The sequence below is a fragment of the Stieleria marina genome, from assembly GCA_007741555.1.
Taxonomy (GTDB): Bacteria; Planctomycetota; Planctomycetia; order Pirellulales; family Pirellulaceae; genus K23-9.
In genome coordinates, this window is record CP036526.1 from 3,056,589 (window position 1) to 3,171,931 (window position 115,343).

75 protein-coding genes and 1 riboswitch (2 of these 76 cut by a window edge) are annotated in these 115,343 nt (G+C 54.1%); of the genes, 36 read left to right on the forward strand and 39 right to left on the reverse strand.

Going from position 1 to position 115,343, the window contains the following annotated elements; all coding sequences use genetic code 11:
* From K239x_RS10665 to K239x_RS10675, 3 genes are all read right to left on the reverse strand, one after another.
* Positions 1–338: the 5' portion of a phosphatase PAP2 family protein gene (locus K239x_RS10665; RefSeq protein WP_419189914.1), read on the reverse strand. 553 nt of this gene lie to the left of the window's left edge; the window shows 338 of its 891 coding nt (coding positions 1–338); it begins with the start codon at positions 336–338; its stop codon lies beyond the left edge, outside the window.
* 149 nt (positions 339–487) lie between these two features.
* Positions 488–1,438, reverse strand: coding sequence for a ribose-phosphate diphosphokinase (locus K239x_RS10670; RefSeq protein ID WP_145417785.1), 951 nt, complete (start codon positions 1,436–1,438; stop codon positions 488–490).
* Positions 1,431–2,192 carry a sugar phosphate nucleotidyltransferase gene (locus tag K239x_RS10675; RefSeq protein ID WP_145417786.1) on the reverse strand — a complete coding sequence of 254 codons (762 nt, stop codon included), beginning with the start codon at positions 2,190–2,192 and terminating at the stop codon, positions 1,431–1,433. Before K239x_RS10675 ends, K239x_RS10670 begins: the two co-directional genes overlap by 8 nt.
* Before the next feature lie 261 nt (positions 2,193–2,453).
* Here K239x_RS10675 and K239x_RS10680 point away from each other — a divergent pair, with 261 nt between their 5' ends.
* Positions 2,454–3,458, forward strand: coding sequence for a lysophospholipid acyltransferase family protein (locus K239x_RS10680; RefSeq protein WP_419189915.1), 1,005 nt, complete (start codon positions 2,454–2,456; stop codon positions 3,456–3,458).
* Positions 3,459–3,638: 180 nt separating this feature from the next.
* Entirely contained in the window at positions 3,639–4,100 is a 462-nt protein-coding gene (locus tag K239x_RS10685; RefSeq protein ID WP_145417787.1) for a hypothetical protein, read from the forward strand.
* A gap of 20 nt (positions 4,101–4,120) precedes the next feature.
* Here the strand turns inward: K239x_RS10685 and K239x_RS10690 are convergent, their stop codons facing one another.
* Positions 4,121–5,122, reverse strand: coding sequence for an exonuclease/endonuclease/phosphatase family protein (locus K239x_RS10690; RefSeq protein WP_145417788.1), 1,002 nt, complete (start codon positions 5,120–5,122; stop codon positions 4,121–4,123).
* Positions 5,123–5,552: 430 nt separating this feature from the next.
* On the opposite strand from K239x_RS10690, the gene metF reads away from it, so the two are divergent.
* The gene (metF, locus tag K239x_RS10695; RefSeq protein WP_145417789.1) at positions 5,553–6,431 is read left to right on the forward strand and encodes a methylenetetrahydrofolate reductase [NAD(P)H]; all 879 of its coding nucleotides are present in this window, start codon (positions 5,553–5,555) and stop codon (positions 6,429–6,431) included.
* A gap of 340 nt (positions 6,432–6,771) precedes the next feature.
* Here metF and K239x_RS10700 read toward each other — a convergent pair whose 3' ends face one another.
* Together K239x_RS10700 and K239x_RS10705 are read right to left on the reverse strand one after the other, a co-directional pair.
* Positions 6,772–9,639, reverse strand: a complete 2,868-nt coding sequence (locus tag K239x_RS10700; RefSeq protein WP_145417790.1) for a hybrid sensor histidine kinase/response regulator — start codon at positions 9,637–9,639, stop codon at positions 6,772–6,774.
* 175 nt (positions 9,640–9,814) lie between these two features.
* The gene (locus tag K239x_RS10705; RefSeq protein WP_145417791.1) at positions 9,815–11,374 is read right to left on the reverse strand and encodes a hypothetical protein; all 1,560 of its coding nucleotides are present in this window, start codon (positions 11,372–11,374) and stop codon (positions 9,815–9,817) included.
* A gap of 659 nt (positions 11,375–12,033) precedes the next feature.
* Here K239x_RS10705 and K239x_RS10710 point away from each other — a divergent pair.
* Entirely contained in the window at positions 12,034–12,540 is a 507-nt protein-coding gene (locus tag K239x_RS10710; RefSeq protein WP_419189916.1) for a hypothetical protein, read from the forward strand.
* 110 nt (positions 12,541–12,650) lie between these two features.
* On the opposite strand, the gene K239x_RS28460 is transcribed toward K239x_RS10710, so the two are convergent.
* The 4 genes from K239x_RS28460 to K239x_RS10725 all read right to left on the reverse strand — a co-directional run bounded on the left by K239x_RS28460 (position 12,651) and on the right by K239x_RS10725 (position 16,865).
* Positions 12,651–12,794, reverse strand: a complete 144-nt coding sequence (locus K239x_RS28460) for a hypothetical protein (RefSeq protein ID WP_419189917.1) — start codon at positions 12,792–12,794, stop codon at positions 12,651–12,653.
* 37 nt (positions 12,795–12,831) lie between these two features.
* Positions 12,832–13,416 carry an ASPIC/UnbV domain-containing protein gene (locus K239x_RS10715; RefSeq protein ID WP_419189918.1) on the reverse strand — a complete coding sequence of 195 codons (585 nt, stop codon included), beginning with the start codon at positions 13,414–13,416 and terminating at the stop codon, positions 12,832–12,834.
* 33 nt (positions 13,417–13,449) lie between these two features.
* Positions 13,450–15,396: an FG-GAP repeat domain-containing protein gene (locus K239x_RS10720; RefSeq protein WP_145417794.1), complete on the reverse strand. Its 1,947-nt coding sequence runs from the start codon at positions 15,394–15,396 to the stop codon at positions 13,450–13,452.
* Positions 15,397–15,797: 401 nt separating this feature from the next.
* Positions 15,798–16,865 carry a M42 family metallopeptidase gene (locus K239x_RS10725; protein WP_145417795.1) on the reverse strand — a complete coding sequence of 356 codons (1,068 nt, stop codon included), beginning with the start codon at positions 16,863–16,865 and terminating at the stop codon, positions 15,798–15,800.
* A gap of 1,005 nt (positions 16,866–17,870) precedes the next feature.
* On the opposite strand from K239x_RS10725, the gene K239x_RS10730 reads away from it, so the two are divergent.
* Positions 17,871–18,443, forward strand: a complete 573-nt coding sequence (locus K239x_RS10730; protein ID WP_007329551.1) for a helix-turn-helix domain-containing protein — start codon at positions 17,871–17,873, stop codon at positions 18,441–18,443.
* 540 nt (positions 18,444–18,983) lie between these two features.
* Positions 18,984–20,096, forward strand: coding sequence for a hypothetical protein (locus K239x_RS10735; RefSeq protein ID WP_145417796.1), 1,113 nt, complete (start codon positions 18,984–18,986; stop codon positions 20,094–20,096).
* A gap of 27 nt (positions 20,097–20,123) precedes the next feature.
* Here K239x_RS10735 and K239x_RS10740 read toward each other — a convergent pair whose 3' ends face one another.
* Entirely contained in the window at positions 20,124–23,252 is a 3,129-nt protein-coding gene (locus K239x_RS10740; RefSeq protein WP_145417797.1) for a CRTAC1 family protein, read from the reverse strand.
* Positions 23,253–23,708: 456 nt separating this feature from the next.
* Between K239x_RS10740 and K239x_RS10745 the strand changes: the two genes are divergently transcribed.
* The 5 genes from K239x_RS10745 (at position 23,709) to K239x_RS10765 (ending at position 33,435) form a co-directional block, all read left to right on the forward strand.
* Entirely contained in the window at positions 23,709–26,846 is a 3,138-nt protein-coding gene (locus K239x_RS10745) for a CRTAC1 family protein (protein WP_419189919.1), read from the forward strand.
* A 144-nt stretch (positions 26,847–26,990) separates the two neighbouring features.
* Positions 26,991–28,184, forward strand: coding sequence for a multiheme c-type cytochrome (locus K239x_RS10750; protein WP_145417799.1), 1,194 nt, complete (start codon positions 26,991–26,993; stop codon positions 28,182–28,184).
* A 5-nt stretch (positions 28,185–28,189) separates the two neighbouring features.
* Positions 28,190–31,291 carry a CRTAC1 family protein gene (locus K239x_RS10755; RefSeq protein ID WP_419189920.1) on the forward strand — a complete coding sequence of 1,034 codons (3,102 nt, stop codon included), beginning with the start codon at positions 28,190–28,192 and terminating at the stop codon, positions 31,289–31,291.
* A 350-nt stretch (positions 31,292–31,641) separates the two neighbouring features.
* On the forward strand, positions 31,642–31,830 hold the full coding sequence (locus K239x_RS10760) for an outer membrane protein assembly factor BamD (RefSeq protein WP_145417801.1): 189 nt from the start codon (positions 31,642–31,644) through the stop codon (positions 31,828–31,830).
* 342 nt (positions 31,831–32,172) lie between these two features.
* On the forward strand, positions 32,173–33,435 hold the full coding sequence (locus K239x_RS10765; RefSeq protein ID WP_145417802.1) for a DUF1559 domain-containing protein: 1,263 nt from the start codon (positions 32,173–32,175) through the stop codon (positions 33,433–33,435).
* A 171-nt stretch (positions 33,436–33,606) separates the two neighbouring features.
* On the opposite strand, the gene K239x_RS10770 is transcribed toward K239x_RS10765, so the two are convergent.
* Entirely contained in the window at positions 33,607–35,127 is a 1,521-nt protein-coding gene (locus tag K239x_RS10770) for a tetratricopeptide repeat protein (RefSeq protein WP_145417804.1), read from the reverse strand.
* 558 nt (positions 35,128–35,685) lie between these two features.
* On the opposite strand from K239x_RS10770, the gene K239x_RS10775 reads away from it, so the two are divergent.
* From K239x_RS10775 to K239x_RS10795, 5 genes are all read left to right on the forward strand, one after another.
* Positions 35,686–38,763: a CRTAC1 family protein gene (locus K239x_RS10775; protein ID WP_145417806.1), complete on the forward strand. Its 3,078-nt coding sequence runs from the start codon at positions 35,686–35,688 to the stop codon at positions 38,761–38,763.
* Between the two features lie 257 nt (positions 38,764–39,020).
* Positions 39,021–39,212, forward strand: a complete 192-nt coding sequence (locus K239x_RS10780) for a hypothetical protein (RefSeq protein ID WP_145417808.1) — start codon at positions 39,021–39,023, stop codon at positions 39,210–39,212.
* A gap of 399 nt (positions 39,213–39,611) precedes the next feature.
* Positions 39,612–40,877, forward strand: coding sequence for a DUF1559 domain-containing protein (locus K239x_RS10785; protein WP_145417810.1), 1,266 nt, complete (start codon positions 39,612–39,614; stop codon positions 40,875–40,877).
* A 227-nt stretch (positions 40,878–41,104) separates the two neighbouring features.
* The gene (gene moaC, locus K239x_RS10790; protein ID WP_419190078.1) at positions 41,105–41,545 is read left to right on the forward strand and encodes a cyclic pyranopterin monophosphate synthase MoaC; all 441 of its coding nucleotides are present in this window, start codon (positions 41,105–41,107) and stop codon (positions 41,543–41,545) included.
* 194 nt (positions 41,546–41,739) lie between these two features.
* Positions 41,740–42,876: a polyprenyl synthetase family protein gene (locus tag K239x_RS10795; RefSeq protein WP_419189921.1), complete on the forward strand. Its 1,137-nt coding sequence runs from the start codon at positions 41,740–41,742 to the stop codon at positions 42,874–42,876.
* A 128-nt stretch (positions 42,877–43,004) separates the two neighbouring features.
* On the opposite strand, the gene K239x_RS10800 is transcribed toward K239x_RS10795, so the two are convergent.
* The gene (locus K239x_RS10800; RefSeq protein WP_145417812.1) at positions 43,005–44,432 is read right to left on the reverse strand and encodes an oxidoreductase; all 1,428 of its coding nucleotides are present in this window, start codon (positions 44,430–44,432) and stop codon (positions 43,005–43,007) included.
* Positions 44,433–44,506: 74 nt separating this feature from the next.
* Entirely contained in the window at positions 44,507–45,460 is a 954-nt protein-coding gene (locus K239x_RS10805; protein ID WP_145417814.1) for a dihydrodipicolinate synthase family protein, read from the reverse strand.
* A gap of 214 nt (positions 45,461–45,674) precedes the next feature.
* Between K239x_RS10805 and K239x_RS10810 the strand changes: the two genes are divergently transcribed.
* Positions 45,675–46,520: an AraC family transcriptional regulator gene (locus tag K239x_RS10810; protein ID WP_145417816.1), complete on the forward strand. Its 846-nt coding sequence runs from the start codon at positions 45,675–45,677 to the stop codon at positions 46,518–46,520.
* 123 nt (positions 46,521–46,643) lie between these two features.
* On the opposite strand, the gene K239x_RS10815 is transcribed toward K239x_RS10810, so the two are convergent.
* A complete protein-coding gene (locus tag K239x_RS10815) occupies positions 46,644–48,509 on the reverse strand; it encodes an arylsulfatase (RefSeq protein WP_145417819.1) in 1,866 nt (621 codons plus the stop codon).
* A gap of 259 nt (positions 48,510–48,768) precedes the next feature.
* On the opposite strand from K239x_RS10815, the gene K239x_RS10820 reads away from it, so the two are divergent.
* From K239x_RS10820 to K239x_RS10830, 3 genes are all read left to right on the forward strand, one after another.
* Positions 48,769–52,833: a DUF1553 domain-containing protein gene (locus K239x_RS10820; RefSeq protein WP_419189922.1), complete on the forward strand. Its 4,065-nt coding sequence runs from the start codon at positions 48,769–48,771 to the stop codon at positions 52,831–52,833.
* Positions 52,823–54,232: a DUF1501 domain-containing protein gene (locus K239x_RS10825; RefSeq protein WP_419189923.1), complete on the forward strand. Its 1,410-nt coding sequence runs from the start codon at positions 52,823–52,825 to the stop codon at positions 54,230–54,232. Before K239x_RS10820 ends, K239x_RS10825 begins: the two co-directional genes overlap by 11 nt.
* Positions 54,233–54,500: 268 nt before the next feature.
* Positions 54,501–54,983 carry a superoxide dismutase [Ni] gene (locus K239x_RS10830; RefSeq protein WP_419189924.1) on the forward strand — a complete coding sequence of 161 codons (483 nt, stop codon included), beginning with the start codon at positions 54,501–54,503 and terminating at the stop codon, positions 54,981–54,983.
* 131 nt (positions 54,984–55,114) lie between these two features.
* Here the strand turns inward: K239x_RS10830 and K239x_RS10835 are convergent, their stop codons facing one another.
* Positions 55,115–56,620 (reverse strand): sulfatase family protein, encoded by a 1,506-nt coding sequence (locus K239x_RS10835; RefSeq protein WP_145417823.1) that lies wholly within the window; start codon positions 56,618–56,620, stop codon positions 55,115–55,117.
* Between the two features lie 117 nt (positions 56,621–56,737).
* Positions 56,738–58,183, reverse strand: a complete 1,446-nt coding sequence (locus tag K239x_RS10840; RefSeq protein WP_145417824.1) for a DUF6666 family protein — start codon at positions 58,181–58,183, stop codon at positions 56,738–56,740.
* 118 nt (positions 58,184–58,301) lie between these two features.
* Between K239x_RS10840 and K239x_RS10845 the strand changes: the two genes are divergently transcribed.
* The 4 genes from K239x_RS10845 to K239x_RS10860 all read left to right on the forward strand — a co-directional run bounded on the left by K239x_RS10845 (position 58,302) and on the right by K239x_RS10860 (position 63,440).
* A complete protein-coding gene (locus tag K239x_RS10845) occupies positions 58,302–59,264 on the forward strand; it encodes an NHL repeat-containing protein (protein WP_145417827.1) in 963 nt (320 codons plus the stop codon).
* A 130-nt stretch (positions 59,265–59,394) separates the two neighbouring features.
* Complete coding sequence (locus K239x_RS10850) at positions 59,395–60,939, forward strand: sialate O-acetylesterase (protein WP_145417829.1); 1,545 nt, start codon at positions 59,395–59,397, stop codon at positions 60,937–60,939.
* A gap of 219 nt (positions 60,940–61,158) precedes the next feature.
* Positions 61,159–62,364, forward strand: a complete 1,206-nt coding sequence (locus K239x_RS10855; RefSeq protein WP_145417831.1) for an FG-GAP repeat domain-containing protein — start codon at positions 61,159–61,161, stop codon at positions 62,362–62,364.
* A gap of 56 nt (positions 62,365–62,420) precedes the next feature.
* Positions 62,421–63,440 carry a 6-bladed beta-propeller gene (locus K239x_RS10860; RefSeq protein WP_145417833.1) on the forward strand — a complete coding sequence of 340 codons (1,020 nt, stop codon included), beginning with the start codon at positions 62,421–62,423 and terminating at the stop codon, positions 63,438–63,440.
* 10 nt (positions 63,441–63,450) lie between these two features.
* Here K239x_RS10860 and K239x_RS10865 read toward each other — a convergent pair whose 3' ends face one another.
* Positions 63,451–66,504 carry an ATP-binding protein gene (locus tag K239x_RS10865; protein WP_145417835.1) on the reverse strand — a complete coding sequence of 1,018 codons (3,054 nt, stop codon included), beginning with the start codon at positions 66,502–66,504 and terminating at the stop codon, positions 63,451–63,453.
* A 191-nt stretch (positions 66,505–66,695) separates the two neighbouring features.
* The gene (locus tag K239x_RS10870; protein ID WP_145417838.1) at positions 66,696–67,349 is read right to left on the reverse strand and encodes an NfeD family protein; all 654 of its coding nucleotides are present in this window, start codon (positions 67,347–67,349) and stop codon (positions 66,696–66,698) included.
* Positions 67,350–67,537: 188 nt separating this feature from the next.
* On the opposite strand from K239x_RS10870, the gene hemW reads away from it, so the two are divergent.
* The 3 genes from hemW (at position 67,538) to senB (ending at position 70,640) form a co-directional block, all read left to right on the forward strand.
* Complete coding sequence (gene hemW, locus K239x_RS10875) at positions 67,538–68,719, forward strand: radical SAM family heme chaperone HemW (protein WP_419189925.1); 1,182 nt, start codon at positions 67,538–67,540, stop codon at positions 68,717–68,719.
* Positions 68,720–68,959: 240 nt separating this feature from the next.
* Entirely contained in the window at positions 68,960–69,613 is a 654-nt protein-coding gene (locus K239x_RS10880; protein WP_145417840.1) for a hypothetical protein, read from the forward strand.
* Positions 69,614–69,674: 61 nt separating this feature from the next.
* On the forward strand, positions 69,675–70,640 hold the full coding sequence (gene senB / locus K239x_RS10885) for a selenoneine biosynthesis selenosugar synthase SenB (protein ID WP_145417841.1): 966 nt from the start codon (positions 69,675–69,677) through the stop codon (positions 70,638–70,640).
* A gap of 72 nt (positions 70,641–70,712) precedes the next feature.
* Here senB and K239x_RS10890 read toward each other — a convergent pair whose 3' ends face one another.
* From K239x_RS10890 to K239x_RS10915, 6 genes are all read right to left on the reverse strand, one after another.
* Positions 70,713–71,939, reverse strand: a complete 1,227-nt coding sequence (locus tag K239x_RS10890) for an acyltransferase family protein (RefSeq protein ID WP_145417843.1) — start codon at positions 71,937–71,939, stop codon at positions 70,713–70,715.
* A gap of 99 nt (positions 71,940–72,038) precedes the next feature.
* Entirely contained in the window at positions 72,039–72,467 is a 429-nt protein-coding gene (locus tag K239x_RS10895) for a hypothetical protein (RefSeq protein ID WP_145417845.1), read from the reverse strand.
* Between the two features lie 118 nt (positions 72,468–72,585).
* Positions 72,586–73,440 (reverse strand): FHA domain-containing protein, encoded by an 855-nt coding sequence (locus K239x_RS10900; protein WP_419189926.1) that lies wholly within the window; start codon positions 73,438–73,440, stop codon positions 72,586–72,588.
* Positions 73,441–73,775: 335 nt separating this feature from the next.
* Positions 73,776–74,990 carry a type II secretion system F family protein gene (locus K239x_RS10905; protein WP_145417849.1) on the reverse strand — a complete coding sequence of 405 codons (1,215 nt, stop codon included), beginning with the start codon at positions 74,988–74,990 and terminating at the stop codon, positions 73,776–73,778.
* A 3-nt stretch (positions 74,991–74,993) separates the two neighbouring features.
* The gene (locus K239x_RS10910; protein ID WP_145417851.1) at positions 74,994–76,691 is read right to left on the reverse strand and encodes a GspE/PulE family protein; all 1,698 of its coding nucleotides are present in this window, start codon (positions 76,689–76,691) and stop codon (positions 74,994–74,996) included.
* Positions 76,692–76,910: 219 nt separating this feature from the next.
* The gene (locus K239x_RS10915) at positions 76,911–79,871 is read right to left on the reverse strand and encodes a secretin N-terminal domain-containing protein (RefSeq protein WP_419189927.1); all 2,961 of its coding nucleotides are present in this window, start codon (positions 79,869–79,871) and stop codon (positions 76,911–76,913) included.
* 563 nt (positions 79,872–80,434) lie between these two features.
* Here K239x_RS10915 and map point away from each other — a divergent pair.
* Positions 80,435–81,232 carry a type I methionyl aminopeptidase gene (gene map, locus K239x_RS10920; RefSeq protein WP_145422305.1) on the forward strand — a complete coding sequence of 266 codons (798 nt, stop codon included), beginning with the start codon at positions 80,435–80,437 and terminating at the stop codon, positions 81,230–81,232.
* Positions 81,233–81,372: 140 nt separating this feature from the next.
* Here map and K239x_RS10925 read toward each other — a convergent pair whose 3' ends face one another.
* Together K239x_RS10925 and K239x_RS10930 are read right to left on the reverse strand one after the other, a co-directional pair.
* Complete coding sequence (locus tag K239x_RS10925) at positions 81,373–82,290, reverse strand: sugar phosphate isomerase/epimerase family protein (RefSeq protein ID WP_145417855.1); 918 nt, start codon at positions 82,288–82,290, stop codon at positions 81,373–81,375.
* 208 nt (positions 82,291–82,498) lie between these two features.
* On the reverse strand, positions 82,499–83,740 hold the full coding sequence (locus tag K239x_RS10930; RefSeq protein WP_145417857.1) for a tRNA-uridine aminocarboxypropyltransferase: 1,242 nt from the start codon (positions 83,738–83,740) through the stop codon (positions 82,499–82,501).
* Between the two features lie 137 nt (positions 83,741–83,877).
* Here K239x_RS10930 and K239x_RS10935 point away from each other — a divergent pair, with 137 nt between their 5' ends.
* The gene (locus K239x_RS10935) at positions 83,878–84,639 is read left to right on the forward strand and encodes an HpcH/HpaI aldolase family protein (protein ID WP_145417859.1); all 762 of its coding nucleotides are present in this window, start codon (positions 83,878–83,880) and stop codon (positions 84,637–84,639) included.
* Here the strand turns inward: K239x_RS10935 and K239x_RS10940 are convergent.
* From K239x_RS10940 to K239x_RS10950, 3 genes are all read right to left on the reverse strand, one after another.
* A complete protein-coding gene (locus K239x_RS10940; RefSeq protein ID WP_419189928.1) occupies positions 84,621–85,259 on the reverse strand; it encodes a thioredoxin family protein in 639 nt (212 codons plus the stop codon). The two genes, K239x_RS10935 and K239x_RS10940, sit on opposite strands and share 19 nt — an antisense overlap.
* A 37-nt stretch (positions 85,260–85,296) precedes the next feature.
* On the reverse strand, positions 85,297–87,825 hold the full coding sequence (locus K239x_RS10945; RefSeq protein ID WP_419189929.1) for a DUF1588 domain-containing protein: 2,529 nt from the start codon (positions 87,823–87,825) through the stop codon (positions 85,297–85,299).
* Between the two features lie 62 nt (positions 87,826–87,887).
* On the reverse strand, positions 87,888–89,198 hold the full coding sequence (locus K239x_RS10950) for a DUF1552 domain-containing protein (protein WP_419189930.1): 1,311 nt from the start codon (positions 89,196–89,198) through the stop codon (positions 87,888–87,890).
* Positions 89,199–89,418: 220 nt separating this feature from the next.
* Here K239x_RS10950 and K239x_RS10955 point away from each other — a divergent pair, with 220 nt between their 5' ends.
* Together K239x_RS10955 and K239x_RS10960 are read left to right on the forward strand one after the other, a co-directional pair.
* On the forward strand, positions 89,419–92,583 hold the full coding sequence (locus K239x_RS10955; protein ID WP_145417867.1) for a DUF1553 domain-containing protein: 3,165 nt from the start codon (positions 89,419–89,421) through the stop codon (positions 92,581–92,583).
* Positions 92,573–94,009: a DUF1501 domain-containing protein gene (locus K239x_RS10960; RefSeq protein ID WP_419189931.1), complete on the forward strand. Its 1,437-nt coding sequence runs from the start codon at positions 92,573–92,575 to the stop codon at positions 94,007–94,009. Before K239x_RS10955 ends, K239x_RS10960 begins: the two co-directional genes overlap by 11 nt.
* A 42-nt stretch (positions 94,010–94,051) precedes the next feature.
* On the opposite strand, the gene K239x_RS10965 is transcribed toward K239x_RS10960, so the two are convergent.
* From K239x_RS10965 to K239x_RS10975, 3 genes are all read right to left on the reverse strand, one after another.
* Positions 94,052–95,311, reverse strand: a complete 1,260-nt coding sequence (locus K239x_RS10965; RefSeq protein WP_145417869.1) for a tetratricopeptide repeat protein — start codon at positions 95,309–95,311, stop codon at positions 94,052–94,054.
* A gap of 8 nt (positions 95,312–95,319) precedes the next feature.
* Positions 95,320–96,708 (reverse strand): AAA family ATPase, encoded by a 1,389-nt coding sequence (locus K239x_RS10970; RefSeq protein WP_145417871.1) that lies wholly within the window; start codon positions 96,706–96,708, stop codon positions 95,320–95,322.
* A gap of 117 nt (positions 96,709–96,825) precedes the next feature.
* Positions 96,826–98,268, reverse strand: coding sequence for a sulfatase family protein (locus K239x_RS10975; RefSeq protein ID WP_145422307.1), 1,443 nt, complete (start codon positions 98,266–98,268; stop codon positions 96,826–96,828).
* 286 nt (positions 98,269–98,554) lie between these two features.
* On the opposite strand from K239x_RS10975, the gene K239x_RS10980 reads away from it, so the two are divergent.
* The 3 genes from K239x_RS10980 (at position 98,555) to K239x_RS10990 (ending at position 104,247) form a co-directional block, all read left to right on the forward strand.
* Entirely contained in the window at positions 98,555–99,523 is a 969-nt protein-coding gene (locus tag K239x_RS10980; protein WP_145417873.1) for a hypothetical protein, read from the forward strand.
* 177 nt (positions 99,524–99,700) lie between these two features.
* A riboswitch (cobalamin riboswitch) is annotated at positions 99,701–99,957 on the forward strand.
* 222 nt (positions 99,958–100,179) lie between these two features.
* Positions 100,180–103,035: a ribonucleoside-diphosphate reductase subunit alpha gene (locus K239x_RS10985; RefSeq protein ID WP_145417875.1), complete on the forward strand. Its 2,856-nt coding sequence runs from the start codon at positions 100,180–100,182 to the stop codon at positions 103,033–103,035.
* A gap of 159 nt (positions 103,036–103,194) precedes the next feature.
* Positions 103,195–104,247 carry a ribonucleotide-diphosphate reductase subunit beta gene (locus K239x_RS10990; protein WP_145417876.1) on the forward strand — a complete coding sequence of 351 codons (1,053 nt, stop codon included), beginning with the start codon at positions 103,195–103,197 and terminating at the stop codon, positions 104,245–104,247.
* 93 nt (positions 104,248–104,340) lie between these two features.
* Here K239x_RS10990 and K239x_RS10995 read toward each other — a convergent pair whose 3' ends face one another.
* A complete protein-coding gene (locus K239x_RS10995) occupies positions 104,341–105,192 on the reverse strand; it encodes a dienelactone hydrolase family protein (RefSeq protein WP_145417878.1) in 852 nt (283 codons plus the stop codon).
* 885 nt (positions 105,193–106,077) lie between these two features.
* On the opposite strand from K239x_RS10995, the gene K239x_RS11000 reads away from it, so the two are divergent.
* Complete coding sequence (locus tag K239x_RS11000) at positions 106,078–106,545, forward strand: DUF1569 domain-containing protein (protein WP_145422308.1); 468 nt, start codon at positions 106,078–106,080, stop codon at positions 106,543–106,545.
* Positions 106,546–107,443: 898 nt separating this feature from the next.
* Here K239x_RS11000 and K239x_RS11005 read toward each other — a convergent pair.
* The gene (locus K239x_RS11005) at positions 107,444–110,971 is read right to left on the reverse strand and encodes a PPi-type phosphoenolpyruvate carboxykinase family protein (protein ID WP_145417880.1); all 3,528 of its coding nucleotides are present in this window, start codon (positions 110,969–110,971) and stop codon (positions 107,444–107,446) included.
* A 372-nt stretch (positions 110,972–111,343) separates the two neighbouring features.
* Positions 111,344–112,066, reverse strand: a complete 723-nt coding sequence (locus tag K239x_RS11010) for an RsmE family RNA methyltransferase (protein ID WP_145417882.1) — start codon at positions 112,064–112,066, stop codon at positions 111,344–111,346.
* A gap of 256 nt (positions 112,067–112,322) precedes the next feature.
* Here K239x_RS11010 and K239x_RS11015 point away from each other — a divergent pair, with 256 nt between their 5' ends.
* Entirely contained in the window at positions 112,323–113,390 is a 1,068-nt protein-coding gene (locus K239x_RS11015) for a hypothetical protein (protein WP_145417884.1), read from the forward strand.
* 33 nt (positions 113,391–113,423) lie between these two features.
* Here K239x_RS11015 and K239x_RS11020 read toward each other — a convergent pair whose 3' ends face one another.
* The 3 genes from K239x_RS11020 to K239x_RS11030 all read right to left on the reverse strand — a co-directional run.
* Positions 113,424–114,212: an SMC-Scp complex subunit ScpB gene (locus tag K239x_RS11020; protein WP_145417886.1), complete on the reverse strand. Its 789-nt coding sequence runs from the start codon at positions 114,210–114,212 to the stop codon at positions 113,424–113,426.
* Positions 114,213–114,230: 18 nt separating this feature from the next.
* The gene (locus tag K239x_RS11025; RefSeq protein ID WP_145422309.1) at positions 114,231–114,962 is read right to left on the reverse strand and encodes an SDR family oxidoreductase; all 732 of its coding nucleotides are present in this window, start codon (positions 114,960–114,962) and stop codon (positions 114,231–114,233) included.
* Positions 114,963–115,052: 90 nt separating this feature from the next.
* Positions 115,053–115,343: the 3' end of a DUF6655 family protein gene (locus tag K239x_RS11030; protein WP_145417888.1), read on the reverse strand. The gene runs 519 nt beyond the window's last position; 291 of the gene's 810 nt are visible here — the last part of the coding sequence; its start codon lies off the right edge, out of view; its stop codon occupies positions 115,053–115,055.

Below are 115,343 nucleotides of genomic sequence, written 5' to 3' on the forward strand. Positions count from 1 at the left end.
GCCATCGCGCCAAGGCGTGGCACGTACCAGCGGTGTTGGGGGGCCATCAAAGCAATGGCCAGTAGCACTAAGAAGATTCCCCAGCCATGCGAGAACAGCTGCATCAGATCTAGGGCGTCACCAAATTTGCTGGACATCGGTTCGCTTTCGAACCAACGGGCAATCGGGACATCGACCAAGGTCACCATGGGCACGCTAAGCATAGCGATGCCGGCGAGCCAAAGCAGCGTGCCGGTGCGATACAACGTTCCCGCGTTAGTCGGTTTAACACCAAACATGGAGAACGTCGGACGCGATCGTTTGTTGTATTCGATGCTCATAAAGCAGCAAAAAGTCACGTTCGGATTATCAATGCGATGCCGCAATCGCCCGTCGTCTCCATCGAGACCTGCTGGACAGCACTGCGGGGCCTAAGGGCAAACACTACTGCATCACGCCAGATGATTGATAGGCCAGCACGGCAGAAAATCGGTCGTGAAACTAACGTCTAACGTTCGCGAAAGAGCTCGCTGATCGATTGATCGTGGTGAATCCGCTTGATCGCTTCGGCTAGCAAAGGAGCCACAGAAAGCTGCACCAAATTGGGCAGCTGTTTTTCCGCTGTCACCGGAATCGTGTCCGTCACGATGATCGAATCGATCGGGGCGTCTCGCAGTCGTTCGATCGCGGGGCCGCATAACACACCGTGCGTACAAGCGATGTGGATTTCGGACGCACCTGCTTCGTGGACCAATCTGGCCGCACCACAAATGGAACCAGCCGTGCTAATCATGTCGTCAAACATCAGCGCGATCTTGCCTTTGAGAGGTCCGCCGATAATAGTGCTCTGTTTAACTTCGGTGGCACTAGTGCGTCGTTTGTCGACGATTGCCAGGTTTCCGCCCAAACGTTTGCCGTGTCCGACAGCCCGCTTGATGCTTCCTTCGTCTGGGCTGACCACACAAACGTGATCACCGGTCAGTCCGCGTTCGATGAAGTGCTCATTAAGCACGGGCGCGGCGTATAAGTGGTCGACCGGTACGTCAAAGAACCCTTGAATCTGTGCGGCATGCAAATCCATTGTCAGCACGCGATCCGCACCGGCACGAGCAATCATGTTGGCGATAAGCTTGGCCGTAATCGGCACGCGACCTTCGTCTTTGCGGTCTTGGCGTGCATAGCCAAAGTACGGCACGACCGCGGTAATGCGTTCGGCGCTGGCTCGCATGCAGCAGTCGATCATGATCAACAATTCCAGCAAATTGTCGTTGACCGACGGGCTGGTGGGCTGCACGAGAAAAACGTCGCGTCCGCGTACGTCTTCTTCTAGCTTGCAGAAGTTTTCACCGTCGGGAAATTTTCCCAGCGAGATCGACGCACGCTCCAAGTGAAGATGCTGACAGATTCTGTCGGTTAAGTCTTCGTTGGCTTGGCCACTGAAGATCTTTAATTCACGCATAACCCATCGCTCGCATGGTTTCGTCGACCATCTTCAGTTCGTCTTTGTTGTTAATTGACAACGATTCGCAGGGTTTCAAAACCGGCAAGGCTTCGACCTTCTCGCCCGCTTCGTTCAACAGGCGGGCACAATCGGTCAGGTAATACTCTGCCTGTGCATTGTCGTTGCTCAATCGATTAAGTGAATCCAGCAAATCGCTAGTTTTGAACAAATACGTGCTCATATTCACTTCGTCGATCGCCAACTGCTCTTCGGTGGCGTCTTTGTGTTCGACGATTCCCGTGAAGTTGCCGTCGGCGTCGCGAACGATGCGTCCCAAACCAGTTGGATCGTCTTTTTTGAGCGTGCCCAGCAACAGCGCGGGCTGTTTTTCGTTGAAGTAAGTCAGCAGCTGTGACAAGCTTTCGTGCTGAATCAATGGTGAATCACCTGCTACGACGATCGTCGGGCCTTGCTGATCTGCCAACGCTTCGCGGCACATCTGGACGGCATGGCCGGTGCCAAGCTGTTCGCTCTGCAGGACAAATTCGATCTCGCCATCTCGCGATGAAAGTTCTTGTTTGACCATGTCCGCTTCGTGGCCGACGACCACAATTTGCCGATGAATGCCTGCTTTTTCCAAAGCATCCAGCACGAAATGAATCATGGCTCGGTCGACGACCGGACAGAGGACTTTGGGCAAATGGCTTTCCATTCGCGTGCCTTTGCCAGCGGCAAGCACGACGGCACAGGGAGAAGTCCGAGGGGCGCTCATTTTGGGGCGTACCGATAATCGTTTAGGGGCGTCAGGGCGGGTAAACCGCGTCAGTCAACGTCCCGATATGTTGCCCTTTGGCACTTGATCTCACAACCGGGCCGATTGTGGGTCATTTCCACCCACCATTTCACCAGTAAATCGCCCGTTTCCAGCCGAAACAGCGTTCTGTCGCCCAAATTCGTCTATTCGGCGGACAGCCGATTTGCCGACAATGCCGCTATCGTAATTCGATCAAACCACCACGAATGGATTCTGCTGGTGAGCGACCTTATCAAGCCTTCGTTCCAGACTCGACTCGCCGCGTTTCGGGCCATCGCCACCGAATTTGCAGGGTACGTGGTGGTGCGTTCGCTGGTTTGCTTCGTTCAAACATTGCCTTACGACATGGGCAATTCGATGAGCCGCTCCATCGCGTGGCTAGCGTCGGGGCCGCTGCGGATTCGACGCAACGTGACGGAAAAGAATCTGCAAGCGATCTTTCCCGATGCTACCGCACAACAGCGTCAACAGTTGAGCCTGGAGATGTGGCATCACTTGATTCTGATGGTTTGCGAAATCGCTTGGGCTCAGCGTCGTTTGCATCTAACGAATTGGAGCGAGCATGTCAGTTTCAAAAACAACCGTTCGATCCTGCAAGCCTGTTTGTCAAAAAGGCCCGCGGTGCTGGTTGCAGGTCATTTCGGTAACTTTGAAATCGGCGGCTACACGATGGGTCTGATGGGCTGTGGTGCCACCACGATCGCCCGCAAATTGGACAATCGATTTTTGCATGCCTGGGTCGAACGCTTCCGCGGTGCCAAAGGTCAAAAAATGGTGGACAAAGAAGGCTGCGCAGCGGACGTCGATCAACACTTGCTGTCCGGCGGGATGTTGACGTTGCTTGCCGATCAACATGCAGGCCCCAAGGGCTGCTGGGTCGAATTCATGGGCGTGCCGGCATCATGCCATAAAGCGTTGGCGTTGTTTTCGCTCGCATCGGGAGCACCCATGTTTGCCGGTTACACACGACGTGTCGGTGGACAACCCATGCAATTTCAATCCAATTGCACCGGAATCGCTGACCCGCAAAACGATCCCGATGGCCACTGCGCATCGGTGACGACGCTAACCAATTGGTACAACCGCCAACTCGAAGGCGCCGTATCCGAAGCGGTCGAACAATACTGGTGGCTCCACCGTCGCTGGCGGGATCCACCGGAGAGAGTCGCCAAGCGATTGGCCAAGCAAGCACAACAAAAACAGTCCTCCAAAATTGCTGCTTAGTCCGGAGGTGTTTGGCCGCATGAATTGAAACGCGGTACAGCTTGTCGACCGTCGCACGCTTTCTGTCGCTGCAATTTTCTTGTAGTGCCTTCCAACGGCTATACTTCGATCCACTGTTCTGGCTTCAGCCCTCTTTCGAGGGCGGGACGTGATGGGTTGAGAGAATCGAGACTGGTCAAAATGGAAGACTCGCAGCAAAGCACATCGGCAAAGAAACGTCCGCGTTTTCGGTTTAGCTTGCGTACGCTGCTGGCGATCTTGCTCATCGTCGCTTTACTATTCGGTGCGTTTCAATTGGGACACGACACCGGTTTTGAAAAGGGCAATCGAATTGGTTTCGCGGAAGGGCTGAATGCGAAGACCTATCCCGTCAGTTACCGCGCGTCCGATTTGCTGATTCGCGTACCTGCAGACGGAACGGGGGCAACTTTCGCTGGTTTTGAAAAGCTATTGGACGAAATGATGACGACGGTTCAGCCATCGTCATGGGAAGGCGCTGGTGGACCTGCCACGTGCGCGCCCTATCCACAAAATCTTTCGCTCGTTGTTTCGCAAACCGATCGCGGACACGAGGAGGTCGCCGCTTTTCTGGAAGCGAAACGCCGTGAGCTTGCAGCGGGATCACCGCTGCCAGCGCCCTAGTGTGAAACGCTGCTTGTTGTTCAGCGGATCATTTGCGTGGCGCCGTTGGCGACGGATTGCACACTTGGTGCTTCGTAAGCACTGAATTCGGCCCAGACTGGCATGTGGTCGCTGATCAGCAGCGCCTGCTTTTCGCTCAAGCCAAATTGCGTTTGGAAATCCACGACGCCGCGTTTGCCGGTGTATTCACGTGTCGTGTAGTTATCCAGCATGATGTGGTCGTAGGTTTTGGTGCGCCGAGTATTGGTCAGTTGATCTCCGGCGACGCTGATCATGTTCGGAATCAATGCTAGCTCTTGTAATCCGTTCGAATCGACATTGAGGTCGCCGACCAGCAAGCAGTCTTCTTCACCCGCGGTATCGTATTCGTACTGTCGAACTCTCATGAACACATCGTCCAAGACATTGATTTCGTTGGCGATGTCGCGAGGTGATACTAAGTCAGGGTCCGTATGGGCGTTGATGATGGTAAACCGAAACGGTCGCCGGCCTTCGGTCGCAGGGACACGTGTTTCGAATGAAGCAACCATTGGCTCGCGGTACATGCGTTTGGAATCGTCATGAACCACGTACGCGCTATTTTGAATCAGACGCATTCGTGTCTGGTCCCAAACATAGGCATAGCATTCGGTGTAGTGCTCGTCGCCGATGGGTTCGCTTAGCGTGGCGGTGTACTGACCACCCGATTCGTTTAGGAGATCAATCAGGCGGCGTATGGGGGTGCCGTCGGATCCACGAACTTCTTGGATGGCGACCAGATCGAATTGGCTGACAATTTTTGCGATCGTTCCCATCACGTCAACGTTGGCGTCGGGAACCATTCGAGTGCTCGATTTTTTCTCGCCAAACTGTTTGATATTGAAAGTAGCAATCCGGATCGAATCGCTGATCTGGTTCGATTTGGGCGTCAAAACCACCGGTTCGACGTGCGTATGCTCGGCCGAACCCGCGAAGTCGTCGAACGCTTTAAACTGAAATTTACCGCTCAGCGCGTACGATACGACCATGAATAGGCCAGCCATCGTGCAGATGGGGCCTGCCCAACGGAGCCCGGGCACGCGTGAAGCGAACGAGTTATTTTTACGTAGCAGTCGCCTGCTGGAGAAAATCCCCACCGCTGGCCTCCTTGCCGCATCGGGGTAAACATCTGCACAAACTGCGTTTTGACTAAGAAAAAGAGCTCGCTTTAGGCAACCCCATTCGCTTCATTGCCACTTTGCAGGCTTGTTTGAAATCCGTAGCATTCGCGGTTTAGAAAGCATTGCGATTGGTTTTTTCGCGATCCTGCCAAGAATATTCCTTTGCGATGCGGCCTACGGATTGAGTTTGTGGGGCACCAAGTACAATTGTTGCTTGATGCGGTACCATTTGCGCATTCGTGAAACTGATTTTTTATTTCCACTTCCTACTGGGCGTTTGCGAAACGGACGCCCTCGATTTTCAGGGAACTCGATGAGTCTTGCTGAACACTACGCCGGAACGAACTGTGCGATCTCGTTTGAGCTATTCCCGCCCAAGACGAGCGAGGGGATCGATAAGCTCTGCAATAACGTCAAACGGCTGATGGATTTCAACCCCAGCTATTTCACTTGCACATATGGCGCTGGCGGTTCGACCCAAGGAACGACGTTAGAAGTTTTAAAATGCGTTCGTGAAATCACCGGCCTGCCGGTTGCCAGCCACCTGACATGTGTTGGGCTGACGGCGGAGCAACTGGCTGATTATTTAACGGAAGCCAAGACGCTGGGGGTCGAACACATCGTGGCGCTGCGTGGTGATCCGCCGAAAGGAACCGACAAATTTGAAGCGGTCAACGGGGGGCTGCATTATGCAAACCAACTGGTCGATTTGATTCGTGAAAAGTTCGCCGATGATTTTGGGATCGCCGTGGCCGGATACCCCGAAGTCCACCAGGAAGCATCGGACGCGCAGACGGATTTGGACAATCTGAAACGTAAAGTCGATTCGGGCGCCGACATCATCATCACCCAGTTATTCTACGACAACGCTGATTTTTATCGGTTCCGTGATGCCTGCGTTAAAGCGGGGATTCAAGTACCGATCGTGCCGGGGCTCTTGCCCGTGACCAATTTCAAGCAAGCACAACGGATCGCATCGATGTGCAAAGCGGGGATTCCGTCAGTCTTGGAATCGGCAATGGGCGAAAGTGACGAAGCCGATTATCAATTCAAAGTCGGAGTGGATCACGCACGGCAACAGACGATCGACTTGGTCGAAAATGATGCGCCGGGCATCCACTACTACGTGCTGAATAAAAGCGATGCAGCCGAAAAACTTCTCGACGGCCTCTCTCTGGGCGTCGACTGCTAATCACTGCGGTCCGTCTTAGTTCACAGCGAGGGATTTATGCAAATCTTATCGCGGTAGAACAGATCTCAATTTGCACGATGCAACTGAGTCAAGCTTTGCAGGGATCTTGAGGGTGGACTTGCCCAGGCTGCATGTGCGGCGGCACTCTCTCGTCATACGCTTTACCGTTGCGGAATTACCAACCAACGATTCCAGCTTGTTGCCCCAGACGCATTTCTTGGCGTTGCATATAGTGACGCTGCCTGATTGGCAAACCGTTGCACTTCGGTATCCGATTCGCAGGGATGTGATGACTAAGTGGCAAGCGGAACAGAGCTGCAACGCCGAGTGGCGAGATTCGTTACAGAGAACGAAGCAGTGCGTTCAGCTTTTCCGTTTCCGACTTGAGTGATTGGATAAGCGATGCGTGGGATTCTTGATCGTCGCAAGTAGCAAGCTCTTCCAATTGCGCAGCGAGCTGGACGACACGCGCCGCATTGAACAGGTCAGCGGACCCTTTCAAAGTATGCGCGGCTCGTTGCAACGATTTAGCGTCCCCGGTGCCAGCACAGCGATCCATCGTGTCAAAAATGTGAACACATTCATCTTGGAAAATTCGAGCAAGTCGAATCATCCCATCGCGTCCGCCCGAAATGTTGAAGCTGGCCGATTCCAAATCTGCGATATCGCTGGCACTAGGAAAAAGCCTCTCTTCGGTTTCGCCTGAGTCGTCTTCATCGCAGTTGACGGCGTCCGCAGAGTCATCGTCGAAATCACTGTTGGACTGAATGTCGGGAGCATGTTTCGCGAGTGTTTCCTGGAGTATTTGCGGGCGGATCGGCTTGGTCAAAAAGTCGTCCATGCCTGCGGCGCGGCATTCTCTGGCGTCTTGCGGAGTCGCGGCAGCAGTGACGGCGATGATGGGAATGTGGCTGTCGGAATCTTGCTCCAATGCGCGAATCGCTCGTGTAGCTTCCAGCCCATCCATCTCCGGCATGTGCATGTCCATCAAAATCAAATCGTAAGTTCCCGTTTGCCATCGTTCGACGGCTTCTTTGCCGTCGCATGCGAGTGAAGGTTTGTGCCCTGCTGCTTTGAGCAATCCCATGGCAACGTGCTGGTTGGCTAATCCGTCTTCGGCTACCAGGACGCGCAGGGGTGGGCAATCGATGCTGTCGTCTTCGCAGGGAGAACCGGTTCGCTCGGATTTGGATTCCATGATTTGCAACAGCGCGTCCATCAGATCTGACTGAACGACGGGTTTATTCATGTAACGGTCGATGCTTAGCTCTTCGCAAAAATGACTGTCGTTTGGGCTCTTTGCTGAAGACAAAATCATCAAGCGTATTTTGTCGTCGCAGCATTGCCGGCGAATGCGTCTGGCCAAATCGAAGCCATCCATCTCCGGCATCATGCAATCGAGAATGGCAAAGCGAAAAGGATTGCCTTGAGCTTTGGCAGTCGCAAGGCACTCCAATGCCGCGGCACCACTGTCAGCCAGGACGGGAGACAGATTCCACGACTGAAGTATTTCGTCGAGTATCCGGCGGTTCGTTGCGTTGTCGTCCACGACCAAGACACGCATTGAACGTAGTTTTTCGAGACGCTTTCGGTTCTCGTTTTCTGCGATCGGTTTGGCCAAGACTGGGATCGTAAACGAAAAAGTTGTGCCTAGATTTTCGACGCTACAAATTTCTAAGCAACCGCCCATCAGTTCGACCAGTTGTCGGGAAATCGCCAACCCCAGTCCCGTGCCGCCGAATTTGCGTGTCGTTGACGCATCGGCTTGGGTGAACGCCTCCATCACAGCGGCTTGCTTGTCCAGCGGGATGCCCATCCCCGTGTCTTGCACCGCGAACCGCAAGTGGACCGGCGAATCAGATGCCTGTTCACATAATGCGTCCGAATGTGTGGAAGTGACATCGATCGTCACTTCGCCCTGTTCGGTAAACTTGATGGCGTTGGCGACCAAATTGATCAGCACTTGTCGAAGTCGTCCGCCGTCACCGAGCCAGCCGTCAGGTAGTTCTGGCGAAACCCGGCAGGCGAGTTCCAGGTTCTTTTCGGCAGCGCGAATCGAAAGTGTGCGTCCGGTTTTTTCGACCAAGTCCCGCAATGAAAAGGGAGCGGACTCAAGTTCTAGCTTTCGGGCCTCGATCTTGGAGAAATCAAGAATGTCATTTAACAGTCCCAGCAGCGATCCGGCGGATTCGCGAATCAGATCGGCATAGTCCAGCTGCTCCTGAGTCAGTTCGGTTTGAGTCAATAGTTCTGACATCCCGATGATTGCGTTCATCGGGGTGCGAATCTCGTGACTCATGTTGGCCAAGAATTCGCTTTTGGCATCGTTCGCCTTGTCTGCGACGTCACGCGCTTTGCGAAGTTCGTCCTGCGACTGGATCAGATCAGTGATGTCACGCGAGATACCGAACGTTCCGATGACGCGTCCCGTGTCATCCAGGAAAGGCATCTTGGTCGAAATGCACCAGGAATCTTGCTGGTCCGGCCAAGTTTCGCGTTCGACGCGGTCGACTAGCGGTTCGCCGGTTTGGATGATGTGCATCTCGTCGCGGCGAGCGCCCTCGGCGTGTTCCTTGGAGAAAATGTCCGCATCGGTTTTGCCGACCACGTCGTCGTCACTGGAAAAACCAAACTTCTCCGCCATGGCTTGGCTGATGCGAATGAAGCGGCTATCAGTGTCTTTGAAGTAAATCGAATCGGGTAAGTTGCGCATCAACGTGCGCAACAAATGTCGCTCAAAATCCAGCTGTTGCCTGGCTTCGATGCGTTCGGTCACATCCCAAAACAGCAACTGCAAACCAGTGACATTGTCGTCTTGATCGCGGATCGGGCTCTTGATCCGTTCGATCCAGCGAACATTTCCTTCCAGATCGACGGTGGGCTCGACGCTGTGAAGCGACTTGCCTGAAACCATCACTGCCCTGTCATCGGTCGTGTATTGCTCAGCAATCTCGCTGGGAAAAAGATCCGCGTCGACTTTGCCCATCAATTCCGACATCGTCGTATTGCGAACACGCAAATACGTTTTGTTTGCAAACACACGCCGACCGTCTGCGTCTTTGATCAGCAAACTAAGCGGCATCGAATTGACAAGCGATTCGAACGTGCGTCGCGATTCGACTCGCGAGAAAAGTTCTTCCGCTGCTTGGTAGGCCGAATCAAACTCGATATCAGTGGATTCGTCCGTCGAGTCGTTTGATTCAGACATCGTGCAAGAGACCTATGACAACTAGCGAAACGCACCAAAGAGAGTGGTTCTTATCATAGACGATTCAGCCAGCAATGATCGCTTTGCGAAAGAGCAAAAAAACAATCGGTATGAAACAGCCCATTGCATCTTTTTTGCCATGCGGTCGATTCAATCGCGTCCGGTCATCTTCGGACTACTTCAACGAGTATTCGCTGTCCGCGTCACTACGCAAGTAGGATTCATGAATCCCGATTGGCCATAGTCGCCCGGACAAACGGTCGTAGCCGACTTCGACGAGATCCGCATTCTTGTCTTCCATGCGAAGGTAGTCGTGCCAATACACAAGCGTGGGTTCTCTTTCGATTCGCTCAACAGGAGACTTTTTGTCCTTCGGGGTAGTCTTGTCTGAACTTCTTAGAGCGTGTGATCGAAGTGTGGCTTGCAGTTCGACGGTCGCACCGTAAACGGTTTCTGTTTCTGACTTACCTGCTGAGACTAATTCTCTGGTGGGGCGACTGGGCCGGTATTCTGTCCTGGTGCCAATGCGTCGATACCTACCGGATTGGTGTTTTTTTCGCCACAGATAAAGCTGGCGCTGGTACTTGTAAAGTTCGTCGCCGCTGAGTTTCAGTTTGACTTTCACGTCGCTGTCGCCATTTTTACCATCGCCATTGTCACCGTCGCTTGGTTCCCGCCACTTAAACGCTCTGCCGGGTTGCAGGCGAATGAGCGTTTGCAGCGATCGCGTTAGGCTCCGCTGTATGTTCTTGGCAGTTGCGTCATAGGGAATTGCATATCCCTCTTCCACTTGCAAATTGGCCGTTGCGGGATCGCCGGCAAGTGCCGAGTCGGTTGACAGAGAACGGCTGAGACTATCAGCCAGACGGTAGCCTTCTGCCATCAAGGCATTTAGTTCGGGAACACGTGCGATCCAGACCTCGCGAACGCGCTTGCGTTGGGCATCGTCAACTAGCTGGCGAAAGTTCGCGACGCAAAACACCAAAGCTTCCAATTCCAAATCGGAAAGCGAATCAACGTTGTCAATGTATTTGTCAATTAGGCTGGTTGCATGGTTAGTGTGATCGACTGATTGTTGCGGCAGCCACAGCATGGATTCGCGAGGTGAACGGTAGACTTCGCCGGCCAAGGCATACAACGCGAATTCAGAACCTTGGGGATCGTTGGTCAAGTCTTCCGCCAACACGCCTAATTGGACAAGTGAACCCAATGCCAAAGCGGCTCGGCAAGGTTGACGTGCGAACAGATCCGCACGTTTCAGCGCGAGATGCTCTAACATTTCCTTGTCAACATGGAGGTAGTGACCGACTGCCGGATCCGTTAATCGCGCGACGATTCCGGATTCTGTGTCGCTCAGGCGCAGAGCTGAAATGCCATAGTGGTGTTTTAGGCATTCGTGCCGAAGTACTTGGTACTGTCCCCAGCCGGTTCTCCCAACCAGTAAGAATCCCAGGCACAGACAAACGGCGGCGAGCAGTACGACGCCGATGGTCCCAAGTGTTTTTCCCGCTTGCGTGTAACGCATCTGCAGGCCTAGCAGCAGTATCGCTACCAACGCCCACACGTAGGGCAACCAGTTTTCATTGGCTAGCACTGAGTAAGGGAGACGGCCGAAAATTTCTTGGCGTTGCAGGACGAAAAAACAGAGGAAGCTGGCCGCTACTGCGACGGGAGCCAGCGAAAAAAGCCAGTTCTTACGAATCGGTTGCTTCGAAGCGGTCTGAGAATTCGACATGCGGCGCGTCCTGCTCTTGTAAGGACGCTGGGTGTAGCGACCACGTCTTGAATAAGGGGCTTATTGCAAATTGAATATAGCTGACCAATTGCTGTGTCCAAACCATCCGTAGACCCGTCGGCTCTACACTGGCAACGCTGCCGCAAAGCAAGCGTCGCCATTGTCATCCATTGCGTCTTACGAACTACACGACTAGCAATGGAACGGCGCCTTGTATTGGTCTCGAATTTTGTTATTCAGGGCGACAATCGGTTCCATCTAGCGACAATCTCAGCTTCGCAGTTGCAAAAACGGACTTGCCTTATCCTGATGGCCTTGCGAGTGTCCAAACGAGATGAATTTCGGTTCGTACAGTTTTGTGTGCGGCCCCAACGTGTGTTTGAAAACGACGTATCCTCCCGTGGCCAAATCTAACGGCTGATTTGAATATGAATACCGAGCCTGTTGCACTTTGGAGCCTATGCTGGCGTTTGCGCGGTGGCCTCTTCTGGCTCCTTTTGATCTGTTTTTTATTTATCGCGGCGACGTTTGTCTTTACGGGAGGCAAAGCCGAACAACTGGCTTCCGATCGAGTAGAAGCGGTTGCCACGATCACTCAAGCCAAGAACTACTGGGGAAGCGGAACGATCCGAAGCAGTAGCACAGGGACATACAGCACGGTGCGCAAGGTCGATATGACCTTCACGTTCCAGACCGAAGACGGCCGTACCATCGAAGGCCAGAAACACATCCCCGACTCCACGGGAGATGTTGCCGTGGGGGAGATTATGCCCGTCTGGTATTCCGCGTCACAACCCGAGGTCTACGAATTAGCTATCGGGCATCAACAACGTAACACGAATGCCTATCGATGGCTCGCGGTGATCTTTGGGTCGATCTTCGCCACATACTTCGTCATCATGCCTTTTTCGAAGGCGAAGAAACTGCTGACGATTCGAGACCAAGGCAAGGCCATGGAAGCGACCGTTCGAGAACCGGCAAGGCACGACGTCCAGCACGGCCGCGGCGAACACTTGCACTGGCAAGTCGAAGGGCTGCAGCCTGAATGGTCTTTTTTCCCTGTTCCCGAATTCGATCGGCCTCAGGCTGGCAAGGCGATTACCGTGTTCCACTACAAAAACAAATCGGTCTGGGAAGGCGAGTTCGGACCGAAGGCCGTCCGCTGATCAACTTTGTCGAGCTGTTGTCAGAGCATAGAAGACCCATCGCCTAACTCGGAACAAAAAGACGGTCGCTGGTCAAGCTTGCAGCAAACATGGTCAATCGCTGTGCCACGCTAATTGTTATGCAGCGTCCGTAGCTGTGCACCGCGATCGATGTCATCCAGCGAGATCGTTGCAACGTCGCCGCCGTGAAATGGCAATGCGTTGGAATCATCGGGGGCCGCGCGGTCTAGGGCTGCCGATTGATTGTGAAGCAAAGCCTGTTCTACTTTCGAGTCTCTGACGACCGCAAAGCTATTTTGGCGCGACGCCTTCCACGACATGCAATGACTTCGACGGATCGACGTCCTTGAGGATTTGGTGCTTGCCGCTTGGCCAACGGATCGACAGTTCATCAATTCTGTCGGCATCGCCGATGCCAAGGTCAACGATAGCGGGTGCTTGGCCCATGAAACCATTTGCGGGGAATACGTCCCGTACGACGCGACGATCACCGACACGTGCGATCAATCGCGTGCCGATCCCCAGTCGGTTGCTTTCGACTCCTTCCAAAGAAAGTCGCAGTCGATTCTTCTGCGGAATCCGGTTCAGGAAAAGTCGCAGTGGACCACCGCCCACCGACGCTACCAGCAAATCCAAGGCTCCGTCCTGGTTGATGTCGGCCGCGATAACAGAACGAGAGTCGGAGTCGATATCGACGTTCGATGTAAACGAGCCGTCGATGAAATCGCTTCCGTCGACGCCCAGGTACAAACGGTTGCGTTCGTACGCGCTTAAGTTTTCCCCTTCTTCAACAATCTGGAATGCATTGCCGACCCAAAACTCTCCGGCCGCTTCATCAACCTCGCCCAGTTTCGGGTGAGTGCAGGTTCGGTTCATCGGCTGTGTCACGACAGCCCTCCAGAAGCACGTTCATCCATCGGGTTTTCCGCGTTTAAAACTCATGAATCCGGTTGTTGCGTAGATATCCAGAAACCCATTCGAGTCGAAATCAGCCATCGTCGGCGCGTAGGCCCATCCAACATCGTTGACGCCTGCGACCTCACTAATCTCGCGAAATGAACTTGAATCGCCTTGGGCGGTGTAGAGCCGGTTGCCAGCACACGACCCTTTGATTTGTTCGTAGATGCCCGATGGGTAGTCTTCGTCGCCGACGTTTTTGATGATTCGACGGCCCATTTTGGAATACATGTTGGCGACGTAGAGCTCGGGACGACCGTCGTTATTCAAGTCGCCAGAGCATGCACCCATGCTGGTTGCAAAATCGGAAGTACCTACGACTTTGGACACTTCCTCGAACTTGCCGTTGCCAAGATTGCGTAGGTGAACGTTCTGGCCAAAGTCATTGGCGACATACAAATCGGGGAAATGATCGTCGTCCATGTAGTGCCATACCGCAGCGAACGAGTGTCGCGCACCGGCTCCGGATCGGCTCTCGATCGTTACATCGCGAAAGTGCCCGCCTTCGTTGTGCCAAAGGTGATTCTCGGCACCTGTCTTGGCATCCCCGACCCAGGGTTTCGGTTTTCGAGAGCGACGAATCCGTTTTTTGTCCTGGTACAAGACATACAGATCGGGCAAGCCATCGCAATCGTAATCGGCCACGCAGGCACCCATCGGATCATGGCCGATTTTGAGTCCCGACAGTTTGGTAACGTCCTGAAACGACGTGCCGTTTTGATTTTTGTACAGGCGATTGCCCAACAGCAAGTCAGGCCAACCGTCGTTGTTGTAGTCGATCCAAGCCACCAAACTGGTAATAAGCCCCTCTTGATACTCAAACTCCCAGGATTTCAGCCACATCTGTTCGGCGACGTCTTGAAAGCTCTCGCCAGCAACCGATTGCAGCAGGAGCGGCGTCCCGGTGTAGGTCGCGACGGCAATGTCGGGAAAACCATCCTTGTTAAAGTCGGTCACGGCGACTTGAAACGAGTACTGGTTCGTAAGTTCGGGATCCATGTTCCAGTTGTCAGCGATGCCAAGCTGCGCAAGCCCCGTTGCTTTTGTCGCCTCTTCCATCAACGCCTGTTTACCGCGACGTGAACTTCGGGATTCATCCGTCCAGCTCGTAATGATCTTGCCGTGCTTGATTTCCGCGTCGTCTTGAAAACATAGTTTGACAGAATGAAAGGACTCGACGATCTGACGTTTTCCATCACGGTCCGCTCCGGAGCATTCAAGAAGGATTCGCGACGTCCAGTCCTTTCCATTGGTCGTGTTCAGCTCCAATATGCGAAAACGAGAACCGTCGATCTTGGCCATTGAATCGATCGAATCTACAATCCTTGCTGCCAGGCCCTGTGCGTTGGACTTCTGCAAATCTGAATCGCTCCGCGTCTCCACCACCGTGGCAACTGTGTCTCGAATCTCATTTCCTGGAAGTAAAATCGAGACGCTCGCGTCGTCTGTGAAAAAATCTGCGATCGCTGACTCATCGCGATTCTTTAATGCTGATCGAAACGCTTTGCCAAGATAGGTCTCTAGTTCGAACGTCTTGTGCTCCACTTCCCAGATGTGTTTCTGTTTCTCCTGGTTCAGAACAACTTCGGCACTGAGCTCATTCTTAGAAAGAGCTGCGCCGTCCGTCGTCGATGCGTTCTCGATCGCCGACGCATTTGGCCATCGGGGGTCGCCGGGAGAGTCTTTGGCCGAGACGCTGTTTTCGACCACTCCATCTGAAGTGGAATTTCCCGCGTCAACGCTTGCCTCGGATTTCTCAATCTCAACATCGATGACGACCACTGCTTCTGTCGCTGGCTGTTCCATTGCTGTGAACACCAAAGCCAGCATCAGGCCGGCCAGTAAGATGGCAAAGCCCCAAGCGATCTTTGATTTCGGTGCTGACTGAAACTCATTCATGAAAATTGACTAATCCAATCGGCAACAAAGAAACACAGCAATCTGCGGGGGAATCCACCGCCAAAGACTAGTTCATTGAAAAGCAGTCGTCAATTTTCTCGCACGTCGCAGCAGGGCGCATCACTTTTTGAAAATGGGAGATGGTTTTTTAGCGGTATGACGCAAGCCATCCGGTCGTTGACGCATCGGACGGCTCGCGCCGTTCCGCCGACAGGCTCGTGAAGTTCCTGTTGCATCAGCAGATGCATCAACGCCAAGCACTTTGTCCGACATTGTGTTCAGAATCATTTGATTCTTGACAGCCAAAGTAACTTGTTGCGAGAGTTTTCCGAACGCTACACGGGCTGGCAGCTGAAACTGCAGATCGTGCCAAGGAGCATGACGAATTGTATCTGGGGTGATCAACCTGGAATGAAATCACAGTCGTTGGTCAAGCTTTGGGCAAACAACGTCAATAGCTGTGCAACGCAATCAATGTCATCCAGGGAGATCGTTTCGACTGCCGAATGCATGTAGCGGTTGGGAATCGAGACCAATCCCGTGGCAACGCCGCCACCGTGAATTTGCAATACGTTGGAATCATTGGGCGCGGCGCGTCCCAAGGCGGCCAGTTGATAGGGAATTGAATTTGATTCGCACAGTTCGATCAGCCGAGCGGCCAATTTGGCGTTGATGTTTGGACCACGAAAAATAACGGGGCCCTTCCCCAGTTTGATGTCGCCTTGCTTGTTCTTATCAATCGTGGGGCAATCCGAAGCATGGGTAACATCAACGGCGATGGCGACGGACGGTTTGATGCTGCCAGCTGCCGTGGTTGCCCCACGCAAACCAATCTCTTCCTGGACGGTCGCGACGCTGTGCAGGTGGCACGAAAGATTCTTCTCCTCGGCTGAGCAACGACGGAGAGCTTCCATGACCGTCCACATGCCCGTTTTGTTGTCCATGCCTGGACTAGACATCAGACTTCCCTGCAATCGCCGGTGTCGAAGCTCCAGTGTGACCGGATCACCCACACGGACCAGCGACGCTGCTTCGGCTTGATCGGCGGCGCCGATGTCTAGCCACATTTGTTCGAACTGAACGACTTGGCCGCGTTCCTTTGTGGTGAGCAGGTGAATTGGCTTTCGGCTGATGACGGCATCGATGGGTCCGTTGGCGGTCCAAATGGTCATGGCTTGCCCGACCAATTGTTGGGGGTCCCATCCGCCGATCGTTTGTGCGTACAGAAAACCCAGTTCATCGATGTACGAAATCACCATCCCAATTTGGTCACAGTGTCCCGCGTACATCAGTCCCGGACCATCGGTGTCGCCAATCGTTGCAATCAAGTTGCCGTGGACGTCGGTGCGAACAGCGTCAGCGTGCGGCGTGATGTAGTCGCGGATCACCGCTTGGATTGGTTCTTCGTAGCCGGAAGGACTGGGCGTGGAAAGTGCTGTCTGAAAGAAGCGAAGTGCGTCGGGTTGCATGAGAAAGGTTTGGGTTGCGAGAGGAAATGCATTTGGGCACTGACATGATTACGTAAAGCCGCGTCGCATCAAAGAGCACCGTCGACTGGCGTGAAACGCGACGTTCGATCTTGGCGATGGGGCGGCCCAAGCATCGAATCAAGCTTGGCTGGCGCAAATCGAAGACTGCCTGACGGAAATGACCGGTCTGAGGGAAAAAATCTTTTCGATCGGTGCCAGCGCTGGCATTGGAACTTGTGAAGGTGCGGTGAAGTCTGAAAGACGGGGAAAAGTGCGTTAAAACCACCGAATTGGCCCACCCAGGGGGAGCGGTTTGGTCCGGCTGAGACAGTCAAAACCGCTGATAGTGCTTGATCCTATTCAAACGCACTAAAGAGTTAGCACGGTTTTACTCGACATAACTCTCGGACAAAGGAATTGTTGATTGAGTTCGCAAGCGGTCGCCCAAGACAACTTGCTGGCTGGTGGCAATCAACGTTATCCGATGTTCACCCAGGGGGGATTCTGGGAAAGCAGTCACGAGACTGTCGCGAGTTGATCTAACGAGCCTCGTCATGAGGACATTGCTTGTTGGCTTTGATTTGATACGGACTCATGATGTCGACACGGCGATTATAGCCGAACGTTCCTACGACTCGATTGCGCAAGTTGCAAGCAATTGCATCTTGCATCGATCGACTAGTACGCGGAACTTTCGGCGTTGGTCGCCGAGGTCAACAGCATCTCTCCACCGGCCAAAGTTCTCTTTGGTCACAAACAACTGTTTCAATAAAAAACCGCGAGGATCCCGTTCGGAGAGCGTCGCAGGACGCGAGCCGGCTGGTCTGACCCAACGCCAAATTTACTGCAATCATTTTCGCGAGCGACCCACCGCAAGCGAATGCCAACCGATCAGGACCGGTTGTGATTATGGAGAACGAGGCGAACGAAGACCGCTAGGACAATTGGTTACCGACGCACCATTGTTCGAGGGAATAATCAACGAGGCGTTATGGAGAGCCTGAGATGAAGGTCTTTACGACTGGACAGGTCGCCAAGATTTGTAAAGTAGCACCCCGAACCGTTTCCAAATGGTTTGACTCGGGGCGTTTAAAAGGCTACCGAATTCCTGGATCACAAGATCGACGTATTCCACGCGAATACCTGATCAAGTTTCTAAAGGAACACGGTATGCCCCTTGGAGACTTGGAAGACGAAGCGATGGCAAAGTGCCTGATCGTCGCCCAAGACCAAGTACTGATCGAAAACTTGAAGCGCGAACTGCCACCCGAAAAATCGTTCAAAGTTGCTGTAGCAGCGAGCGGTTTCGAAGCTGGGATTCAAGCTGAAAGTTTCAATCCAGACTGTATCATTGTTGACTTTTCGATTGGCAAGATCGAAGCAGTGCAAATCTGCCAGAACTTGCGCAAGAACATTGACTTCACTGATATCGTGCTGATTGCATTGCTGCCAGATGATGGCCAGCCAATGAGCTTCGATCGCAGTAGCATCAACGAAACGTTCAAAAAGCCGTTCGACGCCCACTTGTTGGCCGAACGTCTGCGAACTCTCGTCGGTGCCAAGAAAGAATTGGTCTAAACTAGAAGAGAGCAAGCCATCGGCTTGTTGAACTTCAGAACGACCGACGAGAACGTCGAGAGCGTCGTCCATCCCCGCAGATGGACGACGCTTTTTTTCGTTTCGAATTGGGAACGTCGCGGCGAATGCATCGATCGACGCCGGTCACAGAAGTCAGCTGGCTAGTTGAGTCTTTGCGGCGCTGGTTGGCCTTTCGCACGGCAGTACGGTTCTCCGAGTCGAACGTGTCGCTTAGAGACGCCGTTCGAGACCGTAGCTCTGCACGAGTATTCTTTTTCAACCGTATCATTCGTTTTCGAGCGTTTGCGTTGGTTCCCTGGCGAGCGCCCAGTTTCGCCAACCCAATTTCGCCAAACGAGCCTCGCAACCAAGCCTCACTGCGATCAGCTAAATTGTGCGATCTGAACCGTGATGGCCCTGTTAGCGGTGCCGCTGCGTGGTCGACTGCAAACGTTTGCGTTAGATTGTCCAAACGGAAACGCACTCGACGGCTCGCCCAGTAGCTGGGCCAATGCGAACGATGCTTAAGGTATGGAATAGATGCCCAAAAATGCGAGCCAATCTGCGAACGTCGAAAAGACGTTGATTTCGCCACGCGTTGATTTGCTGCTCGGCGGTGGGCTTTCGCTTGTGATCGCATTGATCGTGATCGTTTACGGTTCAATCAATGTCACCAGCATGGACGGAGCCTTGATCGCCGTCGGTACCTATTTGTTTACGGACCTGCTGATCAATGCGCCGCATTTTATGGCATCGTATCGCGTGCTGTATTCTCGACGCGATAATTTTCGCAAGCATCCGTTGGTGACCATTGTGGCGCCGGTGCTGGGTATTGGATTGATTGCTTATGTCGGGCTGTGGAGCTATCGCAATAGCTTGACAATCGAGAGCGGACAATCGGGCGCCTTGCCGTTTCCCATGATTGTCTTGAATGCACTGGCGCCGGTCCTATTGGGGTGGCACTATGTGGGGCAGTCCTGGGGAACGACGGCTTGTTTTGCAAGCCTGTCGGGGTTCCGAATGACGTCGACTCACCGGCGATTGATTCGCGTTGGGTTCTACGCGCTTTTCCTGTACCACATCACGTGGGGCTGCCAAGCCATGGGTTTGTTGGAAGCTTGGTATCCACAGGAAGACGTGGGGATCTACATGATGAAAGCACTGATGTCGGCCTGCCGCGTTTTGGTGTTGGCAAGCTTCGTGCTGGGTGCGGCGGGGTTTTGGCTCTTGGGAAAATCGCAGCAACGAATCGTGCCGCTAAAAGTTTGGTTGCCTTGGTGCGCGACTTACAGTTGGTACGTCATGGTCGATGTCTACCCGCAGTCATTCTTTTTGCTGCAGATCTTTCATGCGTTGCAATATCTGATGTTCCCGGCTCGCGTCGAAATGAACGAACACTGCCGCGATGGAAGCATGAAAATGCACATGCTCCTTTACTACCTCTCCTTGGTTGTCATCGGTTTTGTCGTTTTCGAGTGGACGCAGATTCTGGGTTGGACAGCAGGAGGCGTGGTGCCACGGTATTTCTTGATGATGGGAACGGCGACCATGATGGTCGTCAACGTGCACCATTATTTCACGGACGCGGTGATTTGGAAAATCCGTGATCCGGTTGTTCGCAAATCAGTCTTTGGTCACTTGGATGCTACCTAAGGCTTGATTGACGCATCTCCAGCGTGGTCAATCAAGCACAAAGAGATTCGGATCCGATTCGATCGCCAACACTCGGTGATCGATCGGCGGGTTGTCAAACGTCTGCGTCTGTCCGTGGGGCCAACGCACACGTAGTTGGTCAACTTGCGTGGCCTGTCCTAATCCAAAGCTACAGACCTGTTCGTTTCGACATAAATAGCCGTCACCGCCGACGTTCCACACCACCGACGTGCGGTCACCAAACTGGATCTCGATTTGTGCACCGATCGCGTCTCGTTCACTGGTTGTGCCCGCCAAAACGATTTGCAGCCAATGGTGTCCCAGTTTGCCTTCATTGACCAGTAGCGCCGATGGTCGTTCGATTTGGGTGACGACCACGTCCGTTTGTCCATCGCGATTGAAATCAAGCGTCGCAAGTCCGCGCCCAACGTGCGAGTCGGCCCAAAACCCAGACGGGTCCTCGACCTCGCTCAGGCGAAATTCGTTGCCGACGTTGCAGAAAAGTTGCATCGGCTGTGCGTAGGTGCCTCGGATGCTTTTTGCGTTGTCCAGATGCCCGTTTGCAACGACCAAGTCCTCGTCTCCATCATTGTCGTGGTCGATGGTTTGTGTGCCAAAACCGACCAGCAGTTTTGAAGACTTGCCCAATTTGTACTGGCGGTTGCGATCTTGAAACGAGCGGCCTTTCGTCATGAATAGGTTCGCGTTTTCATTTTCGTAATTGGTGACGTGCAGATCTATCTTTTGGTTTTGGTCAAAATCACCGACGGCTATTCCCATCGCACCGGTCGCACCTCCGCTGAATCCGTAGGCACATCCCAGGGCAGTTGCCAGATCGTCGTGGTCGTGGCCTATGGGTTTCAATTTCCACAAGCGGTTGGGTCTCGTGTCGTTGCCGATAAAAATCTCGTTGCAGGAAAGGTCATCGCCGCTGCCAATGCCGTCAAAATTAGCGATCACCAGTCCCAGTCCTGGCCGCGCACTGGCTTTGTCGCTCAAACCACGGAACACAAACGTTCCGTCCCCCTGGTTTACAAACAAGTGGTCAATCGCAGCAGCAAACTTGCTGGGTCCGATCGTGGTCACCACGTTGCCATCCGCGTCGACGGGGGACTTCTGGGACACGTTGGGGTCGTTGATGTAGCCGAGCTGCACCACATCGGGCAAGTTGTCTCCGGTGGCATCTGCAATCGCAATGGAAGCCGGAATGCGATTCGGATTGGGCGGTTGTTGGACGCGACGCTCGGAATACGTTCCGTCGCCGTTGTTAAGCAACAAGAGACAGGACCCGATGCTTGCAACAGCAATGTCATCGAAACCATCTTGGTTCCAGTCGCCGGCCGTCACGCCCAGCGTATAGCGCGAACCGCGCACGCCTGCCAAGTTTGTCGTGTCGGCGACGTGTTTTGACAGGTTGCGGTACAGTTGATTCGGCTTGTTGTTTTTGAATTGTGGAGGATCTGCTGCACCTTGTGCAAAATACAGATCAGGAAGCCCGTCCAGGTCGTAATCCAATACAGCAACTCCGCCACCAAGCGATTGATAGATTGCGAATCGAGTCGATTGCGCGACGCTGGCGACGCGATACGTGTGATGCAAATCAATTTCGCTGGCGACGTTGGAAAACGCGGCAGCGAAAATCTGGCCGTTGGCTAGGCCGTTACGATCGGATTCTTGCGTGGCGTTTGCCGACGCGATGTTGCTCTGGTCGGGCAACGGATACTGTTGCAAATCCAAGCCGCACAGATTTGACGAAAGATCGGGAAACGAATTTCCTTTGACTAATAACGCTAAGCGTTGTTCGTTCAACGACGCCATGCTGTGTTCGCCTTTTTTGCCGCCCGCAATTCTTGCTCGCCACAAGATCGCTTCCAAGGGACGATCCAAATCCTCCAAGGCGGCGGCGAGTTGTTCGACCGCGGAAGGGTCTGGGTTGGCGTTCTTCGCAACCAAATTGTTCGCGTCCAAAGCAGCCCGCAGCTTGGTCCAACGATCAAACCAACGCTCGGCATCGTCTTCTTGGTCCAATGAACCGAGTGCTTGTCGCATGCGGCTGACGGAAGCCATGTCGGTCGGGTCGCGTCGCAGTGCTTCACCAAGCGCGCGTGCTGCGGAACCGTAGTTTTGTGACATCAGGTCCAGGACGCCCAAGGTCGCCCAATAGTCGGCGAATTCCGTCACTTCCGGCGTAAGACTCTTGAACCAGAACGCCAGCATCGCATCGTCTTGGTTCTCGGCAGCAGCCCGACCAAACAACGCAATCATCGCTGGCGGCGCGGTCGAGTCGTCGATGACAGGTTTCAGCAATTCGATGACGCGAGCAAAATCCAGATCGTGAAAAGCCCGCCGGGCGTGACCGCAGGGTGCGATGGGGTAGTAGTTGCGACCACTTTGCTGTTTCGCTGGTGTGTCGGTGGAAGGTTGTTCGGGCGGCGGTTCGGTGTACATCGCGTCGCCAATCGCGATCAGCGAATGCAGTTCGTCCTGAGTCACGTTGCCTTGCAGACAAAGTTTGCGAATCAGATGGGACGCTTCGTGTCGACGGCCTTGGCGATTGAGCAAAAAGGCTAGCGGACGCAAGGCCGGAATCGCATCGGGAACTTGTTCCAGGATTTGTTCGTATCGTGCTTCGGCGTCGTCGTACCGGTGCAGCATCATGCACCAATCCGCTGACTGTCCCAGTGCCGCCAAGCCAGCGTCGGGATGATCTGCGGGGACCGCTCCTAGCAATTCGATAGCGTTGGCTGTCTCTCCCATGGCGTTGGCTAATGTGGCCATGCGGAAAAGAACTTCGGCATCCGCCGGGTCACAGATCAACAGCGTTTTCAGCTCGTCATATGATTCGGAGAGCTTGTTCGCTTCCTGAAGTTCGTTCGCTCTTAAAATCACACGCACGCGATTGTCGGGTGCAGTTTCTGCGATAGCGGCGCTGGTGTCGTTGGAACGATCGCTTGGCTCCGCTGCCGAGTTCTTCGGCTTTGCAGAGTTGTCAACCAAGTCCGACGAATTGTTGTTTGCATCTGTCGAGGTCTGGCTGCTAGCCGAACCACCGTGGCTGGGAGGTGCGTCGGAACTGCAGCCAAGCACGATCGCAACACACGAGAAGATTGCCAGAAGGAAGATTGCCAGAAGATCGACGCGTTTGAACATTCTCATTCGGCACTCGTATCGATTCCACAGACGGCAAACGCTGTGTCAGGTTGAAGTCGTCCAGATTGGACCGGGAGTAGTTGCCGTGTTTGTTTGAGAGCTTTGAACAAAACTCTTGTGTCGCAGTCGGACAGTACGGATGGAGTCGTCGCGAAGAAAAGATCGACGACTTGCCAGCCTAAAACCTCAGCCAAAAGATGCTTCCCAAGATCGCATTCCACGAGGGATCTCACCAAACTAGCGGCCTCAAGATAGGCGACCTGCAATCGTGTTTCAACAACTGAGCGGGTTTTCGCGGACTCAAAACTGCATTTCCAAATCGGCCCGCCTTTGGAGAAAACGCTTTGCGACACGCGTGGCTCCAGGGCCGGATAGATCGACGCAATCACTGGGATGGCAAATTCGCAATGTTGTCCCGATCGCTCGCTTGCTTCAGAATGGACTGAGCGTTTGAGTTGGCAATTGACTGATTGCCATCCCGATCCCGCCATCCCCGTGTTTTTTGCCATCCCTGACCGGGCCAAAGTGTTGAACAAGATCGCATCCCTCGTATTGACTGCTTTGGCTAGCATCGTTGTCGCTGTCACAATTCCCGGATGTGGATCTTCGGATTCGTCGACACCCGCGGTAAGTCCGCGGGCATCTCAAACGGACGACCCGGCAGCGATTGTTGATCCGACGGACAAAAGTGCGGCGGATCAAGATGCTGAACCAAAGCGTTTGGACGATTCGGTCGACACGCCGTCGATGGATCGCGAAGTCAAGATCGCAAACGCGGACGCTTTTGTTTCCCAAGGGGACTTTGCCGGTGCGGAAACTGAGCTTCAAAAGCTGTTGGTGGCCGATCCGACGGATGCAGAGATCTTGTTCAGATTGGCAAACGTGGCAGCGCTTGCGGGCGACTTGCCCAAAGCGATCGAACTGCTCGCTGAAATTCCGCCGGAGCATCCCCAGGCAGGTTTACCGGCTTTGGGGCAATCCGCTGATTGGTGTTTTCAGTTGAAGCGGTACGACGAGGCGGCGCGACATTACGAGAAAGTCTTGACCTTGGTTCCCCAGGCCGCGCAGGCTCTGCGGCAGCTGGCCTATCTACGCAATCGGCAAGGACGTCGGCACGAAGCAGCCGAGTATGTTCACGAACTGTGCAAGTTGGGAGATGTTCGCCAGGACGAACTGCATTCGCTGATGGCACTGAGCGATGCAATGTACGACGACCCATCCACGGCAGAAACCCTGCAAGCCGGTGAGCGACCGTACTGGCCGATTGGGGCTTCGGGACAAGCCCGGAAGAGTTTTGACGACAAGCAATACGCCGATGTCATTGCACTGTTGGAGGATTCGGTGGCCGATGGAACCGCTGCGCCCACGGTGGTCGCACTCTACGGTTTGGCGACCGCCGAAGCTCAGGACAACGAGCGTTTCCTGCAGTGGTACTCGCAGGCCGACGATCAAGTTCAGCAGTGCGCAGAGTATTGGGCGGCCGTCGGCGCTTACTTGATCGATCAGCGAAAATTCAATCAAGCCATCCGCGCACTCGCCGAAGCGATTCAGCGCGACCCGACGGATGTCCAATCGCTTGGCCGAATCCGTTACGCGTTTTTGGCGATAAAGGATGACCAAACGGCCAATCGATTTATTCAACGCTGGGTGCAGATCTGGGAAACCTTGCGAGTCAACAACATCGTTGCGGCGACCAAAATACCGGACCCGGACTCGATCGCAGAATTAGCGTCCGCGTTGGAAGTGATTGACCGCCGGCTAGAAGCGGTTCTTTGGCGAGCATTAGAGCAGCACTACCGAAATTCACCCGCTTCCGAGCGAACGAAATTGGGCAATCTTCAGCGGCAACTTGTTTCCGACGGACAAATGTTTGCGTCGCCCGCGTCTCGGTGGTGCGGACTTGACCTAACCAAGTACGCGTTGCCGGACATCAAAGGCGTTGCGTCTTCGGATGGCCCTGCAAAATTCGCCTCCGGTCCGCCGAGCGACTCCGCGATCACGCCTGCATCGTTGGCCAATATTGCACAGGCAGTTGGTCTTAAACACCAGTACGCGGTGGCAAAGGATCCGGTGAAGATCGGTTTTGCCGTCTATCAGATGCTTGGTGGCGGCGTCGCTGTAAGTGACTACGATTTGGATGGAAACGTTGACTTGTACTTGGCTCAAGGTGGCTGCGATCCTCCCGAATTCAAGGGGGATCAAACCGATCAACTCTACCGCAACGTCGACGGTTTGCTGGTCGATGCCACGCAGTCAGCGGATGCTTCTGATTTTGCATACACGATCGGCGTGACATCCGGAGATTGGAACCAAGACGGGTTCAGCGACCTTGTGATCAACAATATCGGCAGCAGTGAATTGTTGATCAACAATGGTGACGGCACGTTTAACAGACGATCGATGGGAGCGGTCGATCACCTAAATCGGGTACCGTCGTCTGTTGCGATGGCGGACCTGACCGATGACGGTTTGCCTGACATTTATCAAGCCAACTACGTTGATGATCCGCAGATGTTGCTGAAACCAGAGACGGACGAGTCGGGAAAACCGTTGTCACCGATCCTGCCCAGCAAGTACAGGCCGGGCCCGGATCAGCTGATCGTAAATGATGGTGCTGGAGGATCGAATGAAAGGCGATGGTCAGCCGATCTTTCACATGACAGCACAACGCTTGGGGTGATCATCGCGGATTTTGATGGCCAGCCGGGGGCGGAAGTCTTCACTGCCAATGACATGTACGCAAACTGTCTATGGCGACGAACCGCAGAGGGAAAATGGGATAACGAGGCGCTGGTGCGCGGGTGTGCATTTAGCTACAGCGGTGCTGCGACGGCGGCGATGGGAGTCGCTGCGAGTGATTTTCAGAATAACGGAACGATTGATATTCACGTCACGAATTTTGCCGGAGAAAACGTCAGTCTCTATTTGAACAATCAGGGCACGTTTCAGGATCGCAGCATCTTGTACCAGTTGGGCAAAGACAGTCACGACATGCTTGGTTTCGGGACTCAAGCGATCGACTATGACAATAACGGTCTGCGAGATTTGGCAGTCACCAATGGGCATATCGACGATGCCGTTTCAAACACGTCGCCGTTTGAACAGCTTCCGCAGTTGTTTCGTAACCTGGGGGGGCGGTTCGAAATCGCGGAAGTGGACGATGCGTCGGACTATTGGAGTTCAACGCACTTGGGGCGAACCATGGCGAAACTTGATTTTAACCGAGATGGCAAAAACGATTTGGTCGTCACTCACATCGAACAACCCACCGCATTGTTACTGAATCAGACGCCGACCAAGAATCACTGGCTGCAACTACAACTTGTCGGAACAAAGAGCGAACGCGATAGTACCGGGGCACGAATCCGCTTGCGCGGCGGCGGTCAAGAATGGACCGACTGGGTCATCGCCGGGGACGGATACCTCTGCCATAACGAAGACGCGGTGTGTTTTGGTGTCGGAGAGAATACGGTTCTTGATGAAGTGGTCGTCGACTGGCCTTCTGGAACACGACAAGTGTTTTCGTCGATTTCCGTGGATCGCCGAATCTTGATCGTCGAAGGCGACGAGACCGTGTTTACATTGTTTGAATCAAAGTAATCCGTGGTTGCGCGTTTTTTGGTTGATAATCGTCGCAGCGATTCGTGCTAATCTACAGAGCTGACGGCGGACCTGTTTTCAGTTCGCATTAACACGGACTCCCGTTTGACTAACCGCTAACGAAAATTTGTCAGGACCGAAGCGTTGAAGAAGCACCGAACGATCGTTTTACTTTTCATGTCAATCGCGTGCATGATTGTGGTCGTTAACTACGACGTGTTGTTTCGCGGCGAAATCACGCCGTCAGACTCCGGCGAAATGGTAAACACGGTGGTGTTTCCTGTTCAAGAAACCGCTGATACAGCAGCGAAGGGTAACGCGAAAGATTCTGAGCTGGCGGAGAATGCTGCACCGACCTATGTGGGCCGGCAGGTCTGCGGGGAGTGCCACCACGAGAATCTGAAGAAGCACTTGCAGCACGGTCATGCTTCGACGTTTTTTGCGATGGAAGAAACGGACGTGCCCGATGTCTTTGACGGGCAGGAATTCGATGCTGGCGAAGGTTTTGGTACGTATTCGTACAAGAAGAATGAGGCAGGTGAGCTGATCGCGACCATCAAAGAAGACGCCTCGCAAGCTCCCTTTCCGATTCAGTATGTGTTGGGGTCGGGGCACAATGCGGAGACGTTTTTGACGCTAAGTACTGATGACGACGGTCAGACCGTGGGCATCGAACACCGCGTCAGTTGTTATCACGACGATCGACTTGGCATCACCGTGGGCCACGACAAGAAAGAACCTGCAAATGATCGAGAAAAGTACGGCGCTGGTGTGACTGGGGTGCCACTGGAGCGGTGCGTGTATTGCCACACGACGACTTTTAAATTTGATCAAGGGCGAGTCGCTGACTTGATGTCTCAGGTTGATTGCGAGAAATGTCACGGCCCTGGTAGTCAGCATGTCGCGTTGGCCCGTCAGAGCGAAACCCCGCCGCCTTTTTCCGTGGGAAGGGCCGACTGGGATGCCGAGTCCGAAATCCAACTTTGCGGTGATTGCCACCGCCTGCCACGTAGCATCACGCAACAAGAGTTGCGAGACTACCCTGACCAGCTGGTTCGTTTCCAGCCCGTCGGTATGCTTCGCAGTAAATGTTATTTGGAATCCGATGGCGAATTACGTTGCACGACGTGTCACAATCCGCATGAATCAGTTCATGGCAGCGGTAGCAAAATTGACCACGTTAAAAATTGCATCCAGTGCCATGATCAGGATGATTCGACGCACGTGATTTGCCCCGTTAACGCGACGACGGATTGCATCGGATGCCATATGCCCAAGGTCGACCAAAGTCAGGGGATCAAATTTCACGACCACTGGATTCGCGTTTTGGATCAGTGATCAAGATGCCTTACCAATCTCCGGCAACGGTAACATCGTGGAAGAAATCGAATTTGCGTCAGTCGGTGCGAAAATCGGTGTTCCGGCTCAGCGATTTGCACGCAAGTAACGTGATTCCATTGTTTTTGTCGGCACTCTTGTTCGGTTGCGGGGACTCGGAGAGTCGCCCGGCGAAAACAATCCAGCCGAATCAGGCAGCTCAGGATTCTTCAGCGAAAACCACTCCCGTTCCGCTGGAGTTTGCAGCCAAGGACGAGGCATCCGATGCGTCGCAGGCATTGGCGGCGGCCGCAGAGTTGCTTGCGAAAGGCGAACTTGAATCCGCTTTCGAGCTGATGTCGCAGCAGTTGATTCGGTTTCCAGATGACGTTGCATCGATTTTGTTGACAAGTCGTATCGAGCGGGCTCGAGGTAATCAGCAGACAGCCATCGAATTGGCTGAATCGATCCCAATCAAATCGGCGGCAAGCGTTGATGCAACCAACGTGCTGGTGCAGTTGTACTTGGAAGCCAACGAACCGAAGCTGGCAATTCAGAGAATCAATCGTGCACTGAATCAGGGGGCGATGCCAGGCGCGCAGGCAGTTCTTTGGAGACAGCAGTTGTGGGCTCTACTGAATCGACTGGGGCGGCGGCAGGAAGCATCTGCACACGCCGATGTCCTCTGTCGTGCAGGCTACATCAATCGCCAGCTTTTGATTTCGCTGCTCCGGCGTAACGATTCGTTTCCGATTGTTTTGAATAGTGACTCTCCCAGCAAGCATTTTTATCCAGGACTGGGGCATGCACGCTGGTCGTTTTCGCAAGGAAAGTATGAACAGGCGCTAGAGTATCTGAAGGAACAGAAGGCCGATTTTGAATCTTCTGCGGCGCGAGCCCTTTACGGGCGATTGTTGGCAGAGACGCAGGCGAATGACGAAATTCCTTCGTGGCACGATGGCTGCGATGAAGAAACCCGCAAGTTCAGTGACTACTGGGCGGCAATGGGGATTTTCCTGTTCGACCAGCAAGAGCTCAGTGCGTCCGCGTTTGCTCTTTGTCAGGCTGTGTCGATCGATCCCACCGATGATGATCTCTGCCACCGGTTGGCACGCGTTCTAGCGGCACTGGATCGGAGAGACGATTCGCTTCATATGCGGGAGCATGGGATTCTTGATGCCAAGCTCAAAAATCGCTTGAAGCAACTGTCGCTGAATCAGCCACAACCAGAGTTGACTGATGATCTCCCAGAGATGTTGCTAACACTCGGCCGTCCATTTGAATCGATCGGTTGGTCGTTGGTCGATCTTCCTCCAGGCAACGATGCCAAGCGTCAGAGTCTGCAGCAACAACGCGAGTTTTTGCGGAGCAAAGTCGAGGCGATCAACATGGCGAGTGAAGTCGCGATGACGCAGATTGATCGCGATGATTTTTCGATGGACGGCGCAGCGGAGTTCCTGGCATCAAGTATTTCCCAAAGTCAGAAAGTACCGCCGAACGCTGGTCTCGATCGATCATCACCATCAATGATCGAGCCGAAATTAGACGACGTGGCGCAAGAGAGAGGGCTCGTTTTTCAGTGGTATCATGCCAAGGAGATTGATCTGGCATCGATCCCCCTTCACGAGATGCTTGGCGGCGGAATTTGCGTTTGCGATTTCGATCGCGACGGGTTTCCAGACGTTTATTTTGGCCAAGGATCGGGGGACCCGCCATCGGGACGCAGCACGCGATCCAATCAGCTGTTTCGAAACAGAAACGGTCATTTCGCGGATGTGACCGTCGCTGCGGTTGCTCAGGACGACAGCTATTCATCCGGAATTGCCGCCGGTGATGTCAACCAGGACGGATTTCCGGACCTCTATTTAGGGGCATTGGGTGGTAATCGTCTTTTGATCAACAACGGTGACGGCACCTTTCGTGATTCGTCGGATTCTTTAGGCGAACCGTCTGGTCAATTTACTTCGTCGGTCGCAATCGCAGATTTGACGGGCAATGGTTTGCCCGATTTATTCGAAGGCGTGTACGTCGAAATGGACGACGCGTTTCGTCTGCCCGATCGAGCTGCGGACGGAAAAGAAGTGGCACCTAGCCCAAACGAATTTTACGCGGAAGTCGATCGTTGGTACGCCAATCAAGGCGAAGAGAAATTCCAAGCTCGATCGATTGATCGTGAACGAATCGAACCGGGGACTTCATTGGGAATCGTGATCACAGACATCGATGCTGACGGCAGCAACGATGTTTTGGTCAGCAACGACGCGCGTCCGAATCACCTTCTGAGTGGTTTCGGCACGCCGCCTATTCGCAACGGTGCCGGACCATTGGGGCTGGCGTTCGGTTTTCGTGGGTTCAGCAATTCGTGCATGGGAATTGCGTCGGGGGACTTCAATCGCGACGGGCGTCTGGATTTTCACATTACTAATTTTCAAGACGAACCCAATAACTATTTTTTGCAAAGTGACGCAGGCGTCTACGGCGACTTTGCTACCCGGTACGGCCTGGGGGATTTGTCAGAATCCTATCTTGGGTTCGGTATCAAAGCGGTCGATTTTAATCGAGACGGATGGCTCGATTTTTTCACTACCAACGGGCATGTCTTCGACGAACGCTTTCGCGGCAAAGAGTTTCAGATGCCTCCGCAAATCTTTCTCAATCATGCCAATCAGTTTGTGGCCGTCTCTGCGTCGGACCCAGAGAGATATTGCGCAAAGAAAGTCGTCGGTCGTAGCGTGGCAAAGATTGATTTCGATCGCGATCTAGATGTGGACCTGATCGTTGGTCATTTGGATGTGCCTGCCGCGTTGCTAGACAACAGCACTACCGCGCAGGGGAATGCGGTGCAGTTAGCGTTTGTCGGGACGGATTGCGAACGCGATGCGATCGGCACGCGTGTTGTTGTAACGGCAAGGGGTGAGTCGTTTACCGATTGGGTGACTGCCGGAAACGGGTTTCTCTGTTCGGATGATCCTGTCATCGACTTGGGGATCGGATCAGCAGCGAAGGTCGACTCCATTGAAGTTTACTGGGCCGGGGGTTATTCGCAGACTTTTCGTGATATCGCCGCCAACGAACGTTATCTCGTCGTTGAAGGCCAAGACGAAGTTTGGCTCGATCGCACACCGTAGTAACGTCGTCGCTACGGTCGGTTCAAGCGGCGGCGGTTTGGGCGATCATGCCAGGGTTGGCTGCCAGAGCCAGTGAAAATAGTTCAGTGGCAATGCGCGAGTGTTCGCTGGGCACTGCGCGAATGCTCGTTGGTTATGGCGCCGTGACGTGACTCACTTCCTGTACAGTTTTCGTTTTTCATAGCTTGCCGGAGCTGGGCTGTTGCAACAGTTGGGCTGTGGTAGCTGTTAGACTTTTGCTCGAGACGATTGTTGTCCATGAATTGAGCGTTAGTTTTTAGTCTCACCGTATTGAGTTTGCGCTAAGTTCGTCCCCCCCCCCTCAGAATTCTGTTTTGGGAATGCAAGTCATGAAGAAAGCTCCTTTTTACCTGTTGCTGTGTTTTACACTTTGTTTCTCGATCTCCGGTTGTGGAGGGAACGAATCGCAAGTGATCGAAGCACCCGCCGAAACAAGTGACGGATCCGCGATGGAAGGCATGAGCGACGAAGAATACAACAAAGCCATGAATGAATCGATGAAACAGCAGGGCAATTAATTCGGCTCTTTGATGGCATCGCGCAGCGTAACGATGTGCATGATCTATGGGATTTGATCAAGGAAATTTGACTGCCAGCGAGAGGCAGACACCGATCATCAGCTCACGAAAGGTGGCATATAAGTTCGGTGTTTGGCTGAGAATCTTGGCGAATCGATGCCAAAACGCGATGTTTTTGCCTGTTTTTGCCTGTTTTTTGATTTCACGCGTTGAATTCGTTAGATTATTGACGCTTTAGTAGAGAAATTTGTGCAGGCTTTTACCCTGCGGTCCTACGTAACGGATGGACGGCGGGTTTTACTGTTTTGTTTTCCTTTTGTTTTAGTAGAGAAGAGGTATTTTATGAGTTCCCTCAAATCGAGGTCGCGGGGTTTTACCCTCGTGGAACTGTTGGTGGTCATTGCGATCATCGGCATTCTTGTCGGCTTGCTATTGCCAGCCGTTCAAGCAGCACGTGAAGCAGCACGACGGATGAGTTGCAGTAACAACTTCAAGAACATTGGGTTGGCGATTCACAACTATCATTCTGCTTACAAACAGATGCCTATCCACGGCACCGGTACCGGCATTGGACTGAACAGTCCGAACTGGTGGCAGCTTGGTAACGACGCGGGCAAGGAGACTTTGAGTGGCCTAGTCGGAATCACCCCGTTCATCGAACAGCAAGGTCTGTGGAGTTCGATCTCCAATCCAATGACTGAAACGGTGTCTGGAAATGCTCCGCCAGCTAACACTGGTCTAACTGCGCCAGCAAGATGGCCAGCGATGGGACCAAGCCCACGGAACTTCGATACCGGTGTCGGATACATTCCTTGGTCGACCGAAATCCCTACTTTCCGTTGTCCTAGCGATCCAGGCGTCGGACTTCCGGCACTTGGACGGACCAACTATGGATTGTGCTTGGGCGATTCAATCAGCACATGGCACAACAGTTTCAAGAACGGCAACCTGACGACCTCAGGCGGCTGGTCTCACAGTGCAGCTCAGTCGGTTAATCGCGGTATGTTCATGCACCGCAAAGCGACTAAGTTCCGTGATATTCTTGACGGACTGTCCAACACGATCGCGATGGGCGAAATCAAGACTGACCTTGGTGACCGTGACATTCGATCTGCGATTTCGTGGATCGGTCAAGGTAGCCAGGCTCACCATGACAACCCATCGTTGTGTCAAGATGCTGGTGAAATCGACCCCGAGCGCCCTACGTATTGGTGCAACGGTGGACCCGGATGTACCAACCCTTCGCGGATTGTTGCCAGCGGTCGTGACACTCGCGGCGGCACGTGGTCTCATCACCGTGCATTGGTAACCGGCGTGTTCACAGTTCTGCCACCTAACGCAGAAATGTGCAGTGCGAACTGGCTAGATGGCCCGGGCACTTGTCCTCCATCAAGTAATCACCAAGGCGGAGCTCACATTTTGATGGGCGACGGTGCGGTCGTCTTCATGACGGACTCGGTTGAATCCGGTGATCGTCGTGCTGGTGGTGTTCGGTTGGGACAGACTGGTCCACGATCACCTGGATCGAAGAGCCCTTACGGTCTGTGGGGTGCTCTTGGCACCAAGGCTAGTGGCGAAACCATCGAAGAACAGTTGAACCAGTAGTCTGCTGAAGTTGGCTGAAATTCAAATTTGCCTCACACGTAGCAATGCGTGTGAGGTTTTTTTTGTGCGGTCATCGAACACGTTGCTTCGTTGCAGTGGAAAGACGTTTCCAAGCGGTTGGAAACCGACGCGTTGGGCAAATCGTTCTGCAAATTGAATCGGTGAGTCGTTTCACTCGTTATTCGCCGATCCCGCAACGTTGTCGACACTGAGACCGCAAAGGATGAATGAAGGGGCAGCGATGTGATTGCCTGCCTGGACGACCTGTTGTCTTTGCCGTCCCATTTCCTCAAATGCAGCCTGTGCCTGAGGCTCTGTCATCGTGCCGTCGGTTACTGCGTGAACGAGATCGACGTTGATCCACCCGTACATTTCCAGCGGGCGATTAAGTTGTTTCAGTAATTTGACCAGCTCAGCAATCAACGGGCGATCGTTTGTGTCATTGATGGCTAGTGCGGCCCCCAGTTCTTGACTTCGCCGCAACAGCTTAGCCCGTGTCTTCGCTTCCTTGGCTGTTGCGTCATCACCAGCAGCGAGAAGAGATTTGCTCAGAAATTCGTACGCTTCTGCATCGGTTGCATTGATTAGCAGTGTTTTCGAGAAGCACTGAATTGCTTTGGTGCTGTCATTTTCGTTTAGAGCCAAACATCCGGTCGCAAACCAGCCATCAGCGTCCTTTGCGGTTATTTGGTGTTTTTCTGCCCACGATTTGACGGCATCAAAATCTTTCTCCGTTGCTCGGATTCGCGCAAGTAAAGAAGCCTCCGCATCGCTGAGCACGTCCACGGATTCAAGTATCGCCAATGCTTCGCTTTTCTGATCGCGGCTGAGTTCGGCTTGAGCCTTGGCCAGCGGGGTCAGTGGTTCGAGGGCAACTGTATTGGCGTCTTGCGGAAAGGGTTTCGACAAACGAATGAGTGAGCGAAGTTCAAGCTGATCTAGGCTCCCGATCTGGGCGAGCAGATTGAAGTGCAGAGGGGCATCGTTTCGTTTGCCCACTTTCAAGAGCAATTTGCCAAGGTGGTGGTGAACCATTTCCGACCGAGGAGCTTCGGCCAGGATTGCTCGGTACCGAGCTTCCGCTTCGTTGTAGTTGCCCGCTAGTACCATCCATTCGGCGGTTTGTCCCAGCGATGGTAATCGCGTCGCGGGCGTTTTAATGGAAAGGTCGTCCAGGATCTTGATGGCTTCGTGGTAACGATGGCGGTCACCGAGCACCAGAGCATGAAGAAAGATTGACTCGGGATGATCAGGAGCCAACCGATTGACTTGCCGCACCGCTTCAAATGCAACATCATCGTCGCCTTGCTCCAACGCACTCAACGCATAGTCCCGTAATTGGGCGGCGGATGGTTCTTGAGGGGTGGCTGGGGCGGCGGCGATTGTTAGCAGGTTGGGCTTCGCTGGCGTCTCTGGCTGCGTTGCAGGAGTGCCGTCGGTGTCGCCAGGCATGGTCTGCGGTTGGCTGTGCGAAGGGCCGTCAGCGTTGTTTGCCGCGGCAGCGGCGTTGACCGCACCAGAATCAGGAATCTTTAGCTCGACCGGCTCCGCCGCTGTCGTCAATTCCAGGTTGTCCGCCGAATCAGCGGCGTTGTCTTTCGCTGAACGATCGCAACCGCAAAGCAGCGTACACAGGCATAACGTGAACGTAATTTGCCAGGCAACAGGGGGCAGCGCTGTTTGATAGATCATGCGTTCAAAGTCTGGGGAAGCTTTTGGTACGAAGTGTCGCCGTGGTTGGTTCAGGACTTCTACTTGAAGCGACTCGTTTGCGAGCAATGGCAAATCCGAACACCAACACCGCATACGAATGGGGAATTAAAAACAGTCCAGCCAACAATGTGAAGATAGGTCCGTCGCGTAGGTGCTGCAAGCAGCGAATCACAACGGTGATCGGGGGCAAGCGTTGGATTCTGGATGGCAGACGAGCCGATGGATCAGGTCGAGGAAATGGTTTGCCAATCAGACGGCGATCCGATTTTGGATCAGATAAGATCGAGCCCAACCGATGCTAGTCATCCAGTTTGCAGCGACTGCCACCGGCTAACGTGAAATGTTACGCTGCCGGGCTTGCGAGAGTGCGCCGTCAGACGCGTCTTTTGGAAGTGCTTAGTTTACGAATCGAGCAACCGGTTGCGATCCGGGCAATCCGTTTGGGTTGACGGTTAGTAGGCAAGCAGTCTGCAAGCAAGCAGTGTTCGTTCGCAAAGGCTGGATTCTTGTTTGTTGTTCCTCGACACCTCCCCTGTAATGGGACGTTTTTCCGCAATGAATATGGTTGCAAATCTTGTAATGCGACATGCTGCCTGCGGAAGTTGCTGGTGCATCGTGGTTCTATGCCTGGCAGTGGTGCCGGGGTGTCGGCAGTCGGACGAACCTTCTGCAGACGCTGTCGCCACGTCGACTGGCCAAGAGGATTCTGGGCAGGAGAATTCTGGGCAGGCGACGACAGTCGATGATCAGATCCGCGATCAATCGGGATCGGTTTCTGAAAAAATAGTGGCGTTCTTAAAGCGTGGTGATTTTGATTCGGCGTCCGATCTGATTTCGCAGAAACTTATCGAGCGTCCGGGCGACTCCGAAATCTTGCTGCTTGCTAGTCGAGTCCATCAGGCAAAAGGTGACCGCGAAACCGCGTTGGAATTGGCTCAGTCCGTAGGGAGCGAATCCGCTCAAAGTGTCGAGGCAGTCAATCTGACGTTGCAATTGCAGTTGGAACTGGGGCGTCCCGGCGATGCGATCGATGAACTTGGCAAAGCAGTGAAACGCAGTTCGGTCGCCCGTGGCCAAATCGCCAGCTGGCGTCAGCAACTCTGGGCGTTGCTGAATCGTTTTGGACGTCGGCAAGAAGCCTGTCAGCAGGCCGACCAAATGTGTCGCGAAGGTTATCTCAATCGAAAGTTGCTCATCTCGCTGATTCGCCGCGGGGATTCCTTTCCACTTGCGATTGGCACTGACACGCCCGCGGATTTTTTCTACCCCGGGCTCGGAACCGCCCGTTGGTATTTCTCACAGGGGGAATTCAAAAAAGCTCTGGAGCATCTTTCCAAAGAAGCCAGCGCGGAATTCCAGTCCGACGCGGCGCGAGCTCTCTACGGACGCTTGCTGGCCGAGAGTCAGGCGACCGACGAAGTCAATCATTGGTACGGTCAGACTAACAAAGAGACGCAGGCGTTCAGCGATTACTGGGTCGCTCTTGGAATTGTGTTTTTTGATCAGCAGCGATTTGAAGCTTCGTCGCGAGCGTTGTTGGAAGCGATCTATATCGACCCGACGGATGATGACGCTTGCCATCGCTTGGCACGCGTATTGGATGCACTGGAGCGACGTGAAGACGCTGCAACGATACGCGAACATGCCATTCGCAATGCTGAGTTGAAGAGCTTAGCCAAACGACTGTCGCTGGATCAGCCGCAGCCAGAGTTGACAGTTGGTTTGCCAGAAATGCTAGTCGACCTCGGGCGCCCGTTCGAGGCGATTGGATGGGCCCTATTGGATTTGCCGCCAGGCAATCAGGCAAAGGCGACGAGTCTTCGGCAGCAGTTGGCTTTCCTGCGCAGCAAGCCTGAAACGAGCAGCATGGCAAGTGAAGTTGCGATTGCCCAGATCAATCGAGATGAACTTGAAATGGACGACGCGATACAGAAGCTAGCAGCTGAATCGCAGGCCGCTGCCGACGCCAGCGATGATCCGGGCGGCCTTTCTGGAAATCGATTGCCTCCGCAACTTGTTGAACCTGATCTGAAAAACGTGGCCACCGAAAAAGGGCTTGTGTTTCAGTGGTATCACGCCCCCGAGATCGATTTGAAGTCCATCCCACTTCATGAGTTTATGGGCGGTGCCATCGCGGTGGGCGACTACGACCGAGACGGATGGCCCGATCTGTATATGGGCCAAGGGTCAGGCGAGCCGCCTTTGGAGAATTGCACCCGATCAAACCAGTACTTCCGAAATATCGGCGGACGATTTATCGATCAGACGGAGTCTGCCGGAGCCGCTGATTTTCACTACTCAGTCGGCATCGCCGCGGGGGATGTGAATCAAGACGGCTTTGTTGACCTATACCTTGGGGCGCTCGGCGACAACAAGCTTTTGATCAACAACGGAGACGGAACCTTCCACGATGCGACGACGACCCTGGGGCCAGCATCGCCTCAGTTCACCAGTTCGGTCGCGATCGCCGATTTAACCGGAGACGCACGCCCTGAAATTTTCGAAGGCGTCTATGTGGAAATGGAAGGTGGTTTTCGATTGCCAGAGGAAGACGAAAGTGGTCGCGAGGTGATGCCGGGACCGAATGATTTTTATGCCGAAGTAGATCGCTGGTATCAAAACCTTGGCGATGGGGATTTTAAAATACGATCTCTCGATCGTGAAGCCATCGAACCCGCAACCGCGCTCGGTTTGATCGTGACTGATACTGATGCCGACGGTCGCAATGAGGTTTTCATTAGCAACGACGCGCGTCCCAATCATCTGCTGGTTGGTTTCGATGGATCGACGGTCAGCAACATCGCGGCCCCATCTGGGCTGGCGTTTGGTTGGCGTGGTTTTAGCGATTCATGCATGGGCATCGCGTCCGGCGATTTTAATCGTGATGGTCGCATTGATCTAAGTATCACGAACTTTTCCGACGAGTCGAACAACCTTTTTTTGCAAGGTAACAGCGGCGTATTCACTGATCGAGCTAGACAGTACCAGTTGGACGCGTTGACGTTTCCCTACGTTGGGTTCGGCACCAAGGCGATCGATTTTAATCGCGACGGATGGATCGATTTTTTCATCAGCAACGGCCACGTATTTGATCAACGCAGCCGTGGGGGAAAATTTGCAATGCCGCCACAGGTCATTCTCAATCAGGAAAGCGGGTTTGTCTCGCCGCCGGTTGCCGGCGATTCGGACTATCTGCAAGGAAATTACGTGGGTCGCTCGGTCGCCAAATTTGATTTTGATCGGGATCAAGATTTAGATCTGGTTGTCGGCCACTTGGACGCGCCCTATGCGTTGTTAGAAAGTCGCACCATCAAACAAGGTGCCTCGCTTCAGTTGGTTTTGGTTGGGACCCAGTGCGAACGGGCAGCAACTGGAACGCGCGTTGTTGTCACTGCAGGCGGTCAGCAATTCACAAGTTGGGTCGCGGCGGGCAACGGATACCTTTGCTCAGATGAAACGATGCTAGATTTCGGTCTCGGTCGAGTCGACAAGATCGATTCGATCGAAGTGAATTGGGTTTCGGGCGAGCAGCAAACGTTTGCGGATGTCTCGGTCAATCAGCGGTTACTGATTGTTCAAGGTCAGCAGGATGTTTGGTCAGAGATTGCCGAGTGACGCGAGGAAATTTGACCGCTATCTTTCGGGAATTGTTTCTTTGCCTTCGATCAATCCTGCCAATCGACTCGTATTGTTCTTGTGAGCGATTGATTCGCGAGCGAACTACTTCGCTGGGGATTGCGTAATTAGAATGCACCTGAGTAGGTAACATCCAATCGGTGATCGTTCGCGTTTTGCTGATCAAGGATGGCGCTCCCTTCCTGGCTAACTTTGCTTAGCCCGCTCCTCCTCTTGGTAGAAAGATCTGTCTGATCATGAAGAAGATTGCATGCCTGATGCTGTTCTGCGCTACGGTTTGTTTTGTGTTGCCAGGTTGTGGCGGAAGCGAATCAAGCGTTGTTGAAGCACCCCAAGAAAGCGGTGACGGCAGCGCGATGGAAGGCATCGATGACGAAGCCTACAACAAGGCAATGAACGAAGCGATGAAGGGACAAGGCGGCAACTAATTTCGGCGTTTAGTAGCAGCGATTTGTCTAGCATTTGGCGATGGACTTACTCTTTAGCGCGTTGTGCGAAAAGTGTTTCGCAGTGTGGATCGTGTTCGCTTGACTGCAGTGCGTTGTCGTTCGAAATGTGATTTATGCCTTTGCGAAAAGCCTTTCGCAAATGAGAGAGTCGTCCCCCTTCCAAATGGAGGGTGGGGGGTGTCTGCCCTTCCGTTAATCGTTAAATCATGCGGGTATTTTCTGCAAATCACAAGATTAGGCGATCCTTTGGAAGTCAAAGAACGCTTTAACTACTGAAGACAAGTATTGTGCCTGTTATCTCTCCTTTGTCGAAACCGGTTTGACCGTTACTTCAGAGGTTGTTTTTTCCACATTGATGAAAGTGTTTGAGGTGTTTTTATGGGTTCTCCCAGAATGAAGTCACGGGGTTTTACACTGGTTGAATTGCTGGTGGTCATCGCGATTATCGGAATTCTGGTTGGGTTGCTACTGCCTGCTGTTCAAGCAGCTCGCGAAGCCGCTCGACGCATGAGTTGCAGCAATAATTTCAAGAACATCGGATTGGCAATCCACAACTACCACTCGGCATACAAGCAGTTGCCGATCCAAGGTACGGGTACCGGCATCGGTATCAATACAACGAACTGGTGGGAAACTGGTAACGACGCCAGCAAAGAAACGTTGAGTGCTTTGGTTGGTTTGACTCCGTTCATCGAGCAGCAAGGACTGTGGAGTTCAATCTCCAACCCAAGCTCCGAGACGGTTACGGGTGGAGCTGTTCCAGCTAGCACGAATTTGACCGGTCCTCAGCGATGGCCTGCGATGGGTCCAAGCCCTCGTAACTTCTCAGCTGATCCTGGTTACAAGCCTTGGTCGACTGAGATTCCTACGTTCCGTTGCCCAAGCGATCCCGGTGTTGGACTTCCAGCTCTAGGCCGGACGAACTACGGAGCTTGTATGGGCGATTCGGTCAGCGACTGGAGCAACGCTCACAAGACTGGGACGTTGGCGAATCACACTGCTGGTTGGAACCACAGTGCATCCCGCGCATCGAACCGTGGATTCTTCCAAGTTCGCAAGGCTGCGAAATTCCGGGACATCCTCGATGGACTGTCCAACACGATCGCAATGGCTGAGATCAAAACCGACCTTGGTGACCGTGACATTCGTTCGTCGCTTTCTTGGGAGCAGAACGGTGGAAACGATATCAACGACAACCCTTCGTACTGTGCCGACCTGAATCAAATCGATCCAGAGCGACCTACGTACTGGTGTAACGGTGGCGGAACGTGTTCGACACCTGCGCAGTTGACCACTGACAACCGCAACACTCGCGGTGGCAGCTGGGCTAACTTCCGTGCCGCTGTGACTCAGGTTTACACGGTTCTTCCACCCAACGCAGAAATGTGTATCGGATCATGGGAAGATGCCCCTGGAACTTGTCCTCCAAGCAGTAATCACCAAGGTGGTGCTCACATCCTGATGGGTGACGGTGCTGTCGTGTTCATGACTGACGCAGTCGAAGCTGGCGATCGTCGTGCCGGTGGAGTTCGCCTTGGTCTGACTGGTTCTCGCTCTCCCGGATCGAAGAGTCCCTATGGATTGTGGGGTGCTCTGGGTACCAAGTCCGCCAACGAAACGATCGAAGAGCAGCTGAATCAGTAATCGATTCGATCGCTTTAGATAACAATCTGCCTCACACGTGTAATCACGTGTGAGGTTTTTTGTTGCGCAAGAGGCAAGCGAGCTTTACGGCCTTATTTTCCCTTGGCAGCGACATCGCTACAGTGAACGATGCCCCGCTAAACTCCTGTTTGTCCGCTCGTCTGCCTTTTCGACTGAGAAGTATCTTGTCTTCACCCTCTCACTTCGACGACCAAGGCAACGTGCACATGGTCGATGTTTCTGATAAGCCACCGACGTTTCGCCAGGCGATCGCTTCGTCGGAGCTGGTGATGTTGGCTGCCACGGCGGACCTGATACGTTCGGGGACGGCATCCAAGGGGGACGTTCTGTCCGTAGCTCGGATTGCCGCGATTCAGGCGACAAAGCTGACGCAGCAACTGATTCCACTTTGTCACAGCATCCCGATCGAATCGGTCGCCGTCGAATTCGAATGGATCGATCGCATTCGGCTACGCTGCCGGGTCACGGTGGGAACGACCGGGCGAACGGGCGTCGAGATGGAAGCGATGACGGCAGCGTCAGTGGCGGCTCTGACGGTCTACGACATGGTGAAGTCCGTTGACCGTGGGCTGGAGATTCACCGGGTTGTCTTGGAAGAAAAATCAGGTGGTAAATCCGGGGAATTCGTCCGAAAGACCCTGCCGTAGGCTGTTTCCGTATTTGCGAATGTTATCGGGGGTTAGCGAAACTCGGTTAATCGGATACGAAGTGGGGGAAGTTTTTGGGCCTGAATTTGCGATTTGCTTGGTCTGTTCGCTTCTACCACAAATCATCCGTTTGAGATGCCTTGGATCATTGGAGCCGAGGCACAAGAAACTCCCATTCACTTGAGCTGTTCGAGATGGATTCGACGTCGACGATGCGTACCGAAGCGACCTCGCGAAACAATGTCAACAACGGCCACCGGGCGTGCGAGTCGATTGCCTCCGACGCACATCCTATCGCTGCCAACCGGATCGCGGCCAACCCTAACGCGGCCAACATGGCTCAGCCGCAGGACGCTTCGCAGGCCGTGCTGGAGCATCTGTATGGCCCGATTGCCCAGGCGTTAGGCGAGATCGAAAAACAGTTGAACGAGCAACTGCAGAGCCCCTACGAGTCGCTCGTTCCGCTTCTGCGTCATGGGACTCAGTTGGGCGGCAAGCGGCTCCGTCCTGCGATGTTGCTACTGGCGGCTACTGCGGTGGGGCAAGTCAACCAGACCCATGTGGTGCTTGGGACCGTGATCGAAATGGTGCATACCGCCACACTGATTCACGACGATGTGCTGGACGAAGCAACGACACGGCGCCATGTGCCGACGATTAATGCGTTGCACGACAATCACACCAGTATTTTACTTGGTGATTTTTTGTTTGCTCAGGCCTTCCGTTTGACGGCCACGCTGGATGACGTTCAAGCGTGTCGCTGGATTGGCGACGCGGCAAAAAATGTTTGTGTCGGTGAGCTTCGCCAAGTGCTGGATCGCGACACGATCGATCTGGACGAAGAAACCTACCTGGATATTCTCCGTGGCAAGACAGCTGAACTCTGTAGCGTTGCTTGTCGGATGGGGGCGAGGCACGCGGGTGGCAGTGACGAAGTGGTTGACGCTCTAGCGGAGTTTGGAAATTCGATCGGAATCGCTTTTCAAATTGCAGATGACTACTTGGATCTATGGGGCGACGACCAGACTGTCGGCAAGACACTGGGAACCGATCTGGAACAGGGCAAGATGACGCTGCCCTTGATCCGATTGCTCGACACCTGCTCGGATGAAGACCGCGACGAGATCGTTTCGATCATCACGGGCCCAAGCGAGCAGCGAATCGAAAAAATTCGCCCGTGGTTGGATCGGTGCGACGCCAAGCAATACACGTCTGATACAGCGACGCGTTTCCAAGCGACTGCGGTCAGTGCTCTGGATGTTTTGCAAGATTCGGCAGCAAAAGAGTGTCTCAGAGCGATCGCTAAATTCGCTGTCGACCGGCGATTCTAGGTCGACCGGCGATTCTAGGTCGACCGGCGATTCTACGTTGATCAGCGATTTCCAAGTCAGCCGGCGAACTTGATTGGGTTTCGACCGGCTCTAGATCGTCTGCTGTCGCTTTTTTTGAAGCACAGGATTTACACGCTGGCTTTCTTAATCTCGTTCAACGCGGCTCGTTCTGGCATGGCTTTGTAGAACGGGTCCAACGGATAGCAGCCGCTGATGATTCCGTTCCGCGGTGCGGTCGTGCAGTCGCTAAACGTGCGGCAGATCTTCTTGCGACTCATGATGTCGCCGGACAAAATGTCTGCGGGCATGTCGGGGTACGACAGGACCATTCTTCCTAAGCCCACACTGTCTACCATTCCCTGAGAGGCGACCGCTTGGGCAACTCCGGGCAACCAGTCTTGCAGGTAGGTGTATCCGGACCCGACGAAAAACAGATCGGGATGCTGACGTTTCAGTTCCGCAGTCGCATGAATCTGACGTGCCACACCGACCAAAGGATCTTCTGGTGGCTGGTAGCCATCGCTGGGAGGAAAATAAGCCGGTCGTTGAATGTGCGGATTGTAGTATGGACTGCCCGCGGTTGTACAAACCAATGCAATGCCAAGCTCTTTCAGCAGTGCCATGAATTTTGATGGTTCCGTCAAATCGATGCCCATTCCCGATCCGTCACCTCCAAATTCAAGCCGGGGATCGCTAAGCGGGTCAGGGACGCCGACCTTGTCATCGCCCGGTTTGAACGGAAAGAAATCGAAAATGCTGACGCGAACCGCGAACTTCATATTGGGCGCCGTCGCGCGAATCCCGGCAACGATGTCTCGCAAAAAGCGAGTTCGATTCTCAAATGACCCACCGAACTTACCCGGGCGGTCAACACCGCTCAGCAATTCGTGGCCGAGGTATCCATGGCAATGCTTGATGTCCACAAAAGTGAATCCCGCTTTGTCAGCCAAAACAGCGGCAGCGACAAAATCATCGATCAGCGTCGAAAGCTCATCGTCGGTAAGCATGGCCGAGTCATCTTTGATGCCCAGCTTTTTGTCTAGGGCCTCGTTGCGCTGCGCGGGCCGCGGTTCTGCTTTCGACTTGTCGTTTGGCCTCGCGAACCGGCCGGAATGAGTCAGCTGGAGCCCAACGACTAGGTCATCGGTTTTGCCGAAGCGCTCAGCGTGTTTGTCAAACAATTCTGTGCGGAGAGATTCGATTGCATTCAAGTTCTGGTCATTGATCATCACTTGGTTGGGATTGGCACGACCGTCCTGCCGGACTGCGACGGCTTCGCCGCCCCAAATCAATTTGGCACCACTGATTCCAAAGTTGTGCCAGCGTCGCCGCGTCAGATCGGTTGGTTTGCCTTCGCGTGTCCCATCCCAGCCTTCCATCGGCAAAATGCAAAAGCGATTGCCGATGTTCATGCCGTCCACGACGTTCGACTGCGACAGGACGCTGTCGTTGCCTGACATAACGTCGGCGTCGCAAGGCAAGGTGATTCCGAGTTCATCGAGACGTGCGACGAAATCGGCGTAAGTCTTCAGGCTAGCGATTCTGGGGTAGGCCATGGGTTTGTCTATCAATTCATCAAAAAGGAAGGCACGTCGGGGCGCTGTGTCCGCGTCAAATTCAATGACCGCAGTTATGCGAGTCGTTTCTCAAGGTCATCGACAATGTTCTGCAGGATCGGTAAGTCAGAATCCGGACGGCAAGGTGATCCTGGATAAGTTCGATTGGTTTCGATCTGACCGCGAAGATGCAGGAACATTGCTGCGGAGTGTTTGTAGGCAGGCACGTCCGGGCGAAACGCAAACGTTCCGAGGTACTGCAAGAGATCGTTTAGTTCAAAAAACTTAGGGTCACCCGACTCCCACATTGCATCGCGGCGAGCAAATGCATCGGGTGCAAACGTGCTGAGCCCCAGCAAGTAGTCGCTCCCGTACATCACCATGTCGATCGCCAGGTCATTGCCCGTGCAGACTTGAAAGTCAGGACGTTGGCGGTTGCGGAGGTCTAGGCGTTGCCACTCCAGCATGCGATTGAGCGAGGAGTGTTTTGCTCCGACGCAGGACTGGATCTCCATCAACTGCGAATAAACTTCGAGGGAATAGACTTGACCGAACGGCGCAAAAATGGGCGACAATTCAAAAGCATAAAACGCGTCGCAGTTGGCACCCAGGCTTTGATAGGCCTGAACGATTTGATCTTCGCTGCCGCCAATCAGGCCGTACGATTGAAAGATCACCGGCACGCCGGCGTGCTGTTGGATTTGGTCCATGCTGGTTCGATAGGCATCGGCGTCATAAGGACTGCCCGGGTCGTCTTTGACAAATGCTCCTGCGACGTACTTTCGACCGGCCGCGATTTCTTGGGTCCGACCTAGGACTTCCACACGCGTTGCTTCGTCAATCAAATGCCCGTATCCCGTGTCCATGTTCACCGCGGGCGACAGGCCGGCATCCAAGGTGCGATGAACGTGATTATCGAATCCGACCCAGTCAACGGAGTCATCCGCTTTTAAGGGCAACAGTATGGCCGAAATACCGTGAATCTTTCGGCCGGGAGTGATCAGAGAAAAAGGGTCGATCGGCGACATTATTCGCTCGCTGTTGAGTGGCGGTAGTGCGGAAAAGCCATGATTGCGTCCGCCGTGGTTGATACGGGCGAATCAGGGGATTCGCGATTTGGGTAGTTTGCTTTCTGGCAGGCTCAGATAATAGACCAAACGCGGGATTCTATCTTGGCTGATTGGGTTGTATCATGGTTTGCAAATCGGGCACGCAGTGTTTCTTACGCGACAGGAATCCCTTATGTCGGACGAATTGACCGACTACGCGCTCAGCGAGCGGCTTCCGCCCTGGGGTGTCCTGGTGTTGGAGAGTCATCATTCGCCACGGTTCACCATGGACTGGAGAACTCACGCATTTGTCAAAGTCGTCTATGTGCTCAGCGGCGAGGGTGCGTTCTGCTTTTCTGACCATCAATCCAGTTTCTCAACAGCCGACGTCGTGGTGGTCCCGCCCGGCACAGCCAATCGGATTGAAGATGCTCCCGGATCGGCGTCTAGTTTGTACATATGTTGTCTTTCGACATCGCTGTTTCACTTTGACGATCAATTGGTCGATCGTTTTCAGAAGCAAACAATCCGTGGCGACGGGCACTTGGCAAACCGAGTCGCATCGCTGATGCGAAGAATGGTGCACACGCAGCAGAGCAATGAGTCGCACTGCGCGCTGTCGATGGTCAGCGATGCGCTTCAGTTGTCGCAACGCATTTTTGCTTCGAGGTCATTCTCACATTCTCGATCGGCGCGATCGATCGTGAACGAAGAATCAGAGTCCGACCGGCCGCGGATGGAGCAGTACATCGATTCGCTCCGAACCGATTTCTTTGAGGCCACGACCATTGATGCGGCAGCGGAAAGCGTTGGCATGTCGAGGCGAGCCTTTACAAAACGCTTTACTGAAATGACCGGTAAATCGTGGTTGGTCTATGTTCGCGAACTTGCTGTGCAGCACGCCAAGCAGCGACTTGGCAACACGAACGTCCCCATCGCATCGATCGCGTTTGAATGCGGATTCAATGACCTCAGTACGTTCTACCGGCAATTCAAGCGACACGTCGGTGAGTCACCAGCCGCCTATCGAAAGGGTTAGGTACTGTTCAATCAACGTTGTCCGACAGCGATTGCCGCGTGCAATAGGCGGTACCAAAGCTGGTAACAAGCAAGCAAAAGCCCGTCGCATGTCGTCGACCAATGAGTTTTCGATGTTGCGATATTATTCCGCTGCTGAAATGCTGGTTAGCACGATCGAATGCACATCAATCGCCTGTTTGCCTTGGAAGTCAGCCGCCGTAAGTCGCAGCGTTTGTCGACCCTGTTCCAGTCGCAAGGACCCGAGCCGCAGAGGGCGAAAATCTTTCACAAAGTAATGAGAGTCCTTTACACGCTCTTTTGATTTGTCGTAGAGCGGCGGGTCGAAGACTTGCGTCACCGGAGCCGTCGCTGCGTCGCCTCCATCGACACTGGCCGTGATTTTTACGCCTTCGTCACCTGCCGCGCAGGTGTAGTGGATGGTCGCGTTGTATTGGCCGGCTGCCTTCACGCCGATTTCCCAGGTGATCGAATCGTCTTCGCTGGTCCAATTGCGAAAGAACGAATTGTTGGGCGGTTTGGCGCTGCGCTGGATCGTCCCGTGTTCGACTGCGTCGCGGGCTGGCAACGTAGTCGAAGGTCTATAGCCAACGTGGAAAGGTCGGTCCGCGAAACGTTCGTTGTTTCGCCGCGCCGCCGCGGAAAAACGATCCGCCGCTTGCTTCAGAGCGGCAGCCCGCTTGGGAAACTGATCCGAAACATCGAACCGTTGTCCGCGGTCGTTTTGAATGTCAAACAGCTTGGATTGTGCGTCCAGCCGGAAGCGTTGGTCACGAACGGTGACCTTATTTCGCCAAAGGCTAAAGAGGTTGCGTTTTTTCCACGCTTGGTCGGGATCTGACCACAGCGGAGCGAGATTTCTGCCGTCAATTGGCTTTTGCGTTTTCGCTTCGACGTTTGCCAGTGCCGAAAGGGTCGGTAGCAGATCAATGGCACCCGCAACGGTGTCGACTTTGGTGGCAGCCGCTATCTTTCCGGGCCAACGAATGAAAAGTGGCGATCGCAGCCCCCCTTCATCCAGCGTTCCTTTCTTGCCCTTCATGCCGCCGTTGTATCGAAACGAATTCGGGCCATTGTCGCAAAAGAAAACGACGATCGTGTCGTTGGCAATTTCCAATTCGTTGAGCGTGGTCAGCACACGCCCGACATTCCAATCAATGTTTTCGCACATTGCCATGGCCGCGCGAGTCATCGCGACGTCTTCACGGTCAGCTTCGCGATGTTTGGAAACCGGATCGAGGTTCGCAAACTGATCGTAGAAGCGATCGTCCACCATCATCGGTGAATGAGGCGTATTGAGTGGTAGGTAGCAAAAGAATGGCGTCGAGGCGTGCTTGCGAATAAACCCAATGGCGTGGTTCGTGAAGTCGTCCACGACAAATCCGTCGCCACGGACGACTTGTCCATTGTGATCCAGCGGTGGGCTGAAATAGTGCCCCCAGTGTCCGGACGTGAATCCGTAAAATTCGTCGAAACCGCGATCATTGGGATGCAGGGGAGATTGAGTGCCATTGTGCCACTTGCCAAAACAACCCGTCGCGTAGCCGGCCGTTTTGAATCGTTCGCCAATGAGTGATTCGCTGGGGTTGATTCTGCCTTCACCGCGACTGACACCGCTAACACCCGTGCGATGATGGTAGCGGCCTGTGAGAAATTCGGCTCGCGTCGGCGCGCATACGGCACAAACATAGAAGTTTTCAAACGCGACGCCTTCGTTGGCTAGTAAATCCAAATTGGGTGTCGATAGGTTCTTGTTCCCATGAAGACTCAAGTCGCCCCAGCCTTGGTCGTCGGTCAGTATCACGACGATGTTTGGGTGTTCCTTGCTTTGCGCTTGCAGTGATTTCGTAAAAATCGTTTGGGACGCGAACGCGAGCAGGATTGCACAAAGCTGGCTAACGATCTTGATTTGATTGGGAGCCGACGCCGTTGGAGGATCACACGCAGCGGGTCTGTCATAAATCTGCAGCTCGACCAGGAAATTCAGCATGCGAAATCTCGTTCAAAGAAGTTAGTGTCGTTCGGTCCACCGAATGCGTAGTGCCCATGTTGATAAGCGGGGGAAAGGCTCATCTTGCTGCCGTCTGTTTTACCAGTTAGCCCAGCGACCTGCAGAACCTTGTCCTATCGCATACGTGCGGCGAAGGCTGATTGGCAAACTTTGATTCAGTGCCTTTACGCGTCGCGCGTTGTGGCATCGTCTACAATGGAGTGAATCCTATCCCCCGCTTGAGAGGATCCTTCCGATCGTGAAAATCGTTTTCCTTCCTGCTTTGACGCTGCTTTGTCTGCCGGTCGCTGCTTCAGCGACGGAGTGGCAGCCCAGCGAGATTGAGTTTTTTGAGCAACGCATCCGACCAGTTTTGGTCGAGCAGTGTTACGAATGTCATAACACGAGCGAAACGGCCGAAGCTGAATTGTCGCTGGATTACCACGACGCGCTGCGCCAGGGCGGTGAATCAGGGACGCTGCTACCGAAGGACCCAGCGGATAGTTTACTGCTAAAAGTCTTGAAGCACGAAATCGAAGGGCTGGAGATGCCTGAAGGGGGCGAAAAGCTTGATGACGATGTGATCGCGGACTTCGAGAAATGGATGTCGATGGGAGCGCCCGACCCGCGTAGTGAACCGCCCACCGAAGATGAGCTGGCCTCGTCGACTTCATGGCCAGTGATTCGCGAAAAACGCAAGCAGTGGTGGAGTTTTCAGCCGATCATTCGACCGGAGATTCCCGCAGCGAAATCAAACGCGGAAAATTCAAACGCGGAGAATTCAAACGCGGAGAATTCAAACGCGGCGCGCGACCACGCGATTGATCGATTTGTGCAAGCCAAAATGGAAGCGTCTGGCCTGGTTCCCGCTGGGCGTGCGGAGCGGAGTGTCCTGGCGCGGCGGCTTTCGTTTGCGCTGGTGGGGCTACCGCCTACACCAGCGAGCATCGCTCAGTTCGTTGATGATCCGTCTCAGGGGGCTTATGAAAAGTATGTTGATCGCTTGCTGAACTCTGATCATTTTGGTGAACGCTGGGCTCGTCACTGGATGGACTGGATCCGGTATGCGGAATCTCATGGCAGCGAAGGTGATCCGAGAATCGCCGGAGCCCACCATTATCGCGATTATCTGATTCGTGCGTTAAATGACGACGTGCCGTATGACGAAATGGTTCGCGAACACATTGCCGGCGATTTGCTGGATACGCCGCGAATCAACGATCAGCTCGGAATCAACGAATCCCAGTTGGCGACCGCCCATTGGCGCATGGTGTTTCATGGTTTTGCCCCGACCGACGCCATGGAAGAAAAGATGCGATTTACCGATGACTCGGTCAATGTATTTAGCAAAGCGTTTTTGGGGCTGACGGTTTCTTGTGCTCGGTGTCACGATCACAAATTCGACGCGATCAGCCAAGCCGACTACTACGCCCTCTTTGGAATCGTTGGTTCGACTCGCCCAGCAAGAGCTGCGATTGATTCGCCGGACAGACTGAATCGCAACCGCGAATCGCTGGCGGCTTTGAAGTCACAAATTCGCGACAAGATTGCGACCTCTTGGCTTGACTTGGTTTCAAGCGACGATGAGCTGCTTGATGCGATCAGCCAAGACAAAGCACGATTGACGCCCGTTGCAAAGTTCTTTCAGTCGCTTCGCGAGGCGGACGATTTTCCTGCCGCTTGGCAGCGTCTTTCAGCGAACGTTGCCGCGTCAAGCAACACCGAGCAGTCCGAAGCGGTTCGTCATTGGGATTTGTCTCAACCCGTCGATCACAAAGCTTGGTTTGCTTACGGAAACGGTACGGTTGATCAAGCGAGTCCCGCGGGAGAATTTACGATCGCTGAAGCTGGCGAGTTGGTAGTTCGTGACATCCTTCCAAGCGGTGTTTTTTCGCATTTGCTAAGCGACAAACATGCCGCCGTGTTCACTTCGCCATCGTTTCCGCTGGATGATGAGTACGATCTTTGGCTGCGCGTCGATGGCGACGGGGCTGCGATTTCTAGGTTCGTGGTGCAGGACTATCCACGCAACGGCACCGTTTTTCCTTTTACGAAATTGAATCAGAAAGAACAGCCCGGTTGGAGATGGCAGAAATATGATCTGAGCTATTGGAAGGGCGACGACATTCACATCGAAATGGCGACGGCGAATGATTCTGCCATTTTGGTTCAGGGCAAAGATCGTTCGTGGTTTGGGATTCGGGATGCGGTCGTTGTCCCCAAAAACACTCCATGGAACAGCGATCTTAACAAGGAATGGTTGCAGCCGATTTTGAAGCGTGCCGAAGCTGATTCGCCGACTTCGATGGTGGAATTTGCGGGCCTGTTGCGACGATCAATCCGCGATGCTGTTGCTGCTTGGCAGCGCAAAGATTTGAGCGACGCCGAAGCGATTTTGTTGGATCAATGCGTGAAGTCGGGCATTCTTGCGAACACTTTGGAATCGCTCGAAAAAGTAGAACCACTGGTGCAGCGGTACCGCCAACTAGAGAGCGTTATCCCCGTGCCGCGGCGAGCACCCGCGTTGGCAGAATGGGCTGGTGCGGATCAGCCGTTGTACCTGCGAGGGGATCACAAGCAGCCTGTCGAGAAAGTCCCACGACGTTTTTTGGAGGCGTTCGATGGCACGCCGTACCAATCCAAACTTAGCGGCCGGCGTGAGTTAGCCGCAAGTGTTTTAAACGAAAGCAATCCGCTGACTTCGCGAGTGATCGTTAACCGCATCTGGCACCATTTGTTTGGTCGCGGAATTGTGGGGACCAATGATAATTTCGGACGGCTTGGGGAGACGCCGACGCATCCTGAGTTGCTGGACTATTTGGCCAGCGAGTTCCGCTCGTCAGATGATTGGTCCATCAAGTCAATGATTCGCCGTATTGTGACCAGCGACACTTGGTGTCAGGACGCAGTATCGTCCGCACCGGCGAAAACCATTGATCCGACAAACAAATTCTATTCGCACTGGTCGGTCACGCGATTGGAAGCCGAGGCGATTCGTGATGCCGTGCTGAGCGTCGCGGGAAAACTAGATGCGGGCATGTACGGTCAAGCCGTGGCTGGGAAATCAAGTCGCCGCAGCGTTTACGTCAAAGTCATCCGCAACGCACTGGATCCGTTCCTGGCTACGTTTGATGCGCCGGTGCCGTTTTCGAGCAAAGGCCGTCGAGACGTGACCAATGTCCCGGCACAGTCATTGCTGATGATGAACGATTCGTTTGTACTGGACGCAGCCCGGAAATTTTCCGGTCGATCTTTCAAGCAAGATGCGATTGACGACGATCGTCAGCGGGTGGGTTGGTTGTGGCGAGAGGCGTTGGGGCGGCGGCCAACTGACGAGGAGATTCAGTCGGCAATCGCGTTCGTGGAGTCTTCCTCAGCGATGTACGGCGAGATGACCGAACACCGCCGGCAATTGCAGAGCGATTTCGATCGACACGATGCGGAATTGCAATCGATCGTGGATGCGGCGGTGAAACGCATTGGGGCCGCTTCGGTTGATTCGGGGTCCACCGATTTGCACCCAATCTCTGAATGGTCATTTGAAAGTTCGGCTGACGACCAAGTGGGGCAACTTGATTTGAAACTGGAGGGATCAGCCTCCATTAGCAAAGGAGCTTTGATACTGGATGGAAACGGATTTGCCAGGACCAGTGCCGTTGTCAAACCTTTGCATGAGAAAACACTCGAAGCGGTGGTTCAGCTGTCCACGCTGGAGCAGGCGGCGGGCGGAGTGATGACGGTTCAAGATTTGTCAGGCACGGTGTTTGATTCAATTGTTTTTGCAGAGAAAGCGAAGGGGCAGTGGTTGTCGGGGAGTGAACATCATCGGCGGAGCAAGTCGTTTGACGGTCAGTCAGAGACCGACGCGGCGAATAAGCCAGTCCATTTAGCGATTAGCTACGCTGTTGACGGGAGGATCATTTGCTACCGCAACGGCCATGTGTACGGAACGTCTTACAAGGCCAGCCGGCAATCGTTTAGCGAAAATGATTTTGAAGTTGTGTTTGGAATGCGACACGGAAAAGCACCCAGCGGGAATCGTATGCTTCGAGGACGGATCTTGCACGCAAGGCTTTATGATCGAGTGCTAACCTTGGACGAGGTTCATGCGGCTGCGATTGAAACCGTCAACGCGATTTCTCCGGAGCAAATCGAACAAACGCTGAGTCGCAGCGAGCTCAAGCGACGGAATGAACTGCAGGTGAGATTGAAGTCGCTTCGATCGGAAATGGCCACGTTGCCAGTGAATGTCGAAGCGAACCAAGCCTGGGTGGATATTGCGCACTCTTTGTTCAACATGAAGGAGTTTATCTATGTTCGATAGAGCATCGGCAGTTTGTCGTCGGCAGTGGCTGGCCCGGACCAGCAGCGGGTTTGGGATGATGGCGTTGTCCGCATTGCATGCTGGTCAGTCCCAAGCCGGTACAGGGAAAGTCCTGCGTGGAAAAGCCAAGAACGTGATCCTTTGCTACATGTCCGGAGGTGTTTCGCACGTCGATTCGTTCGATCCCAAACCGCGACTCAGTCGAGATCACGGTAAGCCGATGCCGATGAAATTGGAACGCACGCAATTCAACAAGAACGGCCAGATTTTTGGCAGCCCGTTTAAGTTTTCACGGCATGGTGAAAGCGGTTTGCAAATCAGCGACCTGTTTCCTGAAATTGCGAGTTGCGCGGACCATTTAGCAATTGTTCGATCCGCGACCTCCGCGGTGAATGAGCATGCGCAGGGCAATTTCCTGGCGCACAGCGGATTTCCATTTCTGGGCCATCCCAGTGCAGGGGCTTGGATGAGCTACGGGCTTGGTTCCGCCAATGAAAATCTGCCTAGTTACGTTGTGCTGCAAAGCGGCGGTGCGGTGGCACCGCACGGAGGTGTGGGGCTTTTTAGCAGCGGTTTTCTTCCGGCCCAACATCAAGCTTCGATTCTGCAAGCTGATGTCGCGGAGGCGGTTGCAAATGTTCGGCCGCAACAACCGCCTGGCTTGCAGCGCCGGCGGTTGGACTTTGTCGCCGAACTGGATCGTCATTTTGCCTCTTCGATCGACGATGCCCATGTGGACGCGTCGATCAAGAATTACGAGACCGCGTTTCGAATGCAGACCGCGGTTCCGCAGTTGTGTGACATTTCCGGCGAAACTGAGTTGACCCGACGGATGTATGGAGTCGACGATGCGGACAAAACGAAAGCAGCCTACGCCCGGCAAGCACTGCTGGCTCGACGGCTGATCGAACAGGGCGTGCGTTTCGTGGAGCTTTCCTGTCTGACTTACAAGATCGGCGCCGGCGGCGCTGCCAACCCTTGGGATCAACATGGTGAGTTGGAAAAAGGGCACCGGGCGATGGGAGGACAAGTCGACCAGCCGATCGCAGCGCTGATTAAGGATCTGGACGCACGCGGTTTGCTTGACGAAACGATCATTGTGTTCACGGGCGAATTTGGCCGCACGCCGTTTTCGCAAGGTTCAAACGGTCGGGATCACAATCCGTTGGGGTTCAGTTTTTGGATGGCTGGCGGAGGTATCCAAGGCGGCACGACCTATGGTGCAACGGACGAATACGGTTACCGCGCGGTCGAGAATCCCTGCACTTTCTATGATCTGTGGGCGACCGTGTTGCATCAGCTAGGGATCGACCACGAAAAACTGACGTACCGCTCTGGCGGTCGCGATTTCCGTTTGACAGATGTACACGGAAACGTGCTCAAAGGAATCCTGTCGTAGCGAGCCGCAACTGCCGAGTGGGAAAATGTTTTCGGCATGACGAACCTGACGCCGCGTTATGTTTCTGTCCGTTTTTGCAAGGTCGTTTTGCGAGAAATTTGCGTCGGACTGCCACGGGAATGGGAAAGCATGCACCGTCCGATTGGTTCTTTGGAGCAATGTCAAAAATCATTAGCTAGGACTGCGGCAAGGTCCGATTCACTCTATAGTGATGGGGAGCTTTATTGTCAGAATGACAACTCAACCAATCACTTTGAGAATCTTGAAAATGAGTCAACTATCCATGCGTTTTGCACCTGCATTTCTGTCCCTCGCTATCGTCTGCCTTGCAAGTTCGGTTGCTTCGGCACACTGCCAAGTTCCTTGTGGAATCTATAGCGATCAGCTTCGCTTTGAACAAATGTTGGAAGACGAGCACACAATTTCGAAAGCTCAGTTGCAAATCAACGAATTGTCCGGTGGCGAAATTGATGCTCAAACGGTCAATCAAATGGGCCGCTGGGTTTCGACGAAGGAAGAGCATGCGACGAATATTCAAAACACGATTGCCGCGTACTTCATGGCTCAGCGCATCAAGACTGACAACCCAAAATACACCGAGCAGTTGGTTGCCGCTCACAAGGTGATGGTCGCTGCCATGAAGTGCAAGCAGTCAGCTGACCCGGCAACAGCCAAGTCGTTGGAAAAATCGATCTTCGAACTCTACAAGGCTTACGAAGGCAAAGAGCCAACGTTTGAACACAAGCACTAAGCTGAACTGAAAAGCGAATCTGGTCGCTGCGACGCTCCCTACCAGGAGCGTCGCAGTAGCTTCTACTCTGCCTGACCGCTGTTGCGATGTCGCGGTAGCGGCCTTTCCGTGAGCTTTCTCAAGTTGCCGTGTTACTTTCCTTCGGCGGCCCATTTTCGCATCAGAGCGATATTGTTGTCGATGATTTGTGCTTGCTCGGGACTTCCTTTTGGACCATGCATGCGGTCCGTGTAGACCTTCATGTCACTGTCAAACATCTCGCTGGACTCCGGCACTTGACCTTGATCGTTGGTTTCTTTCATCCAAACGTCCAGTCGTCCACGCAGCTCTTGTAGCGTCTGCGCGTAGCGTGGGTTGTCCGCTAAGTTGTTGATCTCATGGGGATCCGCCAGCGTGTCGTACAGTTCCTCGTGCGGGCGTGTTTGAGCCATCAGTAGCGATTGAACTTCGTTCAGTTTGCCTTCGCTGTGATACTGCCGCAGGGCAATCAGGATCGCCTTGGCATCTTTGTATGCACAAGGCTGCAGGTACGGACGCTGGGGCAAAAAGTTGCGAATGTATTTGAACTGTTTGGTGCGCACACTGCGCAGGTGGTCGACCGTTTCATCACACCGATCGCGGGCGGCAAAGACGGCTTCGCGAGGCTGATAATCATTCGCCAAAATGTCGCGAGCTTGCATGTAGGACGGAATCGCGATCCCTGCGGCGGCCAGCGACAGTGCCGCGATATCGATGTGTTCCACAACGTCGTCACGAATTTGGCCCGCTGTGATTCCTGGTCCGGCGATGACAAGCGGAACGTGAAGGCCTTCGTCGTACAAAAACTGCTTGCCACGTGCATGGCTGATGCCGTGATCGGTCATGAAGAGCACCAGCGTGTTCTCCAGTTCGCCTTCTTGTTTCAGCCGATCGATCACGTCACCCACCATCGCGTCGGTCATGCGGACCGAATCTAAGTAAGCAGCCCAGTCGCTAACAATGTCAGGATGATTCGGGTAGTAGGGCGGAAGTTTGACAACGTCGGTCGACATTCGCGTGCCGAATCGTTTTTCGGCGTTTGTTGCGACTTGCTCCCAGCCGTCCGAGTCTTTTCCGCGTCGTTTGCCGCCTCGCGTTTGGAACTGAGCAAAAAACGGTTGGCCCTTTTTTCGTCCAGACCAATCATTTCCATCGTAGACCGATTTGTCCCACTCAAAGTTGTAGTCTGTCTTGCCGAGTCTTCCTTTCGCAACGGGCCAACCTGTAACCGAAGTGTAGTAGCCGGCGTCTTGAAACATCTTGGGGATCAGCTGGATCGCTTCGGGCAAATAGATCTTCTTTTGCCCGCGTCCGCTGCGGTGATGGTGCGCACCAATGCTGGTTTGGTACATCCCGGTGATGAACGCCGATCGGCAGGTCGAACAGACTGGCGCAGTGACGTATGCGTTGGTGAACTTCACGCCGCGATTCGCCAAACGATCCACGTTGGGAGTTTGGATTGCGGTTTCGCCGTAGCACGAAAAATTGGCCGACATGTCATCCGGAATGATCCAGACAACGTTCGGTTGTTTCAGATTCGTCGGCGAATCGGGATCTTGCGCTGCCAAAGAACTCGGCAATGACAGAGCAAACGCAAACGCGACAAAGGCTTTCAGCATGGCAGTTAACTCAGATTGGGAAACACGGATAGCTCCCCGAGTATAACGCCGACCACCTGATCGAGTGAATCGATCTAGTGGCGGTGTGCCGCGTCGTTAATCTGTTTTCGGCAACGGCTATTTGCGTTGAACGATGAATGTTCCGTTGTCGGCAACGTCGAACATTGGACGGCCATAGCGATTGCACGAATTGACACCACCGGGACGGAACGTGAAGCCCATCGAAAGATTCCAGGCTTCGTCGTGAAACGATTGGCCTTCGTCTTCGTTGGGATTGACATAGGTCGCACCCGCATTGAATAGCACTTTGGCACCCAGCGGTTGGTTGACGGAGCAGCCCATCACGGTGTTGTCGCCATCGGTGCCGCCCACGAACACGGACCAGTCGCCGTTGCAAGCGAGTTCGCGACGGTAGAATGCGCGGACTTGGTTGAGAGCTTCAAAGTCAACATTGGAGATCAACGACGAACCAGCCAAGTCGCGGACGGCGGTCGTTGACGAATCGGAATTGGTTCCTGACATGAAATGCACGCCAAAGATATTGCAGTTACCTGTATTGAAACTCAGCTCGCCGCGAATTTGAGTCACGTCGCCTTGAAAGTACCAGTCTTCGTTGAGGTAATCAAAGACGACACCGTACTGCAGACCGTAGTCGACGCGGCGAAACAGGCCAGCTGTTAGAAAGATCTGATGACGCGTTTCGTTAGTGATCTTGGAACCAGAAAGGTTGCTCTGTGTAGCTCGCAAACCCAACTGAGCCGAAAGGTCAAAGCCGAGCAGTTTTCGAAGCGATCGCCCCTCGTTGAATCCCTGGTAGAAACCGAACGAACTGCCGGCTCCAACCATTTGAGTCGGATCGTTTGCGTTGATGTTGGCACAGTTCATCGGACCGGTGTAGCCTTGCACGCCGGCAAACAAATTCATGCGATTCCAACCCATGCGTACAAACGGTAGGAACACAGGCAGTCCACCCGGGCAGCAATTGGAAACGCTGGCACATGAATCGCAGCCGCAGTCGGCTTCCATTCCGCAAGACGGGCCCATGAATTCAACGCCGCAACTGCATTCGCCGACGCAGCCGCAGCCAGGTTCCATGATTTCGACGCCACAGCCACAGCCGATTTCGAGTCCACAACCGCAGCTTGGTTCGATCAGTTCGACGCCACAGCCGACTTCGACTCCGCAAGAGGCTTCCATGCAATCGCAAACCGGTCCGCAGCCACCATCGCAGCCGCCACCTAAAAATGAAGTTTGCTGGACGAGCGAACCGTCCAATGGGGCAGGCGGGATTTCGTTAATCGCTTGTCCGTAAGCAGCTTGAGCGATCATCGATTGACGACGGGGTTGGGCCGTGACAAGCCGAGCGTGGCCGACATCGATGCGATCTTGCACGTAAGGAGTCTCAGCCGATCCCGCCAAGCCAGTTGCAGCGGAACGCTGAGTCTGAGGGCGAAGTCGGTTCTGCGCCTCAGCGGTCGCTGGTTGAAATACCGTGCTGGCACAAAAACTAGCGAAAATTACGGTCGCACTCAGGAGTCCAAGACGGCTCTGTCGCGTTATCATAGCGTTGCTTCTTGTAGAACGTTACAAATTCACAATGGGCACGCTTTCACGACGCACCCCCCACATCCGGATAGGCTGGATGTCCAATCTTATTCTTCGGACCGTTACGACCCGCACTATGAACAAACTTTGCGTAATCGTTATCTTTTCACACGCTAGCATTTTGGGTCACGTGGTCGCGTTGCTGCTTTTGGCGGTATTGGCAGCCGGTTCGACGGTCGCAATCGCACAAGAAGCGAAGGCCCCCGCGGAACAAAAGGCAGACCAAAAGAATGACGATGCCAAACCTGTCGTAACGTATCCACGTGACGTGGCCGTCGATGGTGATTCGTTGCTAGTGGTCGATCTTGACCTGCCAGGCATTTGGAAAATTGATGGCGACAAGCAAACGCTTTACGTGAAAGGAACGAAGTTTCTTCGCAAACCAATGAACCGTCCATGGTGCGTGGTGCCGCATCCCGAAGGAGGCATTTTGGTTGGCGATAGCGCGACGCGCGAAGTCTATGCATTTCCAAAAGCCAGTCCAGACGGAAAGCCACTGGCATCCGATTCCGGCACACCCCTGACCAACGGGTACATCGGTATCCCAATGGCCATCGCAGTCAGTCTGGATGGCAAAACCATCTACGTCGGCGACGCGGAAAAACGAGCGGTGTTCTCCCTGCCTATCGGTGGTGGAAAACCGGAGCTTGTCGCGCGAGTCAATGCACGCGGATTGTCGTTTGATGGCGAAGGTTATTTGTGGGCCGTCACGCCGGATGCCGAAGCCGTCTATCGAATCGACACCAAGAACAAAAAAGCGGAAGCCATCATCAAGGAACGCCCCTATCAATTTCCCAGCGGTCTGACTTGGGCAGGCGATCATGGTTATGTCAGTGACGTCTATGGCAAATCGATCTGGAAGTTTACAGCTGATGGAAAAACCGAAAAATGGTACGGCGGCGATGGGCAAGACGCCTTGGGTGGTCCCGTCGGGCTGGCCGTCACAGAGGATGCCGTATTGGTAGCGGACCCTAAGAAAAAACAGACGCTTTCGATCGATCGGAAATCAAAGAAAGTCACGGAGCGAATGCAACCGTAAAGAACTTTGGTGACCAACGGCGTAAAAAGGCAAAACTGCACGCCACCGCTCATGCATTGGGTTATTATCTTGGGTCCATTGATGGTTCAGGTCGAACCATTTTCCCACCTTCCAGTGCGAGTCCCGCCCAATGCTCCGTTATCGTCTGTCTGTTTTGACTGCCGCGTTTGCAGTCGCCACTTTGCTGCTTCCTGTCATTGCCCATGCGGAACTGAAAATGTCGTCCGTGTTTGGCGACCACATGGTTTTGCAACGCGAAAAACCGATCCATGTGTGGGGCTGGACCAAGCCAGGCAGCGATGTCACCGTGAAGTTGGCTGACAAATCGGCGTCCGCGGTGGCTGATGACAAAGGACGTTTTGACGTTTCGCTAGATGCTCTGCCTGCTGGCGGACCGCATCAGATGACGATCGCGGCGGACGAAATGATCGTGTTTAAAGACATACTGATCGGCGAAGTATGGCTTTGTTCGGGACAGTCCAATATGTCCTGGCCGGTCGGCAGTTCAAACGATGCCGACTTGGAATCCCGGGCCGCAAAATTTCCCAACATACGTTTGATCTCTGTGCCACAAGTCGGGACGCAAGACCCGCAGCATGATTTCAACGGCAAGTGGGAAGCGTGTACTCCCGAGACCGTTCCGTCGTTTTCTGCTGTCGGATACTTCTTTGGTCGTCAGTTGCATCAAACGCTGGACGTGCCCATTGGATTGATCGATAACGCTTGGGGTGGTTCGTCTGCCGAAGCATGGGTGCGTCGCGACGTACTGGAGTCATCTGGAAACTTCGACGAACTGTTAGCCAAATGGGACGACACTGCCAAGACGTACGACCACGACAAAGTTCGAGCAGCGTATGACAAAAAGTTGGCCAAGTGGGAGGAGATTAAAAAAGGCGCGCGTCCACGTGAGCCTCGCAATCCACTGGTCGGTCAGCATCGCCCCGCGAACTTGTACAACGGTGTGTTGCTACCCGTGCTCGGTTACACGCTGCGTGGATCGATTTGGTACCAAGGCGAATCGAATGCGGGGCGCGCGTATCAGTACCGCGAACTGTTTCCGTTGATGATCCAAAACTGGCGAGACGATTGGGCGCAAAGCGATTTTTCGTTTTACTGGGTTCAGTTGGCAGACTTTCGCAGCGAAAGTGAGCAGCCTTCGGAGAGTAGTTGGGCGGAGTTGCGTGAAGCTCAGACCATGACGATGTCTAAACTTGCCAATACCGGTGAAGCCGTCATCATCGACCTGGGCGAAGCGTCTGACATTCACCCCAAGAACAAGCAGGTCGTCGGAAAACGCCTGGCACGTTGGGCGCTTGCGAAAGACTACGGCATCGAAGTTCCTTTCCGCAGTCCCACTTACAAGTCGATCGAGATTGACGGCAACAAAGCCGTGGTGACGTTTGACCATGTTGGCGGAGGATTGGATACGTTTGACGTCAATCAGCCGATGGGGTTTGCAATCGCGGGCGAGGGCGGCAAGTTTTTCGAAGCCACTGCCAAACTGGTTGGCAAAGACAAGGTTCAGCTTGTCAGCGACCAGGTCAGCAATCCCAAAGCCGTTCGCTACGCCTGGGCCGAAAACCCGGTTTGCAATGTGCAAAGTAAAGAAGGCTTGCCGATGACGCCGTTCCGCACGGACGACCGTCCTGGAATTACCAAGGGCGTCGTGAAGTAGTGGTGATTTCGTTGATCTGACTAGGGCCTGTTGGAAAGTCCGGTCAACGCTATGACCCAAATCTCGGCGCAATCCATCGCCGATGCGAGCCTCGGTCTACGCCGCGAAAATTGCGGCATAGACCGGCGCGTTGGCGCTCGATTGTTTTGGACAGCGCTCCGATCCTAGAGCTACTTGCTAGACTCCCTCTTTGTTTCAAACGTTGTAAGGTGATTCCCCATGACGAACCAGTCTTTCCTTTCGTTTGTTCTCGTTGCGATTTTGCTGTCGACATCGGCGGAGCAGGCGACGGCGGAATCAAAGTGGCGGCAAGTCGAAATTGACAAAATTAAGATCGGCTATGGAATTGCTATCGCCGATGTGGATGGAGACGCCAAGCCGGATATTGTTCTTGCCGACAAAAGCACGGTTCAGTGGTACAGGAATCCTAGCTGGACCAAGCATGTCATCGCACAGGACCTGACCGAGCGAGACAATGTATGCGTGGCGGCCCGAGACATCGATGGCGACGGCAAGTGTGAAATTGCGATCGGCGGACAGTGGAATTATCGCGAGAGTGTCAAAGACGGTGCGGTCCACTACTTGGTTGCTCCTGAAGATCGAACACAGCCGTGGACGCCCGTTAAACTTCATCACGAACCCAGCACACACCGCATGCATTGGGTCCGCGCTGCGAAAAACGATTATCGTTTGGTCGTCAAACCACTTCGAGGCAAAGGTAGTCGAGACGGAGACGGCGCGGGTTTGAAACTGCTGGCCTATTCAAGACCAGGCGATCCCACGTCGACGTGGAAACACGATGTCGTTTGCGATTTCATGCACTTGTCGCACAATTTCCACCTCGTCAACTGGGATGATGACGTGGACGAAGAAATGATCATCGCCGGAAAAGAAGGAGTATGGCATCTGGATCGACAAGGCGACCAGTGGAAACGCAGTCAATTGACAGCAGCCTTTGCGGGTGAAGTGCGCGATGGTCGGTTACCGCGCGGTGATGGCGCTGACGGCCAAGGCAGCGAAATGATTAAGGCGAAGCGATTCGTTACGACGATTCAGCCGATGCACGGATCGACATCTGCTGTCTACGTTGAACCAGAGCAATCAGGGCAGCCCTGGGAATTGGTCAAGGTGTTGGACGAATCATTGAAGGATGGTCATGCAATTGCTTGTGCCGATTTTTTGGGCCGCGGTAGTGATCAGATCATTGTTGGATGGCGAGCGATGAACGAAAAAGGAATTCCAGGTATCAAACTCTTTACGCCGCTTGATGCTGATGGAAAAAGGTGGCAAGAAGAGCAGCTTTCGGCCGACAAGATTGCCATCGAAGATATCAAGGCCGGCGATTTGAATGGCGATGGCAAAGTCGACTTCGTGGCGGCCGCCAGGCAGACCAAGAACTTGGTAATATTCTTCAACGAAAACTAATCTCTACGATTCACACGTTTGCTCCTGAGCGAAACTCTCTTTTAGATCAATTGAACATGAACCAACCAAATCGTTTTCTTACGACACTATTCCTTTTCACTGTCACGGCGATTGTCAGTTCACAGCATGCCGATGCACAGCAAGACGTTCAGCCTGTGCGAATGGGGTGTGGGATCATGACGTTCGATACGGTTCCCGGCTGGGGGCTTCGTCCTGATGGTAATTCATCGATCGGCCCTACTCACGGCAGCGTTGTGATCGACCAAGAGGGGAACATCTACACCAGTGCCGATCAGGGTGTGTTTGTGTTTTCGCCCGAAGGGCAAGTCATTCACTCTTACCTGGACGCGGATTACCGCAGTCTGCACGACATGGAGATTCGCGAAGAGAACGGAGAAGAGTTCATCTACGGAGCTCGCAACAAGAACGCTGAGGGAATCAAGTTCAAAGTTAAAGGAGGCGACGTTGTCCTCCGGTTGCCTTTTCCCGAAGAATCAGGCTTGGGTCTGAAGCGATTCAACCCAACGGCAATTACCGTGGCAGCGAATGGCGACATTTATCTGTCTGACGGCTACGCAAGCAACCACATTTTTCGATTCGACAAAGACGGCAAGTACCTGAGTCACTTTGGCGAAAAGGGTAACGGTCTCAAGCAGTTCAATACGGCTCACGGAATGACGTTGGATACTCGTTATGAACCGCATCGGCTACTGATCTGCGATCGGAACCACAAACCCAAAGGGCGATTGGTCCACTACAGCTTGGACGGAGAATTTATCGAAGAAGTCATCACGGGGCTCGGCAACCCGACGTCGGTTGCCATCCAAGGAGATTTCGTCAGTGTTCCTGACTTGCAAGGACGTGTCGTGATCCTGGACAAGAGTAACACGATCATGTCTGTGCTGGGACACAACGCCGATCGTAAGCAGGGAGGAAGCTATCGCGTGTTGCAGAAGGATTGGATCGAAGGAGTCTTTAGCGGTACGCATGGTTCTTACTGGGACACCCACGGAAATCTTTACGTTCAGGACTGGAACGTTTCGGGGAGGATCATGAAACTGGTCCGTGCGAAATAACGCCGCGTGTTTACGTGGCCGGGAATTTGGATGCACAGGCTTGCAGCAGTTCAGTGATGGCAGCCTGCAACGCTGGTAGATTGGATCGAATTGCTTTGCATGTGGGATCCGGAGCCGCCCGTTCGATTTGTTCAGCAAGCAAAGCCGTTTTGTCAGCTGAAATGGCTCGGGCTTCACCTTTGATTGTGTGAGCCAATCGACGTGATTTGGTTTCGTCTTGCTCCTCGATCGCTGCGGCCAGCTGGTCAAGCAGTTTGGGGAACTCGGCTGTCGCGACCGTCACGATTTCATTGCGAAGTCCCTGGTCGCCACCCGAAATGGTCAAGCACGCATCCCAGTCAATGACTTTTGCATCTTCGGTGTCGTGGCGCTCGTCATTGGAAGTTTGATCGGCGTATGCCGATGCGGAGATTTCACTTGCGAACCGAGCGAAAGTTCGCGCGAGTTCATCGCGGCGAATTGGTTTGCTGATATAGTCGTCCATTCCGGCTTCAAGGCAGCGACCTCGATCACCACTCATGGCATGCGCTGTCACGGCGACGATCAATACACGACCACCTCGGTCGCGTTCTAATTGCCGTATCTTCTTCGTCGCTTCCAAGCCGTCCATGATTGGCATTTGGACATCCATCAAAATGACGTCAAAATCACCTGACTGCCATAATTCAACTGCCTTTTGTCCATTCTCGGCGACCTCCACGCGGTGTCCCCAATTCGTAAGCAGGCCGACAGCGACCATCTGATTGGCTCTTCCGTCTTCGGCCAACAGAATCTTCAATGAAGGGATCGTTTGCGAGTTTTGATCGGCGACCGCTTCTTTGTCTTCGGCTTCAACGATCGACTCGCCTTTCTGCAGTGAGACGACGAAGTGGAAGATCGATCCGCCGTTCAAATTGTTTTCGACCCACACGCGACCATTCATCGCATCGGCTAAACGTTTGGTGATGGCCAATCCGAGGCCAGTGCCGCCGTATTTCCTTGTCGTCGACATGTCGACCTGCTCGAACGCGGCAAAGATGGCTTCCTGCTTGTCGGCTGGGATACCAACGCCTGTATCACGCACGCTGAATCGCAAACTAAATCGGTCGTTCTGCTGGGAATCCTCGGAATTCAGATTCACCTGAACGGCAATGGCTCCTGACGGCGTGAACTTAAATGCATTGCCGACCAAGTTGACCAGCATTTGCCGCAAGCGATTCCAGTCACCGTGGATTGAATCAGGAACCGCATCATCAACGTGCCACGTCAGATCGATATTCTTGTCACTCGCTCGCGGGTGGAACGGTCGTAACATCGACGCGAGTTCGGCTCGTAAATCGAAATCCTGCGGGTCCAATTCCATCTTGCCCGCTTCGATTTTGGAAAAATCCAAGATCTCGTTGATGATGTTTAGCAATGCGTCTGCCGAATTCAAAACCGTCCGTAGAGATTCTTGTTGCGACGGAGTCAAATCTGTATCCAGCACCAATTCCGTCATGCCCATGATGGCGTTCATCGGCGTGCGTATTTCGTGGCTCATGTTTGCCATGAATTCGCTCTTCGCCTGATTGGCGACTTCTGCTGCTTCCTTGGCGCGCTTGAGTTCTTCGACGGCCGCTATCCGGTCGGTGACATCTTCGGAGATTCCTACTAGATGTGTTGGATCGCCGTCTTCGTTGTAGATCGGGATCTTTTTGGTGTGCAGAATTCGCAATCCTTTGTCGGTCATCAACTGTTCTTCTTCGATGTCCAGCATTTCTTTGGACGCCAACACAGCTCGGTCTTTCTGAGTAAAAAACTCGGCTTCGTCTTTTGGGTAGAGGTCAAAATCGGTGCGTCCAATCAATCCTTCGCGTGATTGCCCCACCAGTTCTTCGCCGGCTTTGTTAAACAAAACGAAACGCAGTTCCTTGGCATCTTTGATAAACAGCATCGTCGGAACGTTGTCGACCACTGAATCCAGGAAACGGTTTGCATCACGCAGTTCCTTGGTCTTCAGCGCGCTGAGTTGTTCCACGCGATTTTGACGATCCAGCAGAACTCGGGTGTAGCCTCCGACCGCAGTCGATAGCAGGACGCCTAGGCATAGGGCAATCAGGGGGAACCGGCTTGTGCTACGTTCCTTCAAAAACTGAGGTGTAGCGATGCATTGAACGGACCACTCGCCAGCGACCTGCAGACGTGACTTGGTCGAAATCTCGTCGTACGCCCTCGGCGTTTTGTCCAGATCGTTGAATCGGATCGTCTGGCTGACGGAATCATAAAACCCGACAAACTGCGGACCGGATTCAGAGCTGGCGTCAGATTGGTACAAGCGCAAATCTACATCATGCGGAAACGCCTCAAACGCGCCGGCGATCATCGCGTCTGCGTCGACGACCGAGATCCCAATTCCCGTCATCTTCGCCAGTCGGTCATCCATCGATGACTGATCGCTGGGCTGATTCATCGTCGGAGTAACAATGGCAATGGTGGCCGATTCAAAGTCACCGACCGGCCAACGAAACGGTCTCGTCGACGCGACGCTGCCGGTGATCAAGGCTCGCCGGATCGCCGAAGCACATTCCGGGATGCTTGCCAGATCGACGCCAATCTGGATTTTGTTTTGGCTTTCGTCGGCAACGAAGAAAATGGGCAGTGAGATGTCGTCGCCAATGACGCTGTTTTCCTCGTCGATGGCCACGACATGGAAATCATCGATGCCTTGTTCGTTCGCAATTTCGGTGGTGCGTTCTAAATCGCGTGCGCTGACCTTGGGGGCCCAGGCCAAAAAACGGGTGCAGTCGCTGATCTCTAAGTGGCGCTGTGCGATCGCGGCGAAACGTTGCCGGTTTTCCAAACGACCGTTTCCCAGTCGCGGCCCGCGGCGAAAGGGCGCGAAAGAGGTTTGGCGAAATGCTTTTTCCAAAACTCGCACGCGGTGCTCGGCGGCGGCATCCAGCTGAGCATTGACCAGTCGGGTCTCTTTTTTTTCCAACACGCGATACGCGACGAGCGAGAGAACGGTTCCGGATGCAATCACGCACAACGCTACGATAAAGGGTATCGACGTCTTGCGGATCGACGGAGTGTCAAAATCGTTCACGTTGTTTTCACTGAGGGGAGCCGATGTCACTCTATCAGATAGTCTACTGGATGCCCGGGGTGGCGGCAAAATTGCGATTCATCCGCTCGCGAGTATGCCAACGTTGGGCTATCGCAGGAAGTCAGATGGCATTCAGTAGACCGAGCTGGATAGATGACGGACGTTCAGCCAACTCGCTTGGATTCAACTGGTTAGTTTTGACTGCCGGGCGGCGCTTCTGTGTGAGTCGGCGCTTCTGTGTGAGTCGGTGCTTCTGCGTGAGTCGGCGATTCACCGTGAGCGCGAATGAGTAGCGTTCCCTGATGGACGGCTACGACAACGGCTTGCTCTCCGACCACCATCATCTGACCATTGCTGGATTTGGCGCGGTACTTTTCATCGCCGACTTTGATTTCTCCGACGGGACGCAGCGGCGACACGACGATACCTTTGCAGCCAATCAAGTCGCGACGTTGCGCCGGATCGCTTCCAGCTACGGTTGCGATGGTTGACTGACTTAATTTCCACTCGTACCGGGCAGGAAAGCCAAGCACGAACTGCTGGGCGATGGCCAGGATTGCGAAGCCGACGAATCCGGAGACGGGTAGGTCGACGATGATGCCGACGATTATCAGTGCGATGACGACGACCATCACGAGCCAAGTTGCGATGCTGGCGAACCAGCCGACACAGAAAAACAGCCCAAAGACGAGACCTAGGCGTACTGAGACGCAGAAAGCATTGAAAAGGCTTCGAGCAAGAATGTTTTGCCGCGATCCAAACAGCCAGCCTAAAACACCCGCCAGCACAGCGAAGTAAAGCGTGCATGCCATCGCAACGTCGCGGGAGAAAATTGTCTCGGGCATTCGCTGCGATGGTGGCGAGAGATTTGATGGGATGTGAAATTCGCGAAGTCGTTGAGCAACTTGCTGCTACTGATCATATCCGCCGAGTCGGGAACGTCGTAAGATTGTCCGTGCGACATTGTCTGCTACGACCAGAAAACATGAGTTTCGCGTGACGCCCCCTTCACTTCAATTGACACTCAGCCGTTTTGTCTGACCTAGCTAATTCCGATATCGCCGAGCCCGACCAGCCCCCTGCTGGTTGGCCTGCGCCAAGATCTGCCTACATTCACGTGCCTTTCTGTCGTCACCGCTGTGGTTACTGCAATTTTAGTGTGGTTGCCCAGCGAGATGATTTGATCCAGCAATACCTGGAATCAATCAACGCGGAGCTGGCTGGATTGGGTAGGCCGGAGGTCGACACAGTGTTTATCGGCGGCGGAACGCCGACGCATTTGGCGACACCGCAGCTTCAGCGACTGATGCAGATTGTGGAGCACCGGTTTGCGATCCAGCCGAACGTCGAATGGAGTATGGAGGCGAATCCGGAAGACATCTCAGCCGAAAAACTCGCGGTCATGCGAGACTCTGGCGTCAATCGGCTGAGCCTGGGAGTTCAATCTTTTAGCGACGGCAAACTGCAGCTGTTAGAACGATCGCATCGCGGCATCGAAGCTGAGGAAATCATTCAACTTGCTGCCGGCGCGATCCCCAATATCTCGATCGATTTGATCTTTGCCGCCCCCAAAGAAACCTTGGCCGAGTGGACGGAAGATCTACAAAAAGCATTTTCGCTGCCCATCGCACACTTGTCGACGTACGCGTTGACTTACGAAAAAGGCACGTCGTTTTGGACCCGAGCTCGCAGTGGCAATTTGTCGGCAGCGACCGAGCAACTGGAAGTCGACATGTACAACGCGGCGCGGCAGGCAGCGAAGCAGTCCGGTTGGGAGCACTACGAGATTTCTAACTTTGCAAAATCGGAATCGCAATGTCGGCACAACTTGGCGTATTGGCACGGTCGCGGTTGGTATGCCGCGGGGCCGGGAGCGGCGTCCTTTGTCGGTGGTCACCGTAACGTGAATCATCGCAGCACAACGACTTACTTAAAACGAATGGCCGCTGGGCAAGACCCTGTCGCTGAGTCCGAAGCCATTTCGACGGTTCAGTATGCACGCGAGCTGGCGGCGTTTGGTATTCGCATGCTAGCGGGCATCGACGTGGTGAAACTGAGCCGTGAAACAGGAGTTGATTTGGGTGACGAGTGTCGCTTGGGAATCGAAGAAGCAACTCGTCACGGTTGGCTGGCAGCTAGCGACGGACGGATGCGTTTGACGCAGCAAGGCGTTTTGTTCGCTGATTCGGTGGCCGCGTGTTTTTTGAGCGACTAATGAGCGGCGGGGCAGAATCGATGCTGCACGGTTTGCTTCTAGCTGGCATGCCACTCGTTTCGATCTGTTAATCTTTGCGGCTTACGCAAAAAGATTCAATTGTGCCGGTTACGTTGCCGATACTTCAAGGGATTACCCTTCTGATGGTCACTTTGGATCTCAAAAATGTTCGTGGCACGTTCGCTTTGCTTCGCTTTAGTTTGTTCAGCTCTCATTAGTCTTACCGGATGTGTTGGCCCCATGGCCCGCGGTCCGCTGGGCGGATGCTGCGGCCCTGCCAGTGCATCCCACAGCGATGCTTGCACCGGTTGTGGTGAGCTGTACGTCGACCCGTGGATCAATCATCCAGCGGATTGCGTCGATCCTTGCGATACGTGCGGCAATTTCAACGGACAGTCTTGTGGCAAGTGCCGTCCAATCTTTGGCGGCATTCGCAGTCTTTGGGGCTACCGTTGCGGCGACGACTGCGAAGAGTGCGTTGGACCAGTTTGTTTCAACGGCCGATGTGGTGCTCTGAACGGCGGCGGTGGATGCGGCTGTGACGGAGGTTGTAGCGGCGGATGCGACGGAGGCTGCGATAGCGGCGGATGCAGTTGCGGATCCGAAGTCGTCGGCCCAAGCTGTGGATGCGAAGCTGCCTGTGGCTGCGAACCGTCTTGTGGGTTTGAGCCAGCTTGTGGATTGGAAACCATTCATAGCGGCGAAGTTCTGTACGGCGACAACGGTGGCCAAATAATCAACGAAGGCGAGTACATTGTCGAAGGACAGCCTACTCCGCATCGAAGTGTCGAAATTCAGCCGGCTGATCAACCGTACAAGCCCGAGCGATCGCGCAAGATTTTCAACCCGCGACCTCGCGTTGCCACCGGTGATGGCCGTAGCGTAGGCTACTAAGCGGCGGCCAACTAGAATTTGCTAGGCGCTGCGGTTTCGGAACATCACTTGGATTTTGCTGATGCAGATCTTGATCGTCACCCATGCACCGCGTGGATCGACGAAAGGGAATCGCATCACAGCGGATCGGTGGGCAAGATTTCTGACGCAAGCCGGGCATTCGACACGGATCGAAAACGGTCTGGTCGAAGGTCAGTTTGACCGCCTCTTGGCATTGCACGCGACCCATTCGTCCGACGCAATCGCTCGTTTCCAACAAGTGTTTCCCGATCGCCCGGTCATCTTGTGTTTGACGGGGACAGATCTGCATCGTGATTTACAAGGGAAACGCGGTGAACAGGCGAAGCGAATCGCAGCGGATTCGATTCGGCGATGTAGCAAGCTGGTGCTGCTGGAGCCGGAGGGAATCCGTCATCTTCCCAGTGAAGCGGTTACCAAGGCACATGTTGTGTTGCAGTCGGCTGTGGCGGTGTCCAAAGAATTACGAACGGCATCCAGTACCGGTGCCACCGATCTGTGTGTGATCGGTCATCTCCGCGATGAAAAGGATCCTTTTTTAGCAGCGCGAGCTTCACGCCGATTGCCAGCGAATTCCAGGATTAGAATCACACACATAGGAGCGGCGCTGAATCCGGAAATCGGCGACGCAGCACGCGAGCAAATGCGGACTGCGCACCGCTATCAATGGATCGGTCCGTTTTCGCACGCTCAGACTCAACAGCGTTTAGCGTCTTCCAACGCGATGCTTTTGACTTCAAAAATCGAAGGTGCCCCAAGCGTGATCTCCGAAGCAGTGGTGAACTCGGTGCCAATTCTGTGCACAAGGATTCCAGCGACTATCGGTCTGTTGGGCAGCGATTATCGCGGTATGTTCGCAGTGGGTGACGAAGTCGCTCTGGCAAGTGATATGTCACGGCTGGAGAATGACGCGAGCTTCGCCCTTGAGCTGACTGTAGCCGTGAAGGCTCTGGCGTTTAAGTTTCAGCCAGCGGTGGAGCAGGCTGCGCTGGAAAACTTGATTCGGTAAACGCTAGTGTTACGTCGGCCAGAATTGCGGCGTGTTGCGAATGCCAGGCTCAAGGCAGAAATCGCGTCCGACTTAGATGCGGAAGAACAATCGGTTCCGATAAAGATAGAAACAGAACAACCATAACACGACGAACAGCAACGTTGCTTGGATCATCGGACCGTAGGGGCCTGCAAAGAGTTCTTTGCCCAGATACGTTTTCAAGTTCGCATTGATTGTCGATTTAAACAGCATCGACATCAGGTACATGGCAAGTGAATTCATGCCGACTACCACCAGCGGAAAAGTCCAGCGTCGGTAGCCTTTGATATCGACGATCCAATACAACAATGCTTGCAGCCAGATGACGTACGCACCACTGAGCAAGACCCATGACGGCGTCCAGATCTTTTTGATGACGGGACAAACGGTGTAGCTGGCGATGACCGCCAGAACCATCAGGATCAGGCCACCGGTTACCATTTTGCGTAGTTTGTCGTGGTCGCTTCGATCGCTTTTAAGCAGCGTCCCGACAAGAACACCCAGCAGCATCGTGACAGCTGCTGGTATAAAGTTCAGCGTGGTGTAGCCGGCCTGGTGAGCACGGATCGGTTCTTCGCCGCCGACTAAGAAGTTCAGTAAACTGACGTCGGCGTGGGAGGCAGCGTTGAACTGCAACGCGTAATGTTGGCTGACACTCTCAGGGGTCGACAGCGATTGAACTTGCTCTTTGGCTGCCGTGGACAGAGCGTCGACTGGAAAGTTCAACAGCCAAGCCGTGTACGCGACCAGCACACCGGCACCGACGGCTAGTTGTGTTTTGACGCTACGACCGAGCAACAAGTAAACGAAGAAGTAGCCCAGTCCGATCTGGGCCAACACATTGGTGAACAGGCGGTTGGTCGCTAATCCGCTGGACCGCGTCTGTAGATAGACTCCGATGATCACGAGCACCATTGCTCGGATGAATGCATGCCAAGCGAGCTTCTTGTCGCTGTGACCACGGGATTTACGGCTGAAGTAGGAATAGGGCATCGCCACGCCCACCATGAACATGAACGCTGGCTGGATCAAATCCCAGAGCGCACATCCAACTACATAGAACTGACTGTTCCACAGAGGGTGGCTGTTGTGAAAAGCGAGCCATTGCCAAATTTGACCGGCCCAGGTTTCGGCCTCGATGCCTGAGGCGTAGCCCAGCTTTTTAGCTGTGACAGCCACTGCGAATCCATTGATCGCCAACATGCACATTACCAGCCCGCGGTACGTGTCCAGGGAAACGAGCCGCGTGGCAGTACGATCCTGAGATTCGCGGTTCAATGCAGACTCGTTGGCTGGCGAAATCGGTCAGCTGAATGGCGCGAGTATATCAGGGGTGAGACCGGTTTGAGTGCAATCGATGACGAACGTTGGCGATCATTACTCTGGCGGCTTGTCGTACTGGTTGGGGCCTAGCTGTACCGTTTCGGTCTCGCCACTTTCTAATTGAAACGTGACAAGCAAATCCGATTCGATCGTTTTGGATTCTTCTTCGCTGAGCGTTTCCGTGACATGGCGTTTGCGCAGTTCCACGTCCAAGTATTCGATGACTAGCTTGGAAGCCACGCCGGAGACGATCAGAAAGACTGCTAAGACACGCACGCCAGGCGCGGGAAGCGTCACCACGCGTTGCCCAACCAAACATGACACGATCGCGTATCCCCGCAAAGCCACCGAAGCCGTCTCCAATGTTTCGGTGTCCAATTCGTCGACAGCATTTTGCACGTCTTCGGTCGAACATCCGGTCGCGGGGATCGCTGTGGCGCCTAGGAGGAGCATCAAGTGGCGACGCGATAGATTCTTAGACATCGACCAACTCAGTGTTTGGGGGGGGCTTGGAAAATGACTCTTGATACACGCAATCGCGGCGGATGCTGGCACCGGCATGAAGCAAATGCTGCACTGCCCGCGCTACGCACCTCGCATGCTATGACCGAAACGGAGTGTTCTGACCTTCAAAGGCCAACAGGCGGAGGTGTAATTCGTTGGCTCGTCGTTTTTCGAGTTGCAGCAGAATGTGCCGTTCAACGAACTGTGCCAAGTTGTCGAGAGCCTGTAGTTGAGGTTCTTTGGGCGTACGTTCGTCGAAGTCGGTCACGCCGACGGTACCGATGACAATCCCTGACGGACCGCGGAACGGAGCACCAGCGTAAAAATGCCGTTCGATTCCGGTTTTAAGAAACGGCAGTGCCAGCAGTTTTTGATCGGCAAACATTTCGCCAATCCAAAACGGCGCGTGGCCTTCGACAACCAACGAGCACGGTGTCGATCGTCGCGCCCATTCGCGCTGCGGCAAGTTGTGCGCGCCTTTGTAAAAAATGTCGTCATCACCAGCGATCGACACAAACCCACAGTCAGCCGAAAAAAGAGTGGCTGCGATCTGAGCCACTTGATCCATCGCTTCGTCGGGCATTGAGTTGCGAAGCCCCAGGGCGTCCAGTTCTGCGATGCGAGCTTCGACCAGAGCGTCTTCGTTGCCGTATTCTTCGACGTCAATCGTACCTCGCGTTTCGTACTGCACCCACGAATCGCGAATTGCCTCGTCTTGCGGACTGACTTCTTCCACCATGAAGTCGATGTCTCCGATCGTCAGCGTATCCGAAGCGGCCAGGCAGACTGGCGTGCTGATGCGTTCGCCGTTGACAAAGGCGCCGTTGGCGCTGCCGCAGTCTTCCACAATCACGGCGTCTTCGTCTTGGCTCAATCGGACAACCAAGTGCTTGCGACTGACTTGCTGGTGATTGATGACGATGTCGTTGCTGGTTGCTCGGCCAACTGACATCAAAGGTTTTGCGAGGTAGTGAATAGTACCTACTTCGCGCTCGTTGAGCTGAACTAATCGGAGAGGATTCATGTCAATCGATAGCCTCGCAATCGATCGGATTCGTTAAACACATCACGAGAACTTTGGGAACGCTTCAGAAAGGAGTGATGAACTACGAACGATAGTTTACTTGCTTTTTCAAACACGTGTATGCCCACTGTTTTTGTGAACATACACGCATTGGTGAACGAAATTATGAACGTTCGACAGCAGATGTAAACCAAGGCATCGCAATAATCGCTCGCGATGTTTGGATCATCCGGAGTATCGCGCGGGCTACGCAGATGTGCTAGCTACAGGGACGTGCTACTTTTGAGAACGGGAACCAAGAGGGCAAGTACGACGCCCAGCACCAAGATGGCCATCACGAGCAGCATGATGGGTTCCAGTAACCGCACAAACAGGTCCAAGCGGCGAAACGTACGCTTTTCCAAGTTGTCGGCGATGTCCGGCAAAACATTTTCCAATGAGTTGCTTTCTTCGCCAACACTGATCATTTCCACGACCGACATAGGAAAGTGTCCCGACGCTCGTAATGGCGAAGCCAACGAGTCACCGCTGCGAATGTTTTCGCTGGCATCAGCAATTGATTTGCTCAACAAACGATTACCCGCAGCGGTGCGACTGATTTCAAGCGATTTTAAGATGGGCACACCGTTGCCCAGCAGTGTTCCTAGCACACGGCAAAATCTTGCCACGGCTAGATTCATCAGAATGTCGCCCAGCACAGGAATCTTTAGCTTCATGCGATCGAACCATTCCATGCCAGCTTCGGTCTGCAGCTGTACTTTTAAAGCAACAAAAGCGGCCGCGATCGCCAGTACCGCGATCCATCCGTAGCTGGCGAAGTACTTGCTGAACGTGAGCAACGCTTCGGTCATGGCCGGCATGTCGCCGTTTTGACGAAGTCGGTCGAACATTGAATCGAACTTCGGCACAAAGAAGACCAACAGCGCGACCAACACCACGGAACCAACCGAGAACAAAAAGATCGGGTAGGCCATCGCACTGACAGTTCGGCCTTTCAAATCTTCCTGGAGTTCGGTGAAATCGCCTACTCGATCCAATGCGTCTTCAAGAAATCCGCCTTCGGATCCAGCGCGAACCATGTTGGTCGCCATGTCCGAAAAAACTCGCGGATAGCGTGCCATGGTGTCACCCATTGGCTCGCCGTCTTCGACGCGAGATTTGATGTCGTTGATGATCTCGCCCAAGGCGGGATTGGAGTTCTGTTCGCCCAGTACGGTCAGGGCGCGAATCATCGGGACACCGTTACGCAGTAGCGATGCTAATTGCGAATAAAAGATGGCCATCGTCTGGCCTTTGACCTTCTTGCTGCGTCCGACAATGCTAGCCATGCCGCCGGTTTTGGTCGTGTCTTTGACGTCGACGGGAAAAAGCGCCCGATCGGACAACATCGCCGTGACTTCGCGTTCGTTAGACGCTTCGATCGCACCGGAGACTTGTTTGCCCGACATGTCGCGGGCGGTGTAAGCATAGGTTGGCATCGTTTAGAGAGCCTCGCCCTTGGTGACTCGCAGGACTTCGTCGATACTGGTGTCGCCCGTGATCACTTTGTCCCAAGCGTCCATTCGCAACGTCCGCATCCCGTTTTCGACGGCCGCTTTGCGAATGTCCCAGCTACTGGCGCGGACTTGAGCCATTTCGCGAATCGTGTCGTTAGCGACCAACAATTCGTAAATACCCATTCGCCCACTGTAGCCCACTTGTCGACATTCACGACAGCCGACGGCACGGTACAGTTGCGCGTCGCCAGCGAGGTCCCAGGGAAAGTCTTTGGGAGTATCCGTTTTGGCGGGCGTATATGGTTCACGACAATGTTTGCAGAGTCGCCGAAGCAAGCGTTGGGCCATGACGGCTTCGACAGTACCGGCGACCAAAAACGGTTCGACGCCCATATCGCCCATCCGCGTAAATGCGCCGGCAGCATCGTTGGTGTGCAGCGTACTGAAAACAAGGTGACCTGTGAGCGACGCTTGAATCGCATTTTCGGCGGTCTCCAAATCACGAATTTCACCGACCAGGACGATGTCCGGGTCATGACGCAGGATGCTTCGCAGTGACGCGGCAAAGGTCATCCCGATCTTGCTGTGAATTTGAATTTGATTGATGCCGTCAAGCTGATACTCAACCGGGTCTTCGCAGGTGATGATCTTGGTCTCAGGCGACCGAATCTGCAGCAGGCTGCTGTAGAGCGTCGTCGTTTTACCGGAACCTGTCGGGCCGGTGACCAGAATGATGCCGTGCGGTAGGCCAATGATTTCGCTGAAGCGTTCGAAGATGGGCTTGGACATTCCAAGGCCCGCCAAGTTGAACACCATCGATGATTTGTCCAACACACGCATGACCAAACCTTCGCCGTGGATCATGGGGATCACACTGACACGAACATCCACATCGCGTCCACGAACTCGCAGTTTGATTCGCCCGTCCTGGGGTAACCGTTTCTCCGCGATGTTCATGTGAGCCATGATTTTCAAGCGGCTGATGATCGCGGCTTGAAAGCGATTGATTTCTGGCGGGACCGGTTGCGGGTGCAAAATACCGTCGATGCGATAGCGAATGACCAAGCCATCGGATTGCGATTCGATGTGAATGTCACTGGTCCGCGTATTGACCGCTTCGAGCAAAATTTCGTTGACCAGTCGGACAACGCTGGCCTCTTGGACCATTTCGCCAATTTCGCTGTTGTCGATTTCTAAATCGTCCAGCAGCTCAAGTTCGTTTTCCTCTTCTTCCTTGGCAGCCAACAGGCCTTCGACTGTCTCGCTACCGACGCCCAAATGCTGCTTCATCAAGCGAGCAATTTCGGAACGTTCGGCGACCACGGGGACGATGTTCTTGCCCGTCGCCGCGCTCGCTTCGTCCAGCGGGTACAGATCCAACGGGTCGGCCGTCGCAACCACGATCGAACCGTCTTGCAATCGAATCGGAAACAGCGATTGCCGATAGATTAGCTTTTGCGGAAAGCCTTTGAGTGCATCAAGTTCGACTTCGATGGTCCGCAGGTCGACGTATTCCAGGCCCACTTCTTCTGCCAACGCAGCCAAAGCATCGGCCTCTTGGACATATCCCAATTCGACGGCCGACTGAATTACGTTGACAGAATCATTGTTGCGGCTGGCTTCAAGTTGTTCGTCCGTCAAAAGTCCACGGCGTCTTAAGATGTCGCCAGCGTGCATGATCATGTTTGCTTTTCTAGTTGCGTTGGTAGGGCCGTGATTGCATCGGGCATTTCGTGGGTCGAGCCCGGCAATGGTCGGACGATGCTGTTGATTGGCAACACTGTGAACTGACGTCGCAGTTGCTGAGCATCGAATTTGGTTTTGGACTGTCGACTCCATTATCCATGGGCGTCGTGCCGCCATTGTACTCCGTGTTTGCTGTACGGGTTTGAGAGTAGGCGTTTATCGCCCGCCGCCTCCGCGTCCACCACCTCCGCCAGGTGCTCCACCGCCTCCGCCTCCGCCTCCGCGTCCACCAGTAGCTCCGCCGCGTCCGCCACCAAATGCTCCTCGAGTGCCCCCGCCCCCGCCCCCGCCACCGCGAGTGCCTCCGCCGCCGCCCATTCGAGCACGCATTGCTTCGATGAATCGAGTTCTTGCTTCGTCGGTCGGCTGCGCAGCTGTGCTGCCTGCCGCAGTTGTCGTGCCGCCGGATTTGCCAGCGTCACCGGATTTGGAGACTGATTGTCCCAGGGTGGCTTCCAGGGCTTTGACCAAAGCGTCCGCGTTAACATTTCCGGGGACAGCGATTGCGACCACTTCTTCTTTCTGGGCCTGACCGCCTTCGTCGAGTGCTTCGACCAAGAAGCGGACTTCTTCAAAGTCCTGCGGGGTGGCTGTCACGATCAACGAATTGCTTTTTGCATCCACGGCGATTGTGATTTTGGAGGGTTCGCTAGTCGCACCGGATTGTCCGCCGCCACGTCCTCCGCGACCGCCGCCGCCACGTAAGGCTGCGATGAAATCTTGCGGTGATGGCTGTCCGCCGCCTCCGCCACGGCCGCCACCACCGCCGGACTGTTCAGCACCGGCCATGCGGTCCGCGAAGACTTCTTTGACGGTTTTGGCAACGTCTTCGGCACTTTGGTAAACAACCGGAATCAGCATCGGTTTTGATACCAGTTCGATGTCCTCGGGGCTTTCCATGCGGTCCACTTTCTCCAAGATCTGTTCGATCATGGCCAAGTCGATCGGGTTGGCTTGGACAAACAATGCGTTCAGCCGTGGGTCCGCGGTAATGGTCACCGAACCGGTCGACGTCAAAATGTTCTTGGATCCGCCAGCGTCACCACCGCCGCCACCCGCTGCCATGCCCATCAGGCCACCGAGCATTCCGCCGGCGCCTCCCATCAACGAATCGCCCATCGACGACATCGTTGACTCGGCACCGCCCAAGATCGCGGCAACCAATTCTGCGGTCACGTCGGCCTTGGTGTATTTCAGCCAAAAGATGGTCGGCAAGTCAGACGTTGCTGCAGTCGGAGGCGCGAAGCGTTCGAGTAACTGCTCAAACGCATCAAGAGCCTCGGTGTCTTCCGAAGCGATTACGATGCCTGCGGGCGTCATCTGAACGATGATGTCGTCCTTTGCACCCGGAATAACGACTCGCTGTGTTGAAGCATTTGTCTGAGTACTGGTCGCGGGAGCGTCGTTTTCGCCGACAAGATGATAGTCGTAGGTATTGGCCCGACGTGCGTCCAACGCTTCTTCATTTGCTCGAGCCGCTTTCTCGCGGTCCACATCACGAAACAGTTTTCGTTCTTTGATGCCGTTGCGACTTTCGGTTCGGCTCCCATTGGAGGGCGAAAAGGTGCGAATTTGGTTTTGGCGTCCCGTGATCGGCCACAGCGACTGAACTTGGTTGACCGCATCCATTGCCGAAGAACCGGTGTACGGCAACACGCGAACTTTGCCATTGAGTTGCCCCAGTTCGTCTTGTCCCTCGAGGCCTTCGATCAGCTTTTCCACGGCCGCTATTTCGTCCGTTGTGCCGCGAATCCATAGCTTGCCGGTCACCGGGTCGCCGTCGACGGTAGGGCCGTCGCCGCCTTCTTCGGTGATGCCAAAATACTTGTTGATCGACGCGAGTGCTTGAGCGGGATCAAGTCGACGTAGCGTCAGCACTTTGAAATCTTCGCCGTTGCCTTCCATCTGCGCGACGATGCGAGTGATTTCTTTTTGTGTATCGGGGCGTGCCAAAGCGATAATCGATTTTGTTGATGGTTCGATTGCCACGCGGGCTTCGGGCGTTCCTTGGAGCAACGTCTGGAGCACGTCGAACACGGCCGTGATATCGGCGGTCTTGATCGGGTGAGTCTGCAAGATCGGTTTTTGGATCTCGGTTCCTTCATCGTTCGCCGCGATCGCCAATGCCTTATCAGCTTTTTCGATAATGCCTTTCAGAATCGTGACCTTGGCGGGCAGTCCCGTTGCGAAGACGCGATCGCCGTACACGTTGACGGAAATCTTGATGTCGTCACTGACGTTGACGCCGGGTTCCAGGTTCAGCAAAGGACGAGCGAGTTCGAGTAATTCGTCCGCACCACGATGCTGCAGTGCGATTTCGATGACTTCGTCAGCCGATGCTTCGACCATCTCTCGGATCGCGATCAAGCGGGAAGCGGTTTCGGTCACTTTGGCTTGCCGGGCACTGTCCAACACGATGACGCGACCCGACGGGCCGATCAACTGCGGCAATTGTTCTTTGGCTTGTTCAGGTGTCATGCTTCCGAGCGAAAACAGGCAGCTGACGATTTCGCTGCGACCGCGATTGTCCAGTTCTTTCAACGAAACCAACTCAGCGATCTCGCTGATGTATTTCGATGCGTTGTCGGCTTCCAAATCCACGACGAACAACAGGCGGCCTTTCCGCACCAATGCATAGCCACGATCCAGCAGCAGTTGGTTCATCAGATCCAAGCCTTCGGAAACCGAATAGGTTCGAGTTGGATCGCTGAAGTTCACACTGCCTGCGGGAGCTTGATCGATCTGAAGTGCCAAGTCGGCTTCTTCGGCGATGTAGCTCAGCACATCATTCCAGCTGGCCCCAGAAAAATTGAAACGCAGTTCCGGGGCAGCCTTTCGCGAATCGGCCAAAGGAACGTCCATCTGGGCGTTCAAGATTCGCGCGGCTTCGGCAGGAGTCACGTCCGCTGGATTGGGGAGCGGCTTGGATTGGCCTGTGACGTCGGCAACCTTTTCTGTCGCCGTTTGGGTGCCGGCTTCTTGAGCAGAGGGTTTTTCGGCTGCAGCGTTTTCGACCCCAGCAGCTTGCTGTGCAAACACGTCGTGCGAATGAAGGCTGGCGACCGAACAGGATCCGATCAGGCAAGCGAGTGTGAAGAGTCGTTTTTTATGATTCATATTGCTTGGGAACCACGCCTTCGTGGGAGGCGTCTGTGGTTGGCTAGTGTGCGGTGAATCGAGAAGAGGACAAGGCAGCAATCGAGCGTATTTGTGCCGTTCCCCCATAGTAGTTTGCCCAGCAAGGCGTGCCGCTAAGAGTTTGGGACGGTTGGCTCGGTTATTCCCAAGCATACGTTCACACTTCGTTTAACCCCTTCAAAGAGGCGAAGTTCTGCTGCGGAAAGCCGTCCTTTGTGTAAAAAGCTGGTGATCAGGGATCGATGCGACCGGAAATATCGGCCCAATACCCGCTTGGAATGGTCACAAGGGTAGTCGGGGGCGGCCATCTTGGCCGGGAAAGTGCCAATAAAGCGGTGCGATTTCACAGCGACGACAGGTTGTCTGCAGAGCAGCGAGCTTGCGTTTTGGCCGGCCTCTGCTGGTTCAAACGCAAGTGTTCTGCAAATTATCGCCAGTTTTTGAATCTGCAAATCTTGGGAGAATGCGTCCGCGATGTTAGGATTTGCGGCAACGCGGGACACCGCGGCTTCCGCTCATTCCACTGTGAACTTTTCGTGACCATGCTGCAAAAGCAAAAGAAACTGATCCTGACCGAAGCCCAGCAGGACTCGATGCGCCTGGCCGGGAAAGCCAATGCCGAGTTGCTGGACTACTTGCGACCTCATGTAAAAGCCGGAATCACTACTGGTGAAATTGATGACATGGTCAACCAATGGACGGTCAATCGAGGCCATCGGCCGGCCACTTTGGGTTATCAGAACTATCCCAAGAGCTGTTGCACCAGTATCGATGAAGTGATCTGTCACGGAATTCCCGATGACTACGTGTTGCAGGACGGTGACATCGTCAACGTCGACATCACGACGGTCGTTGATGGGTGGCACGGTGACCAAAGCGAAACGTTTTTGATCGGCGATGTCTCGGACGAAAAACGCGCCGTGACGCAGTGTGCGTTCGACTGCTTGTATATGGCGATCGATGCACTGACTCCCGGCTGCCGCGTCGCACGGATCGGCGAGACGATTGTGCCGGAAGCCAATCGCCGCGGATTTTCTGTCGTTCGTGAATACGTTGGGCATGGGTTGGGACGACAGTTTCACTTGGATCCATCGATCCCTCACTTTGCCAATCGCCAAGCACGCATCGACCGACTCTACCCCGGCATGTGCTTTACGGTCGAACCGATGATCAACGCGGGTTCGCGATTTACAAAAACCGATAAGAACGATGGTTGGACGGTCCGGACAAAAGACTCGCGTCCGTCCGCCCAGTTTGAGCATTCGATTTTGATGACCGAATCGGGGCCTGAGATTTTGACGCTCACCACGGATGGCCCGAGAAAAGGCCACCAGTTTTAAGCCTGCCATCTGCCGCAAATCGCGATCGGAACCGCTATCGCGTGCGCACGTTTGGTCAAGCTGCGATCTGTATCACCAGCCAGGTTGCGCCAGTGGCGTCGCGCCGGCTGAGTTACTTTTACCAAGCTACATTGGCACCTTTACTTTGGCAGGTAATTCCTGAGAAACGTGTGGCTTTGAACAAGCGAACGTTTCACGCTTTGTGGCGATCCTTCGTAAGCTCGGTCTTCGACTTCGACGCAGACCGGTCCGGCGTATCCTGTATCAGTTAGCGTCGAAAAGAATTTGCCCCAATCGACGTCGCCCATTCCAGGCAACTTCGGCGTGTGATACTCGTTTGGGTTCGCCAAGATCCCAACGCGATTCAACAGGTGCTGGTCGACGCGCACATCCTTGGCATGGACGTGAACCAATCGGTCTTTGAACTCGCGCAGTGGCGCCAGGTAATCCATCTGCTGAAAGATCATGTGCGACGGATCGTAGTTCAAGCCAAAGCACTGGCTGGGAATGTCGTCAAACATTCGTTGCCAAATGGCCGGGCTATGAGCCAAGTTCTTTCCACCGGGCCATTCATCATTGGTGAAAAACATGGGGCAATTTTCGATTCCCACCCGCACGTCAGAAGCTTCGGCATGATCGATGATGGGTTTCCAAGTTTCCAAAAATCGCGGCCAGTTATCGTCCACGTTCTTGGTCCAGTCGCGTCCGACGAACGTGGTCATGCGTCCGACGTTCAGCTGAGCAGCAGCCGTAATTACATTGCGAATCTGTTCCACGGCCTGCGTCGATTCTGCTTCATCGGGCGACAGAGCATTGGGGTAATAACCGAGCGCACTGATCGAAACGCCATACTTGGCTGACAATTCGCCAATCGAATCCACCGTGCGCTCGTCCAGCGTCGACGTGTTGATGTGAGTGATCCCCGCGTAACGGCGAGACGATTTGCCGGGCGGCCAACACATTACTTCGACACAGTCGTAGCCAATGTCCGCTGCGATCGCAAAGACTTCTTCAAGCGTTTGCTCAGGCAAAATTGCGGTGACAAATCCAAGTTGCATGGTTAGGGATTCCTGTTGAACGGACGTAATTCTTGACTGGTTCGTTACACGCTAGTGCTGCGAGCAGGTGGAAGCGACGAAGTTTAACCAGCATCGTATTCGGTTTGAATAGTCGTCGGGGGCCGGCTGGGCATTCAAGTGTGCTGCGTGCGAAGTCATCCCGACGCGGAATTGCATGCAGGTATGCGTCGCCGAATTTGTCTCTCGATCACTTGCCAGAACTTGAGTTGCCAATTTGGTTCAGGTGCTGCACCAAGGCAATCCCATTGGCAAGGCGTTGGCCGCCGCGGCCGCCGTGTTCGGTCGCTTGGGCTGTCAGGTTTTGGCTTTTCAAATACGAATCCAAAGTCGGATGCTGACCCGAATCATCAAACTTGACGGATTTCAAAACCACATTGACCGGCGGCAACGCATCGACATTTTCTAACAGACGCATGGTGCTGGCGTGATACGTTACCACCGTATCGTCGGGTTTCAAAAAGCTTCGCCAATTCGCAGCAAACTCAGTTGGCGTCACAGCGGAATCCCACGCGTCGGGTGACAGTTCCACGTGCTGCAAAAAATCTTGGGGCAATGGCTCCGGTGGTCGAATGAACTGTGCAAACGATTCTCCCGTGCCCATTCGGTGCGCGACCCAGTAGACGGGCTGGCGCTTTTCGCTTCCGCGTGGTGATCGTTTACAGCCCGCTTTGCCAGGTTCCGATTCGCCGTACGCCACGACCACATTGGGCAGGTCGTGCAAAATCGCGCGGGGAATGCCCATCGCGTTTTGACTGCGTCTGCGATTGGCACGCCAACCATAACGAGCTTTGGGGTGGTCCAGTTGGGTTTGCACCATGGCATCGAACGCGGCGACCAGTTGGTCTAGGCCTGCCGTGTCGGGCTCGATCGCTTTCAACGCAGCAACGGTTGCTTCCAAAGTCGACAACGCCATCGCGTTGGGTTCGCGCCGAATGCGGTAGCGTCCCGGTTCGGCTGGCCGAATTTGGTAGCGTGGCAACTGACCAAGCCGAGGAATATCACGCACTAATGTTTTGGCGTGATGCCACGTCCCGTCGATCACAATGAGTTGGTCGGGACGTTCGTGCGGTGCCAGATCGCTGAGCAGTCTGCCGTCGGGCCCCGGGTACAGGACGCCAACACGATCGCTTAGCTCTCGTGATTCTAGCCTCTCTCCGAGTGGTTCATTGTGATCGACCAATAGTTCGGCACTGACCAGCGCTTTGCGGAGAATCCGAGCTGTATTGAAAGGATGAAAGCGCTCACGCATGTGCTGCAGGATCAGCACTTCGGTCTGGTTGGCAACCGAAGGAATCTGGTCGCAAAAACAAAGTGATTTTGGACGGTAGCATTCGTAGCAACGAACACGTTCGTTGTGGCTCGGTTCGGCAGGTTCGTGTGATCTAGGAATCGGGGTGTCTGTCGTTGGAGGGCAAAAGCATCGGCACATGATTGATACGATGTAAACGTAATCGTTGTCGATCTGCTGCGGGAGGTACCTGTCCTCACGCGTCCTGGCGGGACAGCGGTCCACATCGCTAGACTTGGGCGTCGCCCAAATTCGTTATTCGCCTTAGAGGATACAAAGTGAGAAAAAGCAAATCGCTGGAGCGGGTTCGCAACGGAGAACCGATTCGACTGGCCGTATTGGGACATTACATTCCGGCTTACGTCGCGCACGCAGCCAGAGCAGGATACGATTGCCTTTGGGTCGACCTGGAACATCGTGGCATGCAGTCGCGTGAAATCGACGCATTGTTGGCGTTCGGGCATTTGTTTGATATCGACATTTTGATCCGTCCGCCCACGTTGGAAAAAACGGGGCTATGCCGCTACTTAGAAGACGGCGCTGCGGGATTGATGATTCCTCACCTGTCGACCCCCGACCTTGCAGCAACTTTGGTGCAGTACGCGAAGTTTCCGCCAATCGGCAATCGCGGCATCGACAACGCGGGATTAGACGCTGATTTCCATGTTCACGATCCAGACGTTTACGCGACGTGGGCCAATCGCGAAACCTTTTTGGTAGCACAAATCGAAACACCCGAAGCCGTTCGCAATGCAGAATCCATTGCTGCTGTTGACGGTGTCGATATGTTGTTCATCGGGCCGGGCGATCTGGGGCTTCGGCTGCGTCAGACCAACGAAATGACATTGGACGAAGCCTGGGAGACCGTGGCGGCCGCGTGCAGAAAGCACGGCAAAGCGTTCGGTGGACCTTGCGCCGATGACGCAGAGTTGGCGACACGACGTGGCCAGGGGGCTCAGTTGTTGTTGGGCAGCAGCGAGTTTAGTGGCTGGAGCGATGCACTGGTTCAAGACGTAAAGGTCTACGATTCGCTCGGTTGACGTCGTGTTCGTTTGACGCGATCAAATCGAATGCGGCAACCGATCGGCACGGATTCTTGGACAGCAGGCTGCTTTTTGTCCAAGGTGTCGCGAATCGCATTTTCGATGTGTTTTACTGTCACCGCTTTTCCGTCGGGGCTGTCGTCGATCGATCCCATGTAAACGATTTTTCGCTGCTCGTCCAAAACGAAACACTCGGGCGTGTAGCGAGCGCCAAATGCTTTTGCGATCGCTTGAGTCTCATCAAACAGATACGGAAATTTGTAGGACTTTGCTTTCGCTTTATCTTTCATCGCTGGAAACGCGTCGGCGGGAATTTTGTTGACGTTGATCGCGATCAGCGCCGCGCTGTTGGCTTCGCAAAATGCATGTAATGAAATGAGGCGATCTTCGGCATCGATCGCGTAGGGGCAGCTATTGCAGGTGAAGACCACCACCACGACTTTGTTTTTTGCCAAGTCCGACAATGAATGCGATTTGCCATCGACGCCAGGTAGCTGATTCCAAGCAGGTGCGGCGTCACCGATGTTCATGTCAGGATTGAATTCCCCGGCAAGCAATTGGGACGATGCAAGTAGAAACGCCAACGCAGTGGTTGATAGGGAGATTAGTGGTCGCATAGATCGCATCATAGAAATCGGAGAAGACAAGAGGTGCTTACTTGGTGCGGAAAATAGGGCTGTCGATCAACGCTAGCAACAGGTCCTGGAAACGAAGTGCATGCTCGCTTTGTTCTTTCTGGACGATGTCGCCGACCAGGGAACGTTCGCGATAGTTCAGCTGTCGACCGGTGGCGTAGGTTAACAATTTGACCGAAAGACAGCTGGCAAAGACGGTGGGATGTTCGGCGAGCCAACGCTTCAGGTCACGCACGTCGTTGATTGGTGTGCCATCAGGAAGGACGCCATCGGATTGGACTGCGTTTCCATTTTTTGCGATCGTCTTTCCGTCCTTTTCAACATACTGCGGGTAGTGGTCTCGCCAGCGGCCGATCGGATCAAAGCTCTCGAGTGCAAACCCGATCGGATCAATTTCGCGATGGCACTGAGCGCACGAGGCGTCGGACATGTGTGCCGCGAGTCGCTCACGCACCGTCGTCGCGGCACTGGTGTCGGGCGTCAGGGCTGGGACCGCATCGGGAGGAGGCGGAGGCGGGGATCCGAAGATGTTTTCCAGTGCCCAGACGCCGCGAAGCACCGGCTGAGTGTCGACTCCGTTGGCAGTGGACATCATCACGGCAGGCATGCAAAGCAATCCGCCGTGTCGCCCACCGCGCGGGACAGTTGCCTTGACCATCTTGTTGCGTCTTGCTTTGGACGGACGGTTTTTTCGCGTCGTTTTGAACTGAGGTAAATCATAAATGTCTCGCCCGACTTCGTAGTCCGTAAACACGTAATCCGGATCGATGAAATCGGTTACCGGTAGGTTCTCTGACAGAATGTAATGAAACGTCTCGCCGACTTCTTTGCGGACCGTGGACCGATGGCGAGGGCTGAATCGCGTCGTCAATCGCATGTCAGGCATCAATCGGTCGACTTCGTCGGTGCCTAGCCACTGCGTCGAAAACTCATCGCAAAACGAACGCCCCATCATCCGCTGAGCCTCACGTCGCAGCACGGCCGACTCTTGGAGCTTGCCAGACTGCACCGCCTTTTTTAGTTGCTTTGTCGGTGGTGCCGCAGTCAGAAAATAAGAAAGCCTTGTGGCCAGTTCGTCGCTGCTAAGTTCACCTTGTCCGAAGCCTCGGTACAGAAATGCAGGGGAAAGCAGCGCCGTTCGAATCGCCAAATGCAATCCTTGATCAAGGCTGCCAGATTCAGCTCGCACGTGATTGACAAGGTCAAGGTATTGACGGATTTCGTGGTCGAACGCGGGTCTTCGGAAGGCATCGGTCAAGAATTTGTCCAAGAGTTTTCGCAGTGATTTGGTATCGTCAGGAGCAAACTCGGCACCAACAAAGTCTTGCCGCAATTGGTCACTGAGAATCTGCTCCCGATCACGAATGGACTTCACCGGCCCGAAGAGTTCCATTGAAGAGATTGCGATGGCTGGTCCTGCTTCAAAAAATTTGTAGACCAGCGTTTCACCCGAGGCGACTTTGTTGCGCGTGAGCGTTTCGACCAGCTCTGCGATCGCTTCCTCGTCGTCTACAAACTTGGATACCTCCAGTTCTGCGGTCTGCATCGCCTCTTTTACCCTCTCCCACCCACTGCCTCCTCGCGGCGGCTCGCCGACCTGGGCCCACGCGGCTGCCAAGGTGGGATCATCCGTAAATAGCTTGGTCAAAAAAGTTTTGTAGGACATGTCGTTTTCGTAGTCAAACGGTCCGTTGAGGTACCTTAGGACAACCGTGTCGCCTCGATTGAGCGAGACGGAAAACTGTCGAGTTTGCGGCTTTTCATTGGCGACTTCAAACTGCTGCACGACACGCAATTCTCCGCGATCTGCTGCTCGCATGGTCGCGATGGTCAGGATAGGTTGCGTTTCGGGAGGCTGAATCGCTGTCGCCGTTACTTTGAGCCGATAGATGCCGGAAGCCGGTGCTTCGAATTTGGTTGGCCAAGTCGCGTGGCGGACGACGTTGTCGCCAGAGGAAGCTAGTCGCATCGCACCATCGACCAAGCACGCGGACGAATAGCTGATCACCATCTCATCCGCTGGAACCAAGAACGTTTGCGGTTCAATCGATCTGGGTGGGGGAGGAAAAAGCTGGTCCGCTACACCAGTCGCAGCCTCGCTAAGAGCTTCCAGGTGCGAACCGGCAAGCACCAAGGCGGACGCTTGAGTGTCGAATCCACCTGCTGTGTTGTCGGGCGGAAACCCGTGCGGCACATTGTAGGTCTTGATCCCAAAGAGACGCTGGATGGTTTTTTCGTATTCGCGTCGATTGAGACGACGGAGCATCGTGCCGCCAATCGGAGTGTGCTGAATCAACTGTGCGTCGACGAACTTTAGTATCGATTGACGCTCAGCAGTGCTGGGCTGCTGGGAATCTGGCGGCGGCATGATTCCGCGAGAAACCATTTCGTGGATCTGTTCCCAGTCATGCAATGTCTCCGGATTCGACCAATCGATGCGATCGGCCTGGATCGCGAAGCCGCCTTCGTCAGCACCGGCCATGTGACAGTCAGCGCAGTATTGTTTCAGAGCCGTTTTAGCACTCGCATCAAACGGTGCGGCTGACACGCATCGGGATTGTTCCGCAGCGCACGCGCAGAGCATGATCGCGAAAATGGCGACGATTCGATTTATGCCCAATCGTCGATTCCTTGCTTGGCGTTGCTGAATGACGGTGCGGGGATTCCCAGTTGTTCCAGTACCGAAATGAAAACGTCGCCCAGTAACCGCGAATCGGAGCCTTGGGGATCGGTCGCGATGTGTTGACCGTGTTGGAATCCGCCGCCAGACACAATCGTGGGGAGATCGCGATTCGAATGTCGGCTGGCGTCACCCATTCCGGTGCCAAACATCACGACTGTGGTATCTAGCAACGGCCTGCCATCCACGTCGGTCTTTTCTTTCAATTGTTTTATGAACCGACTCAGGCATTTCATGTGCTCTGTTTCGACGCGAACCAAATCGCGAATCAAGTCCGGATCGTTTCCGTGGTGCGAAAGGGCGTGATAGCCTGCCCGCATCGTTTGGCCATCAAGGGTGAAGACTTGTCCCAGACCCGCGATGAAAAGAGTCGCGACGCGAGTGGAATTGGTTTGCAGTGCCAGTGCCATGAGGTCAAACATGATCTGTTCGCATTCAAGCATCATCGTGGGAGCGATCGGATCGTAGGGCGGCAGTTCGTAATCGACCTTCGGAGCGTCTTCTGTCAGGTGGTTTAGTTGGCGGCCCATTCGACGCTCCAGTTCACGAAGCGATGAAAAGTACTCTTCCAGTTTTTGCTGATCGCTCGTGCTCACTTTTTGCTTTAGCGATTTTGCATCCTGCCGCAGTTGGTCCAAGGTGCTGCGTCCGCTACGCAGCAGATACTCGGTGCGTGCGCGATCATCGCTGCTTGCAAACATTTTGCTGAACACGACACTGGGGCGATTAATCATGGGCAGCGGCACGCCGTGTTTGGAAAACACCATTCGCTGTTTGGGGATATCACCGGCGCAAAGTTGCAACGATCCAAACCGATTGTTTTTGCCAATCTGCTCGGCAGCGATTTGGTCCAACGAAACGGCACCTACGCGATTTCCGCATAGGAAATTGTCCCAGTTGGCGTGACCGTTTGCGGCTCGGTGGTCAAAGCCCGAAAAGAGCGTGTATTCATCGCGATGATCGGCCAGCGGTTTCAGCAACGGCGTCGTTTGATAGTTGCGACCGGATTGCGATGGATAGAGCGATTGACGATACAGGCCCAGGTTGGACCCAATGCAGATCAGTCGCTTGGCTTTGGCGTCCGAATGGAGCGATGTGTCAGACGTGTTGGTCGCCTGTTCAGATGCACAGACGTCGGGAGAAAACGATTCGAGAGCTGGTAGCGTAAGCGACAAGCCTGCCGTTTTCAGAAGGCAACGCCGCGAGTCGATTGGCGTATTCTGTTCAGGTGATGGATTCATAGCCGACATCTTAGGATCAATCACATCAGGTCACAAATGCAGATATCCCGCTCAGGCAGTTCGTGCGGGAGGACGCAGGCGGGGATTTTGGTTGGAAAAACGAATTCGCAGACAGCCTGCAGTTCGTGCAGAATTCCGTGGTACAATAAGGCCATAGCCGTTCAACTGGCTCCCCGCCGGCATCTCTCCCGCCAAAATCCGTTTCGACCCGTTTGCGCCCATGTCAAACCGAGTTTCCGCGATAATTGTTCGCACCATCGTCTTTTTGATCGTTGGTGTTGGCGCAGTTCGCTCAAACGCCGCCGAGTTGTCTAGAAAAGAATCGGACCTTTTTGAAAGACACGCGCGGCCGATTTTGACGGCTCACTGCATCAAGTGTCACGGCGAAGCAAAGCAGGAAGGCGGTCTGCGGCTGACCACGCTCGACGAACTAATCACCGGCGGCGATTCGGGTCCCGCGATCGTGGCTGGCAAACCGGATGAGAGTTTGATCATCGAAGCGATTCGTTACGAATCGTACGAAATGCCGCCCGAAGAACCACTTGATGACGAGATTATTAACGGGTTGGTCGACTGGATCGCTGCGGGGGCCGCTTGGCCCGAAGACGTCCAGCTGACGACGCGCCGATCGATCACTGATGAAGATCGTGACTGGTGGTGCTATCAGCCGATTGCTGCAATCAAGCCACCGCAAGTTGCTGAATCGGCATGGGGACGCAACGAGATTGATGGGTTCGTCCATCGTCGCTTGGTCGAAAAAGAATTGCAGCCAGCCGATCAAGCTACGCCGATGGAACTTGTCCGACGCGCGAGTTTTGCGATCACCGGTTTGCCGCCCAGTGATGACGCTGTCAAAGACGCCATGTCGGCAGACTTTGACTACGAAGCTTATGTCGATCAGTTGTTGGACAGCGAAGCATATGGCGAGAACCAAGCGCGATTCTGGCTGGACTTGGTTCGCTACGCCGATTCCGACGGGTACCGCGCAGATTTCAATCGCCCAGATGCGTACCTCTATCGCGATTATGTGATCCGTAGTTTCAATGCTGACAAACCATATGATCAATTCATCCGCGAGCAGTTGGCGGGCGACGAAATTGATCCAGGCAACCGGGATGCGATTATCGCAACCATGTACCTGCGTCACTGGATTTATGAACACAACAATCGCGACGTGGAAAACCAGTGGCACGAAATTCTGAGCGACATCACCGAGACGACGTCGGACGTGTTTCTAGCTCAAGGCCTGAAGTGTGCGCGTTGCCACGATCACAAGTTTGATCCACTATTGCAGAACGATTACTTTCGGATCAAAGCATTCTTTGCAGCGTTGCAGCCTGTCAGTGAACACCCCGTCGCTGACGTGGCAACGCGAGCTGCTTACCGCAAACAGCTTGCCAACTACAATGAACGCACGAAGGAATTGCGCAGTCAGCTGCGTGAGATTGAGTATCCGGTTGCGTTGGAGCATGCGACGCGCGAAGGGTTTGATAAGTTCATTGTCGAGATTCAGACGATGGTCAAAAAGCCTGCGTCGGAGCGAGAACCTTATGAACAGCAAATTGCTTCGATGGCGGAAAGGCAGTTTGACTTGCCTTACGAAAAACTGGACCAATGGCTAAGCGAAGAGCAGCAGGCCGAGCGTGCGAAGTTAAAAGCACGTCTGGCGAAACTTGATCATTTAAAACCAAAGCCGCTGTCGACCGTCAAGTTTGTTGCGACGGATGTTGGGCCGATTGCTCCGACGAATTTCAATCCCGACGATTCGGATCGTGTTCCCGTTGTGCCGGGTTTCATTACGCTGTTAGATGAATCGGACGCTGCGATTTCGCCGACGCCGGCCGCGTTGCAAACGACTGGTCGACGCACGGCACTGGCGAACTGGATCGCCAGCGCCGACAATCCGCTGACTGCTCGGGTGATCGTCAACCGGATTTGGCAGCAGCATTTTGGCCGAGGACTTGTGGCGACGTCCAGTGATTTCGGACGCTTGGGAACGCCGCCCACGCATCCCGAATTACTCGATTACATGGCGAAGCAATTTGTCGCTGACGGTTGGAGTTTCAAGCAGCTCCATCGGTTGATTTTGACGTCGGCGACTTATCGACAAACATCGCGCCGGCCCATGGACCGCTCCACTAGCCGGATCGATCCGACAAACGAATTATTTTGGCGGATGAATCCGCGGCGGTTATCGGGCGAAGAAATTATCGACGCGATACTGACCTCCGGTGGCGAGTTGGCTGCGACCAAGCGGGCGATCTACAAAAAGGTAGAACGCAATTCGCCCGATCCGTTGCTAAAAACATTTGACGGTCCGGATCGAATCCGAAGTAGCGGACGACGGCACCGGACGACGACGTCCACTCAGTCGTTGCTGTTGGGCAACAGTAGTTGGGCGCATGAGCGAGCCGATTCGATCGTGCGGCATCTGGTCGACAGTCAAGGAATGACGGACACGATGTTGGTTCGTCGAGCTTACCGGAAGCTATTTTCGAGAGATCCCACAGGCGATGAGGTGGCGTTGGCGGAGGACTTTGTCAAACGATATGCCGAGCGGACGCCGGTTGAAGAGCCCCGGCCGACGGTGTCTTTGGCGAAGTTGCCAGGAGATGCTGGCTTGGCAGTTCGGCTGAGTGGTACATCCACCAGTCAGATTAAACTTGGCGAGACGAAAGGTTTGCCCGACAGCGATTTTACGGTCGAAGCTCATGTCTTGCTGGAGTCGCTTTACAAGGATGCGAGTGTGCGAACGATCGCCACGCATTGGAACGGATCGAATAAAAGTTCGGGTTGGTCGCTGGGTGTGACTTCGCAAAAGAGTTCTTACAAGCCGCGAAACCTAATCCTGCAGTTGGTAGGCAAAACCGACAAGGGTGACCAACTGCAATACGAAGTGGTTGCTTCGGGGCTACGCGTGCCACTGAATAAACCATGTTTTGTGGCAGCGAGCGTCGATTTAAGCGATGCGACGAAGGCAGGGGTTACCTTTTATCTGCGTGATCTCTCGGATCCCGATGCGGTTCTGCAAGTTTCCAATGTTGAACATACGGTGACGTCGGCAGTTCGCGGAACGGGCGATTTTGTCGTTGGTTCGCGTCACGGCAAGCACCGGTGGGACGGATTGATTGGGAGTGTTCGCATCGAAAACAAACGGCGTGACCTTGCCCTCGTGGCGCAAGCTGATTCGGACGCCGGGCTTCCTCAGTATTCGGTTGACTATCGATTTGATTTGAAGGAATCGATTGGCCTTGATTCATCGGGCAGCCATTTGCACGCTGTCGTGTCTCCCAAAACACCACCAGCCAAAACGCCGCGCCAACGGGCCCGCGTTGCACTGATACACGCGTTAATGAATTCCAACGAGTTAATTTATGTCGATTGAACGCATGTCGATGAGAACGAGTCACGATCCAGCCAACATTTCGCGACGCAGCATGCTGCTCAATAGCGGAGCGGGTTTCGGTGCGATGGCGCTAGCCGGGATGATGTCCCATGGCGCGAGTGCTAGAGGGACGGAAACTTTGGAGAGCAAATTGACGCACCATTTTCCGCGTGCCAAAAGTGTTATCTTTTTGTTCATGGAAGGTGGGCCCAGCCACATCGATACGTTTGATCCCAAACCAATGGTGCAAGAACTGGCAGGCAAGCCGGTGCCGGAGAGTTTTGGCCGAGTCATCACCGCGATGGGCGAGTTTGATTCACCGGTGTTGGCGTCCAAACGAAAGTGGAAGCAGCACGGCGAGGGTGGACTTTGGATGTCGGATTGGTTGCCGCACATGGCGACGCGAGCTGATGATTTGGCTGTAATTCGTTCTTGCTGGACCAACGGCATCAATCATTCCGGTGGCGTATGCCAGATGAATACGGGGACGCAATTCGCTGGTCGGCCATCGTTGGGAGCGTGGGTGACATACGGTCTAGGAAGTGAGAACGAAAATCTTCCCGCGTTTGTTGTCATGCAAGACAAGGGTACTGTCGTCAATGGTCCTCGCAACTGGAGCACCGGGTTTATGCCGGCGGTCTACCAGGGCACGGCGATGCAGGTGTCGGGCGTTCCTTTTGCCAACTTGGACACGCCCAAGCACATCGGCAATGATCAACAGCGTCTGGAGTTGGATTATCTGGCTCAGATTAATCGCCGCCATGCGGAACAACGATCCGACAACAGCGAATTAGAGGCGCGTATCCGTAGTTATGAATTGGCCTATCAGATGCAAAGCCACGCTCCTGAGGCAGTTGATCTGTCACAGGAAACGGCCGAAACAAAATCACTGTACGGTCTGGACGACAAGGACACCGAAGTCTTCGGGCGTAACTGTTTATTGGCTCGGCGCATGGTCGAACGCGGCGTCCGTTTTGTTCAGTGCTACCATGGGGCGGGTAGTAAATGGGATGCTCACAGCAAAATCGAGTCGAATCACACCAAGATGTGCCGGGGAATGGACAAGCCCGTTGCGGGGTTGATCAGTGACTTGGCGCGACGCGGCCTGCTGGACGAAACACTGGTTGTTTGGGGAGGTGAATTTGGACGCACTCCCATGAGCGAGCAAGGAGACGGACGTGATCACAATCCCACCGGGTTTACCATGGTGATGGCCGGCGGAGGCGTGAAGGGCGGCAAGACGTACGGAGCGACTGACGAGATTGGCCTACACGCGGTCGAAGATCGTTTGCATGTTCACGATCTCCACTCCACGATCTTGTACCTGATGGGCTTGGACCACAAGAAATTGATCTACATGCACAAAGGCCGGCCCGAACGGATCGACCAAAACGAAGGCCACGTGTTTCGCGACATCGTGGCGTAAATCTGAGTGGGCCAGGTCTGCTGCTTCGTGGCACTTGCCGGGCTAAACGCGATCTTCTGCGCTGAGCAATTTCTGCGCGGCGAAGCAGTAGATCAGAATGCCGAACTGGTAGATCTGAATCCACTGCACCTTGATAAAATCGGCGACGATTCCAGCAACGATACCTAAGTAGATCAAGCTGAAAGCACCCGCAATCAACGCTGCGACCTGAGTCGCCCACTTTGCACTGGTGTTGAATGGCACCGAAAGCGGAATCGTGAGATAGATCGCAAACACAAACACCAGCACTGCGCCGATCCAATCCATTTGGGCCAAGCAGGCGGCTGCTCCTAGAGCTCCGACGCCAAACGCAATCGCGATTGAATTGGAGGCCCACTTTTCTTTGGTCGATAGCAAGTGTTTTCCGAACGGATGAAACCGCAGGAACGTGTTGAATAGCGGATTGGCAATCCAGCTCATCATCACGAACAGTAGGTAGCAGATCGATATCGGTAACACCCATGGGCCCAGCCATTCGTGTTTCTGGGCAAGCGATCCTAGAACGCGGATGCCGATCCAGAGCCCAATAATTAGCCCCCACTGAGTTCGTTGGTCCAGGCGGCTCATCATCAACATGAACCGATAGAAATTGCGAAACAGAAAGTTGTTGCTGTTGAGTGAGGAGATCATTCCCCGCCTGGAAAACTCGTCGCTTGGATCCAGTCGCAGGGCTTCGCGGAACGCTTGTTGCGCACCGCGATGATCGCCTTTATTCAGCAGCGCCCATCCGCGACTGGAGTGGGCGTGGGGAGAATCGGGATCCTGTCGCGCTGCACGCTCGGCTTCCTCCAGCGCATCGGTGACGCGCCCCAGTCGTTCCAGTGCGTGGGATCGCAAGCTGGCGCACTGCTGGTTTTCGGGATCAAACGAAAGGCCCGTTTCCGTTGCCTCTAAGCATTCAGCCCACTTGTCGGAATGTGCAAACAGCCCTGCCTGAGAAGCATGAAACGCAGCGTCGGTGGGGTCGATTTCGATCGCACGCTTGACGGACTGCATCGCCGCGTCGTACTGGCCGCGTTTTTGCATGACCATGCTGTGGGCGTAGTACGAAAACGAAAATTCGGGTTCGCAGTGGATTCCTTGCTCGGCTTCCTGAGTCGCGGCAAGCAACTGGTCACGATCGCGCATCATGCAGATCGCCAGCAGCGAGTGCGCATAGCCGTTCTGAGGATCATCGGCCAAGGCTTGTCGCAGCGAATCTTCTGCTTGCTCGAAACGGTCCTGTTGGATCAGTAACTGAGCACGTTCGATGTGTTGGTTCATATATCGCGTTACTTGATCTTCAGGTACTTCAGGATTTCGTCGTATGTGCCGCCTTGGTTGGAATACAACGCATGATTGCGTGCGGTGGCAAACCACTCGGTCGTTGTGGGACGTAGTTTTTTAAGAACGGTCAGCAAATCGCTGGTGGTGATTGGCGAAGGTTTGCCCGTTTTAATCGCCTCATGCAACTTTGCTTCCACTGCCGATTCAACGACGGCGCCCAGGTCGGCTCCCGAGAAATCCGCCGTCTTGTTAGCGATCTTTTTCAAGTCGACATCCTTCGCAGGCTTGCCTTCCAAAGCGATCTGCAAGACTTCCATCCGAGCCTCCTGGTCTGGCGGAGGCACAAACACCACTTCATCGAATCGTCCAGGCCGGCGAAAAGCGCTGTCAACATGCCACGGCGCATTGGTCGCACCCAGGATCAGCACACCTTCGTTGTTGCTTTTCACGCCGTCGAGTTCGGACAAAAATTGATTGACCAAATGTCGTCCGGCGCTTTGACGCATGTCACTGCGGCTCGCACCCAGTGCGTCGACCTCATCAAAAAACAGCACGCACGGCCGGTTGTTGCGGGCCTGTTCAAACAGCTGATGCAGATTGCGTTCGCTGTTTCCCATCCACATATCCAGCACATCGTTGATGCCGATCGAAATGAAATTTGCTTTGACTTCGCCAGCAGTCGCGCGAGCAATGTGTGTTTTTCCGCATCCCGGCGGGCCGTACATCAAGATTCCGCCACCCGCTTTCTTTCCGTACGCGGCGAACATGTCCGCGTGCGTGATCGGGTAGATGATTTTCACGCGAATCTGTTCTTTGACAGACTCCATGCCGCCTACACTTTCAAAATCGATCGACGGACGCTCGATCGTCTGATCGTCGGGACCGCCAAAATCCTCCGCTCCGGGAGACCGAATGCGACCATCGACGACTTCATCTTCGCTGGCATCGTCGTAGTCGTCGTCTTCGGGTGGTTGCCATTCGCCTGGTTTTTGGATGCCTAGCAAATTGGCAAAGTCTCGGTCCTCGGCATCTTCGTCGCGTTCAATGGCGTCTTTGTAACGTTGCACCGCCATCTGGACTTCGCCAGCGCGGTACAGCAATTTGGCATGCAAAATGAGCGCTTTCGCGCTGGCGTTGCTTCCCGAGGCCAACGTTTCGACGATCGCCAGCGCGTGCGAGTTCTTGCCGTTGCGATAAAAGACTTCTGCCATCAGCAATTGCAAATCGACTGACTTACGCTCCGTCGCAATCACTTCGGACAAAAACGATTCGGCTTCGTCGTGCCGCGTTAGATCAAGAAGTGTGCGGACGTAGTGTTCCGTCAGGGCAAAGTTACCCGGTGCAAGCCGTACGGCTTCACGGAGCGCCTGCAGTGTCAGTTCAATGTCGCTCATAAATATCGTTACTCATCCGATGAGTGATTCGCACGACCCGTCAGCGGGCTGTCAGCGGACCGTCGGGGGGTTCGTGTTTGTAGAAAAATGTCAATGAAGTCGGCCGCAGCGTTGCGATTAACTCTCTTTGCGCCAGACCGGGCGCGCATTCGCTGTGACCTCTTCGTCGATTTCGTTCATGCGGGCTTTCAGCTTGGCTACGACGTCCGGCGTTTGTTCGTACAAGTTGGTTTGCTCGCCCAAGTCATTCGACAAATTGAACAGAAAGTACTGCGTCTTGGGGACTTGCTTTTGCTTGGGATTCTTTCGAGGATGTTTCTCCAGGTACTTCCAGTCACCGACTCGAATGCCTTCCAAATTGCCATGAGCACTGTAGTAGACGAATTCATCGCGAGGCGATTGGTCCGATTGAAAAGTCGACGAGATATCGTATCCATCGATCTTGTTTGCAGTGGGGAGTGGCTTGCCAGACAACGACGCAATCGTAGGCAGTAGGTCGATTGTGGATGTAAAGGCATTGGTGCTGGTGCCCGCCGGAATGCGACCGGGGCCCCACATCACGCAAGGGACACGCTGGCCGCCTTCAAACGTCGTGCCTTTGCCATCGCGAAGCGGATCAGCACTTCCGCCGTGGTTTTTAAAACGTAGCCAAGGTCCGTTGTCGCTGGTGTAGATGATGTAGGTCTTTTCGGCCAACCCCAAGTCGCGAACGGTGCTAGTGATCCGACCAACTTCGGCATCGATGTGTTCGATCACACATTTGTAGGCGTTCTGGGGATCCGAATCGTACGCGTCGTCCGGCACATACAGCGGAATGTGCGGCATCGAATGAGGCAAATAGATGAAGAAAGGTTGGGCTTTGTTCGTCGTGATGAACTCGACCGCTTTGTCAGTGTACCGCCGTGTTACTGTTCGTTGGTCGACAGGGAGTTCAACGATTTCTTCATTGGCCATCAACGGCGTTTTCCATTTTGTCAAACAAGACGCTTGGTCAAGCCAAAGTGCATCCGATGCCATTTTGGGTTTTCCCTGGTTGTCGGGATGGTTCATGTCGTTGGAATACGGGATGCCAAAATACGTGTCGAATCCGTTGGCTCGCGGGAGTGTCTCGGGATGATGTCCAAGATGCCATTTGCCGAAACAGGCAGTCGCGTAGCCTTGCGATTTTAGATGATCCGCAATGGTGTATTCCGTCGCGTTGAGTCCGTAGTCGCTTTTGGGAAACAGCACATGCTTGTGCATGCCAACACGTTTGGGATAGCTGCCGGTTAACAATGCAGCGCGAGACGGCGAGCAGACCGAACAAGCCGAATAAAAACTAGTGTATTTTCGACCTTCAGAAGCCAGTTGATCGATGTGCGGCGTCTTGATCGTGGGCGAACCGAAACAGCCCAGGTCGTTGTAGCCCTGGTCATCGGTAAAAATGATAATGAAATTGGGTTGCTCATTCGCGTTGGATCGGATGGTGCTGAACGCCGCGCTGAACAGGACGAAGGCTAACGTTAATGAAGCTTTTGCCCGAGGAGAGCCGGATGCGAACAAAGTGCGAATGTTTGTCATGGCGACATTGCGGTAAGTGGTAGGGAACTTGATGTCAACAAAGTTGGGCCGGATAGTGTCGGGCAAGTCACTCTCTGAAACAGGATCAACTGTCAGCGTAGTGGCGCGAGCCGTCGGGGACGTCAAAGACTGGATGGCATGCGGCTTTCTGCCAAAAACAAACCTTCTCTCTTCCGAAAGTGATTCGCCCGGCGGATAGTGTAGCCGCGCTGTGCTTGTTCATCATGGTTTGGCTACAATGCTTGGCAGCTTTCTGTAACACTTTTCCTTCGCTTGGATGCTTTTGATGAGTTCTGTTGCTCCTCAGTTCGGCAAAACCGCCGTCGAAACTTACAAACACAGTGGCCGGGTTCCGGTATCGGGTTTAATTCTGTCATTGGTTGTGTTGGTGCCAATCGCGGTTTTGCTTGGCGCGATCTACAGCGGAGCTGTCGTTTGGGTACCGTTCATCAAGCTGCGCGGGCTGCTGACATGTTTTTATGGCGGGGCAATCGGCGGCATCGTTGGCACGGTCTGCCGCGCCATGAAATTCAGGAGCACTCTGTTTGTTTCGCTGATGACGTTGTTGATTGTGGCGATCAGCTACTACGCGTCCTGGGCGTCTCATCAAGCGTTTGTGATTTGGCGATTTGATGGGATGTCAGACGATGTCACCGCGAGCGCGATCGCTGGTTTCTTGCCGCAGAACATCTACGAATGGGCGTCGTATATTCATGACAATGGGCTGTGGGCGATGGGCAAAAATGGAAACGCCATGTCTGGAATCGGCGTTTGCGTTTTGTGGGCAGTAGAGTTGCTGACCATTCTTGGAGTCGCGTGGGTGTCCCGAGCGACTTACGGTACGGCTCCGTTTTGTGAAAACTGCAATCAGTGGACACAAGAGACAAGGGAGCTGGCTGAATTGCCGGTTTCACCGGACGATCCGGCATGGCAAAAGTTTGCCGCGGGAGACTTGGACGCTGTCAAACGTTTGCAAGTCGTGCAGAATGTGCCGCAGTACGTTGAGCTACAGCTGGCGGCTTGCGGAACCTGCCAGGAAAGCGACTACGTTTCGGCGGTCGGTATCACTTTGGTAACGGACAAGGAAGGTGAGATCACAAAGAAAGAAGACGATATCGTTCGGCACTTGCATATCAGCCGCGCCCAACGAGACGAACTGCAGCAATTCGCGGTCATGATGGCGGAAGCTGTCGACGCGATGGATGAAGAAACGGACGAAGAACTGAAGCCATATGATCCGCCGCAGGAGACGTGATTATGATTCTCGCGGTACGTGCGCGAAAATCACGCCCATGCACAGCCGATGCGTCGGTTGTGTCATTAATTTTCAGCGCAGCAACAATCTGATCGGGTCGCCTGAGTAGAAAACGACTGTCGCTTTGAAGTATTATCGAACTCCTCAAAACAGGTTTGACAGCATTGGGCGAGTTGCTACACTTCGTCCGTTCGTGGTGACGAGCCTCGCTTCTTGCGTGGTTTGTGAACAGGGAACTCCGGTGTAATTCCGGGACGGTCCAGCCGCTGTGAACTGCCGCAATCGTTCGTGATAATCGTTCGATTGCAAGCGACGTTTCTTCTTTGGAAGTGCCATTGCTTGCCAGCGTTTTTTAAAACGCATAGCGAGTGAGAAGGTGGTAAACGACGCTCTCGGCAGTGAGTCAGAAGACCTACCACGAAATAGACGGTTAAGTGCTCTCTTGGATTGGGGCGATCGTTGTGGATGACGACGGATGTCAATGACATGGTGTCCCACGTTGTCTTGGACTGTCACATCACGATGCACGATTTTTGGCTCTCGGTTTTCCACAGCGCTGGCGATGCGCACGTTGGAAACGACGTCCGCGATCGGTGCGTGAATTAGAACGCGGTCGAAGCGATCAGGCTTCGGATGGCGTCAAATGGAGTTGCAGCATGAATTCTTCTACTTCCCAAACCCCAGCGGTACCTCGGAAGTGTCTAGGCACCGTCCGCAAACGCGACGGGCGCGAAATCGATTTTGATTCGCGGTTGGTCGCGACGGCCATCGAAAAGGCGTTTCGCGCGGAATTGAACTTGGCCGACGGACAGTCGTTGACCAGTGATACTGTGGGCGATATCGACGCGATTGTCAGGCAAGTCGAGGCTGTTGTTACGGCAAACGACCGACAAAGATCGGTCACCGTCGAGCAAATTCAAGACGTCGTCGAAATAGGATTGATGAAGTGTCAGCACTTTCGCGTCGCTCGACTCTACATCCTCTATCGAACCGAACATGCGCGGATGCGAGCGATTCGCGGCAAAAATAGCGAGCTGGATTCAGTCGAGGGGCAATCGGCCGAAGCGAATCGGCTGACCGTCGAAATCGAAGAGGGCGTGCGTGTAGCCTTTGACGTCGATCGTTTGTCGCGTTTTATCAATCAGTGTTCCGCAGCCAGTTTGCCTGAAGTCGACACGCAGGAAATCGTCGAAGAAGTCGTTCGGGGGGCGTTTGACGGCATGACTCCCGATGATTTGATGCGAGGATTAGTGTTGTCGGCACGCAGCAGGATCGAACGCGATCCGGCCTACGATCATCTGGCCGCTGAATTGCAAGCCTCCGTCATTTACCGGCAAGCGATTGGCAAGACTCAGTTTTTCAACGATTTCAAACAAACCTACCGCGACCACTTCGAACACTACATCATCGAAGCGATTCGGGCAAAACGTTTGTCCCCGGAACTACGCGACTTTGATCTTTCCAAAATTGCGGACGCCTTGCAGCCGGATCGCGATGGTAAGTTCCGCTACCTGGGCATGCAGACGATTTATGATCGCTACTTGCTGCACATCGATGGCCGTCGAATCGAAACACCGCAGTACTTCTGGATGCGGGTTGCAATGGGATTAGCGCTGGCCGAATCCGAAAACCACGAAGAGCGTGCGATTGAGTTTTACCAACTGCTTTCGTCGCTGCGATTTACTAGTGCCACGCCGACGCTGTTCAACTCTGGCACACTGCATCCGCAACTGAGCAGTTGTTACTTGACGACGGTGCAAGACGACTTGGACCACATTTTCAAGTCGATCGGCGACAATGCGCGATTATCGAAATGGGCCGGTGGCCTCGGGAATGATTGGACCAATGTCCGCGCGACGGGGGCGCGTATCAAGGGAACCAACGGCGAAAGCCAAGGTGTGATTCCGTTCTTGAAAATCGTCAATGATGCCGCCGTCGCCGTAAACCAAGGTGGCAAACGCAAAGGCGCAGTTTGCGCTTACATGGAACCTTGGCACCTGGACTTCATCGAGTTCTTGGATCTTCGCAAAAACACGGGTGACGAACGACGCCGAACACACGACATGCATACCGCGGCGTGGATCCCGGATCTGTTCATGCAGCGGTTGCAAAACGACGGTCAATGGACGCTGTTCAGCCCTGACGAAGTGCCAGATCTGCATGACTGCTATGGGCAGTCATTTGTCGAACGCTACGAATACTATGAAATGGAAGCTGCGGCGGGACGCATGCGGCAGCATCGGACGATGTCAGCGTCCGAGCTTTGGCGGAAATTGCTGACGCGAACGTTCGAGACCGGCCACCCTTGGGTAACGTTCAAAGATCCGTCGAATATTCGTTCGCCGCAGGACCATGCTGGCGTTGTTCACAGCAGCAACCTTTGCACGGAAATCCTTCTCAATACCAGCGACGACGAAACGGCGGTCTGCAATCTTGGCAGCATCAACCTGGGTCGGCACATCGTCGATGGCAAGCTTGATTTGGAATTGTTGCAACGCACGGTTAATACGGCGATGCGGATGTTGGACAACGTCATCGACATCAATTACTACCCCACGCCCGAAGCGCAGAATGCGAACAGCCGCCATCGTCCCGTTGGTCTCGGGTTGATGGGATATCAAGATGCGTTGAGTGATTTGGGGATTCCGATTGCCAGCCAAACCGCCGTCGAATTCGCGGATCGCAGCATGGAGGCGATCAGTTACTACGCGATCTTGGCGTCATGCGAACTGGCGGCGAAACGCGGTCGCTACGAATCCTACGCCGGTTCAAAATGGGATCGCGGTCTGTTGCCGATCGACACACTGGAGCTAGTGGACGCCGAACGTGGAGAACCTGTCAGCGTGGACCGCGATTCGAATCTAGATTGGAATCTTGTCCGCGCGGCGATCGCGGAGCATGGGATGCGAAACAGCAATTGTCTTGCGATCGCACCGACGGCCACAATTTCCACCATCGTCGGTTGCACGCAATCCATCGAACCGACGTACAAGCAGCTTTATTCCAAAAGCAATTTGTCGGGTGAATTCACGCAAACGAATTCGCGTCTGGTCAATGCGTTGAAACAACGTGGGCTTTGGAATGCCGAAATGCTGGACTCGCTGAAATACTACGACGGCACGGTCGGAGAAATTGCGAATCTGCCCGCCGACGTCAAAGAGCTTTTTGCGACGGCGTTTGAGATCGAACCGAAGTGGTTGATCGCAGCGGCTGCGAAGCGGCAGAAGTGGATCGACCAAGGGCAGTCTCTAAATCTGTACCTGGCATCACCCAGTGGAAAAGCGATCGACGCGATGTATCAGTTGGCGTGGAAGAGCGGTTTAAAGACGACGTACTACTTGCGATCGCTCGCTGCCACGCAAGTCGAAAAGTCGACCGTTGATGTCAACCGGCATGGCATCCAGCCACGTTGGATGAAGTCGCAAAGTCAGTCCAGCGAAATTCGCGTGGATCGAGTTGCTTCACCAGCGGCATGCAGCATCGATGATCCCGATTGCGAAGCCTGTCAGTAGCATTAGCCGCATCGACTTGTCGCTCCGCCAGAGCGCTAGATGTGATGATTGCTGCGATGGCCAATCACCCTGTCGTTCCGTCCGTCTCTCTTGAAACGCGAGCGACGTCACGCCCCGATTTCCCCACCCAAGAAAACAACCTATCTATAGGACGTATTTATGTCGATCTCCTTCGAAACGACCAACACTTCCGCTCCTCGACGCTTTGACGCGTCGGACAAACGACTGATCAATTGCAATCAAGTTGACGTTAATCAGCTGATGCCACTGAAGTACAACTGGGCTTGGGAGCATTATCAAAACGGATGCGCCAATCATTGGATGCCGACCGAAGTGCCGATGACCAAGGACATCGAAACGTGGCGAAGTGACCGATTGACCGATGCGGAACGCCGCGTCGTCATGCGCAATCTAGGTTTTTTCTCCACGGCCGAAAGCCTAGTCGGCAACAACTTGGTGTTGGCGATTTTCAAACACGTCACCAATGCCGAATGTCGACAGTATCTTTTGCGACAGGCATTCGAGGAAGCAGTTCACTCGCATACGTTTTTGTACATCGTTGATTCGCTTGGTCTGGATGAGGGCGAGGTTTTCAATATGTACCACGAAGTGCCTTCGATTGCGCAGAAAGACGCGTTTGAAACGGAGCTGACTGCTGAAGTCATGTCCCCCGAGTTTTCAACGGAGACCGACGAGGGAGCCCAGGCGTTTCTGAAGAATTTGATCGGCTACTACCTGATCATGGAAGGAGTGTTTTTCTACACCGGATTTGTGATGATGCTTTCGTTTCATCGCCGCAACCTGATGACGGGGGTTGGCGAGCAGTTTCAATACATCCTTCGCGATGAAACGACGCATCTGAATTTCGGCATCGATCTGATCAACGGTATTAAGTCAGAGAACCCGCATTTATGGACGCCGGAGTTCCAGCAGGCGATGGTTGACCGAGTGAAACAAGCCGTTGAACTCGAGCTCGCATATGCCGGGGATTGTTTGCCCGGTGGCATCATGGGACTCAACGAAGACCTGTTTCGCGATTACGTCCAGCACATCGCCGATCGTCGCCTGGAAAGAATCGGTTTGCCGATGCAGTACGGATCTGCGAACCCCTTTCCATGGATGAGCGAGACGATGGACCTGGCAAAAGAAAAGAACTTCTTCGAGACTCGAGTCACGGAATACCAATCCGCTGGCAGTCTCAGTTGGGACTGATTCTTTCCTTTTAGGAATGACGGGATCGCCTTGAGTAAGGCATTGTGTGGTCAACCATCGCGAATTCGCAATGGTTGATTCACACAATGCAAATTAGGCGAGCGCGTTCTGGAATAGCACCAGCATTCTTTTCCACGCTTTTTCGGACTGCTCTTGATTGTAGACTTTGGTGTCGGGCGGGCACCAACCGTGTCCGGCTGGATACACCTCGATCTCGGCCGACAGGTCGGCGTCGCCGAACGATGATTTCAGGGTCGTTTTCGATTCGGGATCGCGTTGGTCGTCGTTTTCGGCAATCGCGATCAGGAATTGAGCTTTCATTTCCGGGATCAGCAAATGAGGGCTGTCTGGTTTGTCAGTCACCAGGCCCCCGCCGTGAAATGTAGCGGCCGCGCCGACGCGATCGGGCACGGCTGCGGCAGTTCGCATCACGATTGGGCCGCCCATGCAGTAGCCGGTCGTTCCCATTTTCTTTTTCTTGTCCACTTGGGGCTGCTGATCCAGCCAGGCGATGAATGCCTTTGCGTCCACTTTGTTTTTGTTTGCGTCCAGTGAACGAGCCAGTGGGATGACGTCTGTGATTGGCGTGTTTGCTCCCTTGGTTGCGGTCGGTGCTTTCTGAGTTCGATAAAACGGATTGACAACCAAGACACTGTATCCCGATTCCGCAAGACGCTTGCCCATTTGGCGAAATGCCGGCCGCAAGCCAAAGATGTCTGGCCAGATCAGTACGGCAGCATGTGTGCCATCCGTTGGTGTGACAAAAAAAGCGTCGCATTGTCCGTCGGGAGTTTCAATCGTGACGTCGTTCTCGCTAACTTCAGCGGCGTCGGCCGCGCGTGGCAACATCATGGCAGCACCAACGCCCGCTGCTGCCGCGAACGCGTGAAAGTCTCGACGCGAGTACTTTTTCAAATCGTCTTCAAAATGATCTTGATCACACATGAGCAAATTCTCTGAAAGGGTTACGCACTCAAACTGGGTGGAACAAGATGATATCAGCCTTGGCAAAGTTGAACGAGTAAGCCAACAGGTTTCCGTCTCGCCCCGAATACATCTAGCGCCGAATGTATGCGTTACCATGTGATCTTCGTCCTGTTGCCGCATCAAAAGTCGTTCGCGTCGGTGTTGTTCAGGTGCCTACTTTGCAGAAAGTGAATGGCTCGTGAGTGGAGACGAATCTGCCTACAATTAAGTCTGCCTTTTCGCGGTCGCTTTACTCTATGTCGTAAATCTTTAATGGCAGCTCTCTGCAAGAACCGGCTAACAATTAGCAGCGATGATCCACGGATACTCAAGAGTGTTGGCGAAGCGGCCGCTGATGCCAGCACCGGATTTCTACAGTTTCTATGTCCAATGCCAGAGAACGTGGAAGAGTTGGAAATCGAAGTTTTGCCACAGTTGCCCAACGAACCAAAGTCGTACTATTGGCGACTGGATAATTGGGGGTGCCGCAGTGATGTTTCGTTTCAATTCGACCACGTGAGCAATCACGAGATGCGAGTGGTTTTTCCGACCGACTACTCGCCGCCAGTGGGCGCATTGCAACATGGGGCACGGGTTTACGGATTTCGCTTCCGGCTTTTGTATTGCGAACCGGGGAACTGTTTTTGTGGCATCGCGACAGAATCCAGCCACCAAGAATGTGAATTCACGCTCGACCGTCCGCCGATCGAAGAAGGTGTGCCGCAAGAGTTGATTGACGTTTTTGAACTGAACGCTCTCTATGAAGAATTCCTCGCAGATGCGGAATCAGAACGTCAAATTGCGAACCAGAGTGCCCCGGAAAACACAGTCGGCTTTGATCCAGATGATTCCGGTTTGCGAAAGTTGAGGTTCGCTGATCTGGACGAAGCAGTGCGCGATGCTCAGCACTTGCTGGAGTCGGGGTATGTGCGGCAAGGCAACTGGTCGCTCGCGCAGGTCTGCCAGCACTTGCGATTGGTGCAAGACCCAAGCGTGGATGGGTATCCCGGGTGGATGTCGTTGTTCGCGTTTTTGCGTCCCGCGATGCGGCGGTGGTTGCTGCCAAAATTGCTGAGCGGTGATTCGCCGCGAGGGATTCGCACCGCTTCGCTATTTGTGCCAGCCGACGGTTTGGTCGATGAGGTCGAGGTGAACGCTTTTGCAAAGAGTGTCGCGCGTTTGAAGTCCTACGATGGCCAGTACACGCCGCATCCTGCATTTGGTCGGCTGCCGCGTGCGAGGATTTTGCAGATCCACTCATGTCATGCAGCGCATCATCTGCGGTTTCTGATTCCGCAAACTTCGGATACAGATGCGCACGAATCGAAGTGATCAACCATCTCGCCTTCGATAGCGGTCATCAACATGTTCCAGAGCCAGCCAAACACACTGGGACAAAAGCTGCCATCGCAAGAATGCAGATCAAGAATTCCAGGCGTCACCATCTTTTGCTTTGAGTTCGTCGAATTCACGATCTTCAGGCTTTTTTCGGTACCAAGCAAATAGTTCGCAAATGCAACTGCAAGAGAAAAGGAATTTGCCAAGCAAGGAAACTGAGAAACCTTTCAATGCGAAGGCGACGGAGACGGTTGTTAGTGCGAGTAAAAAGTAGACGATTAACGGAATCGCTGCCCATCGTTGTCGAAACCATGTGAGTGCGGCGAACACACCCACGGAAAGCCAAAAGACGCCAAAGAAGGTGGAGCCGGTCGAAAACGACCCGTAGGCTACCGCTGGTGCAGCTATGACCAGCAATGCGGTAAACCAGCCAATGCCCCACCCAGGAGATCGAAATTTCATAGCTTTCGAGACGAGTGTTGCGGACTAACTGGTGGGAGTAGAGAGAGGATTCGGTCGCTGTCGTTCTTCACGTTAGTCAGCGTCGCGGTGGAAATCGATGGCTACTCAGGGTTGTAACTGAGACCAAATGCTCAGTACTGTGATCGACTCCTGGCTCTGCGAATGCCAAAGTCCGTCCGCCGAGATGGGGTTCCTGAGTTTGCATTTTCAGTCGCACCGATGGGATGCGATCTGTTTGCAGGGGGGCAAGTATAAATCGGCATTTCTTGGCAGTACGGTTGGCAAACCAATGGCAACATTCGTTGATATGCCACGAATTTCGCGGCATCGATATCCACCCTGCCTCAACCTGCAAGTCGCGTCTTTAGATTGCGTAAGGAACGCAGTAAGCGATATTGCAAGCTGAGCTACCGATTGGAACAGCGTCTACCTACTGAGCGCTGGCGAGGCGATCGACCAAGGTTGCGTCTTTGGTTGAAGGACGCATTGGGTCAGCGCCCAGGGTTCCGACTAGCTCTTGCTCGTAGTTCGGCGATTCCGCATTGGCACGCATTTGCTGAGCGAATTGCAGGCTTTCCTGCAGAGCGGTTTTATCGGCACCGCTCGAACTGGACTCGATTTGTGCGGTGATTCGATCTTCAAAGGCTTTCCAGTGATCGATGTCGCGAAACTTTTTCTCGGAGAGGCGACGTTTATACCAATCGCTTTCGATGAGCGACTCTCGCGTAAACAACGCTCTTACTTCGGGAGCGTCGATCGTTTTGCCATTGTGCTCGCCGGTGGCCATGATGTTCAAAATGGCTTGCAGTGGTGGGCAGGCGAGTTCGTATCCGCCGTCGTCGAAGTAGGTTTTGGCGACTCGCTGCTGTGCTTCGGCGATGTAAAGAACACCATCGGCAAACGATTCGGGATCCTGCTTTTCCGGCTTCAGGAGCTCTTCGGTAAACACTTTCGACGGATTGTCAAAGACACGAGCGAGATAGGTTCGCACGAACTTTCGCGTGATGCGATAACCAAGTCGACTTGCTGGGATCGTTTGGCCGTTGTGCTGGTAGTCTTCGATTTTTTCCAGCATGCCTTCGGCGATTAGCGTGTTGGGGTCACGTTCTTGGGGCCCCATCCGGCACCAGACTTCGGGAATCAGCAGCGAAATGTCGTGACCGACTTGGTAGCGTGGTCCGATGTGACCGGCGGCCGTACTGAACCCGCCCAGTTCGGTCAAAATCATCGACACGATCGCGTTGTTCATGTCGATCGATGGCATCAAAGCATTGAAGGGCGCTTTGGTCAGTGCGCCTTCGCTTCCAGCACCGGTCGTACTGGGGCTCTTGCCGGTCAACGAACACACGTAGTCCATGACCAGTTCAGGCAATTCCTGATAGTGCAGTGGCGAGTACACAGCCAATGAACGGTGCCCTGCCGCTGGGTCAGGCGGATTGTTGCGTCGTCCGCCAAGCACGGCGCCGACGGGGGCATGCACTGGTGAATCCGCTGGCAACCCACGATGAAGTTGCATGCCTCGGTTGGCGACATACGTGTTACGGTAGTTGACCATGTCCGGGCGGTCTTGCAGGTACCGCGGATTCGTTGTTCGCTGACCATTGATGATCCGCGGGTCGGCGGTGCTGACGACGAAACCTTCGTCTCGTTTGGCGGCGTCCAAAAGCATCTCAGCGATGGGCCCGGTGAACTTATCAAATTCGATTGCGTCGTCGATGATCTTGCGAACTTCTTCGATCGCCAGGGGCTGAAAGTTGCTGATGAAATTTCCGGGTTTGGACAGATCCGATTCCGTCTGTTTGTCCAAGCCACGATGCACTGCATCGTCAGGACGCTGGAAAAGACGATACTCGCAGTTTTCGACAAACTTGTAGCTATCGACTTCCAGAACGCCCGGCCCAACTTGGTCCAGGGCTGCTCGAGGAACCACGACACTGCAACTGATGTCGTCTTCGCGCTGGACCTTGGCGGCCGCAATGAAGTCTTGTCGCAGTTTAAATGTCCGCCAATTGGAATCGTCAAGACCGACGCGAAGGTAGGTTCCGACAAGTCCTCGCGTGCCGAGTTTAAGTTCGTGGCCGGGCGAACCGTTGACGATATCGACGTTGAAGTAGTCTCTCCAATTTCCTTCCATGCCAGGACGGGTGAAGCGTTTGATGATCAACGCCATGGAATAGACGTGCTCAGGGATCTCTGCGAGCCACTGATTGTAGGCGTCGTTGTACTCGGGCGACGGCGTTAGCAGTTTGATTACGCTGCCCAGTGAACGACTCGGGTCCAGGACGCCGCGACTTGGCTGGTCGGTGTAATCGGTCCGGCCTTTGAAGTTAGATGACCAACGATCTTGGTAAGACTTTTCAAAAATCTGATCCAACATCGCGTAGTCTTTTTCGTGGTCGCCCACAAAAATGGGACCGTACAACATGTAGTCACGCAGACTCTTACTGATTTCACTTTTCCCGCCACCACTAACAGTACAAGGTTTGTGACAGAAAACGCCTTCGCCAACCGTTCCGACCAAACGCCACGACGGGGCCGAAGGGTGCTTTTCTAATTGGATTTTGTAACCGCTGGGTGCGATGTAGACATTTTTGGGCGACAAGGCGATGCGACGTTCGCTGCCATCATGGACCCATTTGATGCATCGCTCACGCAACGTAACTTTGGCATTTTCGGGAATGTAAAACACGGTAGGGTCGGATTTGTCGATTCCATATCCATCGCTTTGGACGTCGACAAACGACGCGTAGTCGCGAGCCACATCCTCGAAGGTACGTTGGTTGTATCGCCGCGAATCGACTTGGAAATCTTCGCCCAGCGAATACGACGCAAACGCCAGGGCACCGCCAGCGTGTTCTTCTTCGGCGCCACCCATCAAGTTGGCGGCGTAGCTGATTTGCGTTTTGACTTCTTTTTTGCAGTAGCCGTAGTAGTTGTCGGCAATCAGCGTCACGATCACGCCGTTGTCATCGCGGCAGGTCAGTTTGAACGCGCCACCGTCATTGTATTTTTCTGATTCGTCTTTCCAACACATCGAATCACGACGTTGACGTTCGGTGGCATCGTCCCAGTGGGGGAGCCCCAGTTCTTTCTTGGTGTACTCAGTCAAATGAGTTGCCAAGATCACGCAGCCTGTGTGTCCACTCCAAGAACGGACATCCAAACCCGCGTCGTTTTCGGCGATTAACGCGTCGCCTGCATTTCCAAAAATCGATTCGACAAAGTCCAGGTTGCTGACCAGATTTCCCGGAGCAAAGAACCGTGTCTCCAACGATTTCTCTTCGCAAAAACCTGGCACGGCCGGGCAAACGATCGGACGCAGCAGCAGCGACACCCAAGTGTGCGCCGGATTGGACGAAGCACTCGTGTACGGCAATAGTTGTAGATCTTTGGGCGGATTCATCGCCCTGCGAAACAATTCGACGAATACGTTTTTAGGTACGATCCGTTTGTCCCCGGGGACAGGCAGGCCGCCCGTGACAACATGAAACGTTCCGGCCGTGGTGCGGCGGTCAGCACGTGGGTTGTTCAGCACGCCATTGAAGCAGCGAAACGATTCGACCAAGTCGTTTTTGAACTCATGACCGTTGACGGGCAAGCTCAACTCGCGAGCCATCCCGTGGCGATCCAAAGTCAGCGAGCCACTTGGCAAACGCAGCGGTTCATCGCCGGTTTCGTTTTCGAAGTAACGATTCAGGAACGATTCGATGCGTGAATCAACGGGAGCGCGGTAGTCGGCCAGCAGACGATTCTTTTCGCGCAGAGTCTGCAGAATACCGCTGGAGAAAGCGGTGATTGATTCGTCAGTGTCGTCGCCTTCGGGCGCCATCAATCCGGCCGAAGCAAGTTGCAGTGTCAGGTAATGACGCAGGTTTTGACGTTCTCCTGGATCGTTTGCGAGATGTCTGTCCCAGCCCAAGCGTTGTTGCAATTTGGACTCTTCACGAATCAACGACATATTACTTTTCCTATCAGCTAGCGACACAAAACTTCGGCTTCATGAGATCCCAAAGATACCAGCTGCCGACACCAGTTCACCCACCGTGGAATTCGCCGCCAGGAACTTTCCCTTTAGGTGGTTACAACGGTAGCGATCGCACCAAAAGAAAAGTGGCGCACCGGAAACGGCAATCAAAGAACCGACTAAGGCACTCTTTGTTCGCAAGTGAGCCGGCGAAACGCTGGCAACGCGTGTCTTGTTGGGGTAGCCATCGTTACTGGAAAGACATCCTCAACAGTGGGGGAATCGATCGCAGTGCAGCTCATTTGCAGCCCGTCTGAACGGACGTTGTTTTGTTAAGAAACGCCCCAACGTTGTTCTTGTTGGCCATCAATGGTCGACCAGTCGCGCGGCCAAGTAGACGGCGGCGGTTTCGATGCGGTAGATGCGTTTGCCCAATCCGACTTTTTTGAAACCGGCATCCAACGCGATGTTGATTTCTTCTTCGGTCCATCCGCCCTCGGGCCCGATCAGCAGTGATGCGGAGTCGATCGAAACGATTTGAGTGAAATCCAAAATCGGTCCGTCGGGATGGGCGATCCATTTTGCAGGCGTCGAGTCTATTGCAGGCGTCGAGTCTGGTTGGTCAACATACTCTGCAAGAGACATCGGTTCGGTAATCTCCATCAGGACGTTCCGGCCGGATTGTTTGCAGGCCTCGATCACGGCGCGACGAAGCTTGCCGATCAGGTTCTCTGACGGTCCGCGCTGAGTGCGGACGGCGACGATTGGTACGACGCGCTGGACGCCCAATTCGGTCAGTCTTTCGATCAGTTCGCGGCATCGGTCGGGCTTAGGCAGAGCGATCGCAAAAGTCAGCTCTCGATTAGGCTCGCGATCGACCGACGATGAATGTTCGATTCGCACACTGCATTCTTTGCGTGTCACGCTGACGACGGTCGCATCGGCTTGCGTGCCGCGGCCATCAAACAGTTCGACGGTTTCTCCAACTTGAATCCGCATCACTTTGATGGCGTGCTGCGATTCCGAATTCGGCAACACGGCAAGAGCAGCGACGGGCGGCAAGTCAGAGAGGTAATAGCGGCGAGTCACGGATCGGTTGAATTGGAACGGTGCAAAGGGATGGACGAGTGTTTTATTGAAGTTTCGTTTGAAGGTCTGCGATCGCGGACGAAACGCGCCGAGTCGCTTTGATGCTGGCCTGCTGAGCGAATTGTAGCATCGCGAGTCAATCTAATTTTCGCCCGCGGCAATGTACTAGGGGGCGTCGGCAGTAGAGAGCGTCAGGGGCGTGAACTGGGATCGCACAGCAAGCGGTTCAGCAAGTTTTGACAAGGCTTGGCAAAAAATGCATTCGTCAGTCTTGGCTATCAATCAAGCTTCGCTATCAATCAAGGCGGCAGGTGGGGCCGGTGCTGGCTGCACGGCGAGCTTTTCCGGCGTTGGTAGCATCAATCAAGTTGCTCGCATGATCAACCGATTGATTCTGTTAGATCAAGTCGTCTGGATTTGCTATCGGCAAAACGTCGCCACCGTCGGCAACACGGGTGCAACATGGGGCGTTCGGTACGATCAATCTCCGAAAGCTCTGGATGCTTCATCGAGTTGCTACAATCGACTGAACGCTTTTCACGTTGGAAACAAAATGCAATACCTTCGCTACTGGTCGTTTCGCGAACCGCCGTTCGGGCCAGAAGCGTCGCATTTCTTTTTTCGAGGGGATCCGCAGCATCAAACGTTGGCTTGGATCCAAGATTTAGTCGTTTCAAGAGATCGAATTGGATTGATCACGGCAGCGAGCGGCTGTGGCGCGACTCGGCTGTTTACTCACGTCGCCAAAAGCCATGGGTTCGACGATTGTGCCGCCGCGGTCACGATCACGAGCGGTCGTCGATCGAGCATCCAGCATGTTCATGGTGATCTAGCCAAGTCGATGGGGATCACGGTTCGGCGCGATGCATTGCCCGCGGTTGCCAACGCCATCGAACAGCTTGACAAGCAATCGATTCGCACGGTTTGGTTGGTTGATGGGCTGGGAAAACATTCGGCCGACGCGATTGTCCAAGCCAGCAGAATCTGCAGGTCTTTGACGGTGATTGCAAACATCACACCACGGCTGCACCGGTTGGTTATCAAGAGCTTGGGCAAGCGGATAGCTGAGACTACGTTGGACGCGTTGACTCTTTCAGGAACCACGGCATTTGTCGAACATTCGATGCAAGCCGCCGGTTGCCGCAAGAAGCCGTTTTCGTCTGACGCAATCAATTCGCTGCATCAACAAAGCGGAGGACGCATCCGATCCATCGTTCGCATTGCGCAATGTGCAATCCAATTGGGAGCCGAGCAGCAAGCAGAACAAATCACGGGACGGCAGATTGAGTACGCCGCAGAAAGTTTGCGTCGATCAGCCGCGTAGCGCCGAGTGCGTGACGGACAACTGCGCTGCAGGTCAAAGCGAATCGCGAATGCCTTCTTCGACGTGTGGCAAGTCTTCTAAAGTCTCCAGCCCGAATAGCTGCAAGAATCGCTCGGTCGGGTAGTAATGTGGAACAGCGCGGCCGCCATCGGCCGGTTTTTCTCGTCGCATTTCTAATAGGCGGCGGCGCACCAATTGATTCAGCAACGACCCACTTTCGCGTCCTCGCTGATCTTGCACAATCTGCGTCGTGACGCCTGGTTGGTACGCGACCAAAGCGAGAACCTCTATTGCCGCTTGGCTCAATTTTGCTTCGCGCACTTTGCCCAAAAACGATCGCCGCACCTTTTCGACCGCCGGGGCGATCGTCATTCGATAACCGTGGTCGTCGCGAACAATTCGGATTCCCTGTTCCGCTTCGCGATAAGAACTGTTCAGTCCATCGATGATCTCGATCACTTCTTCTGGCGTGACGTCACGCATCAAAGACGCGAGACGTTCTTCGCTAAACGACTTATTCTCAGGGTGTCCAACAAACAGCGAGGCTTCGACGATCGACTCGGGAGTCGCGACACCTTCTTCTTCGTCCTCGAAGTCGACAGGGGCCGCCGCCGAATCGTCGTCCTCGGCTTCGGGCGTTTCTTCGGCGACATGCACAAACGATTCGGGATCGTGCTCGGCAGCCGCCTTGGCGTAGGCGGCACCCAAGTTGTCAAGCGACAACTCCGTCAGCTCATCATCGTCGTGTTCGTCGGCGTCTAGCTCTTCGGAGTCTTGCTCTTCGGAGTCTTGTTCGTGATCGTCTGGCTCTTCGTTATGCATCACAGACCTTGGCGAGGGTCAAACCCACTCTTGCGTAGTCGGTTTGATAACGATTTCGGGCACGTTGGCGCGAGGCGGCAGTTTGCAAATCGACAAGACCACGCCAGCGATGTCTTCGGGCTGAAGGATCGAATCTTTGTGCTCCTGGGACACGGGCGTCGGGCGGTTGTCTAGGATCGGCGTGTTGACTTCGCCCGGATACACATTGGTGATACGAACACCTTCGTTTCGGACTTCATTGGACACCGCTGTGCCCAGAGCTGTCATTGCGAATTTGCTGGCACAGTAGACGACGCCACCGAGCGAGATCGCGCGTTTGCCCGCGACTGACGAAATGTTGATGATCAGTCCGTCTTGTCGTTTGCGCATCGCCGGCAAAACTTGGTGCATGCAGCGATATGCACCGCTGGCATTGATTTTTAAGACACGCTCCCAGTCGTCGGGATCCATCGCAGCCATCGTGCGATTTTGAATATTGATTCCCGCGCTGTTGACCAGAATGTCGACCTCGCCAACGTTCTGATGAACGTAGGCAAAGAAAGCTTCGATGCTGTCCGGTTCGGCTACGTCAATCGTGTGCGTTCGCAGCGGATGCTCGCTGGTGATGGACTTGGCCAAGACGTCCAGCGGTTCGCTACGACGTCCACCCACGGTCACGCGGCAGCCTGATTCGGCCAAGATACGTGCAATGCCGGCACCAATACCGGTTCCGCCACCGGTGACTGCCACTACTTTTCCGGATAAATCGATCACGCCAAAAAGACCTCGTTGAAAACGCACACAGAAGAAATTCTGTGGCGTAGTCTATCAAAGTGTAATCGGATTGTCTCAGCGATCGGTTTACTTGTTGATCACTGCGCTCGCGGGACGCATCAGTGGCTGCGTTTGCAAGTTGACGACGTTGGTGTTGTTTGTAGCTGGCGGTGCAGCAGTAGGCGGCGCGGGAATCGGCAGTTTGTTTTCGATCATCAGCACGGGTGAGCGACGTGCGTATCGTTCGCCACTGCCGATCAGGCTGCCACCAACGCCATCGAATCCGACGGCTTTTTCTCGAGTGTCGACGACGCTTCCGCTGCGAAACGGCCCCACGCCAAGAACATACGTGTCGTTAGCATGGGTCAACGCGGTGGC

Bases quoted from the DNA above. Each gene is read 5' to 3' on its own strand.
- K239x_RS10670 (WP_145417785.1), bottom strand. From the start codon at position 1,438: ATGCGTGAATTAAAGATCTTCAGTGGCCAAGCCAACGAAGACTTAACC.
- K239x_RS10675 (WP_145417786.1), bottom strand. From the start codon at position 2,192: ATGAGCGCCCCTCGGACTTCTCCCTGTGCCGTCGTGCTTGCCGCTGGC.
- K239x_RS10685 (WP_145417787.1), top strand. From the start codon at position 3,639: ATGGAAGACTCGCAGCAAAGCACATCGGCAAAGAAACGTCCGCGTTTT.
- K239x_RS10690 (WP_145417788.1), bottom strand. From the start codon at position 5,122: ATGGCTGGCCTATTCATGGTCGTATCGTACGCGCTGAGCGGTAAATTT.
- metF (WP_145417789.1), top strand. From the start codon at position 5,553: ATGAGTCTTGCTGAACACTACGCCGGAACGAACTGTGCGATCTCGTTT.
- K239x_RS10700 (WP_145417790.1), bottom strand. From the start codon at position 9,639: ATGTCTGAATCAAACGACTCGACGGACGAATCCACTGATATCGAGTTT.
- K239x_RS10705 (WP_145417791.1), bottom strand. From the start codon at position 11,374: ATGTCGAATTCTCAGACCGCTTCGAAGCAACCGATTCGTAAGAACTGG.
- K239x_RS10715 (WP_419189918.1), bottom strand. From the start codon at position 13,416: ATGAACCGAACCTGCACTCACCCGAAACTGGGCGAGGTTGATGAAGCG.
- K239x_RS10720 (WP_145417794.1), bottom strand. From the start codon at position 15,396: ATGAATGAGTTTCAGTCAGCACCGAAATCAAAGATCGCTTGGGGCTTT.
- K239x_RS10725 (WP_145417795.1), bottom strand. From the start codon at position 16,865: ATGCAACCCGACGCACTTCGCTTCTTTCAGACAGCACTTTCCACGCCC.
- K239x_RS10730 (WP_007329551.1), top strand. From the start codon at position 17,871: ATGAAGGTCTTTACGACTGGACAGGTCGCCAAGATTTGTAAAGTAGCA.
- K239x_RS10735 (WP_145417796.1), top strand. From the start codon at position 18,984: ATGCCCAAAAATGCGAGCCAATCTGCGAACGTCGAAAAGACGTTGATT.
- K239x_RS10740 (WP_145417797.1), bottom strand. From the start codon at position 23,252: ATGAGAATGTTCAAACGCGTCGATCTTCTGGCAATCTTCCTTCTGGCA.
- K239x_RS10755 (WP_419189920.1), top strand. From the start codon at position 28,190: ATGCCTTACCAATCTCCGGCAACGGTAACATCGTGGAAGAAATCGAAT.
- K239x_RS10760 (WP_145417801.1), top strand. From the start codon at position 31,642: ATGAAGAAAGCTCCTTTTTACCTGTTGCTGTGTTTTACACTTTGTTTC.
- K239x_RS10765 (WP_145417802.1), top strand. From the start codon at position 32,173: ATGAGTTCCCTCAAATCGAGGTCGCGGGGTTTTACCCTCGTGGAACTG.
- K239x_RS10770 (WP_145417804.1), bottom strand. From the start codon at position 35,127: ATGATCTATCAAACAGCGCTGCCCCCTGTTGCCTGGCAAATTACGTTC.
- K239x_RS10775 (WP_145417806.1), top strand. From the start codon at position 35,686: ATGGGACGTTTTTCCGCAATGAATATGGTTGCAAATCTTGTAATGCGA.
- K239x_RS10780 (WP_145417808.1), top strand. From the start codon at position 39,021: ATGAAGAAGATTGCATGCCTGATGCTGTTCTGCGCTACGGTTTGTTTT.
- K239x_RS10785 (WP_145417810.1), top strand. From the start codon at position 39,612: ATGGGTTCTCCCAGAATGAAGTCACGGGGTTTTACACTGGTTGAATTG.
- moaC (WP_419190078.1), top strand. From the start codon at position 41,105: ATGGTCGATGTTTCTGATAAGCCACCGACGTTTCGCCAGGCGATCGCT.
- K239x_RS10795 (WP_419189921.1), top strand. From the start codon at position 41,740: ATGGATTCGACGTCGACGATGCGTACCGAAGCGACCTCGCGAAACAAT.
- K239x_RS10800 (WP_145417812.1), bottom strand. From the start codon at position 44,432: ATGGCCTACCCCAGAATCGCTAGCCTGAAGACTTACGCCGATTTCGTC.
- K239x_RS10805 (WP_145417814.1), bottom strand. From the start codon at position 45,460: ATGTCGCCGATCGACCCTTTTTCTCTGATCACTCCCGGCCGAAAGATT.
- K239x_RS10810 (WP_145417816.1), top strand. From the start codon at position 45,675: ATGTCGGACGAATTGACCGACTACGCGCTCAGCGAGCGGCTTCCGCCC.
- K239x_RS10815 (WP_145417819.1), bottom strand. From the start codon at position 48,509: ATGCTGAATTTCCTGGTCGAGCTGCAGATTTATGACAGACCCGCTGCG.
- K239x_RS10825 (WP_419189923.1), top strand. From the start codon at position 52,823: ATGTTCGATAGAGCATCGGCAGTTTGTCGTCGGCAGTGGCTGGCCCGG.
- K239x_RS10830 (WP_419189924.1), top strand. From the start codon at position 54,501: ATGAGTCAACTATCCATGCGTTTTGCACCTGCATTTCTGTCCCTCGCT.
- K239x_RS10835 (WP_145417823.1), bottom strand. From the start codon at position 56,620: ATGCTGAAAGCCTTTGTCGCGTTTGCGTTTGCTCTGTCATTGCCGAGT.
- K239x_RS10840 (WP_145417824.1), bottom strand. From the start codon at position 58,183: ATGATAACGCGACAGAGCCGTCTTGGACTCCTGAGTGCGACCGTAATT.
- K239x_RS10845 (WP_145417827.1), top strand. From the start codon at position 58,302: ATGAACAAACTTTGCGTAATCGTTATCTTTTCACACGCTAGCATTTTG.
- K239x_RS10850 (WP_145417829.1), top strand. From the start codon at position 59,395: ATGCTCCGTTATCGTCTGTCTGTTTTGACTGCCGCGTTTGCAGTCGCC.
- K239x_RS10855 (WP_145417831.1), top strand. From the start codon at position 61,159: ATGACGAACCAGTCTTTCCTTTCGTTTGTTCTCGTTGCGATTTTGCTG.
- K239x_RS10860 (WP_145417833.1), top strand. From the start codon at position 62,421: ATGAACCAACCAAATCGTTTTCTTACGACACTATTCCTTTTCACTGTC.
- K239x_RS10870 (WP_145417838.1), bottom strand. From the start codon at position 67,349: ATGCCCGAGACAATTTTCTCCCGCGACGTTGCGATGGCATGCACGCTT.
- K239x_RS10880 (WP_145417840.1), top strand. From the start codon at position 68,960: ATGGCCCGCGGTCCGCTGGGCGGATGCTGCGGCCCTGCCAGTGCATCC.
- senB (WP_145417841.1), top strand. From the start codon at position 69,675: ATGCAGATCTTGATCGTCACCCATGCACCGCGTGGATCGACGAAAGGG.
- K239x_RS10895 (WP_145417845.1), bottom strand. From the start codon at position 72,467: ATGTCTAAGAATCTATCGCGTCGCCACTTGATGCTCCTCCTAGGCGCC.
- K239x_RS10900 (WP_419189926.1), bottom strand. From the start codon at position 73,440: ATGTCAGTTGGCCGAGCAACCAGCAACGACATCGTCATCAATCACCAG.
- K239x_RS10905 (WP_145417849.1), bottom strand. From the start codon at position 74,990: ATGCCAACCTATGCTTACACCGCCCGCGACATGTCGGGCAAACAAGTC.
- K239x_RS10910 (WP_145417851.1), bottom strand. From the start codon at position 76,691: ATGATCATGCACGCTGGCGACATCTTAAGACGCCGTGGACTTTTGACG.
- K239x_RS10915 (WP_419189927.1), bottom strand. From the start codon at position 79,871: ATGAATCATAAAAAACGACTCTTCACACTCGCTTGCCTGATCGGATCC.
- map (WP_145422305.1), top strand. From the start codon at position 80,435: ATGCTGCAAAAGCAAAAGAAACTGATCCTGACCGAAGCCCAGCAGGAC.
- K239x_RS10925 (WP_145417855.1), bottom strand. From the start codon at position 82,290: ATGCAACTTGGATTTGTCACCGCAATTTTGCCTGAGCAAACGCTTGAA.
- K239x_RS10930 (WP_145417857.1), bottom strand. From the start codon at position 83,740: ATGTGCCGATGCTTTTGCCCTCCAACGACAGACACCCCGATTCCTAGA.
- K239x_RS10940 (WP_419189928.1), bottom strand. From the start codon at position 85,259: ATGCGACCACTAATCTCCCTATCAACCACTGCGTTGGCGTTTCTACTT.
- K239x_RS10950 (WP_419189930.1), bottom strand. From the start codon at position 89,198: ATGAATCCATCACCTGAACAGAATACGCCAATCGACTCGCGGCGTTGC.
- K239x_RS10955 (WP_145417867.1), top strand. From the start codon at position 89,419: ATGTCAAACCGAGTTTCCGCGATAATTGTTCGCACCATCGTCTTTTTG.
- K239x_RS10960 (WP_419189931.1), top strand. From the start codon at position 92,573: ATGTCGATTGAACGCATGTCGATGAGAACGAGTCACGATCCAGCCAAC.
- K239x_RS10965 (WP_145417869.1), bottom strand. From the start codon at position 95,311: ATGAACCAACACATCGAACGTGCTCAGTTACTGATCCAACAGGACCGT.
- K239x_RS10970 (WP_145417871.1), bottom strand. From the start codon at position 96,708: ATGAGCGACATTGAACTGACACTGCAGGCGCTCCGTGAAGCCGTACGG.
- K239x_RS10975 (WP_145422307.1), bottom strand. From the start codon at position 98,268: ATGACAAACATTCGCACTTTGTTCGCATCCGGCTCTCCTCGGGCAAAA.
- K239x_RS10980 (WP_145417873.1), top strand. From the start codon at position 98,555: ATGAGTTCTGTTGCTCCTCAGTTCGGCAAAACCGCCGTCGAAACTTAC.
- K239x_RS10985 (WP_145417875.1), top strand. From the start codon at position 100,180: ATGAATTCTTCTACTTCCCAAACCCCAGCGGTACCTCGGAAGTGTCTA.
- K239x_RS10990 (WP_145417876.1), top strand. From the start codon at position 103,195: ATGTCGATCTCCTTCGAAACGACCAACACTTCCGCTCCTCGACGCTTT.
- K239x_RS10995 (WP_145417878.1), bottom strand. From the start codon at position 105,192: ATGTGTGATCAAGATCATTTTGAAGACGATTTGAAAAAGTACTCGCGT.
- K239x_RS11005 (WP_145417880.1), bottom strand. From the start codon at position 110,971: ATGTCGTTGATTCGTGAAGAGTCCAAATTGCAACAACGCTTGGGCTGG.
- K239x_RS11015 (WP_145417884.1), top strand. From the start codon at position 112,323: ATGCATTCGTCAGTCTTGGCTATCAATCAAGCTTCGCTATCAATCAAG.
- K239x_RS11020 (WP_145417886.1), bottom strand. From the start codon at position 114,212: ATGCATAACGAAGAGCCAGACGATCACGAACAAGACTCCGAAGAGCAA.